Below are 115,343 nucleotides of genomic sequence, written 5' to 3'. Positions count from 1 at the left end.
CGATTCAATCGTATTAGTAGTATAGATGACCCTTCTAATTTCTTCCGGAAAGGCAAAAAAAGGCACTATTCCAGTCCAATTACGTTTCCATATATCAGAAATAACCGGATATTTGCTATCCCATTTTTTAGCAAACTCTTCTAATGCTAAATTTGCCATGCTCTCATTATTTGCTGTATAGATTTGTTTTAAGTCAGCCGTTACTTCTTTAAGATCTTTATAAGAAACATATTTTACAGAATTACGAACCATATGCACGATACAAAGTTGTACTGTAGTATTTGGAAAGATACTGTTTATGGCATCTCTAAAGCCTTTAAGCCCATCAATACATGCTACATAAATTTGTTCTATACCTCGATTTTTTAGCTCGGTTACAACTTGCATCCAAAATTTTGCACCTTCATTTTTGCTAATCCAAATACCAAGCAACTCTTTCTTACCTTCTGTATTAACTGCAATAGCAAGGTAAACAGCTTTATTTATAACCATATTATTATCTCTTGCTTTTACCATTATACAGTCTAAATAAACAATCGGATATATCCTATCTAATGCTCGAGCTTGCCATCTTATTACATCTTCCATTACTCCATCGGTAATGGTAGAGATAAGCTCCTTGGAAACTTCTGTATGGTAGATTTCTTCTAAATGTGATTTTATCTCACTCATAGTCATACCTCGAGCGTAGAGAGAAATAACCGTATCATCAAATCCGGAAAATCTTCTAACTCCTTTCGGAATTAGCTGAGGTGCAAACTCACTATCTCTATCTCGTGGTACATCAATTACTATTTTTTGACCACTCTCGTCTATTATTGTTTTTTCTGTTGTACCATTCCTACGATTGCTATCTATCTTTGCTACTTTGCTATGCCTAGAATATCCTAATTCATGATTTAGTTCACTTTCTAATATTCTTTCCTCTAAACGCTTCTTTAATTGCTGAAACAACCCATCCTTACCAAAAAGCTCAGAGGGATTAGCTTGAGATAATAACTCTTCTACTAGTTCATTATTTATATTTGTTTTTGCTGTATCTTGTTCTAATTTTTTAGCCATATTTTCCTTTATTTAAGTTGTTATTTTTTACAGTAATTCTTTATCTGTTTTTTTTCAACTTACACAAATTATATGACTGACTCCCTAAATATCGTATCAGTTAAAGTAGGTCTGAACCAATTTTAGCAAGTAAGGCATTCTGACTATGAGCGAATCTTTTAAAATCTCTACGCAAGTGAGCTAAACATATTTGACGTTTGCGGTTGTCAAATATATTATAAACCGCATATCTGTCGCTTATTACTTTGCCTTCATATTCCGGTAAAAAACTTTTTAATACCTTCTGCCCTCTTGAATTAGCTAGCTTAAATACCGTCAAAGCTTTGTTCGTAGCTACCCAACACCAATGTTTATTGCCTTTATTATTAGAACTTGTCTCGTCTAAATGTAGGTAACTGCTCTCTTCGATTTTATTCAATAATTCATTATATTTGTCTTCTAACTTAACTGATATTCTGTTCTCCGTATTAGAGATTAAGCCAAGACTAATATCAAGGTTAAATATTTGCTTTAATATTGATTGTACTTCTCTCTTACTATTATTAAAGAATCCACTTAAAGAGCTAATTATACTTTCTGCGTTTTTCCCTAATAATCGGTAATTATCAAGTTTTGTTTTATATCTTCTATTACATAAAGTGCATACTTTCCTATACAACCTATATTCCGTAACAACAGGCTGGATAATAGGAATTTCTATCTTTTGATGGGTTCTATATTTTTCTTCTAATAGCAATGAACCGCCGCATTTACAACTCTCTTCTTCAGGTATAATATCAACGTTGATATTTGATGCTTTTATTTCATAAGCATTATGTTTATGACCTATTTGACCACCAGGATTTTTATCGCTCTTTGGCTTTGTCTTCTTCTCTATCCGGTATATATCTTTAGAACTAGGAAGACCCGAGTTGCTAGAGTTCTTATTTAGCCTATCTTCCAACTCTATTAACTTAATCTTTAATTCTTTATTTTCTTGTAAAAGCCGTTGATTGGTTACTTCTAATAATTCTACTAGCTTTTCTAACTCTATAATTCGATCAAGGTTATTCATTAATATTGCTGCTTTTTTTTTCCTATCTATTTCTATACAATTCTATTTACTTTTTTAACTCCTATTTTCTTTTATTTTTTATATTATCCGTGAACGGTCACTGGCAAAGAATATTATAAAAGTAGAAAATATGATGTGGAAATTTTTAGATGACCCAATGAATATTCCATTGACTAATAACCATGCTGAAAGGCAAATCAGGCATTACGTGGTCTATCGCAAAAACTCATACTTCACTCAATCTGAGCGAGGAAATATTTTCCTAGAGCGGATAATTTCTTTGTATTTAACTTGCAAACAACAACAACTAAACCCATTCCAAAATCTGCTATCTCTTGTCTCTTGAACCACACTGCTGAATGGATACGGGGATTTACCTTATAAAGAAAAATCCTATTATAATGCCCCTTTAAATCGCTAATTTAGTATTACGAGTTTTAGAGGTAAGCTGCGTATAAAAAACTTTTTTGTTATTTCAGAATTTTTATAAATGATTTTTCAAACAGCAGAGTAAATTTTACAAGAAATATGTTTACTCTAAAGAACTAATAAAAGCTTCATCAAGACCAGTTACACTAGAAATTAAAGAAACATTACAACCTTGAGCTAACATTTTCTTTGCTACCTCTACTGCTTTATTATATTCCCCTTCAGCTTTTCCAATTTGGATACCTTTAGCTTCACCAATCTGGATACCTTGAGCTTCACCAACTTGTAAGCCTTCAAGAATACCTAGTTCTTTTCCTTCTTGTTGCCAATGCTGTGCTAAACTTCTCATAAGCCTTGTTCCTATTTCCGGATTCAACTTTGTTGATAATAAATTCTCTAGTCTTATTTTATCAGCTTGCTCTATCTTCGTCAATGTATAATATAATATCATTTCTAGATAATCATAGCCTATCGTTATTTTTGTTAATTCCGGTAATATATCTGATATTTCTTGCCATCTTTTTAACAACTCTCTCTCATGTATATGTTTGAGAAAAAATTCTAATATCCCTGACCATATCCTTTGTTTAAACTCTTCGTCAGGAATTTCATGGACATTCACTAACTGGTAATCACTAATCCATAATTCTCTTGCTAATTTGTTATTAGCGAACAAATCCCACAAATTCCTTGCAACATTGATGTTCTAATAAATATTTTTTTGCTATATTATTTGGCGTCATATAGATTATAGAATCTGATTTTTCATATAATTCTTCAGCTCTCTTTATCTTAGATATTTCAGCATATTTCGCTTGTTGATCTTGATTCTTAACTTTTTGGTCAAATTGCTCTTTTATCTTATCTTCTAATAACTTGCTATTGTTTGATATACCAACCATATCTTGTAAATATTTCTTAGCTTCTACAAAATCACAATTTTTTTCTCTTTGTACTAAGGTAAATAAATCTCCTCCCTCTCCTTTACTAAAATCATACCATCTGCCAGCTTTACTGCCGCCTATCCTCATCACTATTTTGCCATCTTTCTCCCAGCGTAACACTTGACTATTTGATAAATGCTTATTTGGACTACCTAGCAAATTTCTACCTATTTCTTCCGCTTTAAATGATAATCTTTGCTTCAATTCCAATGCTTCTTGTTTATTAATAGCATTATAATCTATTTTATTCTTTGCCATAATATCCTCTTGTAATTTAACACTTATTGTTGTATCTTGTTTATTACAATTCTTGAGGTTATAAGAAGAGCTTTTTCGCTCTTCTTGGGCTTTATGGCTTGTGGCAAGATTTGTGCTAGTGCTTCTTAGGATTTCTGCTACTTTAGCAGGTGGCTCTAACTTCACTCTTAAGTGGTAATAGTTATCATTACTGTGTAATCTATCCTTAATATCTTCTACTACCCCTTTAAACCAATTACCTACTTTATCTATAATATTAGGACTCTTGCTTTCCTGAACTGCTAGCAACTCTTCTAAAGTTTTAAAATTAATGCTAGATAGCCTATTATCTATTTTGCTAAGTTGCGATATTAAACTGGCCATATTCCTGGTAGCCTTCCTATTATAGTAAAGTTTTACCTCTTCTATATGTCTAGTCATGGCTACATAAGAATTTCTGCTATTTCCTGCTAGATTATGTAATACATAGACATCTTTAATTGATGCTCCTTGTGCTTTATACACTGTAGAAGCATAGCCATGTTTAAAGCTTACATCTTGAGGATTAAATTCTATTTCTTTTCCGCTATCTGTTTTAGCTATCAATCTATCGTTACTTACTGAAGTTATCGTTGCAAATTCACCATTTTCTATTTGTAAATCTTTATTAGTACTTTTAAACAAAATACGATCTCCTGCCATATAATCTTCGTGCTTTTCAGATGATAGATAGTGTCTATATTCTTTACCGGTAAGCAAGCCTTTAGCTTTTAATAACTCCCTGATCCCTTGATTAATACTATCTACTTCAACATTACGCATGGTAATTATTAAACGCTCATTTAGAGCAAATTTGCTGTTACTCCAATCATTAATTAATCTTGCCATTGATTCTTCTAGCGTATGATCAATCTTTAAACATTTATGCTGTTCTAGTAACCGCAGGCCACCAGCAATATCTGATTTTGCAAAGCATGAAGCCATTTCTTTTGCCCATACTTTATTTTGTCTTCTAATGCTACTTAACTCATATGAGCCAAATTTACTAGCCAATACTGCGTGACAATGAAGATGCATATAATTTAAAAGGGTGTATATTCAGTATATTAGGTAAACAGCAAGAAGCTATTAAAAATTTTGACTTAGCTATTAAATACAAACCAAATTTTGCAGCGGCATATTCTAACAAAGGTACATCTTTTAGAAAATTAGGTAAATATCAAGATGCAATTAAGAGCTATGATTTAGCTATTGATCATAAATCTGATTATGCTGAAAGTTACTTAGAAAAAGGCATTGTTTTAGTTAATTTAGGCAAACAAAAAGAAGCTAAAGAAAATTTTCACTTAGCTCTTAAATACAAACCTAATCTTATAGAAGAATATACAGCAATAATTAAAGTTTTAAGAAAATTAGGTAATGATCTTATGGCTGGTGAGTTTGAAGAAAAATTAAAGATAATGCAAGATAATTTATAATTCTATGCAACCACAAAATCAAAATAATTTTACTCGTGGTTCACAAATCTTTGCTCATCAGATGAGAATGCTTGGGCAAGGCAGTATTAATGCTTTAATAGTTGGATTGGTATTTACTGTATCTTGGCTAATATGGCGAGTATTTCAGAAATTATCTTTGATAAGTCTATATTATTTTATCATAGAGCGATACGTACAATTAAAACTTGTCATAGGACAGTATTTTTATCCTATAGATCAAATAGGTATTAAATTCTATTATTTAGAGCAAAAAGCTTGGGTTTACCGTAATGCTGAAGAATTTGTGCATAAATTTTGGCATGTTACACCGCATTCACATAATATTAATGAAATTGGGCAATTTTTATTGCATTCAGCTTGGCAAGAAGGTATTATTACTTTTACTGTTGGAATATTTACTGCTATCATCTTTTTTATGTATCGAGGTAAAAAAGCTGTTATCCAAGATAAGATTAGGGGAGCAGATTTTGTGGAAGCTAAAACTTTAGCAAAAATGCTTTATAAAAATAAACAAGCTGCTAATATTTGCTTTTCTGGATTACCATTGGTTAAAGATAGTGAGAGAAGACATATTCTTATTACCGGTACTACAGGTAGTGGTAAAACTAATATGTTAAATGAGCTATTACCTCAGATTAGAAAAGAGCGAGGTAGAGCAATTATTGTTGATTTAACAGGTAGCTTTACTGATAGATTTTTTGATCCCAAATGTGATAAGATACTTAATCCTTTGCAAGAGAATAGTTCAGCATGGCTACCATGGAATGATTGTCATGAAATTTGGGATTATAATGATATAGCCAGTAGTTTTAGTAATTATAATCCAAAATTAGATGATTTTTTTGCTAAAAGTGCTGAGCTAGTATTAGCTGAAGGATTAAGATTATATCAGGATAGTAAAGACATCAAAAAGCTAATAAATACTATTCTTTATGCAAATAATAAAGAATTTGTTAGGATCTTTAAAAACAGTGCAGTAGCCGGTATAATTAGCAGTAGTGCCCCTGAGACTTCGTCCGGTATTCAAGCAACTGTTAGTAAAAATATTGAAGCTCTGCAACATTTAAAGCCTGATGGTAGTTTTAGTATTAGAAAGTGGTTTACTGCGGACAAAGGTTGGTTATTTATAACTAGTACTCCTAATCAACGAGTAATGCTTCGACCACTTATTGCTGCATGGATTAGCATAGCGATAAAAGCATTAATGAATAGGAATATCAATAATACTCATAGTAATATGTGGTTTGTGATTGATGAGCTGCCAGCTTTACACAAGATATCTTCACTCCCTATAGCTTTAGCTGAAAGCAGGAAATATGGTGGCTGCGTTGTTGCAGGTATGCAAAACATTCATCAATTAGAGGAGATATATGGTCATGCAGGAGCAGCTTCAATGCTTGATCTATTTGGCAGTAAATTTATCTTTCGAGTAAGCGATCAACAAACAGCACATAAATCAGCTTTAATGCTTGGTGAGCAAGAAATAATCGAAACTCAAGAGAATCTCTCTTATGGTGCTAACTCTATGCGTGATGGAGTAAATATGCACAGTTTAGAGAAAAGGAAGTTATTAGTAATGCCATCTGAAATTATGAATCTAGAAGATCTTACCTGTTATGTAAAACTTGCGGGTAATTTCCCAATTACTAAATTACAAATGAACTTACAACTTGATTTCAATGCAAAAATATAAAAACCATTTTAATGGCATTTTTAAAAGATTTCAATTGTTTGATGGAGGGGAATACCTTATAAAGAAAAATCCTATTATAATGCCCCTTTAAATCGCTAATTTAGTATTACGAGTTTTAGAGGTAAGCTGTGTATAAAAAACTTTTCTGTTATTTCAGAATTTTTATAAATGATTTTTCAAACAGCAGAGTAAATTTTACAAGAAATATGTTTACTCTAAAGAACTAATAAAAGCTTCATCAAGACCGGTTACACTAGAAATTAAAGCAATATTACAACCTTGGGATAACATCTTCTTTGCTACCTCTACTGCTTTATTATATTCCCCTTCAGCTTTTCCTTCAGCTTTTCCTTCAGCTTTTCCTTCAGCTTTTCCTTCAGCTTTTCCTTCAGCTTTTCCAATTTGGATACCTTTAGCTTCACCAATTTGGATACCTTTAGCTTTACCAATTTGGATACCTTGAGCTTCACCAACTTGTAAACCTTCAAGAATACCTATTTCTTTACCTTCTTGTTGCCAATGCTCTGCTAAACTTCTCATAAGCCTTGTTCCTATTTCCGGATTCAACTTTGTTGATAATAAATTCTCTAGTTTTATTTTATCAGCTTGCTCTATCTTCGTCAATGTATAATATAATATCATTTCTAGATAATCATAACCTATCGTTATTTTTGTTAATTCCGGTAATATATCTGATATTTCTTGCCATCTTTTTAATAATTCCCTCTCATGTATATGCTTGAGAAAAAATTCTAATATCCCCGACCATATCCTTTGTTTAAACTCTTCATCTGGTATTTCATGGACATTCACTAACTGGTAATCACTAATCCATAATTCTCTTGCTAATTTGTTATTGGCAAATAAATCCCACAAATTCCTTGCAACATTATATTTCTCCTGACCATTGTAAAATATCATCGGGTATATTAATGGTAAAGTCTTAGCTTTAGGATTTTGTATTAAATATCGCTCACAAATATTAATCATATATTTAAAAAGCCTAAAAGCCATAAAATGATCTGCTTTTGATTGATGTTCTACAAGCAAAAATAAGTATCCGTCTTGTTTATCAAATTTGCATGAGAATAAAACATCAGAGATAGAATCTTTTAAAGAGCTTTCTACAAAAGTGGTATTTTCCATTGCTAAACTAGGAAAATCTATTAAACTTTTAATATTTGGGGGCAAATGTGCATTAAAGAACTCATGGGCGACTAGAGGATTCTCCAGTGCCTTACGAAATATCTTATCATGCTTAGCTTTCTTCGTGCCTTTATCTGGATCACCCAGCAGGTTTCCTTGTTCACTCATATATTTATATTTTTTAACTTGATAAAATATTATTACACTACACTCTAAACTCTTATTCCTTGATTTAGCTTGATCTCAGATACTTGCTTTACTGCACTTCTTATTTCTTTAGCTATTTCTGAGCTTGGACTTATATATTGCATTACTTGTTTATCTCTTCCTATGGCATTTAAGTAATCTTCAGGGACGAGATGGCTTTTGCCTTGAAAATCATGTACTACTATATCAGAAAATTTTTTATCACCAAGATTATAATTAGGATCAAATTTATTCTGCATAATTTGTAAATCTTTCTGTATCTTCTGCTCTATTGCTGCTATGCAAATCTTGTTACTATAAGCAGTACAAGAATCTATACCTTTTTCTCTGTAGATTTGTAAAGCAGTATCGATATTTTCTGCTGTGCCAAACTTGGCTAGAGCTGTTATTTGCTGTTGTTGCAAATTATTTAGTCCGTTATTATCGTTATTTGCAAATTTTGAAAATAGTAATTCTATAGACTTAATTTGTGATTTGCTATTATCATTTGCTTTTAAGGATGATTTAAGTTCTGTTGCCTTACTAGCTGCTGTTAATTTTATTATTTCAGGCTCTATAAGCTTGTCTATAGATTCTGCTCCTTGGGATTTTAACATATCATTAAAATCGCCTTTTTCTGGTGGTCGTATTATTGCTACCGTCGCTCCTTGCCTAATTAATTCTTCCTGAGCCTTAATTACAGTATTAACTGATACTGCATCTTTGCCATCATTATCAGCAGCAATTATTATTCTCTCACCTTTGATAGGCTCATAGTTCCTGATGTTACTTACACCTAAACTACAAAGCATTTTGCCCTTAATACCAGCTTCTGCAATGCTTAAAGTTGTCTCGAGCCCCTCTGCTATAATCGTTACATTACTTGCTGAATTGTTGCCATCTTTACTGTTTGGTATGTTCTGCTGTTCATTATTTTTACTAATCTCAACAAAAGAACCTCTGATTCTGCCAAAAGAACGTTTATTAACCTCAATATCAGCTTTATTATTTGTTTCTTTGTTTAAATAAATTGATTGTCCACCGGTAATATTACCATCTTTATTTCTAGCAAAAGCAATTAATGCAGGATAATATTGTTTGCTATTACTGTCCCACATCATATTGGTTCTAAGATCATTATTGATATCCTGTTAATATTTTTTTAATTCCACGATGTTCTAATAAATATTTTTTTGCTATATTATTTGGCGTCATATAGATTATAGAATCTGATTTTTCATATAATTCTTCAGCTCTCTTTATCTTAGATATTTCAGCATATTTCGCTTGTTGATCTTGATTCTTAACTTTTTGGTCAAATTGCTCTTTTATCTTATCTTCTAATAACTTGCTATTGTTTGATATACCAACCATATCTTGTAAATATTTCTTAGCTTCTACAAAATCACAATTTTTTTCTCTTTGTACTAAGGTAAATAAATCTCCTCCCTCTCCTTTACTAAAATCATACCATCTGCCAGCTTTACTGCCGCCTATCCTCATCACTATTTTGCCATCTTTCTCCCAGCGTAACACTTGACTATTTGATAAATGCTTATTTGGACTACCTAGCAAATTTCTACCTATTTCTTCCGCTTTAAATGATAATCTTTGCTTCAATTCCAATGCTTCTTGTTTATTAATAGCATTATAATCTATTTTATTCTTTGCCATAATATCCTCTTGTAATTTAACACTTATTGTTGTATCTTGTTTATTACAATTCTTGAGGTTATAAGAAGAGCTTTTTCGCTCTTCTTGGGCTTTATGGCTTGTGGCAAGATTTGTGCTAGTGCTTCTTAGGATTTCTGCTACTTTAGCAGGTGCTCTAACTTCACTCTTAAGTGGTAATAGTTATCATTACTGTGTAATCTATCCTTAATATCTTCTACTACCCCTTTAAACCAATTACCTACTTTATCTATAATATTAGGACTCTTGCTTTCCTGAACTGCTAGCAACTCTTCTAAAGTTTTAAAATTAATGCTAGATAGCCTATTATCTATTTTGCTAAGTTGCGATATTAAACTGGCCATATTCCTGGTAGCCTTCCTATTATAGTAAAGTTTTACCTCTTCTATATGTCTAGTCATGGCTACATAAGAATTTCTGCTATTTCCTGCTAGATTATGTAATACATAGACATCTTTAATTGATGCTCCTTGTGCTTTATACACTGTAGAAGCATAGCCATGTTTAAAGCTTACATCTTGAGGATTAAATTCTATTTCTTTTCCGCTATCTGTTTTAGCTATCAATCTATCGTTACTTACTGAAGTTATCGTTGCAAATTCACCATTTTCTATTTGTAAATCTTTATTAGTACTTTTAAACAAAATACGATCTCCTGCCATATAATCTTCGTGCTTTTCAGATGATAGATAGTGTCTATATTCTTTACCGGTAAGCAAGCCTTTAGCTTTTAATAACTCCCTGATCCCTTGATTAATACTATCTACTTCAACATTACGCATGGTAATTATTAAACGCTCATTTAGAGCAAATTTGCTGTTACTCCAATCATTAATTAATCTTGCCATTGATTCTTCTAGCGTATGATCAATCTTTAAACATTTATGCTGTTCTAGTAACCGCAGACCACCGGCAATATCTGATTTTGCAAAGCATGAAGCCATTTCTCTTGCCCATACTTTATTTTGTCTTCTAATGCTACTTAACTCATATGAGCCAAATTTACTAGCCAATACTGCAAACATTCCTCCTCGCTCAACGGAAGTGAGTTGTCTCTCATCTCCAGCCAGTATCAAATTACAATTATTACTCCTTGCTACTTTTAATAATTCTAAATAATCACTATTACCTACCATTCCTGCTTCATCTACTACTAGCGTAGTATTTCTTGGTAGATTAGCTTTACATTTTCCAGCACGAAATTGGATTAAAGCATGGCTTAAATCTGGCGTGATGGAAGAATATCAATTCACCAAAACAACAGTTGGAACTCCTCAAGGGGGAGTAATAAGTCCCTTACTTTTAAATACAGCTCTTCATGGAATGGAAGACATACTTAACATAACTTATGATAAATATGATCATCTCCATCCAAAATCTGAATATGCTTTAGTAAAATATGCTGATGATTTTATAGTTTGTGCAAAATCTGAAAGCTCTTGTATTAAAGCAAAGAAGATAATTAACGATTGGTTAAATATTAGAGGATTAGCATTATCAGAAGAAAAGACTAAGATACTTCATATTAAAGAAGGGTTTGATTTTCTGGGATTTAATATCCGGCAATATAATACCAAGAGTAGAAGAAGAGGTATAACACTACTAGTTAAACCATCCAAAGATACTATAAAATCATTCAAAAAGCGAATGATGATAGAATGGAAAAGAAGCTTCTCATGGGAAATTGATAGGATAATTGAAAACCTTAATCCTAGAATAATGGGATGGTGCAGTTATTTTAACAAAGTTATAGCCAAAAGAACTTTTATCCAACTAGATCGTTGGATGTGGATGCGACAAGCAAGATTTGCTTGTAGAAGACATCCTAATAAATACTGGTGGTGGCTTAACCCGGATATTGCATGAGATATAGGAGACAAAATCCTCGTAAAGCTGTATAATACTGGTATTTCATTAGAATAATACAAAGGATTTTGTCATGACAAATTGTATAGCATATAGTTACCAGTTTTCCAAAGTAAAAAATCGGACAATAGAGATAAATTTCACTGGAGGTGATATTAGTAGCGATGGAGGTGTGTTGTTATTAAGAGAAGCAGATAAAAGGCTTGGTATAACAGAGGAGCTTGCTAAAATATTTCCTGATAGACGAGATGGTAGTAAAATTACCCATAATATGGCAACAATGCTGAGGCAACGAATTTATGGTATTGCATTAGGTTATGAAGATTTAAATGACCACAATTATCTACGAAAATGTCCTGCTATGCAAACAGCTATGGAAACAATTGATGATATGGCAAGTAGTTCTACCTTATGTCGTATAGAAAACAATGCTGATAGACACTTTGCAATTAAAGTGCATGAACTAATGCTTGATAAATTTATTAAGTCTCATAAAATAGTACCAAAGCAGCTAATACTTGATTTTGATGCTACGGATGATGAAATTCATGGGCAACAGGAAGGTAAGTTTTATCATGGTTATTACGGTCATAATTGCTTTTTACCTTTGTATGTTTTTTGTGGAAAGCATCTGTTAGTTAGTTATCTTAGGACGTCAAAGCAGGATCAAGCAAAACATTCTTGGGCAATATTATCATTGTTAGTAAAACGTTTTCGCCAAGCTTGGCCAGAGGTAAAGATTATTTTTCGTGGTGATAGTGGATTTTGTCGTCATCAGATGTTTGATTGGTGTGATATTCATAATATAAAATATATTGTAGGAATGCCCCAAAATAACAGACTAAATGAGTTACTGAAACCTACAATGGAGAAGTCAAAAGCAGCATTTATTATAACCCAAGAAAAGCAACGTCTTTTTAGTGAGTTTCCATATAAGGCTGGTAGTTGGAGTCATGAACGTAGAATAATTGGTAAGGCAGAAATGACAATGCTTGGAGAAAATCCAAGGTATATAGTAACTAATTTATCAGATAAACCTGAAGATTTATACGACAAAGTTTACTGTGGTCGTGGTGATATGGAAAACCGTATAAAAGAGCAACAACTAGAATTATTTGCAGATCGTACTTCTTGTCATAGATGGTGGGCTAATCAGCTCAGAATGATTTTATCGGGTCTTGCATACACTTTAGTAGAATATATCAGAGGTAATTTATTACAAGGTAGTGCATTAGCAAAAGCACAAATAGGTACAATACGTTTAAAATTATTAAAAATTGGGGTAGTAATTATCCGTAATACTAGGCGTATTAAGTTTTTGTTATCTTCATCATATCCTTACCGACAGGTATGGAATCATGTGATGAAGAAATTAGCATTAGAATAACCTAGATTAGCACTGTTCCCGGTGCTTAGAAAAAATGGGGTAAGGGGCATTACATCTAAAATTTGAAAATAACGGCTTCAAAGCACTTTTTGGCAAAATTTTTACAAAAGTATCATTGCTAATATTATAAATTACTCAATTTCTTACTTTAAATCTCACTTCATGCAATATCCGGGTTAAAGAGAAGTATTGGTATGCAACGACAAAATTTATTGCCTGGGGATGACAGCTAACTTTGCCGGTAAGAGGGTGGATAAGTTTGCATAAATAAGCCTCCTTTTTGTTAATGCTTTATAATATTGGAATATTTACTTAAGTTTAAATTCTAGATATAACAACGTTAAATTTGTGTCATACTTGATTTTATAATTGTTTTTCTGTAAGTATTAAGTTTGTTTAAGAGCATGTTTTTTCCTATAACTTTCAGAATTAATTTCTAGAATCGTAGAATGATGAATTAGCCTATCGATAGCTGCTACAGTCATAGAGTTTGTAGCAAAAATACTATCCCATTCACTAAAAGGCTGATTAGATGTAACAATAAGACTCCCTGATTCATATCGCTGAGCAATCAGTTCGAACAAAACATGCGTTTCAGCTTCATCCTTACGTACATATCCTATATCATCAAGGATAATAACATCATATTTATCAAGTTTAGCAAGTTCTGCCGGAAGGCGACAATCTCGACGAGAGGCTTGCAGATTTTGAACAAGCTTAGTGGGGGAAGTAAAGAGTACTCTGATATTTTTTTCTACCAATGCATACCCTAGTGCAGCAACTAAATGACTTTTTCCTACCCCGGATGGACCAAAAACTAATAAATTTTCGGCTCGCTTAACCCAACTAATATTACAAGCTAGGTCATCTACTTTTGCTTTATTTAAAGTTTGAACCTGACTAAAATCAAAAGTAGCTAAAGATTTACCTACCGGTAGATGAGCTTTTCTTAAATAAGTTTGAATCTTTTTCCTCTGACGAGCTTCTACTTCGTATTCAAAAAGGATAGATAAAAACTTAGCCCGGATATTGCATGAAGTGAGATTTAAAGTAAGAAATTGAGTAATTTATAATATTAGCAATGATACTTTTGTAAAAATTTTGCCAAAAAGTGCTTTGAAGCCGTTATTTTCAAATTTTAGATGTAATGCCCCTTACCCCATTTTTTCTAAGCACCGGGAACAGTGCTAATCTAGGTTATTCTAATGCTAATTTCTTCATCACATGATTCCATACCTGTCGGTAAGGATATGATGAAGATAACAAAAACTTAATACGCCTAGTATTACGGATAATTACTACCCCAATTTTTAATAATTTTAAACGTATTGTACCTATTTGTGCTTTTGCTAATGCACTACCTTGTAATAAATTACCTCTGATATATTCTACTAAAGTGTATGCAAGACCCGATAAAATCATTCTGAGCTGATTAGCCCACCATCTATGACAAGAAGTACGATCTGCAAATAATTCTAGTTGTTGCTCTTTTATACGGTTTTCCATATCACCACGACCACAGTAAACTTTGTCGTATAAATCTTCAGGTTTATCTGATAAATTAGTTACTATATACCTTGGATTTTCTCCAAGCATTGTCATTTCTGCCTTACCAATTATTCTACGTTCATGACTCCAACTACCAGCCTTATATGGAAACTCACTAAAAAGACGTTGCTTTTCTTGGGTTATAATAAATGCTGCTTTTGACTTCTCCATTGTAGGTTTCAGTAACTCATTTAGTCTGTTATTTTGGGGCATTCCTACAATATATTTTATATTATGAATATCACACCAATCAAACATCTGATGACGACAAAATCCACTATCACCACGAAAAATAATCTTTACCTCTGGCCAAGCTTGGCGAAAACGTTTTACTAACAATGATAATATTGCCCAAGAATGTTTTGCTTGATCCTGCTTTGACGTCCTAAGATAACTGAGGTGGTACCCTTTGTCTAGACAAATTTTTTAAATTTTAGAGGTGTAATTCTCCTGTATTAATGTATTGGTTTTTCAAAGTAAAGTTTGCATTTTCTATGTCATATAGCCTCTTGATAATTTTCTAGTTTTTCTGCAAAATGTATCATTTCAGGTGTCTTATATTCAAGCGATTGATGAGGTCTTTGCTGATTATAAAATTCTATATAATCTCTGATAGCTATCTTTGCTTCACGTACTGTTTCAAGATCAAAACGATAAATCTTCTCTTGTTTCAAAGATCGCCAAAAACGTTCAATAAATACATTATCTAAGGCTCTGCCTTTGCCGTCCATACTAATAGCTATGCCTTGTTGCTCAAGTATTTGAGTAAAATCTTTTGATGTAAATTGTACTCCTTGATCCGTATTAAAAATGTCAGGCTTGCCATGTATAGATATTGCTTCATTTAGAGCTTCAATACAAAAATCATTTTCTAAACTAATCGACACCCGCCAACTCAAAATATAACGACTATACCAATCCATTATAGCAACCAAATATACAAAACCTTGCTTTAATCTTATGTAAGTAATATCTGCACAGTAAACTTGATTGGAGCAAACCACCTCTATATTATTTAATAGATATGGGTATACTTTATGAGCCTGATTCCTACGGCTTAAATTAATCTTTGGGTATACTGCTTCAATACCAAGTATTTTATAATATTTTCTTATCATCTTACGACTAACATTTAACCCTTCGGATTTTAGGACATGAGACATTCTTCTAGTACCATAATAGGGATGCTCTGTAAAAATCTCATCAATTCTGTTCAGTACTCTATACTCCTTATCATCTAAGGTATTCCTAGCTCGGTAGTAGTAACTTGAGCGGTTTAAATCTAAAAGTTTGCATTGTCTTGCTATGGTTAAATTTGAAGCATAACTTATCATTTTTTTCCTAACCTCTAAATCCAAAGATACTAGATTTTTTTTTAAGCCAGTCTCTTTCAACTGTTAACTGGCCTATTTGCTCAAATAATGATTTAATTAAATCTTCTTGGCCGGTATCTTGTTGTTTAGATTTCGATTTAAATCCAGAAACCATAAAATCTAAAGCTTCTTTCTTCCATTTATAAATCTGATTAGCGTGAACACCATATTTGCTGGTAATTTGAGCTATAGTCATTTCTCCAGATATTGCTTCAATTGCTATTTTTGCTTTTTCTTCTGCACTATATTTTTTAACTTGTTTTTTCATTTTTTTTCATTTTTTGCTCCTTTTCCTAGGAGATATTATACCTACTTTTCTCTATTTTCTTGTCTAGTTTTTGGGTACCATTATACTTAATAAATTTATCAAGCATTAGTTCATGCACTTTAATTGCAAAGTGTCTATCAGCATTGTTTTCTATACGACATAAGGTAGAACTACTTGCCATATCATCAATTGTTTCCATAGCTGTTTGCATAGCAGGACATTTTCGTAGATAATTGTGGTCATTTAAATCTTCATAACCTAATGCAATACCATAAATTCGTTGCCTCAGCATTGTTGCCATATTATGGGTAATTTTACTACCATCTCGTCTATCAGGAAATATTTTAGCAAGCTCCTCTGTTATACCAAGCCTTTTATCTGCTTCTCTTAATAACAACACACCTCCATCGCTACTAATATCACCTCCAGTGAAATTTATCTCTATTGTCCGATTTTTTACTTTGGAAAACTGGTAACTATATGCTATACAATTTGTCATGACAAAATCCTTTGTATTATTCTAATGAAATACCAGTATTATACAGCTTTACGAGGATTTTGTCTCCTATATCTCATGCAATATCCGGGTTAGGTTAATTTTTGTGGAAGATATTAATTGCTGGGAAGAAAAGTTTGAGATGTGCAGTTATGCCGCAAGGCTATTGAATAAAATTACCTATTTAAACAGGTTGGTAAAACGCCCGATAGATATTAGAGAAGTTAAAAAGGGCATTTACTACGCTCGAAAATATCACGGCACACAAATGCGACAATCAGGCGACCCGTATTACTCTCATCCTATAGAAGTTGCTTATATGGTGGCGGAGTTTACGGCGTATGAAACCCCTGATCTTTACCACCCTTATATGGTAAATGCTAGTTTGTTACATGATATCATTGAAGATACACCGTTTACGGAAGGGAATATTGCCACTATTTTTGATAGAAATATAGCAAGGCATGTAGAAGGCTTAACACGAGTTAAACCTTCTGGAAAGATAAGTGTTGAGGATAGTTTAAATTTATTAATTCAACAAAAAAGATATGATACGGCACTTATAAAAATCTTTGATCGAGTACATAACATACAAACTTTAGGAGCTAAATCACCTGAGAAAATTCAGAAAATTATAGAAGAAATATTACAACATTTTTTATATGTTTGTGCATATTTTGAAATATACAACATCGAACACAAATTAGTCAAACTTTGCCGTGAAATGCTTGAACAACAAACTAATTTTAAAAAAATGGCTTTAAAAGAAAAAATTCTTAATGCTGATAATTACCTTGAAGTCTTTCAAGCGATTCGAAGTGGGTAACCCCCCAGTAAAAAGCCATTCCAACCGGCATCATAATAAGAAGAATACCATAATTTCCTAGTATATTCACTAAATAAACCATACCAAAAGAAGTTATGATAGTTATAAAAATTGTTGAAAAGGCGTATAGAACACTAGTATAAGTAAACCGTTTAAACACCGGAAAGCTTTTGAAAATTATAGGAGTAGCCGTACTAGTAGTGATACTAGTCATAATTAATAATACTTGTATTTTAAATATATCAAAGTCGGTAGCAGCGTTATTTAAAAAATAAACACCAATTGGCATAGCAACTAAAAATATAATTGCTCTAACTTTTAGCATTTTAAGCGGATGAAATTTAAATGTTAATAAAACTAATAAAACCATTAAAGCTAATTGAGCAACAGAAACATAAAAATTGTTTTTCATAACTTCAGCGGCAGAATAATGATAAGTTGTTTTTAATAAATATGCACAATGAACGTAAATAAGGTAAAAACAAGCGTATCCAGAAATTGCCGCTAGAAAATATAAGCTAAGGAAGTTTTTTTACTAACTTTTTCTTCAATATATTCTTTATAAGGTAGTTTTTGAGTATTTATGCCAAAATCTTCTAAAGTATTTTTTATTCGCCGTTTTGCGTCTACAAATTCGGTTGATTCTCGGAGTCTAGTTCTAGCTACCAATCCTACCAAAGCTATTATAGCTCCCCCCCAAAAAGCATAACGCCAATTTAAAAGATAGCTAGTGCTAATAATACCGAATACTAACGCAGCCATGCCGCCGAAAAGAGTGGCTATAATTATTATACCTACATATATATATTGCGCAGGCGGCTTGGTTGTTTCCGTTACATATAATTCTGCTCCTATTATTTCTCCCATTGAAGATATACCTTGCGACATACGGCAAATTATCATAATCCAAGAAACTATAATACCTTTTTCCTCATAGGTTGATAAATTAGCCATAACTAAGCATGATATCGCCATTATAAATGTAGTGATAATTACGGTAGATTTACGCCCGATATTATCACCTATCCATCCCAGCCCAAAAGCTGCAAAAGGTCTTAGCACATAGGTAGAACAAAAAGCCGCTGCCGATAAAAGTGAAGCAACTTTCGGGTCAGTCTTTGGAAAAAATAAATCATTTAGCACCACTGCCATATGGACATAAAGCATTAGCCCGGATATTGCATGAAGTGAGATTTAAAGTAAGAAATTGAGTAATTTATAATATTAGCAATGATACTTTTGTAAAAATTTTGCCAAAAAGTGCTTTGAAGCCGTTATTTTCAAATTTTAGATGTAATGCCCCTTACCCCATTTTTTCTAAGCACCGGGAACAGTGCTAATCTAGGTTATTCTAATGCTAATTTCTTCATCACATGATTCCATACCTGTCGGTAAGGATATGATGAAGATAACAAAAACTTAATACGCCTAGTATTACGGATAATTACTACCCCAATTTTTAATAATTTTAAACGTATTGTACCTATTTGTGCTTTTGCTAATGCACTACCTTGTAATAAATTACCTCTGATATATTCTACTAAAGTGTATGCAAGACCCGATAAAATCATTCTGAGCTGATTAGCCCACCATCTATGACAAGAAGTACGATCTGCAAATAATTCTAGTTGTTGCTCTTTTATACGGTTTTCCATATCACCACGACCACAGTAAACTTTGTCGTATAAATCTTCAGGTTTATCTGATAAATTAGTTACTATATACCTTGGATTTTCTCCAAGCATTGTCATTTCTGCCTTACCAATTATTCTACGTTCATGACTCCAACTACCAGCCTTATATGGAAACTCACTAAAAAGACGTTGCTTTTCTTGGGTTATAATAAATGCTGCTTTTGACTTCTCCATTGTAGGTTTCAGTAACTCATTTAGTCTGTTATTTTGGGGCATTCCTACAATATATTTTATATTATGAATATCACACCAATCAAACATCTGATGACGACAAAATCCACTATCACCACGAAAAATAATCTTTACCTCTGGCCAAGCTTGGCGAAAACGTTTTACTAACAATGATAATATTGCCCAAGAATGTTTTGCTTGATCCTGCTTTGACGTCCTAAGATAACTAACTAACAGATGCTTTCCACAAAAAACATACAAAGGTAAAAAGCAATTATGACCGTAATAACCATGATAAAACTTACCTTCCTGTTGCCCATGAATTTCATCATCCGTAGCATCAAAATCAAGTATTAGCTGCTTTGGTACTATTTTATGAGACTTAATAAATTTATCAAGCATTAGTTCATGCACTTTAATTGCAAAGTGTCTATCAGCATTGTTTTCTATACGACATAAGGTAGAACTACTTGCCATATCATCAATTGTTTCCATAGCTGTTTGCATAGCAGGACATTTTCGTAGATAATTGTGGTCATTTAAATCTTCATAACCTAATGCAATACCATAAATTCGTTGCCTCAGCATTGTTGCCATATTATGGGTAATTTTACTACCATCTCGTCTATCAGGAAATATTTTAGCAAGCTCCTCTGTTATACCAAGCCTTTTATCTGCTTCTCTTAATAACAACACACCTCCATCGCTACTAATATCACCTCCAGTGAAATTTATCTCTATTGTCCGATTTTTTACTTTGGAAAACTGGTAACTATATGCTATACAATTTGTCATGACAAAATCCTTTGTATTATTCTAATGAAATACCAGTATTATACAGCTTTACGAGGATTTTGTCTCCTATATCTCATGCAATATCCGGGTTAGGTCAAAATATTCTAGAAAAGTGCCTATAGATAATAACCCGATAGCTTCCTTTTGTTGCCTGGTTAAACTTCTCTGCTCCTCTCGATAACCTAACATAGCCTTATATTTTAATTAAAAACTGCAAATAGCATATATTTTTTCTATTGAAAGTCAATAGAAGTTTTTATTGTTTATTTAATTTTTTTGAAGTTTTTAGGAAAGGCGTTAATAAAACACCTTAGGATAAGGAAATGTTGAAATGGAGGGGATTATAATATATCACAATGAGAATGCTTGTCGGCATTTTGCCCCATAGGTTTAACAGGCTGCTTATAAGGATCATTTTCCCTTGCATAAGGTTGGTGGTGAGCAGTATTTGGAGCATGTGTTGTTTCTGCTTGGTTCGATTTCATAAACTCAAAATAATCATTAAAAGTTTCTAATTTAATCGAATTATTTGACAAAGTATATTGTAATTGTGTGCATATGTCAGCTATGTCTTTAGATGTTATTTCTTCATCTGGATTTTTTTTATTTTGGTTAGTGTTAATAAAACTAACCCATATCGGCTGCCTCGCTGCCTAACCTTGCAAGTTCGGCAGGGTTGGCAGTAGCGTAAGCTGTGCCTTAATTGCACTTATTGCATTTTTAAGCTGAGCATCATCTTTCTCATCAGCCATTACATAATCTTCTTTATCTTTACCGTACCGGTACAATATTTTTGAATTAGCTAGAAGAAACGGGCTTAATAATTTTTTCAGTCTAATTTGTGTAAGAATATATTAATTGCGTTAATGTTTTGTGTCAAATTATTATCAATATTCAACCATTTCACTTAACTATTTTTTAATTCGGTTGCAAGAAAACAATATTTAGCTTTTCCTTTAAACCACCGATAAGTAAAACCTTCCCTTTTAAAGTTATCTCGCCCATCATAACAATATTTGGATGGCGTTGTTGCATGGCTCGAAAATTAATAAAAACCCCGGGAAGGTTGAAAGGAAGTGGTGCCGCTAGGAGGAATTGAACCTTCGACCTCATCATTACCAATGATGTGCTCTACCACTGAGCTATAGCGGCGGCGTTGCGTGGATAAGCTCTAGATTCCCGCTTTTAGCTAGAATGACATCAAAAGTTAGAGCCATGCAACAATGCCTTCGTGGCTTCGCCATGACCGATTTTTATTAATTCTCGAGCCAGGCAACAACGCTTGCAGATTTTACCCATCAACACTTTATAGGTCAAGGAAAATTTAACATTTATTTTTATAATTCCTCCATTTCTGAACGATTTTTATAGAAAGATAATGCAACTAATCCCAATATACTTAATAACATTATATAGTAAACCGCTGAAGTTACATGCCCTGTTTTTTGTACTAAATACTCCAAAACAAGCGGGGTAGTGCCACCAAAAATACTAGTTGCCGTGTTATAGGACAAGGAAAGTGCAGTATTGCGGATATTTGTCGGATAAAATTCTGCTTGTAAAGCCGGTTCCGGTCCGATATAGCTAGCTGCTAAAATCGCCAGTATCATTTGTGAAATAATTACTTCGGTAAAATTGCCGGTTTCAAATATTTTAATCAAAAACGGCGTTGCTGCAATAATAATGAATAAATTTATGACAAAAATCCGCTTGCGACCTATTAAGTCCGATAAGTAACCGCTAAGCAAAGTTATAGCTGCCATAATTATATAGCATATGCTAGCAAGGCTATTTACTTCATTTTCCGTAAAGCCACGATTAATTTTTAAAAACGATACCAAATAAATTGCGTGCAGATAAAATATTAATGACCCGGGTGCATTAATAAATATAGATACTATATATATCGAACCAATGCTTAACAACAACCTTTTTTAGAGGAGAATTTAAAATTTTATGATGTTTTTTGAGATTCTTAAAATCAGGAGTTTCAGGAGTATATTTTTGGATATAAAGCCCGGCAAATAAGATAAAAAAGCCTAGCAAAAAGGGAATTCTCCAACCGAAATTGTCAAATTGAGCGGTAGTTAAAACATTTTTAGTGAGGTAGGAAACAAAAGAGCCGAGTAGTAACCCCATACAAATACTAGACATCGAAATACTGCCGGTAAAACCTCGTTGCTTCTTATTCGTATGTTCAATAACAAAGGAAATAGAGCCTGTAAGTGCACCGCCCATTGAAAGACCTTGCAGTATACGCACAAGGAACATTAATATAGTTGCCGTAATACCTATAGTATGGTAAGTCGGTAATATGCCGATTAATACGGTCGGGACGGACATACAAAATATAGCACTAGTTAAGGCTATTTTTCTGCCGAATTTATCGCCTATAACGCCGAAAAATATCCCTCCGACCGGTCTCATCAAATAACCTATCGCAAATACTAAAAAAGCTTGTAGTAAAGAAATATTTGGGTCATCATTCGGGAAAAACTTAGCTCCGATAATAGGTGCAAAATGACCGAATAATACATAATCGTACCACTCAAAAGTATTAGCAATACCGGTAGAAAAAATTAATCTACTTCTATTCATTATTATTACATTTTTTGCATTTTGTAGGTGTTTTTGGTTTTTGATGTCATTCCCGCGAAGGCGGGAATCCAGAAAAAACACTTAAAATAAGCAAAATTATATAAAATTTTACTATATAATTCGCTTAAATATTCTCTGGATTCCCGCTTTTGCGGGAATGACATATTGCTACTTTTATCGATCCACGCAACAACACAGGTACAAATCACGGTATGACACAACCTTTTTTCAACGTTCGTACACTAGTGGGTCAAGCCACGGTATGACACCGAACGCTTTGCAAAAATTCGAGCCATACAACAACGCTCCTTCGCAGGAATAACATAGTTCTAAGTTATGTCATATCTTTATTTTTCTCACTAATAACTTTCTTTTCTGAATATATTATAAATAATGTTGCGGGGATTATTATTAAAGCACCTTGTAAAGTAGTCTTGTCAGGAAATTCGTTAAACACTATATAGGCCGCTAAAGCTGAAATTATTAATTCTAAATATCTATAAGGAGCGGTAGCCGTAGCATCTACTAAAGTGAAGGCTTTAAGTAAAAAGAATAAAATTAAACTGCCACTACATCCTAAAACAAATAATAACGTTAATTCGAACATTGTCGGAGTTTGCCAATATTGTACTGCAGGCGGTACGGACACTATGGCGGTAACTATCGCCGAATAAAATAACATACTAATCATCGATTCTTTTACTACGAATTTTTTATTAATAATGTCCAGCATGGCAAATGATATAGCCGCCAGAACAAAAAATAATATTTCAGGGTTAAAGTCGCTAGTATGCGGTTTTAAAGTTATTACAACGCCGAGAAGACCGATTAAGGTTACTGCCCATCTTTGCCAAATAATATTTTCGTTAAGAAAAAATATAGCAAGCACCAAGGTGAATAAAGGTATTGAGAAGCTAATAACGGTTGCGGTAGTTACCGGAGCAATGGTAAGACCGTAAGTCCAGGACGTCATACCGAAGAATAATAACAACCCTCTTAATATATGAACAAACGGACGGCTAGTTTTTAAAGTTTCTTTGCCGTAATACGCAACAAACGGTAATAAAATTAGTGCACTAAAAAGAAAGCGAAAAAAAGCTACTTCAAAACTATGTAAACGGATGCCGAGATACTTAGCTATGATATCGTTACCGGCACTACTTATTAAACTTAACAAAAACCAGCTGATACCGATAAGGTATGTTTTTAACGCACTATTCATTAATCTACTCTCGATTTATAATTATTTTTATTTAAATGTCTTGCTTTTATGTTAGAAGAATTTTATCTTTTATGGCAATTGCCGTGTGTTTATATAAAAATTTTAAAAAGGTTATATATAATACAGCAATCTATTTTAAGCAAGGAAAGGTTGTAATTTATGATAAGAATAATTAAAGAATTGGGGATATTTGTATTTATTACGTGTATAAGTATTAATAGTTTTGCGAAATCTACAAGTTATGATGATATAGATTCTACATCAAATTACGATACGGATTATTATGAAAATGAAGGAAGCTTAACGTTCAAAGTACGACTAGGAGGGATACAATCTAGTGCCTCACAAAAAGGTTTGCCGACTCCGACGAGTAGCACGCCGGTTTCAGTCGGCAAATTTGTTGAAAACGGTTACGGCGGAGATGCCTCGACTACTATATTCTTTAATAACTATCTTGCCGCAGAGCTGTCACTCGGGGTAAATGTCTTACGGACTAAATACTCTTCTTTAGGTAATATAGCAAATAATTACGGCGTTAATAGCGACCTTGGAAAAAGAAAAGATTTATATATGATTCCGGCAACCGTTACCGGACAATATCATATTGCACCTTACGGAGGTATAAGACCTTATGTAGGAGTCGGTTACCACGGTTCTTATTTACTTACTCAATCGAAAGTTTTTAAAATTAAAAACGGTCACGGAGCAGTCGCACAAATAGGGATAGATTTCTATGCTCAGGATGATACGTTAATCAATTTAGATGTAAGGCAATTTTTCTTAAGTCCGAAAGTTACTTATAAATCAAATTTAGTCGGTACTAATAACGTGACTTCTAAGGTTAAGCTTAATCCTCTAGTAATTTCAGCGGGTATAGGCTTTAATTTTTAAGTGTATACTCGATGAACTTCAAAAAAGGGTATACATTGTTCCTTGTGTAGCCATTAGTGCGTGGATCGAGAAATTAATAAAAATCCCGTCATGGCGAAGCCACGAAGTGGCTGTAACCATCCAGGCTATCCCGAATATATGAGGGATTTAATTAGAATACTAAACAAGTTTAGTATAAAAATATGTTTAACTGGATTGCCACGTCGGCACGATGTGCCTCCTCGCAAGGCGTTGTTGCATGGATCATAATTTACCGTATTATGGTTATTATAAGTATGATGTCATACCGTGGCTTGACCACGGTATCCAGAAAAAACCTTAATAAAAACTGGATACCGTGATCAAGGAACTAGAATGACACCGAACGCTTTGCAAAAATTCGAGCCGGGCAACAACGCCACTTTGACCACGAAGCGATAAGCACTTTTTCTTAAATTTACTTCAGAATGATAGAGCAGTTAAGGAATATCTAAATATGTCATTACAAATTATCCAGCTATTATATTTAGTTTCTGCCGTTTGCTTCATTTTATCATTAAAGTTTTTATCGTCACCGAAACAAGCTCGTCTTGGAAGTTATGTAGGTATCGGCAGTATGATAATTGCGGTCGGTATTACTTTTTTTCTTCCCGATTTTGCTCATAAACTTCTTATTATAATAACTATTCTAGCCGGCGGAGCGGTCGGCGGTAGCATAGCTAAAAAAATCTCAATGACGGCAATGCCGCAATTAGTGGCAGGGTTTCATTCTTTTGTTGGTCTCGCTGCAGTATTTATAGCTTATGCCGCAATATTATCCCCGGAAGATTTTGCGATTGGCATAGCCGGCAATTTACCGATTAGTTCGTTGATAGAAATTTCTTTAGGTGCATCTATCGGTGCTTTGACTTTTAGCGGTTCGGTAATAGCCTTCCTAAAATTACAAGGATTAATGAGAAGTACGCCGATAAAATTTAACAATCAGCAATATATATGTTTGCTAGTAATAGCAATATTGGTAATTTTGACAATATTATTTATTCGTTCGGAAAGCATATTTTTATTTAATCTAATAATAATTTTATCTTTGTTAGCAGGTATATTATTAATAATACCGGTCGGTGGGGCCGATATGCCGGTTATCGTCTCAATGTTAAATTCTTATTCCGGTTTTGCGGCAGCGGGAATCGGTTTTACACTGAGTAATAGCTTGTTAATTATTACCGGTGCATTGGTAGGCAGCAGCGGTGCAATACTTAGCTATATAATGTGTAAGGCGATGAATCGCACGCTTATTAAAGTTATTTTCGGTGCATTTTTATCACCGCCCAAAACTTCTAGCGGTAATATTGATAACGATAAAGTAGCAAAAGTAAGCTGTCCCGAAGATGCAGCGGGTTTATTACGTAATGCCTCATCTATTATAATAGTTCCGGGCTACGGCATGGCAGTTGCTCAATCACAACATGTTATAAAAGAGATGGTGGATATATTAGAGCGTTCGGATATTAATGTTAGATTTGCCGTACATCCGGTTGCCGGTAGGATGCCTGGGCATATGAATGTGCTACTTGCCGAGGCTAATATTGATTATGAAAAAGTATTAGAGCTGGAAGAAATTAACCGAGATTTTGCTAATACCGACATAGTGCTAGTGATCGGTGCAAATGACGTAACAAACCCTGCGGCTAAAAATGATCCGACTAGCCTGATTTACGGAATGCCGGTACTTGATGTAGAAAAAGCACGGACGATTTTATTTATAAAGCGTTCAATGGCTGCGGGCTATGCCGGCATAGAGAATGAATTATTTTATCATGATAATACTTTAATGTTATTCGGCGATGCTAAGAAAGTTATTGAAGACATCGTTAAGTTTTTAAATGATGATTGACTTAAAGCTAATGTTTTGTTAAATTGTTGGGTGAATCGTATTTACCTCGTCATGGCGAGGAGGTACATCGTGCCGACATGGCCATCCAGTTTTTGTCATTCTAGTTCCTTGATCACGGCATCCAGTCTTTTTATTAAGATTTTTTCTGGATACCGTGGGAGGGGTCACGGTATGACACCGTACTTGTAATAACCATAATACGGTAAATTATAAGCCACGCAACACCACCTCCTCGTAATGACAAATACGAAACACAATATTATAATTTAGTTATTAACTATCATGAATGCACAAAAAATACTCCCTCTTCTTCCGAAAGCCACAGCTATATGGTTAATTGAAAATACTTCTTTAACTTTTAAACAAATTGCTGATTTTTGCGGTATTCATGAATTTGAAATAAAAGGCATGGCAGATGGGGAAGTGGCTCAATCTATTAAAGGGCTAGATCCTGTTGCCAACGGTCAGTTAACTGTGGAAGAGATTGAGCGTTGTAGTAAAGACCCGCAGAGTAGTTTACAAATTGTGATTAGTTCGGCTTATGAGCTGATGAATAATAAGAAAAAACAACGTGCAAAATATACTCCTATTGCTAGGCGTCAAGATAAGCCGGATGCTATTTATTGGCTACTACGCAATTATCCGACGATTCAGGATAACCAAATACTTAAATTAATGGGTACTACTAAATCTACTATAGCGGCTATTAGAGATCGCAGTCACTGGAATATGAAAAATATTCATGCTCGTGACCCCGTGTTACTTGGGATATGCAGCCAAGTAGAATTAAACAAAATAATAGAACAATTAGAGCTTCCTTCAGCAAAAAATCATGGAAATGAAAATACCGATACTAAGTAATAAATATAGCAAGTATTTCAAAGATTCGGTTTTGAGATAATCCTTCATGCAACAACGCTTCTAACCTGGCTTTGTTGCCTGGATACCCCAAACGTCATTACGAGCGGCTGAAGGTCTTGTTGCATGGCTCAGATTTTTGATGTCATTCCCGCGAAGGCGGGAATCCAGAAAAAACACTTAAAATAAGCAAAATTATATAGGAATTTACTATATAATTCGCTTAAATATTTTCTGGATTCCCGCCTTTAGCTAGAATGACATACAGCACTTTTCTCTACCATGCAACAACGCTTCTAACCTTTACAATTGCTTAAAAATATTTGCCAAGATTTAAAAATTTTTCTGGACTTGGGAATATAATAATTATATAAACTTTGATAGTAAGTAGGTTAAAATAGAAGGGCTCGTAGCTCAGTTGGTTAGAGCACGCCGCTCATAACGGTGTGGTCGCAGGTTCAAGTCCTGCCGAGCCCACCAAATTCTTTTAATATTCAAAATGATTAACCTTAAAACCCTTTCTTGGTATCTTTTTAGATCATATTGCGGGTATTTTCTTACTATCTTATTTCTTTTAATCGGCATATTAATTATCTCAAATATTTTTGATCTTTTACAGAAATTTAAAAATATTTATGTTCCGTTTCACTTTTTTTGGCGATTCACGCTATATAAAATTCCTTACTTATTAAATCAAATAGCTTCCTTAATAAGCTTCACCGCTATGTTGTTTTTTCTTAAAAATTTAACGAAAAACAATGAGTTAATAGCAATTTTATCTAGCGGAATTCATATTTGGCGTATTTTGATCATACCGGTCTTTACGGCGTTGATTTTAGGTATAGGGTTTACGGCTATACTCAATCCTATAGGAGCTTTAGGACTACAAAAATATGAATTATTAGAAACAAAATTATTAAAGAAAAAAGCTACTGAAGTTACGATATCTAAATCAGGCTTATTATTTTTTGAATCTTATCAAGGCAATAATCAAATAATCCAAACGCAATCTATTAATTTGCCAGAGAAAAAGTTAAATAATATTACGATCTTATTTATTAGCGATAATAATTCGTTCCTTAAAAGAATTGATGCGAAATATGCTATAGCAAATAAGGGTAACTTGAGCTTAAAAACCGTAAAAGTTTTTACTGACGGCATTCTTAAGACCTATGATAATTTGACTATTCCGACAAATTTATCAATTGACCATTTAGCTGAAAAATTTGCCTCACCCGAAACGGTTTCTATTTGGAGATTACCGAAGTTAATTAAACAGTTATTAAATTCCGGCGTACCGGTTATTAATTATCAAATCTACTATTATAAACAATTATTTAAGCCTATAATGATGATTGCGACGGTTATTTTAGCAAGTTGTTTTATTAGTCTTCGGCAACGTGATAACTCTCAAGAAAAAATACTAATACTCGGTTTATTTATCGGTTTTATAGTATATTCATTATCGGAAATTTTGCTTAAAATACTTGCTTATAATAATCTTTCCCTTATTGCGGCTATTTTATTACCTAGTATGCTAGTATTCTTTATTAGTAATTTTATTATTTTACATTATAAGGAAATTTAAAATACAAATTTATAATATTTTACTTTATTTTTATTGAAACATTAGAGTAATATTTTATTCTGTAATTTAAAGTTAAAACTGTGGAGAAAAAATAAATATGTTCACGAAATTTTGGGGAAGGTTTTCCTCAGATATGGCTATAGACCTAGGTACGGCTAATACCATCGTATATGCAAAGGGTCGAGGCATAGTTCTTAATGAACCGTCCGTAATAGCTTTGATAAAGAAGAAAGGCTCTTTTGAGCCTTATGCCTTTGGTCATGAAGCAAAAATGATGTTAGGACGCACCCCAACCGATATTGAAGCAAAAAGACCGCTGAAAGACGGAGTTATTGCTGATTTTAAAGGTGCTGAAGAAATGATTAAGTACTTTATTAAAACAGTTCATAATCGTCGTTCTTTTTTCGGTCCGATAATCATAATATGCGTTCCTTCAGGTTCCACTCCGGTTGAACGTAGAGCCATCCAGGAAGCAGCCGAAAGTGCAGGCGGTAGAGATGTATATTTGATTGAAGAGCCTATGGCCGCTGCAATCGGAGCGGGGTTGCCGGTTACGGAAGCCACCGGTTCAATGATCGTTGATGTTGGAGGAGGTACGACGGAAGTAGCTGTTTTATCGCTTGGCGGTATAGTTTACGCAAAATCGGTAAGGGTAGGCGGTGATAAAATGGACGAAGCTATTATTTCCTATATTAGAAGACATTATAATTTATTAATCGGTGAGGCTACCGCAGAAAAAATAAAACAGGAAATCGGCACGGCTTACGTAGATGAAAACGTTGAACCTAGAATGATGGAAATTAAAGGGCGTGATTTAATTTACGGTATACCTAAAGAAATGATATTGAACGAAAGACAAATTGCTGATAGTTTAGTTGAGCCGGTGAACCAAATTATTGAAGCAGTAAAGGTAGCACTAGAATGTACCCCTCCGGAATTATCTTCCGATATTGTCGATAAAGGAATTGTTTTAACGGGTGGTGGGGCATTGCTAAAAAACCTTGACTATGTATTAAGTGAAGCCACTAAACTACCGGTGATAGTAGCTGATCAAGCTCTGTCATGTGTGGCACTTGGTACCGGAAAAGTACTTGAGGATTTTGCAAAATTAAAGCATGTATTATTTAAGCAGGATTAAAGATGGCAATAATTGCGAATAGAGTAAGGACTTCGTCAAATATCTCGGAATTCATTAAATCTATAGTAATTCTTGCTAAACGCTTTTTTATTTTATTTTTCCTTACTTTATCATTATATTTGTTTATTGCCGCTCCAAAAAAAATTTCTAATATATCACTTGAAGTAACGGGAGGTTTTTTATCGACCGGCTTGATGATTTATGAAAATATATTTGAATATATAAATTCGATATCTCAAAAATTAATTTATTTTCAGGACTTAGCCAAAAAAAACGTCGAATTGCAGCTTGAAATTGCAAGGTTACAACGTATGCAAAATAATATAGATTCTATAAGAGCCGAAAATACTGCTTTGCGGGATCTTTTAACTGTAACCAGAGAAGAAGAATTTGAATATGTAACTGCCAGATTATTAAGCGTTTCGTTAAATCCTTTTTCTAAAACCGCTTTAATATTTGCCGGAAAAAATCACGGTATAGAGGTTGATCAAATTGTTACCAATGCTGAAGGATTAGTAGGGCGAATAACGGAAGTAAGTAATAATTACTCAAAAATTATGCTAATTAACGACGTTAATTCTAGGATTCCTATCACTGCCGGCTCGTCAAGAGAAAAAGGCATTTTAGCAGGTAACGGCAATAGCAGTAAAATACTCTATTTACCCGACAATCATTTAGTTCAAAAAGACGAAAAAATAATAACCTCCGGACACGGTAATATTTATCCTTCCGGAATTTTAGTAGGTTATGCCGGTAAAGTAACGGAAAAAGAAGTTGTCGTTGATATGGCTGTTGATTTATCTAGAACCGAATTTGTCCAAATATTACTACCGAAAGAGTAGCGTTGTTGCGTGGCTCATAATTTACCGTATTATGGTTATTACAAGTATGGTGTCATACCGTGGCTTGACCACGGTATCCAGAAAAAACCTTAATAAAAAGACTGGATGCCGTGATCAAGGAACTAGAATGACACCGTACGCTTTGCAAAAATTCGAGCCAGGCAACAAGACTCGGAAGAGTAGGAAATGACATAGAGTGAGCAGTATAAATGAGGAATAATTATTTTGGTCTAATAGCCGAATATATATGTATAATTATCTATAAGTTAAAGTTTTATCAAATTCTTCATCACCGCAAACGTTATTATGTCGGAGAAATTGATATTATAGCATTACGCAATAAAGAAATTGTTTTTATTGAGGTAAAAGCTAGGAGTTCTAAAATTGACGATAAATTTCTATCTTTAACGCAACAAAAAAGGATTAAACGAGCTGCTGAACTATTTTTAAGTAATAACTCTAAATATAGTAATTATAACGTTAGGTTTGATTTAATAATTGTTAGACCACACAAATTGCCGATAATTATTAAAAACGCCTGGTAACTTATATACTCGTCTTTTGGAATTAAATTAATAAAAATAGGAATTTCATATGTCACTTGCTATTAAAATAAGAAAATTTTTGGAAGAAAAATTAAAAGGAAATGAATTAAGCCGTAAGGATTTTGCTAAGGACAGCGGTATTCCTTATAGTACCGTTAATAGAATTATGAAAGCCGAAACTGAAACCGGTCGAGAATTTAATCCTGAAATAGATACGATATTAAAAATAGCCGACTATTTTAACTGCTCTATGGATGAAGTAATAGATAGAGACGCAACGACAGAAGAGAAGAATAATTCTTCCCTATAAGTGAGTGGTCTTGTTGCATGGCTCTAGAATCGTCATGGCGAGCGACTTGATCGGCGTTGTTGCCTGGCTCGAATTTTTGATGTCATTCCCGCAAAAGCGGGAATCTAGAGAATATTTAAGCGAATTATATAGTAAATTTTTATATGATTTTACTTATTTTAAGTGTTTTTTCTGGATTCCCGCCTACAGCGGGAATGACATACGGCACTTTTCTAGAGCCACGCAACAACGCCCGCCTTTAGCTAGAATGACATTGAAGTGTTAAGCTATACTACAAAGCAATTCTTTTTAGGTAATGCCCATTTTTCCTATAAATTCAATATCTTAATTTCGTTGTTCATGTTCAATAAGCCATTTTTTGCGAGCAATGCCGCCGCCATATCCGCCGAGTTCTCCATTGCTATTGATAATGCGATGGCAAGGAATCACGATAGCAAGTTGATTAGCACCGTTGGCGTTTGCTACTGCTCTATAGGCACTTTGTTTACCGATTGCCATAGCCTGTGCTAGGTAACTCCTTGTTTCACCGTAAGGAATCCGTATTAATTCCTGCCAAACACGTTGTTGAAACGGACTACCTAACAAATGCAAGGTAGTTTTAAACTCTTTTAAACTACCTGCAAAATAAAATTTGAGTTCTGTTGCAATTGATTTAAGCGGAGCGTTGCTACCCGGGATAATAGCCGCTTTGGTTTTGATACGTAATTTTTCTATTTCACGCTCTAAACCACGCCTATCGACAAATTCTAAAAGATATAAAGCATATTCGTCAGCAATGGCAATCATTGGTCCAAGCGGTGTATCTAACCAGGCAGCTTTTAGGATATTATGATGATTATTGAATTTTGTCGGTGCTGCCCCCACAATTTTAGCAAAAGCATCTCTAAAACCGCTGCTTGATTCATAGCCCATATTAAGTTGCGTATCAATTACCGCCTCCCCTTCGCGAATTTGCTTCATGGCAATCCCCATTCTTCTTGCTCGTGCATATCCCACAAAGGTCATGCCGAAGCGTTTTTTGAATTGTCGGCTCACCGTCGAGGCATCTACGGCTAATTCTTCAAAATCTGAAGTCTTCCATCTTTTTTCAGGATTTGCCTCAACTGCTTCAACTAAAATTTGTACCAATTCCGAAACATGATTTGGGTGAGAAAGCGGTCGGCAACGCAGGCAAGGTCTGAATGAAGCGAGTAAAGCTTCTTACGCCGTTTTATAAAATTCACAATTCTCAAATTTTGGTTTTCTAGCAGGACAAGTCGGGCGGCAGAATATACCCGTTGTTTTAACACCTACGTAAAATACTCCTTCATATTCCGAATTTTTATCGATTAAAGCTTGATAAAATTCCCGTTTCGTTATCGGTGCTAACATATTCGTCTCTATTATTATAGTCACATTATATTATGATTATAGTAACTTAAAAAAAACATGCGACCGAAATTTAGGCGTTGATTTTTATTAGCTTGGATAATATTCAAAATGTTGTTTTTAGCTATAGCAAAGGGTGTTGTTGCATGGATATCCAAACCGTCATGCGAAACCACGAAGTGGCTGGCGGTGTTGCATGGCTCTAAAAAAGTGCTATATGTCATTCTAGCTAAAAGCGGGAATCCAGAAAAAACACTTAAAATAAGTAAAATTATATAAAAATTTACTACATAATTCGCTTAAATATTCTCTGGATTCCCGCCTTCGCGGGAATGACATCAAAAATTCGAACCACACAACAACACCTTCAGTCGCTCGCCATGACGATTCCAAGAACCGCACAACAACGTTTTGCTATACTAAATATATCTTCTATTATAGCTCGTTAATTGTACTATACTCGTTCTCTACCCCTACTCCTGTCAAAGATATTTCTTCTTCTTGTTTCGGTGATAATTGATCGACATTATTAAAAACTTCACCGTTTAATATTGTAGTAGCGTTCTTTTTGCCCCAGTAATAACCTATAGCTGTTCCTATGCAGGCTCCAACCACTAATGCTGCTGTGGTTGTCGCTCCTGCTATTAAATAAGGATTAATCTCTGTTCCCGATTCGTCTCCATTATTTGAAGTCAGATTATATTCAGTTAAGTTATTAGCATCAATAGTGGTATCGGGTAAATTGGTAGTAGAAGGAGCAGCAGTGGCGGTAGGGATAAGAGAAAGAAGATAATTTTGTACCACTCTTAATGCACTTTCGGCTGTACAATCCTCAAGACCTAAAAAATTGGCAATATCGTTTAAAGAAATTACATTATTCGTAACGTTATAGCTTTCATCTAAAATGTTAGCAGTACCGTTTTCTACAGTTGTAGCCTGCTTTAATATGAGAAATTTTTGACCATCATTGTTGGTAAATATATCCTCTATCTTTACCAGTTCGCCACCGCAATTCTTTTCTACGGCATTTAAATCATGTGGCACAATTTTAAGATGTTCTATAATATTTTTTAAATTGCACTTTAAGTTATTGGCAAAATAACCGCTATAAAATTTGTTATCTGCGATATTACTAAATGATGTAAATATATTATTACCGACTGCATGAATGATTTGTTGTGTATTTGCAGAAAGGTTGCTAACCCGGATATTGCATGAGATATAGGAGACAAAATCCTCGTAAAGCTGTATAATACTGGTATTTCATTAGAATAATACAAAGGATTTTGTCATGACAAATTGTATAGCATATAGTTACCAGTTTTCCAAAGTAAAAAATCGGACAATAGAGATAAATTTCACTGGAGGTGATATTAGTAGCGATGGAGGTGTGTTGTTATTAAGAGAAGCAGATAAAAGGCTTGGTATAACAGAGGAGCTTGCTAAAATATTTCCTGATAGACGAGATGGTAGTAAAATTACCCATAATATGGCAACAATGCTGAGGCAACGAATTTATGGTATTGCATTAGGTTATGAAGATTTAAATGACCACAATTATCTACGAAAATGTCCTGCTATGCAAACAGCTATGGAAACAATTGATGATATGGCAAGTAGTTCTACCTTATGTCGTATAGAAAACAATGCTGATAGACACTTTGCAATTAAAGTGCATGAACTAATGCTTGATAAATTTATTAAGTCTCATAAAATAGTACCAAAGCAGCTAATACTTGATTTTGATGCTACGGATGATGAAATTCATGGGCAACAGGAAGGTAAGTTTTATCATGGTTATTACGGTCATAATTGCTTTTTACCTTTGTATGTTTTTTGTGGAAAGCATCTGTTAGTTAGTTATCTTAGGACGTCAAAGCAGGATCAAGCAAAACATTCTTGGGCAATATTATCATTGTTAGTAAAACGTTTTCGCCAAGCTTGGCCAGAGGTAAAGATTATTTTTCGTGGTGATAGTGGATTTTGTCGTCATCAGATGTTTGATTGGTGTGATATTCATAATATAAAATATTGATCTGTCAACAGTTTTCCGGACAGTTTTTTACGCACATTTTTGTATTTTTTCGTATTGTACTGGTGATAGATAATCGTTAGCAGAATGCATTCTTATACGATTATAAAATACCTCTATATATTCAAATATAGCATGTTTTGCTTCCTCCCTAGTTTTAAATTTATGTTGATAAATTAATTCTGTTTTTATAGTATGAAAAAAGCTTTCAGCAACAGCATTATCCCAGCAATTTCCTTTACGACTCATACTCTGTATAATACCATGTTGTTTTATAAGTTTTAAATGACTATCAGAACAATATTGGCTACCTCTATCAGTATGCCAAATAAGCTTTTTAGGTGGTTTACGTTGCCATATTGCCATTAGCAAAGCATTATTAACTAAATCAGCTTTCATATTACTATTCATTGACCAGCCTATTACTTTTCTAGAAAATAGATCAATAACTGTTGCTAAATATAACCATCCTTCTCCAGTTGGGATATAGGTGATATCACCAACCCAATAACAATTAACATTAGAAACTTTAAACTGTCTATCCAATAAATTAGGAGCAACTTGCTTATTATGCTTAGAATCAGTAGTTGCTTTAAATTTATACTTAGTTTTACATACTAAGCCAGCTTCATTCATTAGTCTTGTAATTCTCCTACGACTAACAATTATGCCTTGCCTCAACAAAGCCTTTTTAATGGGTCTAGATCCATAATTTCGTCTACCTTCCTGAAAAATAGCTCTAACCTTACAGGTTAATTCTCTATTTTCTTTATCCCTATTGCATCCAGGGTTATTTAACCACTCATAATAACCGCTACGTGATACCTTCATACATTTGCACATAATTGCAATTGAGAAATCATCTTGATGCTTCTTTATCCATGCATACCTTACAGGGACTCTTTTGCAAAGTACGCTGCAGCCTTTTTTAGTATATCACGCTCCTGTGTTACTATCACCAGCTCTTTCTTTAATCTTTTTAATTCATCATACAGATGTTCATCTGTTCTTGTTATTGATTCTTCAAATTGTTTAGAATATTTATCTATCCAACTATATAAAGTATTCTTACTGATACCTAATTCTTTTGCAGTCTGAATAACAGGTCGCTTCGATTCAGTTGCCAATTTAACTGCTGATTCTTTAAATTCACTAGAATACATTTTTGTTTTTGTCATACTGTATTTCCTTTCTGTTAATATTGTCTCATACTAACTGTCCGGAATACTATAGCCACATCATATATTGTAGGAATGCCCCAAAATAACAGACTAAATGAGTTACTGAAACCTACAATGGAGAAGTCAAAAGCAGCATTTATTATAACCCAAGAAAAGCAACGTCTTTTTAGTGAGTTTCCATATAAGGCTGGTAGTTGGAGTCATGAACGTAGAATAATTGGTAAGGCAGAAATGACAATGCTTGGAGAAAATCCAAGGTATATAGTAACTAATTTATCAGATAAACCTGAAGATTTATACGACAAAGTTTACTGTGGTCGTGGTGATATGGAAAACCGTATAAAAGAGCAACAACTAGAATTATTTGCAGATCGTACTTCTTGTCATAGATGGTGGGCTAATCAGCTCAGAATGATTTTATCGGGTCTTGCATACACTTTAGTAGAATATATCAGAGGTAATTTATTACAAGGTAGTGCATTAGCAAAAGCACAAATAGGTACAATACGTTTAAAATTATTAAAAATTGGGGTAGTAATTATCCGTAATACTAGGCGTATTAAGTTTTTGTTATCTTCATCATATCCTTACCGACAGGTATGGAATCATGTGATGAAGAAATTAGCATTAGAATAACCTAGATTAGCACTGTTCCCGGTGCTTAGAAAAAATGGGGTAAGGGGCATTACATCTAAAATTTGAAAATAACGGCTTCAAAGCACTTTTTGGCAAAATTTTTACAAAAGTATCATTGCTAATATTATAAATTACTCAATTTCTTACTTTAAATCTCACTTCATGCAATATCCGGGCTAACTATTTCTTTTGTAGATATAGGTGTTAGACAGGAAAAGTTAAACATATAATTATCCTTTTATTTAATTAATTTAAACGATTAATATTAATCAAGAGGAGTTATTAAGGTAATTTAACTATTATGTCAATGATAATATGAAGATTATTTAACACATTGCTTAAAAAAATATTATATAAATTTTAAAAAATATAATTGAATTACATTCAAATTTGAGGAAATTAAAGTATAGTGCAGTTGTTAATAGCAATTTGTAGCACTAGTTGTTGAGGTTTTGATGCATTAAGAAAGAATAATTTGTGTTCACAGAGCCTAGTTATTTGCGTTGTGGCATGGATCGAATTTTTGCAAAGCGTACGGTGTCATTCTAGTTCCTTGATCACGGCATCTAGTCTTTTTATTAAATTTTTTTCTGGATACCGTGGTCAAGCCACGGTATGACACCATACTTGTAATAACCATAATACGGTAAATTATGAGCCATGCAACAACGCCAGGAAATCTTGCTTTAGAAATTTCTATTAATGATTCAAAAATCTCCTCTACCTCATCACCATATCTTTATACACAATGGACAAATTAAAGAGAGTCGTTTTTTAGTTTTTTGTAGTTTATCATTACCTCTTCTAAATACCTACTACTTTCCATGAGAATAGATCAAGGATAATAGCTAATAATCCCATTTATTATTTACAAAAATATAACTTATGACAGATTCTATCGTCCTCTTCCCTCATCTTTTCCTTGTTTGAGCATTAACTTTCGGATAGCATTAACTTTCTTTATTGCAGGAGCAATACTATTTAGCGTATTTCTCATATGACCTACTTTTTCATCTATTTTTTCTTTAATACTATTTTTAGATTTGCTTTGATCCTTCTCTTTTTCATATGACGGCATTTGTATCGGTTTTTGTGCTATAATATCTTTTATCGGTTGTTCTTTTTCAGGTGCTTTATACTGCTTGGTTACTTTTTCTGCAATTTTTTCAATATTTTCTGTAGAAATATGATAAGAAGATGATTTATTAAAGGCGTGCGTAACTTTTGATAAGGTAGTCTGTTTTTTTTCTAATTCTTGTGATATTGATCCAATTAACTCAGCTTTATGTTTTGCTAAATCTTCGACCGGCATACCTTGTAAAGACTTTGATAGTGCTTTAGTAATTTTCTCTTTATGTTCGGCATCTATAGAAAATTCTTTTCCTTCTAAATTTTTTAAAGACTGTTCGATTATTGTATTTGCTAATGGTTGTACAAAAACCTTTGTAATGTTATTAACTTTTGTTTCAAGTTCTGCGGGTGTTAATGAGTCCGATTTAACTCCGATTTCTACATGTTTAGGTTTGCTGGAAAGAGGTTCCTTATTTCTTATCTGATCTTCTAAAACATATTGTTGCTCAGGAGGTAATTTATTATAATGTTCTGTTTTTCTTGCAAGCGGTGCATCAAGCATAAAGCCCGCAGATTTTGCTGTTCGTGCCTCTATTGTATCTTCAGACAAAGTTGCACGTTTTTCATAAAATCCTCCTTTATCCGCTAAGGTAGCATAATGGTCTTCAATTGCCGGTGATATTTTAGGAGCTATATATTCACCTTTATCATTAAATGTGCCTTTCATTCCTGAGCGTTCAGCTTCTACTTGTAATAATTCCTGAAAAATCTTAGTATCGGCTGTTCGACATTGAAAATTTGGATCGTCCGGCGGTAGTAAGTTATGTGCTTCTCGCATTACCATGGAATTTAATTTATGTAGAGCATCGTCACTTAAATTATTGTTCAATGCTTCAACAAAGCTAGCTCTTTCTTTTGGTTTAGTGGCAAAACTATCTCTAAGTACCGCAACGTCACTTGGCGTTACTTCTCCCTTAACTATTCTATCCACTATTTCCGGTTTAACAAAACCGGGGATTATATCATCTTCATCTGCCATTATTTCTCTCAATTATTATTTGTATTAAAAATAGTGCCGCTTAGAATTTTATATAAATAACAAATAAATTGTATCATTCGAGAGTAATAAGTCGATATATTAAGTAAAATTGATGAATTATTTATAAATTAATTTGCTTTTTTACACAGAGCTTTTGTGAAATAGAAAAAACTGATTTTATTATTTACCGGGAAACCTTTTTTTACAAATATTCATTAACGCCTCAGAAATTTTTTCTATTTCAGGAGTAGTAATAGAAGTTAACATTTTCTTGTCAACAGCTTCAAGAAAATAATTATATAACTCTTTAGATATTTTGTTTGACTTTTCTTCATTTGTTTCCCACCGAACAATCAAATGGGGTTTAATAATGTTAAGGGTATCTAATGCAATTGTTGCTATTACTTCGTGTTTATTTTGACCAAGCTCTTTCATACGGGGTAGTAACGCATCGTAAAACGCTTGAGCATCGGGATCATCATGTATTATACTCAGTAGGCTATCGGCAGAAGGTCCGTTAGCACATTCTGTTGCTATGCTTATTGTTGTTCTCAAATGATCTTTATCAAGTAAGAGTTGTTTAAAATGATCTTTTTCACTTAACCGTTTTTTTCGATATTCTTCGATTGTTTTGTTTAAAAGTTCAGAGAATTTGTCATAAAAAGCAGGGGCTTCATTCCTCAGCTCATTTATAGTATTTTTAGTTGCTGCAGCGACACGATCGGCTTTTGACGCATCGCTTGTACCTTGTTCGGTCATAATTGCCGTGAGCTGATTTGGATCGTGAATATTGACTTTTTCAATAATAGTATAAGCCGGAAAGGCAATAATATGATCGTCAAGAAGCTCATAAATTTTCGGCTCATATTCTTTGATATTAAACATCTCTTGGTAACGATTTCGTACAGCACGTTTAAGTTCGGTAAAATTCTGCCAGTCGGTGTGAAATATATCTAGCTTTTCAGCAAAAATTTCATAGGCTTTTTCGGATGCTAAAGCAATCCGCATATAAGAGGCAAATTTTTGCAGCTTTAAATAAAAATCATCTCTAATAATATTATCGGCTAAATGTTGCTGTAATTGTTCGGTATCTGCTTTATTCGGTACGTCTGCAAAAATATCCCAAATATCTTGATGCAACTGCGGAATTTCTTCTAATTTTTTTTGAATATCATACACAGTACCCTTTAAATCTTCTTCATCAAAATTTTTAAGAGCACGATATTTACCGAGCGTTTTATGTAAATTGCCAAGTAATCCTTCATAATCGATTATATATCCGTGCTGCTTAAGGTCATTGTCCTCTTCTGCAAATAAGCGATTCACACGAGCAATTGCCTGCAAAAGAGAATGCTCCTTTAATTGCTTACATATATACAGCACAGTATTACGTGGTGCATCAAAACCGGTTAGTAATTTTGAGACGACAATTAAAATTTCCGGATCGCTAGCTCCTTTAAAATCTTCAATTATTTTGTTATTATAATTTGCTTCCGAGCTATATTTTTTTAGCATATCTTTCCAGAAAAGCTGAACAGGGTTTTTGGAAGTACGATCTACTTCCTCATTATCCTCACGATCATCCGGCGGGGAGATGATAACCTCACATGTTACGTGACCTATCTCATCTATAATTTTTTTAAAGCGAATAGCGGCAGCTTTGGAAGGTGCTACTAATTGAGCTTTGAGACCTGTTCCTTGGCAGGTTTGCCGATAATGTTCGGAAATATCTATAGCTTTTGCATAAATAGTTTGTTTAGTTTGGGATAATTTAGAAGCACAAGCAAATTTTGATTTTAAAATATGTTTTTTATCATCCGTTAATCCTTTAGAGATACGATCAAACCATTCATTAATAACTGTGCTGCCGAGCTTTTGCTCAATATATCGACTTTCATAAATTAAAGGAACTATAACGCCGTCACGTACGGCTTCCTCTATGGTATATGTATGAATAAATCCGCCGAATTTTTCTACACTAGATTTTTCTCTTTTTAAAAGAGGCGTACCGGTAAACCCTATATAGCAAGCTTTCGGTAAGATCTTCCGCATCTTTGCAGCGAAAAGACCGTCCTGAGTACGATGCCCCTCATCGACAAGCACAAAAATATTTCTATCCTCATCTTTAAAATTTCGGCTAGCTGCTGCTATATCAAACTTATCCGTACTGAACTTATTAATTACTGTCGTTATAAGGGTCTTTCTCTCTTCAATAAGTTTAATTAAGTCTTTTCCTGAAGTGGCACAAACCGGCACGAACTCACAAGATTTGAACGTATTTTTAAGTTGGTTATCAAGGTCAGTGCGATCGGTACCAAAATAATACGGCTATTGGCTATATTCTTAATTAATGCTTTGGCAAGCATTACCATAGTTAAGGATTTACCAGTACCTTGCGTATGCCATATTACCCCGCCTTCTCTCTTCCTTATTTTATCAGGCTGGTTTACTCTTTGCATGGCGGCACGTACAGCAAAAAATTGCGGATAACGTGCTAATTTTTTTATCCGCCCGTCAAAAATACAAAAATCGTGGACAATTTCAAGTAAACGCTCAGGACGACATAATGCATAAAGTCCACGATCTTGTGCAGTAACCTTGAACAAACCTTGTGTTTGTTTTTTCTCAAAATTAGTTTTTTCAGATGCAAAATCTCCGGAAAAAAGCACAAGTTTTTCTTCATTTGTCAGAGGTCGATTAATTAGTTTGTGAAGGTCCGCCTCTTTATCCTCCATGTCGTGCCAAATTTGCCAATGTTTTTTTGGGGTATTGACTGTGCCGTATTTTACTTCCTTGCTACTAGTAGCAAGTAATAATTGAGCGTAATGAAAAAGATGCGGGATATCTTTCGCTCCTTGGTTACGTATTTGCTGAGAAATAGCTTGCTCAATAGATATACCGGGTTTTTTATTTTCAATAATAACAAGGGGTATGCCGTTAACGAATAATACAATATCACAACGACGGGTTTTAGATGGGTCAACGCATTCTACCCTCATTTCAATCGTAGCATGATAAATATTATTGTGCGGATTTTCCCAATCAATATATTTGAAAGAGGGGCTTTTTCGAACACCGTCAATAGTTTTTTCGATAGCAACGCCTAAAGTTAAGTGATCATAAATTGTTCGATTAGCATCCATTAAACAGTTTTGCGTGGTAGATGGAAGTTTAAGTTTGCGGATCGCCTCTTTAGCGTCTTCTATATCAAAATAGTAAGTTTTTTCACGATAGGTAAATTTATTAAATTCTAAGGTTTTTTCAATTAATATATCTTCAAGTAAGACATTACTTAATTTACCCCGTCTTTTTTGCACCTCTTCTTGCGAAAGCGGTATATAGCCAAATGCAATCAGCGATATCATCGCCGGCAGCTGAGAAGTAGTTTTTTCATTAAGCTTAAAGGTCATAGTTTTTAACCGTTTTAAAGTCATTTATAAAAATAATATATTTAAAGTCTTCCTATATTAAAAAATTTCGTGTATTAATAAAAATAAGGATTGGGCTTTTCCTGGTCGACAGTAGGGTATTGGTCTATCCGATGCCCTTCGGTTTTTTAAGATTACACAAAACATCTCTATCTTACTCCCTCGTCCGCTTTCACCCGCCATTGACCGGTTAATAGCTTTTGCATCAAACCTTGTTTTTGGTTTTGAAGTGCTTTTTTATAAAGATATAAACCATTAATTAAATTTTGTTGTTCACTAAGAATTTTACTAATTTTTTTTTGCTCTATTAAATCAGGAAGGCAAAGCTCAATGTTTGAAAAATCAGCCCAGCGTAACTTTCCTCTACGATCAACAGAAGAGGTAGTTAAAGCTCGAAAAATATGGACATAGGTCTTTGTTTTTAATAAACGGAAAAGAAAATCGTGATAAATGTATTTATTGTCAGGAGTAAAAATAGTATAAATTGGACTAACAACAGCCTTATCTTCTAAGTTTTGTAATCCAATAGAACCTTCTTCAACATGGTTGCTTGGAAAACCAAAATCATTACGACAAATTATTTTATAATTAGTAAGTTTTTTGCTAAAAATTTGTTTTTTAAAAAAATCTAATGACTTTACAAAGCCATAATACTTTGAGCATGAAAGTACAGTATAATTATTATTGCTAACATTAAATTCTGAACGTTCAACAGCAATGTCTTTAATACGTAAAAAGCTCCAATCACTAGGAGCACTGCACCATTTATATTTTATTCGGTTAGTAGTTTTTTTATTATCAACCCTCAAATATCCGTAAATCAGTAATACTGTAAGCAAAGAAAGATATTTTTTGCTTATCTCAATCAAATATTCAATTTTTTCTAGTGCCTTATCCCATGTACGTAAAATAGAGGCGATTTTTTGTTGCTCCGGTAGAGGAGGAAGAAAAATTTTATAATTTCTTATAAAGGATGAGGGAACCATTTTTCGACCGGTCGTACCGACCATTTCTAATTTTCCTTTTTTCCTAAAAGTTTTATTTAAAGTTATGTTTAGTAAAATATAGGGGTCAATTTTTTCAGTTGCTCGAAGAACATAAAACTGACCGCTACCAAGACCTATGCCATTAATAAGCTCCTTAGCTAATGCACCTTTACCATTTTCAAAACAAGGGCTAATTATCGCAACTAATATATCTCCTTCAAGAAACTTAGAATAACCTTTTGAAACCTCTGAATATTTACATCGATGATTATTTATAATCGTCCCTTCGGTTGAAATATCAACCATACCTAAAAATGATACTTCTGTATCAGGAGACATTTTAGGAACTTTTGGTGCTATTTCTACAACATCACCTAGCTTAACAAAAAGGTTAGAGCTTTCTTGCATCACACATCAATCCCTAGCTCCTTCAAATAAGCATCCATTTTGGTACGTATTTCTATTAACTCACTTTCGATTTGGCGGATTTCTTTTTGCAATTCTGCTATATCAATTTCCTCTTCAAATGTATCGACATAGCGAGGGATATTAAGGTTAAATTTGTTCTTGCGGATTTCTTCAATATCAGCTAGATAGGCATATTTGTCGACCGATTTACGCTCACGATAAGTGTCAACAATTTTTGCTATATGCGTCTCTTCTAAGTAATTTTGCCCCTTGCCTGCACGAAAAAATTTGCTAGCATCGATAAATAACACATCTTGACGTTTTTCATTTTTTCCTCCTGATTCTCGTGAGCGATCAAATACTAAAATAGCTACAGGTATACCGGTTGAGCTAAAGAGATTAGTCGGTAACCCAATTACTGCATCTAGCAAATTTTCTTCAATTAGATGCTGACGTATTCGCCCTTCGGATGAACCACGAAATAGCACGCCGTGCGGCACGACTACTGCCGTACGTCCTTTAAGCGGTTTTGTTGTTTCAATCATATGGCTAATAAAAGCATAATCGCCTTTAGTTTTAGGCGGGACACCACGCTTGAAACGTTTATGCTCGTCATTAGCAGCATTTTCATATCCCCATTTATCTAAGCTAAATGGTGGATTAGCAACAACAACGTCAAATTTCATTAGCTCACCATTTTCAAGCAAGGTAGGATTATTCAATGTGTCCCCCCAATCAATCTTTCAATTACCCATAAGTCATTTTCATTGCAATATTAAATCCTAACCTAAGGTCAACCAACCTAGACAACCCTCTCCACATTACTATATTCCCAGGAGGTGGGTCTAATGCTCTGTTCATATACCCGCCAAGCCTGGCTATCTTGGTTAAGTAATAAGAAAGAGTTTTGTTTTGTATGTTATCACTAGCTTTATTATTGGGCAAGGCATTAATTAGGGTAATTTCTTCATCTGTTAGAGCTAATTCTGGTGGTGCATTAGGTGTACACCTATTCATCATAGTCATCCAAAAAATTCTCCAACTTACTATACAGAATATAGCAATAATATTATTCAGGCGTGCCTCTGTCCTGAGTTTTAATGATTCAACTCTGCAACCGGACTTGAGTATTTTATGAAAAGTTTCTATTTTCCATCTTAAGGCATACCAATCGAGTTTTTCAATGGCTTCATCTATTGTTGTAACAGGTAAATCTGTAACAAGCTTCCATATTATTTTTTCTCTACTAGTTGGCGTTTCTTTTTCTATTGCATGGATGATTGTGAGTAGTAATGCTGGATATTTCTTCTGCTTAATACCAACAGGAGGAAGTATTTTTATATTCTGATATCTGATTTCTAAGGCCACTTCTATCATACTACCATCCGAGCTCTTGATCGCAATATTGTGCAATCCATTGATTTTTACCGTATTCATTTTATTAGTAATAGTACGAGAGCCATCTTCAATTAACCGATCCTGACAAATTCTGACAAGAAAATGCGTATCAAATTCTTTCGCTATTACAAATAATTCATAAATGTCACTTTCCCTATCCCCAATATGAACACATCTCTGTGGTGCCTTCAGTAGAACAGTCGATTGTGTCAAATTTTCTAGCCAGCGATAACTTTCTTTTTCTTCAATAGGTAATCTGGTATAGTTAATACGTTTTTTTAATTCATTAGTTCCTTTAAATTGCTTGCGTGTCCAAAACTTGATGGCACAAAGACCTAGTGGTAAACCATTGTCAGTTATTGCTAAACTTGAATGCATTAAAATACCACATTTTTTATGCAAGATAGGTCTACCCATTATATCCTTACCTGTATGGATGTTTTGAGTCCAGCCTATATCTTCAGCTTTTATTCTATTATATGAAAACTCTGTAGTGTCCTGAAGTACAAGTATCTTTCCTTCTTTATGAGCTGATACACGTTCTTTTGTAATCCGGAAATGTCCTTCTAATATCTCTTGTGTGCTTACCTTATCATTTGACAGAAATCTATATGCAGCTTTAGTATTTGCCCAGTCTTGACAGGCAAGAGGTATAGTTTGACCTAAACTGTTCCATATCTGTTCAAGTAGTTTTCTAAAACGTTGCTGTAAACGCTTATCCTTAAAACCATTACCTGCACTATCGCTATCTAACCACTTCTTCTGACCATGGTTTCTTACTACCTTACTTAATTCTGCTTGTGTTGAAAATTTATTTCTTGGCATTATTTACTCATAAATTTTTTCCTATTGTATATTATTTTATAACTTATGGGTAATTGAAAGCCAATCAATGCGTGTACTGTCTTTTGCATGCAAAAACATATTCATTCGTGCTAATGCCCAAGTAGAGCCATTCATTTCTTGTCCAAAAAGTGCATAGTTATCCTTTTTTACTTTTTTAGTTTCAGAGTGATTTTCTTCTTGGTCAGAAAGTTTAGTATTATAGTTGTTTACTTCTTCGGCTGCATATATTAAAAGTGAACCGGAACCGCAAGCCGGATCGCAAATTATATCCCCGGGCTTTGGTGCTGCAAGTTTAGCGAGCAACCTTGATACTTGTGCAGGAGTATAGAATTCGCCGGCTTTCTTGCCGGCACTGGATGCAAAGTTTGAGATAAGGTAAATATAACATTCCCCTATAATATCTTCCTTTACCCGATCTGGGTTTAAATCCAATGCCGGTTTATTAAAATCTTCTAACAAGCTTTTTAAACGGCTGTTACGTTCTTTAGTTTTGCCGAGGCTAGATTCGGAATTAAAATCAATATTACGGAATACGTCGGCTAATTTAGAACGATTTGCCTCTTCTATTTTCTCTAGTGCCTCATTAATAAGTTCTCCGATATTTGCCTCGTTACGTTTAGCGAGTAAATCGTAAAAACTAGTGCCTTCCGGCAGAAAAAAGCGCTCTTTCTTTAAGTAACAATCAATAAGCGAGTCATCGTTGTTAAATCGCTTTTGATATTCAGCTACGTCATGTTTCCATATATCGGAGATATATTTGAGGAACAACATCACCAGAATATAGTCTTTTAATTTGCTGGATCCATTACACCACGAAACGTATCGCAAGCAGCCCATGCAGCTCTATTTATTTGCTCTTGTGTTATTTGTTTGTTCATTAGTAAAATTACCTTTTTATAATATTCTCTATTGCGATAATAATTTTAGAGCTTCAAAAGCTTATATAGACTTTAAAAACTATTTATTCAACCAATTAATGAAAATTATAGATGTAAAATATTTAATCGGTAATAAAAATACCATGAAGTTTTTTTTACTAATCGATAAATAAAGAAAAGGATAAAGGAAGTAGTTGGCTTATTCTATTTTTGATATTTTTCTACCATTCTAGCAATCGATCGCTCTAAAGGAAAATCTTTAGGATAATGAGAGGAAAGCCCCACCCATTTTAATTCATTTGCTTCATCGTTTTTTATAAAATCATCATTATCAATTGTTTTTAATAAAAACCTTACGTCATAATGATAATGTGCTAATTCCCCATATCTTTCAGGTATATAATGAATATCTATATCGTAAATTTCCGTGCTTATCGGTTCAATTTCCTCAATACCTGATTCCTCTTTAGCCTCTTTAATCGCTACCGCTAACACGTCGCTATCACCGTCACAATGACCACCTAGTTGAATCCATTTGTTTAACTTGTTATGATGCATTAATAGAAATTTAGTTTTATCAGAATTAAGCAAAAAAGCTGATGCGGTAAAATGTCCGATTGCTAATTCTCGGCTAAATGGATTCTTATAATTATTCAAAAACTCCAGCATTTTTATTTTGCTCTCTGCTTCCTCCGAGTAGCTGCTATTATAGTTTAATAATTTGTTGCGTAGTTCCATATAGTATTTACAATTTTATGCCATTTCTGTGTTGTATTGTTGTGTGGCTCGGTAAAAGCAGCAGTATGTCATTCTAGTTCAAACGGGACGTTGTTGCATGGCTCGAATTTTTGTTGTCATTCCCGCGAAGGCGGGAATCCAGAGAATATTTAAGCGAATTATATAGTAAATTTTTATATAATTTTGCTTATTTTAAGTGTTTTTTCTGGATTCCCGCCTTCGCGGGAATGACATATAACACTTTTTTCGATCCATGCAACAACGCCTAAAAACGGGAGTGTAACGCATCCAACAACTAAATTTATAGCTTCTCAAGCGGTAAGATTTAAGAGAATTTCCTGATTAAGTGCTCTAGTAGAAGATAATTCTATACCGAGAGCAAAGAATATTTTAACCAAAGCAACAGATAAATCATTAATCATTTTATCCGTATGTGCAGGCGTCGGGATAATCCTTAAACGCTCCGTACCTCTTGGCACGGTTGGAAAATTAATATGCTGAACGTAAATACCGTATTCGGCAAGCAACATATCGGAAGCTTGGCTAGTTTTGATCGGGTCACCGATGATTATCGGGATAATATGGCTTTTATTTTTTAAATACGGGATATTAAAACGGTCAAAAGAATTTTTAAGCTTGAAAACCACTTCTTGATGTTTTCGGCGTTCTTCACTCGATTCTTTAAGATGTCTGATACTAGTCGTAGCGGCAGCAGAAATTACCGGCGGCAATGAAGTCGTAAAAATAAAACCCGGAGCCGTAAGCCTTATAGCATCCACTAAATGGTAATTTGCCGTAATATACCCGCCGATAGTGCCGTAAGCTTTACCGAGCGTGCCTTGAATAATATCAATCTCATTACTGCAATTTAGTAACTCGGCAATACCGCCGCCTCGTTTACCGTATAGCCCGACAGTGTGAACTTCATCGATAAAAGTTAAAGCGTTATATTTTTTAGCTAAGCGGATTATATCTTTAATAGGGGAAAAAAGACCGTCCATAGAATAAGCAGATTCAAAAACAATGATTTTCGGTCTATTAATATCTACGGCTTGTATTAACTCTTCAAGGTGATTTATATCTAAATGCCGATATATATGCTTCTCGGCTTTAGAGTTTGAGATACCGGCAATGATAGATGCATGGTTTAATTCGTCCGAAAAAAATATCAAATTAGGCATGATTTTAGCAAGGCTAGCAAGCGTTGTATCATTTGCTACGTAACCGGAGGTAAAAACTAATGCTGATTCTTTGACGTGTAAATCGGCAAGTTCCATTTCTAATTCAATGATAGAGCTGTTATTGCCGCCGATATTTCGCGTGCCGCCGGAACCGACACCGTATTTTGCTAAAGCATCTATAGAAGCTTCAATAACGCTTTTGTGCCTACTCATACCTAAATAATCGTTAATGCACCACATTACTATATCATTATCGCCGCACCGAGCGAACGGGAAATTATCGGCTTGTCTTCTTACCGCCTTAAATTCTCGATATCTCCCTTCACTTTTAATTTTATCTATGTGGCTGCTAAATATAGTATCGTAAAACATTAAGTCTATTATTTTTTATTTAAAATCCCATAACGGGGATTTTACCCTAAAATTAAATAAGTTTAAAGTTATAATTAATTTTATGTTAGATAGTGGCTTATAACTACTTTATACCAGTTAGCATTTTCTACTTCTTAAAGGCATTGTTGCATGGCTCGGTTTTACACTTTGTGTATTCCCTCGAAAGATAACAATATAACAAAATTAAGTAAGTTAGATACCAGCTTTCGCTGGTATGACACCAAAAATTCGAGCCATGCAACAACGCCTTCAGTCGCTCGCAATGACGTTTAGGGTATCCATACAACAACGCCCTTCTTAAAATAAAATTACAATTTTTGATCCTTTACAGTCCTAAGGGCTAATTTAATTATTTTATTGATACCGGTTTTAGTATAAGTAGAAATAGGAAAAATTTCTTTGTCGGTAATTTTTTGTAAGCTACTTACCTTTTCGGTAATTTCCTCCTCGGTTAAAATATCGCACTTATTAAGGCAAATAATCTCGGTTTTATCCTTTAATAAATCGGAATATGATTCTAATTCCTGCCGAATGGTTTTATAATCCGTTTCAACATTCTCACTACTTCCGTCTATCAAATGAATTAATACGTTACAACGCTCAATATGCTTTAAAAACTTATCTCCCAAGCCGTGTCCTTCATGTGCACCTTCAATTAATCCCGGAATGTCGGCTAGCACAAACTCCTCCTCATCAACATATACTACTCCAAGATAAGGTGCTAAAGTAGTAAACGGATAATCGGCTATTTTAGGTTTTGCTGCGGTAGCAACTGACAAGAAGGTGGATTTACCGGCATTCGGCAAGCCGACAAGCCCAACGTCGGAGAGTAATTTAAGACTTAAATTAACCCACATTTCTTCGGCTATTTCGCCTTCCGTTCGACGCCTTGGAGCCTGATTGACCGATGTTTTGAAATGGCTATTACCAAGCCCGCCGTTACCGCCTTTAATTATTTCAAAACTTTGCCCGTCTTCCGTAAAATCATATAATAATATATCGCCGTTTTCTGAAAATATTTGCGTACCTATCGGCACGTCAAGAATTAAGGATTTACCGGATTTACCGCTTTTATTCGAACCTTTGCCGTTCTCACCGCTTGTGGCTAAAAAATGTTGCTTATATCTAAAATTCACTAAAGTATTAAGGTGGTAATTACTTCGGAAAATAATACTACCGCCACGTCCTCCGTCTCCTCCGTCCGGTCCTCCTCTATCAATAAATTTTTCTCTATGGAAACTAACGCAGCCATTGCCACCGTTACCGCCCTTTATATATATTTTAGCTTCATCAATAAAGTTCATATAAATTTTTTTAACTAATTACTTTGCAGACTCTATTATAACTATTATGCCGTTTTTATCCAACCAATAAAAATCATTAACTTTAAGCAAGACCTCTAACCCGGATATTGCATGAAGTGAGATTTAAAGTAAGAAATTGAGTAATTTATAATATTAGCAATGATACTTTTGTAAAAATTTTGCCAAAAAGTGCTTTGAAGCCGTTATTTTCAAATTTTAGATGTAATGCCCCTTACCCCATTTTTTCTAAGCACCGGGAACAGTGCTAATCTAGGTTATTCTAATGCTAATTTCTTCATCACATGATTCCATACCTGTCGGTAAGGATATGATGAAGATAACAAAAACTTAATACGCCTAGTATTACGGATAATTACTACCCCAATTTTTAATAATTTTAAACGTATTGTACCTATTTGTGCTTTTGCTAATGCACTACCTTGTAATAAATTACCTCTGATATATTCTACTAAAGTGTATGCAAGACCCGATAAAATCATTCTGAGCTGATTAGCCCACCATCTATGACAAGAAGTACGATCTGCAAATAATTCTAGTTGTTGCTCTTTTATACGGTTTTCCATATCACCACGACCACAGTAAACTTTGTCGTATAAATCTTCAGGTTTATCTGATAAATTAGTTACTATATACCTTGGATTTTCTCCAAGCATTGTCATTTCTGCCTTACCAATTATTCTACGTTCATGACTCCAACTACCAGCCTTATATGGAAACTCACTAAAAAGACGTTGCTTTTCTTGGGTTATAATAAATGCTGCTTTTGACTTCTCCATTGTAGGTTTCAGTAACTCATTTAGTCTGTTATTTTGGGGCATTCCTACAATATATTTTATATTATGAATATCACACCAATCAAACATCTGATGACGACAAAATCCACTATCACCACGAAAAATAATCTTTACCTCTGGCCAAGCTTGGCGAAAACGTTTTACTAACAATGATAATATTGCCCAAGAATGTTTTGCTTGATCCTGCTTTGACGTCCTAAGATAACTAACTAACAGATGCTTTCCACAAAAAACATACAAAGGTAAAAAGCAATTATGACCGTAATAACCATGATAAAACTTACCTTCCTGTTGCCCATGAATTTCATCATCCGTAGCATCAAAATCAAGTATTAGCTGCTTTGGTACTATTTTATGAGACTTAATAAATTTATCAAGCATTAGTTCATGCACTTTAATTGCAAAGTGTCTATCAGCATTGTTTTCTATACGACATAAGGTAGAACTACTTGCCATATCATCAATTGTTTCCATAGCTGTTTGCATAGCAGGACATTTTCGTAGATAATTGTGGTCATTTAAATCTTCATAACCTAATGCAATACCATAAATTCGTTGCCTCAGCATTGTTGCCATATTATGGGTAATTTTACTACCATCTCGTCTATCAGGAAATATTTTAGCAAGCTCCTCTGTTATACCAAGCCTTTTATCTGCTTCTCTTAATAACAACACACCTCCATCGCTACTAATATCACCTCCAGTGAAATTTATCTCTATTGTCCGATTTTTTACTTTGGAAAACTGGTAACTATATGCTATACAATTTGTCATGACAAAATCCTTTGTATTATTCTAATGAAATACCAGTATTATACAGCTTTACGAGGATTTTGTCTCCTATATCTCATGCAATATCCGGGCTAAATTCCGTTAATGCACAAAGCTAGAGGCGTTGTTGCATGTATCAAAAAAAGTGCTATATGTCATTCCTGCGAAAGCAGGAATCCAGAAAAAACACTTAAAATAAGTAAAATTATATAAAAATTTACTATATAATTCGCTTAAATATTCTCTGGATTCCTGCCTTTGCGGGAACGACATCAAAAATTTGATCCACGCAACGATGCCAACGCCTCCTCACCATGACGACCTATATTTTATTCCTTAAACTATGTAAGGTTCGCCCATCTCGGCTTGTATGTTTCGGCGGTTTTGTATGCCACGATTACGTTCCTGGTTAGAATTTTCTCTTACTTCTAATAAGGCGGTCTTTAAATATTTTAATTCTGAACTTGTTACATACAAAATTATATTTTTATAAAAATTAGTCTTTTTCCCGACTAACTTACCGCCGCCATTCCAATATAAATCTTCAATCATCACTTGTTCATTCACTTTAAGCCGATTCCACGCTCCTTGGTAAATAGTTTTTAACTCTAAGCGGTTATTGGTTTTGACAGATAAAAATAATAACCGTGACTGTTCTTTTGTAATTGGTTGTTTTCCCTCTTTAACTCGGTAAAAAGAAATAGTATAGCCGAATATTTCTTGCCAAATTCTTTCGGCATAAGGGCTATCCATATTAAAACCGATTCCTATCGTATGATTTTTTTTAATATCTAAATATACGTATAACCGCTCCCCTTCATTGGCTTTTATAAAGCTTAATAAAATTAATTCATATGTCTCTTTATCCGCGGGCAAGTTTAAATTTAATTTATGTAATCTGGTTTTCAATTCTCTAACAAATCTAATATCGGCAACCATCTCTTTAAGCTCAAATAGGTTATTAATACATTATTAATAACCTATTTATTAGCCGACACTAAGACGGTACGAGAATTATTTATTGTGCAGTCCAGCCTCCGTCTATAAACAAACCGCTACCTGTTATCGATGAAGCTTTTTCATCGCATAAAAATACTACTAAATTGGCTATTTCATCGGCTTCAACAAATTTTTTGGTAGCTTGCGTTTTAAGTATTACATCTCTTAACGCCGATTCTTCAGTTATATGTCGTGCCTTGGCGGTATCCGCTATTTGATTCATCACTAACGGGGTTTTTACATAGCCCGGGCAAATAGCATTTACGGTAATATTATTCTCTGCTACTTCTAGTGCCACAGTTTTGGTAAGACCGAGAATCCCGTGCTTTGCTGCAACATATGCCGATTTAAAGGGTGAAGCGACGTAAGCATGTGCCGAGGCAATATTCACGATACGCCCGAAGCCGTTTTTTTTCATACTAGGCAACGCATATTTTATAGTGTAAAAAGACGCTATTAAATCTATACGCAAGATTTGCTCCCATTTATCTGCCGGAAAATCTTCAATCGGAGCGACGTGCTGAATGCCTGCGTTATTGATTAATATATCTATTTTACCGAACTCTTTTATTATCTCTTCAAACATTTTAGCTATCTCAGTCGGATTTGCCAGATTTGCCCCTTGATAGTTAATTGTACTAGCACCTAAAGCTTTTAGCTCTGCCGATATTTTTTCGACTTCTTCTACGGCAGCAAAACCGTTAATGATAATTTTTGCTTGCAGTTTTGCGAAGTGCTTGGCTATTTCAAGCCCGATTCCGCTAGTTGAACCGGTAATAACTACTATTTTATCTTTCATGTTTTGCCTATTAATAAATTCATATTTGTATTTTCTATAAAAGTAACTTATGCTAAACATTACTTAAAGAAATATTTGATAAATTCATGGAAATTGTTGATAGTTTTTTTACGTCTGTATCTTGTATGGGGAAAGAATCACCGTATGATCATCCAAAAATTTATTTGGAAATTGATCCAAAGGAGCAATTCGTTATTTGTCCTTATTGCAGTAAAAAATTTCAATTAGTTGCGTAGATCGATTCCACCCCGTCATTGCGAGCCGCTGCCAAGCGGCGTGGCAATCTAGCTCTTGTCATGCTGAACTTGTTTGCCGCATCTTTGTAATAGATCCTGAAATAAATTCAGGATGACTATTACTTTCTGGATTGCCGCACTCCTTTCAGTCGCTCGCAATGACGGTTGGGGTATCCACGCAATAAATACTCTATAGATAAAAAAGAGCTAAAAAATGAGTATAAAACTACTTTCTGAAAATACCATAAATCGAATAGCTGCCGGTGAGGTTATTGAGCGTCCTGCTTCCGTTGTTAAAGAACTTGTTGAAAACGCCGTTGATGCCGGTAGCACAAAAATAGATGTGGTTTTAGAGCGAGCAGGGAAAAATTTAATTATCGTCTCGGATGACGGCGTCGGGATGTCGGATAAGGACTTAGAGCTTGCCGTTGAACGTCATACTACTTCTAAACTTGATGAAAGCGATCTTTTAAACATTCATACTTTCGGCTTTCGCGGTGAAGCCCTGCCTTCTATCGGCTCTATTAGCAAGATGCTTATAAGTTCAAGGCTGAAAGGCAGCGATAAAGCATATCAAATTAAACTAATCGGCGGTAGAGAGAAGCAAATTACTCCTTCTATTCATAACGAAGGTACTAAAATTGAGATACGTGATTTGTTTTTTGCCACGCCCGCTAGGCTTAAATTTTTAAGAACCGATAAAACCGAGCTGGCAGCTTCGATTGATGTCATCAAAAAAATTGCCTTAGCTCATCCGGAGATTTCTATTAGCTTATCGCATGAAGGCAAAACCCTTATAAAGGTAAAAGGGCAAAATAAAGATTTTGACAGTAATTTAAAGCAAAGAATAATCGAAATAATCGGACAAGATTTTATCCAAAATGCCGCTTATATTGACTTTAAAACTCCCGAATTATCTATTTACGGCTATACAAGTATCCCGACATTTAACAGAGCTTCGGCTGAAGATCAATTTTTGTTTATTAATAACAGACCGGTAAAAGATAAATTATTACAAGTAGCTTTAAGGTTAGCCTATCAAGATTATTTAGCCCGAGATAGACACCCGTTATGTGCAGTATTTTTGCAAATTGATCCGCAATTAGTCGACGTAAATGTTCATCCGGCGAAAGCTGAAGTAAGATTTCACGATCCGAATACGGTACGAAATTTATTAATTAATGCGATTAAAGATGCATTGCACAGCAAAAGCCATATAGCTTCTACCACCGTTTCTGATAGCACTTTGCAGTTGTTTAAAAACCCCTTTACTAACAATAAAGTTACCGCAAGAACTCCAAGCAACAACGCTACAAATCATGTTGCCGATAAGCCGAGTAATAATTACCGACCTTCGCCTCCACCTACGCCCCCACAAAGTCACTTTTGTCAGAAACTGATCGATACATTACCGCATGCCAAAATCGAAATAGCAGTAGAGCAGCGTTTGCAAGAAGAGTCGGAAATATCTCAAAAAGCTAGTTTTAAGCTCGGAGCGGCGAAGGCTCAGCTACATACTACTTATATTATTTCCCAAACAGAGGATAGTATTGTTATAACCGATCAACATGCAGCACATGAACGTTTAGGTTATGAAAAAATCAAACAATTTCTAGCAAAAGAAGAATTAATTAAACAACGGCTACTTATACCGGAAATAGTTGAATTACCCGATGAAAAAAGAGCCGATTGTTTACATGAGAATAAAGAAAGGTTAACTAAGCTCGGTTTAACTATAGAAAAATTCAGCGAAAAATCAATTATAGTTACGGAAATTCCAAACTTGCTCGGAGATATCAACGTTCGGCAGCTAATACACGACCTTGCCGATCATTTACTAGATACAAACGAAAATATTTCATTAATTGAACTAATCGAACACGTAACGGAAACATATGCTTGCCATTATTCCATCCGAGCGGGGCGAAAATTATCGGGGGAAGAAATGAACGCCTTACTGCGACAAATGGAAGCTACACCGTTTTCCGGTCAATGTAACCACGGAAGACCGACTTATATAGAGCTTAAGCTAAAAGATATTGAACGTTTATTCGGTCGTAAGTAATTTCTTATGATGTTAAAGTTACTAAATCCTTATTATTTCAGTAAAATATCAAGCATTTTAATACCTATTTTGGCAGTATCTACGCTTTTATCAATGAGTATTGGGCTTTACTTAAGCCTAATAGTCTCACCGCCCGATTACCAACAAGGTGAAATGGTTAGAATTATGTATGTCCACGTGCCGGCTTCGTGGATGGCACTTGGAATTTATACTTTCATAGCAATATGTAGTTTTACTAGCCTGGTGTGGAAAACTAAAATGTCTTATTTACTCGCCGTTGCTAGTAGCTATGCGGGAGCCGGCTTTACTTTGATTAGTTTAGTAACAGGCTCCTTATGGGGAAAACCGATTTGGGGAACGTGGTGGGTTTGGGACGCAAGGCTAACCTCTATGTTGGTATTATTTTTACTATATTTAAGTTACATTATCATAGTTAATAGTGCTGACGATATAAGACGTGCCGAAAAACCGGCTGCCGTTATTGCCCTTATCGGTGCCGTAAATATCCCGATTGTAAAATTCTCGGTAAATATTTGGTATAGCCTGCACCAGCCCGCAAGCGTTTTAAGGTTCAAGGCACCTGCTATTCATAACTCTATGTTACAGCCTCTAATCATTATGTTTGTAAGCTTTATATTATATTTCTTGCTTATATTGACATTACAAACTTCTACATTAATTACTAAACTTAAAAACCGGCGATAAAATGACTTATGTCGTAACCGATGAATGCGTAAAATGCAAATATACCACTTGTGTAGAGGTGTGTCCCGTAGATTGCTTTTATGAGGGGGAGTTTATGTTAGTTATCAACCCCGAGGAATGCATAGATTGCGGCGTGTGCGAACCGGAATGTCCCATTGACGCTATAAAATCGGAATCAGAGGAATTAATCGAATGGGTGGAAAGAGCTAAGTTATTTGCTAGTAAGTGGCCAAACATTACCAAAAGCAAACCGCCACTACCCGAAGCAGATAAATATAAAAATGAAAAAGATAAATTTGCTAGGTTCTGTGAACATTTCTAATTTGCCGCAAAAAAGAGCGTTGTTGCGTGGATCGAGAAAAGTGCTGTATGTCATTCCCGTGCAGGCGGGAATCCAGAAAAAACACTTAAAATAGGCAAAATTATATAAAAATTTACTATATAATTCGCTTAAATATTCTCTGGATTCCCGCTTTCGCGGGAATGACACAAAGTGTAAAACCGATCCACACAACAATGCCTCCTCGCAATGACGTGGAATTTCCAAGTTACCTAACCTTTATTTAGCAGTGCTTAATTATAGATTAATTGAGATTTCAATAATTGTGTTTTTATTGTCACAAGTATTTTTATAATCGTCATATATATAAGTTTATTCCTCAATTAACCTAGCAATAGAAAATATGTTATGTTATATCTGCAGGGGATAAGATTAAAATGAAAAAATTTTACTTAAACATACTTAATAAGTTAAAATATAATTAATTAATAAATCAGAGGTACTAAATATGAAAAAATTACTTTTAATCGCTGCCGCAAGTGCAACAATTTTATCTTCTACTCTTTCATTTGCAGACAGTATGGATGATAACCAATGGTATCTTAAAGCCAATGCCGGTGCATCAATGTTTAATAAAGCAAAAATTGAGGGACAAAAACTAAAGTCTAACACTGCTTTTGTCGGTGAAATCGGTGCAGGTTATTATATTATGGACAATGTAAGAGCTGATATAACATTAGGCATGGTATCTAATGCGGAGTTTAAGCTAAAAACCCCTTATGTAGATGAGTATGGTAATACTGTAAATTCAATTAAAGTGAAGCCAAATATTACCAGTTTATTACTTAACGGTTCTGTAGATTTTGTTGATGTAGATATGTTTAAAATATTTGCTACGGGCGGCATTGGTGCTGCTTTAGTAAAAGAAAAAATAACTACAAGTGCTGTAGATAGTGATGGAGACGCATTGAATATCTCTAATTCTACTAAAAAAAATAACTATAACTTTGCTTGGCAAGCAGGTATCGGTGCTTCAGCTGAAGTAGCCGATGGCGTAAAAGCTGAGCTAGTTTATTCTTGGAAAGATTATGGTAAAGCAAAAGCAAAAAAAGATTTAGGAAAGAGCAATATACGCTATAAAGGTCATAACATAATGGCCGGTATAAGATTCGATATATAATAACAATATAAAACTAATAATTATTTAAGGAGAAAACTAATAATATGAAAAAATTACTTTTAATCGCTGCCGCAAGTGCAACAATTCTATCATCTACTTTATCATTTGCAGACTGTGCAATGGATACAAATCAAACTCAAAATGAAAATCAATGGTACCTTAAAGCCAATGCCGGTGCATCAATGTTTGATAAAGTAAAAGTTGATGGACAAAAACTAAAATCTAATACTACATTTACTGGCGAAATCGGTGCAGGTTACTATATCATGAAAAATATAAGAGCCGATTTAACTCTTGGTACAGTTAATCCTGTATTTAAAACAAAAACTCCTTACACGAGTCTTGGTGTTACTGTAAATTCAGTTAAAATAAAGCCAACCATTGTAAATTTATTGGTTAACGGTTATGTCGATTTTGTTGACCTAGGAGTGTTTAAATTATTTGCTGGAGGAGGTATCGGTACCGCTATGGTGAAAGAAAAAGCAACCACCATCCTAGTAAATAGGTTTGGAGGTACATTTAGCAGCACTAGCTCCACTAAAACAAAATCTAATTTTGCTTATCAATTATCTTTAGGAGCTTCGGCTGAAGTTGTTGACGGCGTAAAAGCTGAATTAGTTTATAGCTGGAGAGATTACGGTAAAGGTAATGAAAGCTCTACTACCAAACTACACTATAAAGGTCATAACGTAATGGCCGGTATAAGATTCGATATATAATTTATATATTACTCTCTAACCAAAACTAATAAAAGGAGCCTTAAACAAGGCTCCTTTTTTGTTATGTATTGAAAAAACTATCCAAAATACCATTCTAATTCCCACCTTTAGAGCGTTGTTGCGTGGCTCAAAAAAAGTGCTATATGTCATTCCCGCGAAGGCGGGAATCCAGGCTAAAAAGCCTTAGCTTGTAAGGCTTTTTTCTGTATAATTGTAAGTTATCTTTACATTTCTAGTTTAATTTTTCTGGATTCCCGCCTTCGCGGGAAGGCATTGTTGCGTGGATCATAATTTACCGTATTATGGTTATTACAAGTATGTTGTCATACCGTGGCTTGACCACGGTATCCAGAAAAAAATTTAATAAAAAGACTGGATGCCGTGATCAAGTCACGGCATGACACCGTACGCTTTGCAAAAATTCGATCCATGCAACAAGGTCTTTAGCCCGGATATTGCATGAAGTGAGATTTAAAGTAAGAAATTGAGTAATTTATAATATTAGCAATGATACTTTTGTAAAAATTTTGCCAAAAAGTGCTTTGAAGCCGTTATTTTCAAATTTTAGATGTAATGCCCCTTACCCCATTTTTTCTAAGCACCGGGAACAGTGCTAATCTAGGTTATTCTAATGCTAATTTCTTCATCACATGATTCCATACCTGTCGGTAAGGATATGATGAAGATAACAAAAACTTAATACGCCTAGTATTACGGATAATTACTACCCCAATTTTTAATAATTTTAAACGTATTGTACCTATTTGTGCTTTTGCTAATGCACTACCTTGTAATAAATTACCTCTGATATATTCTACTAAAGTGTATGCAAGACCCGATAAAATCATTCTGAGCTGATTAGCCCACCATCTATGACAAGAAGTACGATCTGCAAATAATTCTAGTTGTTGCTCTTTTATACGGTTTTCCATATCACCACGACCACAGTAAACTTTGTCGTATAAATCTTCAGGTTTATCTGATAAATTAGTTACTATATACCTTGGATTTTCTCCAAGCATTGTCATTTCTGCCTTACCAATTATTCTACGTTCATGACTCCAACTACCAGCCTTATATGGAAACTCACTAAAAAGACGTTGCTTTTCTTGGGTTATAATAAATGCTGCTTTTGACTTCTCCATTGTAGGTTTCAGTAACTCATTTAGTCTGTTATTTTGGGGCATTCCTACAATATATTTTATATTATGAATATCACACCAATCAAACATCTGATGACGACAAAATCCACTATCACCACGAAAAATAATCTTTACCTCTGGCCAAGCTTGGCGAAAACGTTTTACTAACAATGATAATATTGCCCAAGAATGTTTTGCTTGATCCTGCTTTGACGTCCTAAGATAACTAACTAACAGATGCTTTCCACAAAAAACATACAAAGGTAAAAAGCAATTATGACCGTAATAACCATGATAAAACTTACCTTCCTGTTGCCCATGAATTTCATCATCCGTAGCATCAAAATCAAGTATTAGCTGCTTTGGTACTATTTTATGAGACTTAATAAATTTATCAAGCATTAGTTCATGCACTTTAATTGCAAAGTGTCTATCAGCATTGTTTTCTATACGACATAAGGTAGAACTACTTGCCATATCATCAATTGTTTCCATAGCTGTTTGCATAGCAGGACATTTTCGTAGATAATTGTGGTCATTTAAATCTTCATAACCTAATGCAATACCATAAATTCGTTGCCTCAGCATTGTTGCCATATTATGGGTAATTTTACTACCATCTCGTCTATCAGGAAATATTTTAGCAAGCTCCTCTGTTATACCAAGCCTTTTATCTGCTTCTCTTAATAACAACACACCTCCATCGCTACTAATATCACCTCCAGTGAAATTTATCTCTATTGTCCGATTTTTTACTTTGGAAAACTGGTAACTATATGCTATACAATTTGTCATGACAAAATCCTTTGTATTATTCTAATGAAATACCAGTATTATACAGCTTTACGAGGATTTTGTCTCCTATATCTCATGCAATATCCGGGTTAGCAACAGTTATTGATCTATTTTCTAGAAAAGTAATAGGCTGGTCAATGAATAGTAATATGAAAGCTGATTTAGTTAATAATGCTTTGCTAATGGCAATATGGCAACGTAAACCACCTAAAAAGCTTATTTGGCATACTGATAGAGGTAGCCAATATTGTTCTGATAGTCATTTAAAACTTATAAAACAACATGGTATTATACAGAGTATGAGTCGTAAAGGAAATTGCTGGGATAATGCTGTTGCTGAAAGCTTTTTTCATACTATAAAAACAGAATTAATTTATCAACATAAATTTAAAACTAGGGAGGAAGCAAAACATGCTATATTTGAATATATAGAGGTATTTTATAATCGTATAAGAATGCATTCTGCTAACGATTATCTATCACCAGTACAATACGAAAAAATACAAAAATGTGCGTAAAAAACTGTCCGGAAAACTGTTGACAGATCAGCTGTTAGCCTGATTATAACAGGAATTTATGTCATTCCCGCGGAGGCGGGAATCCAGGAAACCTAAAAAAACTTGTGTTTTGTAGGTTTATTTTATTAAATATATAATTTTTATATCAATATTAACGTTATTTTTTCTGGATTCCCGCCTCCGCGGGAATGACATACTGAACGTTCGTACACTTCTGGGCTTGACCACGGTATGACATTGGAATCATTTCTGGAGCTATGCAACAATACCCCGTTTCCACGGAATGACTACCTCCCCCGCAAATAATCCTTTAAATACTTACCGGTATGGCTCGCAGGGCAAGCAGCAACATCCTGCGGGGAGCCGCAGACAACTATTTTACCGCCTTTATCGCCGCCTTCAGGTCCCACGTCTATAATATAATCCGCTGTTTTTATAACGTCTAAATTATGTTCGATGACCAGCACGGTATTACCCATATCAACAAGTTTATGTAATACCTTTAACAATTTATTAATATCGTCGACATGGAGACCCGTAGTCGGTTCATCGAGTATATAAAGAGTTTTGCCGGTTGAACGCCTTGATAATTCTTTAGCAAGCTTAACTCGTTGTGCCTCTCCACCCGAAAGAGTAGTAGCGGATTGACCGATTTTTATATAACCGAGACCCACCTCATTCAAAGTTATAAGTTTTTCATAAATCAGCGGTATTTTATCAAAAAATTTCATTGCATCTTCTACCGTCATCATTAATATTTCGGCAATAGATTTTCCTTTATATTTTATTTCTAACGTTTCTCTATTATATCTATAACCATTACAAACGTCACATCTTACATAAACATCCGGTAAAAAATGCATTTCAATTTTAATTAATCCGTCACCTTGGCATGATTCACATCTTCCCCCCTTGACGTTAAAGGAAAATCTTCCGACTTTATAGCCTCTAGCCTTTGATTCGGGTAATTCTACAAACCAATCTCTAATATGAGTAAATGCTCCGGTATAAGTGGCAGGGTTAGACCGTGGCGTTCGACCGATCGGGGACTGATTAATGTCGATAATTTTATCAATATATTCAAGCCCCTTAAGTTCTCGATATTTTCCTGAAAAGACTTTTGCAGCCGGCTCTAAATGCTTTAATGCGGCTTTATATAATGTATGAATCATCAAGCTTGATTTACCGCTTCCCGATACACCCGTTATAGCGGTAAACGTACCGAGCGGGATTTTTATATCGACGTCATCTAAATTATTAGAACTAGCTCCTATTAATTCTATTATTCTATTATTATAACCCGGTCGCCTTTCAGTCGGTACCGCAATAAATTGTCGACCGCTTAAATAATGCCCCGTAATACTTTCTTCAAAATGTTTTACCTCTTCGGCAGTACCTTCAGCAATAACCCGTCCGCCGTGGATACCGGCTCCGGGTCCTATATCAATAATATGATCGGCTTCATACATTGTTTCTTCGTCATGCTCAACGACTAAAACGGTGTTGCCGAGATCTCTAAGCTTTTTTAAGGTCTCAATTAGTCTAGTATTATCCCGTTGATGTAAGCCGATAGACGGCTCATCTAATACATATAAAACCCCGCTAAGACCTGAACCTATTTGCGAAGCAAGACGGATACGTTGGCTTTCTCCGCCTGATAAAGTCCCTGATTCTCGGGCTAACGTTAAATAATCAAGACCGACATTCATTAAGAATTTTAATCTCTCGTTAATTTCTTTTAATATTCGCTCGGCAATAAATAGTTGTTTTTTATTTAGTTTTTCTTCTAGATGACTAAACCAGTCTTGCAATCGTGCGATACTAAGTGCTGCTACTTTACCGATATGAAGATCGGCTATTTTAACACATAACGATTCTTCTCTTAGTCTATAACCTTGGCAAGCCGTACATTTATGTTCCGATTTAAATTTCGTTAATTCTTCTTTAATCAAAAGAGATTCTACCGTACGATCTTTTTCTTCCAAACTCGGTATTACTCCGGCAAATGGCTGCTCTATTATTTGAGTTTTAGAACCGTCATGATATTCAAATTTTATTGCTTCTTCTTCTGAACCGTAAAATAAAATTTCTTTTATCTTATCCGGTAAACTTGAAAAAGGTACATTAATAGAAAATTCATAATGATCAGCCAATGCTTTTAACGTCTCAAAAATAAATTTGGATGTGGTGCTTCCCCAAGGGATAATAGCACCGTCTTTAATGGAAACTCGTTGGTCGGGAACAATTAAATCACGGTCAAAGAAAAACTCTTTGCCTATCCCTTCACATTTCGGGCAGGCACCAAAAGGACTATTAAACGAAAAGATTCTCGGCTCAATTTCCGTAAGCTGGAAACCTGATACCGGACAAGAATATTTTTCCGAAAAGGTAATACGTTGGTTTTTCTCAAATTTTGTCTTCACCCCTGCCGGTAATTCAACGATTTCTAAGTAAGTTATGCCTTCCGCCAACTTAAGAGAACTCTCTAAACTATCGGCTAACCTATTACCTAAATTATCCTCTAAAACTATTCTATCGACTATTACTTCTATATTATGTTTTTTATTTTTATCCAATTTCGGTAAATCATCGATCTCGCAAACTTCACCGTTAACAATTAACTTTTGAAAGCCTTGTTTTCTTAAATTGAGAATTTCACGTTTAAATTCTCCTTTATGCCCTCTAATAATCGGTGCTAATAAGTATAATTTTGTACCTTTAGGCAGCTCATTAATTATGTCTACCATTTCGGAAACAGTTTGACTATAGATAGGTAAGCCCGTGGTAGGGGAATAAGGAATTCCTACCCTTGCATATAACAATCTCAAATAATCATAAATTTCAGTTATAGTTCCGACGGTAGAACGAGGATTTTTAGATGTCGTTTTTTGATCGATTGCTATAGCAGGCGACAAACCTGAAATCGATTCGACGTTGGGTTTATTCTGCAAATGCAAAAATTGCCTTACATAAGAAGATAAACTTTCAACATAGCGCCTTTGACCTTCGGCATAAATCGTATCAAATGCCAATGAAGATTTACCTGAACCGCTAAGACCCGTAATAACGACAAATCGGTTTCTGGGGATATCGACACTTATATTTTTTAAGTTATGTTCTTTAGCCCCGCGGACTTTAATATATTCTTGAACCATACTTGAACCATATATTTACTGAAATTTTTTAAAATATTTTTTAAAAAACAGTAGTATTATAGGCTCTTTTATTTTATTATTGCAATAATAATATTTTTAATAGGTAGTGATCTTATGGCCGGTAGCTTAAATAAAGTAATATTAATAGGTAATTTAGGACGTGATCCGGAAATTAGAACCACCGGTGAAGGGAAAGAAATAGCAAATTTTTCTATAGCAACAACCGAAAGTTGGAAAGACCGCAATACCGGTGAAAAAAAAGAAAGAACGGAGTGGCATAGAGTCGTAATATTTAGCGAAGGGTTAGTATCAATTGTAAAAAGTTATGTAAAAAAAGGCACTAAAATTTATCTGGAAGGTAGTTTGCAAACTAGGAAATGGAACGATAATTCAGGGCAAGAAAAATATACTACCGAAGTGGTGCTACAAAACTTTAATTCTCAATTGATATTGTTAGATAGTAGAAATTCTAGCAATAATAGTTCAGACAATTATACGGAAGCGAAACAATCGGAACATAAAAATAATTCCTTTGATCATAGCGATCTAGATGATGAGATACCTTTTTAACACTTATCACTTATGGTTATTATAAGTATGGTGTCATAAAAATCCGTCATTGTGAGCGACTAAAGACTGACGTTGTTGCATGGCTCGAGAAAAGTGCTATATGTCATTCTAGCTAAAAGCGGGAATCCAGAAAAAACTCTTGAAATAAGCAAAATTATATAAAAATTTACTATATAATTCGCTTAAATATTCTCTGGGTTCCCGCTTTCGCGGGAATGACATCAAAAATTCGATCCACGCAACAATGCCTACAGTCGCTCGCCATAACGATCACAAGCCACAACACAATACCATTATTCAAAACCATAAGTTATATAAATTATGATAATCAACGCCGTTAAGCTACTCTTAATGTCTATTTTATTATTTGCCTGTACTCCGGACGTAGCTACCAGAACTAAAAATGCAGCAGTGCTGGCTACTCAAAATAATTTTCAACCTAAATACGTCAAAGGCGGTGACTTCGTTCTTACCACTTATCAGCGTATTACCGATAAAAATTTACCTTATGTATTTTATATTGAAAGCGATGGTCATGTTTCTGAAAAATATGATGTCACCTCGGATAATCCGACTCCTCTTACTACGCTGTTATTACAGCTTGCAATAATGGATAACAGACCTAACGTTGTTTATATTGCCAGACCTTGTCAATATACACCTTTAGAGTTAAATCCTAAATGTAGCTCGGACAATTATTGGGTCGAAAAAAGAATGGGGCGAGAAGTTGTAGATTCTATTAACAATGTAATAAACAATATAACTAACGGTCAGAAATTTAGTTTAGTAGGCTTTTCGGGCGGTGGCGGAATCGCTGTTATGGTTGCGGTAGAAAATAAAAATGTCAAAGATATAATAACTATCGCCGGTAATTTAGATACCGCTACATTTGATAATACTCATAACGGCAGAGGTTTTTTATCACGTTCATTAAATCCTATAGGTTACGCCAAACAAGTTAATAACATCCCGCAATTACACTTTTCGGGAGCGGCTGACAAAAGAGTACCGCCGATTATTGCACAACGCTATGTAGAGGCTAGTAATTCATCTTGCGTTAAGCAAAGAATCATACCAAATGCTACGCATGTAAAGGGCTGGGAAAAAATATGGTCTAGTCTGTTAAAAATAGATATTAACTGTAATTAGAATAGCAAGATTTTGAATTTTAATACGACTGACGGCAATAGCCGTGTGGATACATACGCACGTTATGGTTAGGAGGTTTTGGTTGCGTGGCTACCAGAATTGTCAGCGGAGGAAGCACAGCATTGTTGCCTGGCTATAAAAAAGTGCCGTATGTCATTCCCGCGAAGGCGGGAATCCAGAAAAAACACTTAAAATAGGCAAAATTATATAAAAATTTACTATATAATTCGTTTAAATATTCTCTGGATTCCCGCCTTCGCGGGAATGACATCAAAAATTCGAGCTATACAACAACGCAACAATGCCGGCTCGCCATGACGCTTCCAGGAGCCACGCAACAAAGCCCCTTCACGGGAACGGCATACTAATCATCCCATAATTGCTGCTTCTTCAAAAAACACTCCACAATCCCCTGCTATATCCGTATCAGGACTGTTGAGGTATAATTCTGAGTATTTATAATCAATTTTACTTAATAAGTCACTTAAAGCACAAGATTCATGCAACGGTTCTAAGCTAGGACGCAAAATATAGATAGGAGCGTTAGGGTCTTCTTGTGTTTTATTAATTAAATTGTAATCATACCTGCCGCCACCGAGAAGTTTATTTTCCTCACAATCTATATCCCTATTAAACTGTACACTAGTAATATTACTCTTATTATCGGGAGTGCTAGCAATAATTGCCGTATGGCTTTTATAAAGGTAAATATCACCGGTTTGAATTAATTTTAATTGTTCATCGCTTATATTTTTACCCTCTAAAAGAGCAACCGGCTGATAGTTATATTCGTTTTCTGTATTCAAATAAGCTTTTCTAATTTCTGTAGTATTTATGCCTGTTATTTGCTTAGTGGTAAGACCGGTTGCTTTACCTACGCTACTAGAACAATCTTCAGGACCAAATAATAATTGCTCGTTAAAATAACGATGACCGCCAAATTGATAATCCCCGAAAAGTGTTATGCCTTTCTCAGTAGTAAACGGATAAGATAATATTATATCTTTTATATCCTTCGGTAGTTGATAACTAGAATTATAAAAAGGATAAAATGTAGCGGCTCCTACTATAGTATTTGCTTCTATCCCATAACTAGCGACAATACTAGCAAGCAAGATTGAACTGACTGAAGGATTTTCGTTACCCCAATATGCGTCGCTGCTCGGTGACTGTAGAACAGGTAAGTCATCAAACGATGAGTCATTAGTTAATTTATGATAAAACTCGTTTTTCTTTATTTGCCCTATTAAATCCTCCTTCTGGCTTTCAACCCATTTCTTAGCCATATCCAGCTGTAAAGAAGTTTTATTAAATTTTATAGGATAGCCGATATTATTTACATCCTGAGCTTTTAGGGAAGTATTTATTAAGTTACTAGTATCTAAAAAATCTTTTAATTTTTCGGCAATTTCTTGTACTAATTTCTCACCGGAAATATCTTTCTTATCTTCCCAACGCTCAACTATATTTTTTTGTAATCTATCCTGTGCATCCTTTGTAGCTAATTGTTTTGCTCTAATTTGAGTCACCATATGAGCTACTGATTTTGAATTAATATCAGGCATAATCTATCCTCCAATTATAAAATTTAAGACTTAAATTATTACCAGAAATAAATATTTAAGCAATATTTATTTCTATAAAGTTAAATTTTATTAATAGATTAAGAGGGGTATGTAAGTATAACTTGAATGGGGCTTATGTCGTACTTATGCACATGCAACAAGACCACTTTTTTTAGACAATGCTATTTATTTTAACTATAACACACTCTTTTTACGGCATTTATTATATCGCCTTCGGTAGGTAGTGCCAGTTTCTCCAAATTAACGGCATAAGGAAGCGGAACATCTTTACTGCTAACGATTTCTATAGGTGCGTCTAAATAATTAAATGCTTCTTTCATGACAATTGCAGCTATACTAGCACCGACTCCGCTGAAAAACCAACCTTCTTCTACGACAACTAAACGATTAGTTTTTTTAACCGATTCTATTATTGCGTTCGTATCTAGCGGTTTGATAGTACGAAGATCAATAACCTCGCAATCAATCCCGTCAGCTTGTAGAGCATTTGCTGCTTCTAATGCTAACTTAACCTGCAACGAAAAAGTTACGATAGTTACATCATTTCCTGCTCGTAAAATTTTTGCTTTACCGAACGGGATCGGCTCAACTATTTCAGACATTTCAAAATGATGTCCGTATAAAATTTCATTTTCTAAAAAAATAACGGGACTATCATCTCTAATTGCTGTCATTAAAAGACCTTTATGATCTTCGGCACTATAAGGAGCTACGACTTTTAAACCCGGGATATGTGCATAACAAGCCGTATAATTTTGACTATGTTGAGCAGCTACTCTGCTTGCCGCTCCGTTCGGTCCTCTAAATACTATCGGACATTTTACTTGCCCGCCGGACATATAATGCGTTTTTGCCGCCGAGTTAACTATATGATCCATCGCTTGCATAGCAAAATTAAAGGTCATAAATTCTACAATCGGACGAAGACCGGCAAATGCAGCACCTACCGCAATACCTGTAAACCCATGTTCCGTTATCGGCGTATCGATAACCCTTTTAGCCCCAAACTGCTCAAGCAATCCTTGGGTTACCTTATATGCTCCTTGATATTCCGCTACTTCCTCACCCATAATAAAAACTTTCTCATCACGCAACATTTCTTCCTTCATTGCATCACGCAGTGCTTCACGTACTGTTATTTGCATTTTATTCCTATTTATTTATCAGTTGTTGCTATGCCAACGTTGTTGTGCGGCTCGAATTTTCGATGTCATCCCCGTGCCTCCTATGTCATTCCCGCGAAGGCGGGAATCCAGAAAAAACACTTAAAATAGGCAAAATTATATAAAAATTTACTATATAATTCGTTTAAATATTCTCTGGATTCCCGCCTTCGCGGGAATGACATCAAAAATTTGAGACACGCAATAATACCTTACGAGAATGACAATTACGAGCAGTATATATTTGTATAAAGCTCCCCTTCATCCGGCAGCGGTGAGTTTTCGGCAAATTCTACCGCTTCCTTGATGGTATCCTTAACTTCTTGCTCTATCTTCTTTAAAGCCTCTTCATCGGCATAACTATTATTTAATATTATCTTCTTTATTAATAATAAAGGATCACGTTCTTTATATTGTTCTACTTCCTCTTTACTACGATATTTTGCCGGATCGGACATTGAATGCCCTCGATAACGATAGGTTTTTACCTCTAATATTAACGGGCAACTATTTTTTCGTACAAATTCGGCAGCCTGCTTAGCACCGTTATATATATCTGAAAAACTCATCCCGTCAAGCTGGAAACCTTTTATCCCAAACGATTCACCTTTTTTGTACAATTCTCGCATAAAAGTAGAACGCTCAACGGAAGTCCCCATAGAATATTCATTATTTTCAATAATATAGACTACCGGCACCTCCCACAAGGCTGCCATATTAAAAGCTTCGTACACTTGTCCTTGATTAACGGCACCGTCTCCCAAGAATGTAAAACAAATATTATCAGTATCAAGATATTTTTCGGCAAAGGCTAGTCCTGTACCGATCGGCACTTGTGCGCCGACGATTCCGTGACCGCCGTAAAATTTATTCGGTACGTCAAATAAATGCATTGAGCCGCCCTTACCTTTTGAGCAGCCCGTAGCTCGCCCCATAAGCTCGGCAAGTACGTATTTCGGTTCAGTGCCGGCTAAAATAATATGAGCATGATCACGATAGCTAGTAATAGTATTATCGCCTTTTTGCTTAATCATGTCTATAGCAGTAATTACGGCTTCCTGCCCGATATATAAATGACAAAAGCCGCCTATCTCTCCCATACCGTATAGCTGACCGCATTTTTCTTCAAAACGCCGTACTAATAGCATTTTTTTGTAAGCCTCTAGATATTGCTCACTGCTCGGCTTGTATTTTTCTAAGTCAATTTCCACTAATCACTCCTTGAGTTTTTTTTAAATTCTTGTCGTGCTGTACCTTGATCGGCTTTGTTGCATGGCTGTCGATGTCATTCCCGCGTGGCTCGATAAAAGTAGCCGTATGTCATTCTAGCTAAAAGCGGGAATCCAGAAAAAACACTTAAAATAAGCAAAATTATATAGAAATTTACTATATAATTCGTTTAAATATTCTCTGGATTCCCGCTTTCGCTAGAATGACATAAAACCGCTGTACCGAACCGTACAACAATGCCCCTTTGCGGGAATGATATCAAACTAAAAATCATTAAAATTCACACAATACGGTACATGATCGGAAGGCTGCAACCAATCACGAGCATTAGCTAGTAAATCAATAGAAGATAAATTATTTTCTAGGTTTCTGCTAACCCAAATATGGTCTAGTCTTCGCCCTCTATTGGACTTTTTCCAGTCCACATTTCTATAACTCCACCAAGTATAAAATTTTTCACTGAAATCAGTAAAATACCTAGCACTGTCAATAAAATCCAGAGAATTTTGTAATTTTATTAATAATGAGCGTTCAATATCGGTGTGACTAACAACGTTACGTAATTGAACGCTTGACCAAACATCATGTTCATGCGGTGCTATATTTAAATCTCCGGTAATGATAATTTTATCGCTGCGACTCCGATTACTAGTTAGCCAATCTTGCATTAATTTTATATATTCTAACTTATGCTTAAATTTTAAATTTATATCTATGTCGGCTATATCGCCGCCGGCGGGAACATAAAAATTATGTAGCTCTATATCCTTGACTTTAACCGCAATATGTCTTTTATCATTATTATATAATTCTAGCGATAATATATCGGTAAAAGGTAATTTTGATAAAATAGCTACGCCGTTATAAGATTTTTGTCCTGAATAAATTATATATTCATATCCCATATCTTTAATAATTTGCATAGGAAATAAAGTATCTTCAACTTTTGTTTCTTGCAACGATATAATATCGGGATGATGCTCATCAATCAGTTTTTTTAATAAATTAATCCTAAATCTAATAGAATTAATATTCCATGTAACTATTTTCATTGTATACCGACTATAGAAATTGTTGCGTGAATAGATAGGTCAAAGCATGTTCTATGTCATTCCCGTAAAAACGGGGCATTGTTGCATGGCTCAAATTTTTGATGTCATTCCCGCGAAAGCGGGAATCCAGAGAATATTTAAGCGAATTATATAGTAAATTTCTATATAATTTTGCTTATTTTAAGTGTTTTTTCTGGATTCCCGCCTTTAGCTAGAATGACATAATAAGTATCCTACTTATCTTCACCTTCAGCAATAGCGGCATTTATTATTGCATCTCTAAAATAACCTATATCAAGTTGATTTGCTAGATTGTTCATATTAATTTTATCTTTTTTTCCTTCAGGAATTTTTACCATTACGTTACTTAATATAGCAAAGTAAAGATTATCAGGTACAACATACCCTGCTTCACCTCTTATTCCTAAGGCAGTTCCGGAATGATGAATCATTACATGTTTTTTATCGAGTTCAGTAATAAAGATTCCATAACCGGTATATGTCGTATTGATCTGTCAACAGTTTTCCGGACAGTTTTTTACGCACATTTTTGTATTTTTTCGTATTGTACTGGTGATAGATAATCGTTAGCAGAATGCATTCTTATACGATTATAAAATACCTCTATATAGCTAGAAGCTAATAAAACGGCTATAAAAAAAGACTTATGACATATAGTATAGATTTTCGTAGAAAGGTATTTAAGATAAAGAACAAAGAAGGTTTAAGTTATGTACAAACAGCCAAGCGTTTTGATGTAGGGAAGACAACATTAGTGCGTTGGGCAAAACGTTTGGAGCCTTCACGTACTCGTAATAAACCTGCAACAAAAATCAACATGGAAGCATTAAAACAAGATGTCAAGGACTATCCTGATGCTTATAATTATGAGAGAGCTGAACGTTTAGTTGTAAGTACACATGGCATTTGGAGAGCTCTTAAACGCTTAAATATTACATATAAAAAAAACACTGAATCACCCAAAAGCCAAAGCAAAAGAGAGGTTATGCTTTCAAAATAAAATTACTCAATATACACATGATGGAAAACCTATAGTATACTTGGATGAAAGTGGTTTTATGCATGACATGCCTCGTACTCATGGATATTCTATGAAGGGAGAAAGATGTTTTGGTACACATGATTGGGGAGCTAAAGGACGTACTAATGCTATAGGAGCCTTGCTAGACAAAGCACTTTTGACAGTTAGTCTTTTCGAACATAATATTGATACACAAACTTTTACTCATTGGGTAAAAGAGGATTTAATGCCTAAATTACCAGATGGTTGTGTAATTGTTTTAGATAATGCTGCTTTTCATAAGAATAAAGATATGCAATATTATATCAAAAATGCTGGGCATATCCTTGAATATTTACCGGCATATAGCCCAGATTTAAATCCAATTGAACATAAATGGGCTCAAGCTAAATCTATTAGGAGAAAATATCAATGTGATATTGATCAACTCTTTAGAGATTATTGTCCATAGCCGTTTTATTAGCTTCTAGCTATATATTCAAATATAGCATGTTTTGCTTCCTCCCTAGTTTTAAATTTATGTTGATAAATTAATTCTGTTTTTATAGTATGAAAAAAGCTTTCAGCAACAGCATTATCCCAGCAATTTCCTTTACGACTCATACTCTGTATAATACCATGTTGTTTTATAAGTTTTAAATGACTATCAGAACAATATTGGCTACCTCTATCAGTATGCCAAATAAGCTTTTTAGGTGGTTTACGTTGCCATATTGCCATTAGCAAAGCATTATTAACTAAATCAGCTTTCATATTACTATTCATTGACCAGCCTATTACTTTTCTAGAAAATAGATCAATAACTGTTGCTAAATATAACCATCCTTCTCCAGTTGGGATATAGGTGATATCACCAACCCAATAACAATTAACATTAGAAACTTTAAACTGTCTATCCAATAAATTAGGAGCAACTTGCTTATTATGCTTAGAATCAGTAGTTGCTTTAAATTTATACTTAGTTTTACATACTAAGCCAGCTTCATTCATTAGTCTTGTAATTCTCCTACGACTAACAATTATGCCTTGCCTCAACAAAGCCTTTTTAATGGGTCTAGATCCATAATTTCGTCTACCTTCCTGAAAAATAGCTCTAACCTTACAGGTTAATTCTCTATTTTCTTTATCCCTATTGCATCCAGGGTTATTTAACCACTCATAATAACCGCTACGTGATACCTTCATACATTTGCACATAATTGCAATTGAGAAATCATCTTGATGCTTCTTTATCCATGCATACCTTACAGGGACTCTTTTGCAAAGTACGCTGCAGCCTTTTTTAGTATATCACGCTCCTGTGTTACTATCACCAGCTCTTTCTTTAATCTTTTTAATTCATCATACAGATGTTCATCTGTTCTTGTTATTGATTCTTCAAATTGTTTAGAATATTTATCTATCCAACTATATAAAGTATTCTTACTGATACCTAATTCTTTTGCAGTCTGAATAACAGGTCGCTTCGATTCAGTTGCCAATTTAACTGCTGATTCTTTAAATTCACTAGAATACATTTTTGTTTTTGTCATACTGTATTTCCTTTCTGTTAATATTGTCTCATACTAACTGTCCGGAATACTATAGCCACATCATGTTAGCAATTGCATTAAAACTGAACAATACAATAATCATTGATAAAAACGTGAACCTCATGAATTTTCTTTGTTCATAATTTCTAAAGCATCATGTAATGATATGTGACCAGTTAGTCTTTTTACTCCCTTGTCTTCACTATTCACTATTATTGCTGGTACAGCAGTAATTTGATATTTCTCAAATAGATTTGGATCAATATCAAAACTAATACCAATCTCATCAGCTTTTGCTTTAGTATCTAAAAAAGAATTATTTTTTAGACCTCGCATTACAAGTTTTGCTCCCGCTCGTTCTGCTGCAACATAATAACTCTTTAATGCTGAATCAGGCATTGAAAATGAGAGAAAAATGTAGATTTGATTATATGTTTTAGGCTGTATTATCTTCTGTAATAATTTTTCTTGTTCTGCCAAAGCATTTGTACTACCTAAAATTAGTAAACTAGTTAAAATTATTGTTTTTAGGTTAAATTGCATACTTCTCAATTTTATAAAAATTTTACAAATCAAAATAAACAGCAACTGCGTTTACGCCAGATCAAATAACCAAAATCCTCACCTTTAACTGGGAATTCGCGTGCACCCTGCCAGCTTATTTCAGTCTCACCAATCTTTTTACAAGAATGCACCTCTGGTATAGGGTAAGTCATCTGCAGTCTATATTGGCTCTTTGATGTGGCTATAGTATTCCGGACAGTTAGTATGAGACAATATTAACAGAAAGGAAATACAGTATGACAAAAACAAAAATGTATTCTAGTGAATTTAAAGAATCAGCAGTTAAATTGGCAACTGAATCGAAGCGACCTGTTATTCAGACTGCAAAAGAATTAGGTATCAGTAAGAATACTTTATATAGTTGGATAGATAAATATTCTAAACAATTTGAAGAATCAATAACAAGAACAGATGAACATCTGTATGATGAATTAAAAAGATTAAAGAAAGAGCTGGTGATAGTAACACAGGAGCGTGATATACTAAAAAAGGCTGCAGCGTACTTTGCAAAAGAGTCCCTGTAAGGTATGCATGGATAAAGAAGCATCAAGATGATTTCTCAATTGCAATTATGTGCAAATGTATGAAGGTATCACGTAGCGGTTATTATGAGTGGTTAAATAACCCTGGATGCAATAGGGATAAAGAAAATAGAGAATTAACCTGTAAGGTTAGAGCTATTTTTCAGGAAGGTAGACGAAATTATGGATCTAGACCCATTAAAAAGGCTTTGTTGAGGCAAGGCATAATTGTTAGTCGTAGGAGAATTACAAGACTAATGAATGAAGCTGGCTTAGTATGTAAAACTAAGTATAAATTTAAAGCAACTACTGATTCTAAGCATAATAAGCAAGTTGCTCCTAATTTATTGGATAGACAGTTTAAAGTTTCTAATGTTAATTGTTATTGGGTTGGTGATATCACCTATATCCCAACTGGAGAAGGATGGTTATATTTAGCAACAGTTATTGATCTATTTTCTAGAAAAGTAATAGGCTGGTCAATGAATAGTAATATGAAAGCTGATTTAGTTAATAATGCTTTGCTAATGGCAATATGGCAACGTAAACCACCTAAAAAGCTTATTTGGCATACTGATAGAGGTAGCCAATATTGTTCTGATAGTCATTTAAAACTTATAAAACAACATGGTATTATACAGAGTATGAGTCGTAAAGGAAATTGCTGGGATAATGCTGTTGCTGAAAGCTTTTTTCATACTATAAAAACAGAATTAATTTATCAACATAAATTTAAAACTAGGGAGGAAGCAAAACATGCTATATTTGAATATATAGAGGTATTTTATAATCGTATAAGAATGCATTCTGCTAACGATTATCTATCACCAGTACAATACGAAAAAATACAAAAATGTGCGTAAAAAACTGTCCGGAAAACTGTTGACAGATCACTTCTTGATTATTGGCATTGGATATTTACCGCATAATCCTTCTCTTCCCATATACCCCCAGAGTAACAATTCCCTATGTAACTTAGCCATAAATTTAGCTACTATTAATGCAGAAGATCCAACTCCACCATTATGAGAGCTAGTTGTACCGGTAAAGGGATAAAGAGAACCTTGACATCCCCCGCACCAAAACATCGTATCATTTGAGAGGTTACCAGAACTACAGCTCACACAATCAGCTATGCAGGCACTTTGAGCTGCAATACTTCCAAATAATAAACTTTCAGGATTTAATATAGCAGCCTTGTTATCATCACCCCATAATGGATCAAATTCAGTTAAATATGCTATATCTACTTGTGACATCTCTAAACAGGCAAAATCAAGTAATATCTCAAGCCAGTAAATAACCGGATATATATACCAATGTACATGATAAAAGCTGCTTCCCTCTATATCATCCTTAACACCTTTTTGCATGCTAGTCCCAAGATTAATGCCTCCAAGACTTATCATGCACATAGGGGATTTAGTTACATCTACCAGTCTTACCGGCTCCCAGAATCCAATTGGAATTCCGGGAACCGGCATCGGCATCGAAGGCTTAGGGCAAAAACAAATAATTTGCCTTGGGTTATTAGTATCAGCCATAGAACTTGACACAATTTTTACTCCTCCGATAGTAATTGGAAATAAACATTTCCAGCAAACATCAGTGATTGGATTTACAAACCTGCCTACGCAGCCAATTGATGCATAACTATAATTACCAAGCACAATAATTATAATAAACATTATTAACTTCATGAAGTTATTAAATCTGTATTTGCTTGACAACCTACCTTTGCTTGCTCTGCTATCATATGATTTTTCTCACCTGCTATTAAATATACTACTTCTCCACTAGATTTTACTATTGCTTGCACCCTACCTTGTAATGCCTGATCTATTATCTTTTCTAAATTTTTCTTTGCTTCTGGTAATTGCCACTTCTTCATACATTACCTCCGGATTTTATCAGTTGTTATTCACACCTTAATTTTTACTCAAATACTATAACATTTCAATTAATCTTTATTTCGCTAATTTTAAGTAATTTGCCTTCCTGCCGGGCAATAGCTGGCACTGCTTTTATTTTAAAACGAGTAGTAAGCACGCCACCTTGATCAAAAAATACCGGCTTATTTAACTTTTTTGCCATCTTAATAGGGTTTCCTTTAGTAAGTACTAATTTTCCTATTTGTGATATCTGCTCAGATAATATTTCATAAGGGTTAAGTTCAGGATGTTCTTCTTCCCTCCAGCCAAATATTAAACGCACAAATTTTAATAGCAATGTTGCCTCAACATTATAAGTAGTAAGACCAATTGATTTAAATGTATCTTGCAGTACTTCTCTTCTTCGTATCATCTCATTAATATCAATCGTCAGCGTCGGAATAGTTACTGAAATTAATAACACGACATCTTTGATATTTCCTTCTTCCTTTGCTTTTTGCTCTAAAAATTTTGTTCTTCTATTGCTAAGCTCAGCAAAGATGCTGCCCTTTCTATGTAATTGCCAGTTATCTAGATATTCTCTTATATGATCAGAGCCAATCATCAATATTTGAAAACTACTGCCTGCCGGTAAATTCTCATCACTTTTAAGAAATTCTGCTATTTCCCCTTGAGCTTGCAAGCTTGTTCCAACCAGCGGCCAGCCAAGCAGGACAAATCCTACTGAAGCCCTATTAAAAAACAAGCTACTCTCCTCATCATATGATTCATAAACAAAATGTTTAGCTAGTCTTTCCCGAGCAAAATCTTTATCAATTCCTGATATCATTATTATACCTTCCAAAGCATCTAGTAGAGCATCTCGATTTAAAATTAGGCTTATCATTATTATTATTTGGATTAAACATATCAAAATCAGCCATTTTATTTACTTCATATAATGATTTACATTTTAGTCCTTGGGGCAGCAGGCAATCAAAATCGCTTCTATATGGCATCAACTTACAATTAGCAACGCTAAAGCTTAACATTAATAACAACAGCAGATTAATTATTTTATTATTCATTAAAAATTACCCGGATATTGTTGTTCTGACTGCAAATCAATATCTATCATTTCATCAGTCCCATTATCCTTGATAAAACGTTCTTGCAATTTAGTTTTTGCCTTAGTAAAACTTGTCACTTTATTACCGGCATAATTTTGATAATTACTATAATTTGTGCTATTTTGCAAATAATCAGTAGTAGTTGGCGGCAGTAATCTATCTACTTTAGCAGCCTCTTTATTCTCTCTTAAATCAAAACCTTTTTTAAATACTACATCTATTACTCTACCTGAAGCTACAACAATTACTGGACTCATGCTTTCTGCTCGTTTAATTGCAAAATCAGCAAGCTTTTCTAAAGCATTACCAGTGCCGGCATAAACACCGGCTTTAAGAGAGTCATGAGCTTTTAAAGCATTTTGCTGACCGGTAATCGGTGACACCGGAAATATGCTATTTGTTGCCTGGTTCTGGAAAAATTGTGCTATCCCGCCAAGTACGCCGTTAAGTACCGCCATTCTTGCTACATCTGATGATCTATCAACTACTATCCCTTTAATTCCAGGTCTACCATCTTCTCCTATTAACCAACCTTCTACTGGTTTTTCAATTATCTCTCCATTACTATTTAGTAAAGATACTGTCTCTAACCGGCATTTAGCCCGCTCTGATGAAATATCCCCAGTGCAAGAACCAATTAAAATTGCTTCTTTGATTTGCTCCGTTTTATATCCTTTAGAAAAAATAGCTGTATCAACAAGCCTTACCATTATAGGCTCAGGTGAAGCTGCATTATTAGTGCCGGTTCCAACCACTACTCCAGTAAGCAGCAACCCCCGTGCAAAACTGCCAGTAGTAAATTGATAACAAGTTATCATAACTATTAGTTGTTGAATTGTATATAGTCAAGACAAATCATCATTTTTTAAAGTATAATCCTATTTAACATAAGATTTGTTTTTCTGAGTAAAGCATACTACAGTTTAATTATATATGAAGCTGTGGGAGGATTTATGTCAGTTAAATCACTATTGTTTACTAAAGAAGCATTACATGAAATTAAAGCTCCACAGGCAAAACGAGATGTATATAAAGATACCAAAGAAAAAGGATTATTGCTAATCGTATCATATGGTGGTAGTAAAATATTTTATTTGGGCACAGTACTTGATAAGAAATATCATAGAATTAAAATAGGTGTGTTCCCTGATCTATCAATTATTGATGCTAGAGCCAAAGCATCTGAATTAAAAGGTGAGATTGCAAAAGGATATAATCCCGTCGCAGAAAAGATTAGATTAGCTAAAGAACTGACATTTAAAGAGCTTTATGACAAATACCTTAATGAATATAGTAAAATTAATAATAAAAGATGGAGGGATTATGCTGCCTCGGTAGATAGATATGCAAAACATTTATATCCTAGGAAAATATCGACTATTCAAAAAACAGATATTCAAGAGTTATTTAATAATTTAACTAAAACTGGTAAATATGGAGCTAATAGATTTCTTGAAATATTGAGCCCTATATTTAGCAAAGCAATAGAATGGGAATTGCTGACAATAAATCCAGTGATTGGCATAAAGAAGCACAAGGAACAATCTAGAGACAGGTATTTAACTAGAGAAGAAATACCACAGTTTTTTACAGCAATAACAGGCGAGCAAAACCAGGTAATGAAGGACTTTTTCTTAATAGCTTTGTATACATCAGTTCGTAAGGATAATTTACTTACTATGCGTTGGGAACAGATTAGTTTTGCTGATAAACAATTATATCTTCCAGATACTAAGAATGGTGATCCTCACCGTTTACCTTTACTAGATCAAGCAATAGAAATATTAAAAGCCAGGCAAGAGCAATCTACTAGTATGTGGGTATTTCCAAGTGAGACCAGCAGTAGTGGTCACCTGCAAGAACCAAAGAAAGCATGGAAGAGGATTTGTAAAAAGGCAGGAATAGAAAATTTAAGAATCCATGATTTAAGAAGAACAATACCAAGTTGGATGGCAATGACCGGAGCAAATCAATATGTAATAGGACAGCTTCTAAATCATAGATATCCAAGATCAACGGCAGTTTATGCCAGACTTGCCAATGATACTGCTCGAGAATATATGCAAAAAGCTGTAAATGCTATTATAAATACAAAATCTTAAATATATATTAATTGATATATTTATGTTATAATAACTCCTGTAAGTGAGTTCTATGAGAACAGAAAGACCAGAAGAGGAAAGTGGTAAAGCAATTATTACAATGGCTTAGAAGTTCCTCTTTTGTTTCTTCTATACTCTTAACCCGAATATTTCATGAAGGAAGCAAAAATACTCTACTAAACCCTTTTAGTATAAGGGTTTGATAGGATTATTATAAAAATACAAATTGTATTTTTAAATTTTATTAAATAATCCTCTATAATCCTGATAAATATCAAGAATAAATAGATATGATAATTCCTATCATGCAATATCCGGGTTAAGAGTTATTAAGTCTTTAAACGCGAGCATCTGTAATGCAAGTCAATAGTCAATTACGCAAGGTCACTAAAAATAAAAGAGTTTTTCCAAATGATAATGCTGTTTTTAAAACACTATATTTGGCAATTGATTATATGGCCAAAAAATGGTCCATGCCTATCCAAAATTGGAACAAGGCTATGGCTCATTTTTTAATCAAATTTGAAGGAAGAATTTAAACCTTAGAATTTATTTACACACTTATTTGGACCATACGCATCAAGTTAGGCTCTGTTGAATCATACGCATCAAGTTAAGAAAAGCAAGTAGGTTATACTGGTATTACGGTAGTAAATTATGAATTAAAAAGAAGCTAATATATGGTATAAATTTTTGCAAGATTAACAACTAAATTGTGAGAATTTGTACTATGGGGAAAATAGTAAACTTAGCAAAACTATGCCAAGAGTTTTTTGGAGAGACAGCCAATAATTTATCCATTACAACAGGATTTATTAAGAGACAACGAAAAATAACTGGTTCAGCTTTTCTAAAAGCTATAGTGTTTGGTAATATGAGCGATAGTAATTGTAGTCTTGATGGAATGCGTAACTTTTTAAGTGAAGAAACTATAGATATTTCTGCCCAAGGCTTAGACTTTAGGTTTACTGAGGTAGCAGTAAAATTTATGCAGTCAATGTATGAACAATGCTTGAAATTATTTAGAAATACTATGCCGCTTGATTGCAACATTTTGCAGCAATTTAATAGCGTTAAATTATTGGATAGTAGCCATATTATTCTACCTGCCAATATGGCGGATATGTATAAGGGTTGCGGTGCTTGCTATAAGGGGCGTAGTAGTACAGTGCAATCTTCTCTTAAATTACAGGTAGTATTTGATTATTTAAATCAATCGTTAGATAAAGTCGATATAACAGAAGGTATAAGGGCTGATCAAGGATATAGAGAACATTTATCAAACATATCTACTAAGGACTTATTAATATCTGATTTAGGTTATTTTATCCCAGCTTCATTTATTCAAATTATCGAACTTGGTGCATATTTTATTAGTCGTTATAAAGCAGATACTAATATATATGACCCTATCACTGAGGAAAAAATTGATTTATTAAACTTATTAGATAATAAATTCTTTTTATCAAAAGATGTACTTTTAGGTAAACAAGCAAAAGTTAAGCTACGGATTATATGTCATAAATTGACTGATGAACAGGCTATTGGTAGAAGAAGGAAGGCTAATTTATTAGCTAAGTCTCATAAATATAAATCTTCTTCAAGAAACCAGAGATTACTAGATTGGTCAATATTTATCACTAATATATCAGAGGATATGGTTAATGCTGAGCATATAATGATAATTTATCGAGCAAGATGGCAAATTGAATTATTATTTAAATTATATAAAAGTCATGCAAAAATTGAGAATCTTAAAGGGAGAAGTAAACCTGCAAGAGTTTTGTGTGAATTATATGGTAAATTATGTAGTGTGCTTATTTTTCATGGATTATCGAATTGTGTAGAATTAGCAAATGATAGAGAAATTAGTTTAACCAAAGCATTTATTGAACTACAGAAAAGGTCAAGAGAATTATTCCTGTCTATTACTGGACGTCTTAATGATTTAGAGCAGTTCCTTAAGAAATTAATTATAGATTGGGGGAAATTTTCTTTGAAAGATAAATATCGTAAAACCAGATTATCTTCCTTAAATACACTAAAATTATTAACAATTATGGCTTAACTTGATGCGTATGCTTATTTGGACAGAGCCCTATTAACTCAAAAATTTATAAATCGAATCTTACCGTAATTGTTCCTGAGTGTGTGCTATATGTCTTGTGCATGTAGTAGTTGTAATCAAACTGTAATTTAATATTATTATTTTGAGCTATTACTCCGGCACCTATGTTATACCCTAGTCTTGAATTTCTTGTCATATCTACTTTTTTGATCTCTTTAGGAATATCCTGGTTACTTGTAAATGTAGCTGTTATTGCCTTATGACTTGCAAAAAAATTTCTTTCTATACTGCCTTGTAATGATGGAATTAGTTTAAGATGCGAATTAATATCTGTAGAATTTAATATTATCTTACTGCCTATAGTACAGTTGAACACCTTTCTAGATTTCCTTGAAATCTTTAACAAATAATCATATGCTCCTTGTTCCTTGTATAAATTATTCAGCATATTATAATATTTTAGACTAATGTTCGGAACTAATTGCATACCACTTGTAAAATTGTGATAATAGCTTAAATTACCTTCAATGCCCATACCACGAATATAGGATTTACCATGTCTCTGGGCATTGATTACATTTTTGATATTGCTACCTGATAGTGAACCAATTAATTGTAGAGAAACATTTCTATCTAAATCTTTTTGGTAATAAGCACTGACCATGTGTGAATTAATACGGCTTTTGCCTAGTGTTTCACTAAATCGTAAGTATGAATGAATATTGCCGTAGGCAATGCCTAATATATAGCTATCATTAAATGATATTTCTCCTCCTAGTATTATGGCTAGCATTCTTCCTGTGTAAGATGATATGCTGCTACCACTGTCTTGTTTACTAATAGCGTAACCACTATTATCCCAAATACTAAAACCTCTATTCTGCTCATCGCCCCCTGATATTGGTTGTGATTTACCATTTAATCCTATTAATCTGTTTTGGATTATTTGATAAAACATCTTTAACGCTAACATTACCTCATTATTACTTGCTCTGAACTGACTGATGCGATCTAATATCCTGCTGCTTGGTTCTTTTAATTCATCTTTTAGATTAAGATCCTCAATGTTATTATTCCTATCAGATGATTCTAAGTTTTGATTACTGTTGTAACTACTATTTGGAGTATTATGATTAGTCTGATTACCACCACTACCATCTACTGCATCTAGTTCATCTTTTAGGTTAAGACCCTCAATATCATTATTTCTATCAGATGGTTCTAAGTTTTGGTTACTGTTGTAACTACTATTTGGAGTATTATGATTAGTCTGATTACCACCATTACCATCTACTGCATCTAGTTCATCTTTTAGGTTAGGACCCTCAATATCATTATTTCTATCAGATGGTTCTAAGTTTTGGTTACTGTTGTAACTACTATTTGGAGTATTATGATTAGTCTGATTACCACCACTACCATCTACTGCATCTAGTTCATCTTTTAGGTTAAGACCCTCAATATCATTATTTCTATCAGATGGTTCTAAGTTTTGGTTACTGTTGTAACTACTATTTGGAGTATTATGATTAGTCTGATTACCACCATTACCATCTACTGCATCTAGTTCATCTTTTAGGTTAGGACCCTCAATATCATTATTTCTATCAGATGGTTCTAAGTTTTGGTTACTGTTGTAACTACTATTTGGAGTATTATGATTAGTCTGATTACCACCATTACCATCTACTGCATCTAGTTCATCTTTTAGGTTAGGACCCTCAATATCATTATTTCTATCAGATGGTTCTAAGTTTTGATTACTGTTGTAACTACTATTTGGAGTATTATGATTAGTCTGATTACCACCACTACCATCTACTGCATCTAGTTCATCTTTTAGGTTAAGACCCTCAATATCATTATTTCTATCAGATGGTTCTAAGTTTTGGTTACTGTTGTAACTACTATTTGGAGTATTATGATTAGTCTGATTACCGCCACTACTTACTGCATCCAATTCTAGGTTACAATCATTAAAAATATTAATTCCATTGTCTGATGATAAGTCTAAGGATGAGGTTAAAGCATCTAAATTATCTGATCTACTAGATTGAGATTTTTTAGGAGTTGAAGTAACAATATGACCTTCATCAAAATTACTATGTTTTGATATCATATCATCGATTTTTTTTAATTCTTTCTCTAACGATTCGGTTGAAGATTCATCAGAGTTTATAAGGTTTTGTTGGTATTGTTCATATAGTTTTTTTTTATCATTTAATTTGCTTAGTTCTGAATCTTCATATTCAATATCTTCTAACTCTTCTTTCCTTTTTTCTATAGAATGATTTATTGATTGTATTTTATTATTAATGTTCTCCAGATGTGACATCCTATCATTGCTACGATCGTTTGACGTCTTTATTAAATCTTGCTTTTTTTCCAAAAGTGCTTCTATTATTCCAGTATGATCACTAAGGATATTTGTTGGGAGTGTATTGGAAGCAGCTATAACATTATTGCCAATGAATATTATAGTAATACTATAATTTGTGTATCTAAAAAATAGATATATTATTTTTTTGAGCATAAGTGTATTTAGAGCTTTTAAGGATTATTGTGGCTCAAGGGTTAATGTTTGTGTTTTATTTTGAGTATTAGGTTTAACAGTTTAGTAAGTTTTAAATTCACAGTAGCACCATCATATATACGCGAGCATCTGTAATGCGTAAACTACTTGCTTTTATGCATGCCATTATTTAAAATAATTCTTGTTGGATACCTAATTTTTGTTAATTCTTATTGACTTGCATTATAGATGCTCGCGTTTTAAAGATTTTACAACATGTAAACTTTTATCTGGACTATTATCATAGCAACAAAATTATAGCTTATTGAAAATATAATGCACTATTAAAAAGCATCATAAAAAATTTTATAATTATGAATATTAAAGAAAAAGCTAAAGTACTTAGCTGTTTTGATGTAGCTAATTATTTTTTAGTGTTAGTTGATAGAGAAGCAGGGGATAGTATAACCCAGTTAAAGCTGCAGAAATTAATATATTTTGCTCAAGGTATTCATCTTGCTTTATTTGATAAAGTGTTGTTTGAAGAAGAGATTAAAGCTTGGAAACATGGGCCGGTAGTACCGGCTTTACGCTCAATGTTAGCAACGGAAGTAAAATGATACAGAGCAACGGATAAAAATTGATACAGTATTAAAGTAGAATCCTCTGGATAAGGAGGTAATGAATAATGATAATACTGGAGCAAATAATGGAAATAAAAATATTGAATAAACATGGTAAAAGTCTAAGAACAATAGCCGGAGAAGTAGGTGTATCAGTAAATACAGTACGTAAATATTTAAAATATGATGGTAGCCATAAATATAAGGATAGGCCGAAGTTAGTAACAAAGCTTGCCCCATATAAAGACTACTTGAGTGACAGAATAAAATCAGCCCACCCTGTACCTCTACCTGGTACTGTACTGTTTCAAGAGATAAAGGAGTTGGGTTACACAGGCGGGATGACCCAACTCAGAGATTATCTAAGAAGTATAAAGCCGGTAGCTAAACAGGAGGATATGATAAGATTTGAGACTGCTTCTGGCAAACAGATGCAAGTTGACTGGATTGAATTTCGTAAGGGGAAAAATCCTCTATCAGCTTTTGTGGCTACATTAGGATTTAGTAGAGCAAGCTATGTAGAATTTGTTAGCAATGAGAAGCTGGTAACATTAATAGAATGCCATAAGCGGGCATTTGATTATTTTGGTGGAGTACCGGAAGAAGTACTTTATGACAATATGAAGACAGTAATACTGGATAGAGATACATATGGTCTTGGCATACACCGTTTTAATAAAGGTATGCTGGATTTTGCAAAACATTATAGTTTTCGATTAAAAGTAATGGAATGGACCTCCCTATATACAGAATCAATAACAGTAGTTATAGTTCTAGAATAGGAAATTAATCCTAGACAACAATAAGGAGGTCCAAATGGAAGTTACCACAATTGGCATAGACATTGCAAAAAGAATTTTTCAAATTCATGGGGTAGATAAAAACGGGAAGACGGTACTGAAGAAAAAATTGATGAGAGATCAAGTATTGAGTTTTATGGCTAACTTACCAAAATGTTTAGTAGGAATGGAAGCTTGCGGAGGAGCTAATTATTGGGGAAGAGAAATAACAAAATTAGGACATGAGGTTAAATTGATAGCTCCACAATTTGTAAAACCGTATGTAAAAACTAATAAAAACGATCAAGCAGATAGCGAAGCAATATGCGAAGCGGTAGCAAGACCAAATATGAGATTTGTTCCGATCAAGAGTATAGAGCAACAAGATATTTTGTCAATTCATAGAATAAGAGCAAGACTAGTAAGAAATCGTACGGCACTTGCTAATGAAATTAGGGGATTATTGCATGAATTCGGTTTAATTATTCCGCAAGGGATAAATAAAATTACTGCCGAATTAACGGAAATTTTAGATAGCGGAACTTTAAGCCGACTTAGTTATCAAACGTTTAGTGAGTTGAAAGAAGAATTTGTAGAGAATGATAAAAAAATAACAGAGTTAGAAAAACGATTAAAAATACTAGTCGGTGGATTAGAACATTATAAACAATTAACAGCTATACCCGGTATAGGTTTAATTACCGCTACGGCATTAATAGCAGCAATAGGTAATGCAAAATATTTTGAGAACGGCAGGCAATTATCGGCATGGCTCGGTTTAGTACCGAAACAATATTCTAGTGGCGGTAAAGATAAGCTACTTGGGATTAGTAAAAGAGGTGATATTTATTTGCGTACTTTATTAATTCAAGGAGCAAGAGCGGTACTAAATGCTAAACTAAGATTTACAACCGAAGCACAAAAAAATAAAAAAGACTTTAGTAAATTTACTGAATGGATGTTTAATTTATCGGAACGATGCGGGCATAATAAAACTACCGTCGCAATAGCGAATAAATTGGCACGAGTAGTATTTGCAGTATTACGTAACGGCAACGATTATAATGAAAGTAAAGTTTGTAGCTAACAAAAGATGAATAACTTAATAGTATTAAATATTTAATTAAGTGTTAATAATAAATAGATAATAAAATAAAACGAATGATATAGAGATACCAACCTAGAATATGCGTGAGAAATAATATTGACGGTAAATAAGACAAACCTTAGCCTATGAAAAAACTGATTGACACACAGGCTCTAATGAAGCCGCAAAAGTGATAAGTAAAAGTTTGTAGGTAGCGAATTCCATCAGGGCTATATGATAAATTTGAAATAATTTATCAATTATAAGCCGGATACATGTCTGCATTTGCTTCTTTGCTATTAAATATTATTTTTTTCTTGCATTATTAGGGAGGTCCATACATGTCATGGCGAGCGACTAAAGGCGTTGTTGCGTAGATCGAATTTTTGCAAAGCGTACGGTGTCATACCGTGGTCAAGCCCACTGCTGTACGAACGTTTAAAATTCTGTCATTCCGTGGCTTGTCAGCGTTGTTGCATGGATCAAGAAAAGTGCTATATGTCATTCCTGCGAAAGCAGGAATCCAGAAAAAACACTTAAAATAAGTAAAATTATATAAAAATTTACTATATAATTTGCTTAAATATTCTCTGGATTCCCGCTTTCGCGGGAATGACATCAAAAGTTCTAGCCATGCAACAACGCCCTTCGTGGCTTCGCAATGACGATTTTTGCAACGTTCGTACAGCAGTGGGCTTGACCACGGTATGACACCGTACTTGTAATAACCATAATACGGTAAATTATGAGCCATGCAATAACGCCGTATCCACGCAGGAATGAGATCGAGAATGTTGAGCTCAAATATATTACTTAAATAACATACAAGGCGAATATATCAATTCTTAAAAAATTAACTTAATGACAAAATCGTATAATATAATTCATCATAAATTTGACGTAGTAGTGGTCGGTGCCGGCGGAGCGGGTCTTAGGGCAGCTTTCGGCATGGCAAAGGAGGGCTTAAACACCGCATGCGTTACTAAAGTATTTCCAACTCGTAGCCATACGGTAGCAGCACAAGGCGGGATTAGTGCCGCCCTTGGCAATATGGGTGCGGATGATTGGCGTTGGCATATGTATGATACGATTAAAGGCTCTGATTGGCTCGGCGATCAGGACGCTATCGAATATATGTGCAAAAATGCTGCCGATGCGATTTTAGAGTTAGAGCATTACGGCGTACCATTTTCAAGAACTAGCGAGGGTAAAATTTATCAACGTCCTTTCGGCGGGATGACCACGGAATACGGTAAAGGTAAGGCAGCACAAAGGACTTGTGCCGCTGCGGATCGCACGGGTCATGCTATACTTCATACTTTATATCAGCAATCTCTAAAACATAAAGTACAGTTTTTTATTGAGTATTTTGCTATTGATTTGTTGATGGAAAACGGCGAATGCAAGGGATTAGTCGCATGGAATCTTGACGACGGCAGTTTACATTGTTTTCATGCTCATACTGTAGTACTCGCTACCGGCGGCTATGGGCGTGCCTATTTTTCAGCAACCTCCGCTCATACCTGCACCGGTGACGGCGGCGGTATGGCAATCAGAAGCGGCTTGCCGTTGCAGGATATGGAGTTTGTACAATTTCATCCGACAGGTATTTATTCAGCGGGTTGTTTAATTACCGAAGGTGCTAGAGGCGAAGGCGGATATTTAGTAAATGCTAACGGCGAAAGGTTTATGGAACGATATGCCCCATCGGCAAAAGACCTTGCTTCAAGAGACGTAGTATCAAGAGCGATGACTATAGAGATTCGTGAAGGTCGAGGAGTCGGCGAGCATAAAGATCATGTATTTTTACATTTAAATCATTTATCACCTGAAATTTTACATAGCCGTCTTCCCGGTATTTCAGAAACCGCTAAAATCTTTGCCGGCATCGACGTAAATCGTGATCCGATACCGGTCTTACCGACAGTGCATTATAATATGGGCGGCGTGCCTACTAACTATCACGGTCAAGTAATAATTAAAGACAACGAAAACCACAATAAAATTGTTAACGGGCTTATGGCTATCGGTGAAGCCGCTTGCGTATCGGTACATGGAGCAAATCGCTTGGGGTCAAATTCTTTGCTTGATTTAGTGGTATTTGGAAGAGCTGCCGCTTTAAAAGCGGCTGAACTTATTAAAGCCGGTACGCCGCATAAACCGCTTACAGATGGAATATTAGAAAAAATAATAAGTAGATTTGATAAAATTCGGCATAGTAGCGGCACTACTGCCGTTGCCGCATTAAGGCTTCAAATGCAAAGAGCTATGCAAAGCCATGCGTCGGTATTCAGAACTCAAAAGGTTCTGGATGAAGGAATGCAAATGATTGATCAAGCAAGGGCACAATATGATGATATTATAGTTAATGATAAATCTTTAATTTGGAATAGTGATTTAGTCGAAGCACTTGAATTAGCTAATCTGCTTGATCAAGCAGCGGTTACTGTACACTCCGCCGCTAATAGAAAAGAAAGCCGTGGTGCTCATGCCAGGGAAGATTACCCCGATCGTAACGACGCCGATTGGATGAAGCATACACTTGCGTGGATTGATGAACACGGCAAAATAATACTTGATTATAAGCCGGTAACCCTTACTAGTTTAACAGACGAAGTTAAAGCAGTACCTCCCGCAAAAAGAGTGTATTAAAACAGCGAGCGGGCGTTGTTGCGTGGCTCTAAAAAAGTAGCAGTATGTCATTCCTGCGAAGGGGCATTGGTGGATACCTGCAACGTCATTGCGAGCCGCTGCAAGCGGCGTGGCAATCTAGAAAATAATAATTTTCATAGCATTTTTTGCTGTTTTTTTTCCTAGGTTGCCACGTCGGCACTACGTCCCTCCCCGCAAAGCGTTGTTGCGTGGCTCTAAAAAAGTACCGTATGTCATTCCCGCGAAAGCGGGAATCCAGAAAAAACACTTAAAATAAGAAAAATTATATAAAAATTCACTATATAATTCGCTTAAATATTCTCTGGATTCCCGCCTTCGCGGGAATGACATCAAAAATTCGAGCCACGCAACAATGCCCTCCCCGCAATGACGGGGTTTTTTGTAATGATTCCGAGCCACGCAACAACGCTATAATTTTGTTCACAGAGCTTAGAAGTTGATCCTTAGCTTCACACTAGCTTGATGTGCTAAATACTTATTGGCGATATTACTATTATAATTGATACCGTATTCATAACTCTTATATTTTGCAGTTATGCCGCCGCCAAAATTAATGCTAGTTTTAGCTCTCGTTAATGCCATACTTGGCAGCGGGTTATCCATACCAAACAACCTCGCATCAATAGCCGAGGCTTTATCTCTAAAATTACGACGTACGAAACCGTATATTTCCGGCGTTATGACCATATGACCGGTATTAATGTCTTTTGCTCCTCTAACTCCTACTATCCCCTCTATTAAACTTGCTGAAATACCCTTAACTGTCAAATTTTGATAATCTGTACCGCTTTCTTGATAACTAGCATCACGCATTTTGTCATATCTTATACCGATCATCGGCTTGAAACTTGCGGAAGAAGATAAGGTATAATTATAGCCGACCATTAATTGACCTATATAGACATATGACTTATGCTTACTATAAGCTATTTGATAACCGGATATTTTATTTCCGATAATTACCGCTCTCTGCACATAGTTTTTAACTATACTATCCCCATATAACCCTATGCCGCTGATAAACCAATTCTTATTAGGCACATTATATAAGCCGTATATTGAGTAGATATTGCTTCTTACTTTGCTCTCATCTCCTAGCTTCTCATTCTTATACTTAATCTTAGTTGTAGCTCCGGTATATGAGTACCCTAACCCGGATATTGCATGAGATATAGGAGACAAAATCCTCGTAAAGCTGTATAATACTGGTATTTCATTAGAATAATACAAAGGATTTTGTCATGACAAATTGTATAGCATATAGTTACCAGTTTTCCAAAGTAAAAAATCGGACAATAGAGATAAATTTCACTGGAGGTGATATTAGTAGCGATGGAGGTGTGTTGTTATTAAGAGAAGCAGATAAAAGGCTTGGTATAACAGAGGAGCTTGCTAAAATATTTCCTGATAGACGAGATGGTAGTAAAATTACCCATAATATGGCAACAATGCTGAGGCAACGAATTTATGGTATTGCATTAGGTTATGAAGATTTAAATGACCACAATTATCTACGAAAATGTCCTGCTATGCAAACAGCTATGGAAACAATTGATGATATGGCAAGTAGTTCTACCTTATGTCGTATAGAAAACAATGCTGATAGACACTTTGCAATTAAAGTGCATGAACTAATGCTTGATAAATTTATTAAGTCTCATAAAATAGTACCAAAGCAGCTAATACTTGATTTTGATGCTACGGATGATGAAATTCATGGGCAACAGGAAGGTAAGTTTTATCATGGTTATTACGGTCATAATTGCTTTTTACCTTTGTATGTTTTTTGTGGAAAGCATCTGTTAGTTAGTTATCTTAGGACGTCAAAGCAGGATCAAGCAAAACATTCTTGGGCAATATTATCATTGTTAGTAAAACGTTTTCGCCAAGCTTGGCCAGAGGTAAAGATTATTTTTCGTGGTGATAGTGGATTTTGTCGTCATCAGATGTTTGATTGGTGTGATATTCATAATATAAAATATATTGTAGGAATGCCCCAAAATAACAGACTAAATGAGTTACTGAAACCTACAATGGAGAAGTCAAAAGCAGCATTTATTATAACCCAAGAAAAGCAACGTCTTTTTAGTGAGTTTCCATATAAGGCTGGTAGTTGGAGTCATGAACGTAGAATAATTGGTAAGGCAGAAATGACAATGCTTGGAGAAAATCCAAGGTATATAGTAACTAATTTATCAGATAAACCTGAAGATTTATACGACAAAGTTTACTGTGGTCGTGGTGATATGGAAAACCGTATAAAAGAGCAACAACTAGAATTATTTGCAGATCGTACTTCTTGTCATAGATGGTGGGCTAATCAGCTCAGAATGATTTTATCGGGTCTTGCATACACTTTAGTAGAATATATCAGAGGTAATTTATTACAAGGTAGTGCATTAGCAAAAGCACAAATAGGTACAATACGTTTAAAATTATTAAAAATTGGGGTAGTAATTATCCGTAATACTAGGCGTATTAAGTTTTTGTTATCTTCATCATATCCTTACCGACAGGTATGGAATCATGTGATGAAGAAATTAGCATTAGAATAACCTAGATTAGCACTGTTCCCGGTGCTTAGAAAAAATGGGGTAAGGGGCATTACATCTAAAATTTGAAAATAACGGCTTCAAAGCACTTTTTGGCAAAATTTTTACAAAAGTATCATTGCTAATATTATAAATTACTCAATTTCTTACTTTAAATCTCACTTCATGCAATATCCGGGCTAAATATAACCATCCTTCTCCAGTTGGGATATAGGTGATATCACCAACCCAATAACAATTAACATTAGAAACTTTAAACTGTCTATCCAATAAATTAGGAGCAACTTGCTTATTATGCTTAGAATCAGTAGTTGCTTTAAATTTATACTTAGTTTTACATACTAAGCCAGCTTCATTCATTAGTCTTGTAATTCTCCTACGACTAACAATTATGCCTTGCCTCAACAAAGCCTTTTTAATGGGTCTAGATCCATAATTTCGTCTACCTTCCTGAAAAATAGCTCTAACCTTACAGGTTAATTCTCTATTTTCTTTATCCCTATTGCATCCAGGGTTATTTAACCACTCATAATAACCGCTACGTGATACCTTCATACATTTGCACATAATTGCAATTGAGAAATCATCTTGATGCTTCTTTATCCATGCATACCTTACAGGGACTCTTTTGCAAAGTACGCTGCAGCCTTTTTTAGTATATCACGCTCCTGTGTTACTATCACCAGCTCTTTCTTTAATCTTTTTAATTCATCATACAGATGTTCATCTGTTCTTGTTATTGATTCTTCAAATTGTTTAGAATATTTATCTATCCAACTATATAAAGTATTCTTACTGATACCTAATTCTTTTGCAGTCTGAATAACAGGTCGCTTCGATTCAGTTGCCAATTTAACTGCTGATTCTTTAAATTCACTAGAATACATTTTTGTTTTTGTCATACTGTATTTCCTTTCTGTTAATATTGTCTCATACTAACTGTCCGGAATACTATAGCCACATCAAGCAACGTTCGTACACTAGTGGGTCAAGCCGACATTGTTGCTTGGCTCGAATTTTTGATGTCATTCCCGCAAAAGCGGGAATCCAGAGAATATTTAAGCGAATTATATAGTAAATTTTTATATAATTTTACTTATTTTAAGTGTTTTTTCTGGATTCCTGCTTTTAGCTAGAATGACATATAGCACTTTTTTAGAGCCCTGCAACAACGCTTGAAAACGAGAATCCATTTATCCGTTATTTTTACCATAATAATATTAGTTATTGTATAATCGACTTAAAGGCTAACAAAAGAGGTGCCGGGAGCTAACCTCAGTCATTAACATAACGACTTTCCGCTACATTTCATATCTAGAAGATACTTATAGCAGCGGACTCCCGGCATAATAAATATTAGCCTTAGGTCGATATATGTTAATGATAGAGGTTAAACATCATTAAGTGGTTTTTAATGTAAGGTATTAACGTGAACAAGTCAAGAATTTTATAATTATAGGTTGTAAAAATAATTTGTTCAAAGGTTTTGGTGCTATAGGAAAAGGGAATTTTTAGTAAATTTGGTGTTTGCTAACCTGGAATTAAACAGCGAGAAACTTGATTATAATCTACGTCCGCCGTTTAATACCTTCGTAAATTTGTCCGAAAATGTCGAATGGTGGACGATAGTGGGCTCGAACCCCCGACCTTTACGAAGTCAACCTAAAAGCCACTTCTACCCTGCTTCTTTGCTTTTTTCTCATACACTAATTTGTAGCTCATAACCCTTGTATTTAAGGCTTTTCCTTATTACCAAATAGTTATAGCTTAACTGTAGTAGAGTTGCAATTATTTGTCAATCTCTAAAAAATATTATAAATTTAAAAATAACATGTGGATATGATGAGCATATAGTTAGTTCAAATTCATGAGCAATTTTTATCTGGTAATTATATTTAGACCTTTTGAATTTGATAAGAAATTATAGCAACTATTAATTGTTAAATTGTATATAGTCGAGATAAATCATTATTTTTTAAAGTATAATCCTATTTAACATAAGATTTGTTTTTCTGAGTAAAGCATATTACAGTTTAATTATATATGAATTAAGCTGTGGGAGGATTTATGTCAGTTAAATCACTATTGTTTACTAAAGAAGCATTACATGAAATTAAAGCTCCACAGGCAAAACGAGATGTATATAAAGATACCAAAGAAAAAGGATTATTGCTAATTGTATCATATGGTGGTAGTAAAATATTTTATTTGGGCACAGTACTTGATAAGAAATATCATAGAATTAAAATAGGTGTGTTCCCTGATCTATCAATTATTGATGCTAGAGCCAAAGCATCTGAATTAAAAGGTGAGATCGCCAAAGGATATAATCCTGTAGAAGAAAAAGCTAGATTATCAAAAGAACTGACCTTTAAGGAGCTTTATGATAAATACCTTAATGAATATAGTAAAATTAATAATAAAAGATGGAGGGATTATGCTGCTTCTGTAGATAGATATGCCAAACATTTATATCCTAGAAAAATATCTACTATTCACAAAACAGATATTCAAGACTTATTCAATAACTTAACTAAAACTGGTAAATATGGAGCTAATAGATTTCTTGAGATATTAAGTCCTGTATTTAGCAAAGCAATCGAATGGGAATTATTAACAGTAAATCCAGTTATTGGAATAAAGAAGCATAAGGAACAATCTAGAGATAGGTATTTAACTAGGGAAGAAATACCACGATTTTTTACAGCAATAGCAGACGAGCAAAACCAGGTAATGCAAGACTTTTTCTTAATAGCTTTGTATACATCAGTTCGTAAGGATAATTTACTTACTATGCGTTGGGAACAGGTAAGTTTTGCTGATAAACAATTATATCTTCCAGAAACTAAAAATGGTGATCCTCACCGTTTACCTTTAATAGATCAGGCAGTAGAAATATTAAAAGCCAGGAAAGAGCAATCTACTAGTATGTGGGTATTTCCAAGTGAGACCAGCAGTAGTGGTCACCTGCAAGAACCAAAGAAAGCATGGAAGAGGATTTGTAAAAAGGCAGGAATAGAAAATTTAAGGATCCATGATTTAAGGAGAACAATACCAAGCTGGATGGCAATGACCGGAGCAAATCAATATGTAATAGGACAGCTTCTAAATCATAGAGATCCAAGATCAACAGCAGTGTATACTAGACTTGCCAATGATACTGCTCGAGAATATATGCAAAGAGCCGTAAATACTATTATAAATATAAAATCTTAAATATATGCTAATTAATATATTCATGTTATAATAACTCCTGTATTAAGTGAGTTCTATAAGAACAGAAAGGCTAGAAAAGGAAAGTAGTAAAGCAATTGTTGCAACAAGCTTGGAAATTCCTTTTTTGCTTCTTCTATATTCTTAAGAATTATTGAGTTTTTGAAGATTTTACAACAATGAAGAATTTTATAATTATGAATACTAAAGAAAAAGCTAAAGTACTTAGCTGTTTTGATGTAGCTAATTATTTTTTAGTATTAGTTGATAGAGAAGCAGGGGATAGTATAACCCAGTTAAAGCTGCAGAAATTAATATATTTTGCTCAAGGCATTCATCTTGCTTTATTTGATAAAGTGTTGTTTGAAGAAGAGATCAAGGCTTGGAAACATGGGCCGGTAGTACCGGCTTTACGCTCAATATTTGGCAGCTTTAGAGATAATGTAATTCCTTTGCCCGGAGAAATAGACTTTGCTATTTATGACTTAGCAACAAAAAAATTACTTCACAAAGTATATTCTTTTTATGGTGAACATTCAGTTGCTTATTTACGTCATTTAACACATAAACATTCTATTTGGTATGAAGCTATAGAGAATGCAGATAATACTATTACTAAAGAACAGATACAGGAATTTTTTAAAGCTAATATAATAAATGATATTAAAGATTATATTTTATCAACTACTAAAGCAGATATTGTACAAATAGAAAATGCTGAAGATGGGTGGTGGATGAATTATGATAGTGGCGTACCTGCTGAAGATATTACAGAATACCTTTTGAAGGTAAAGAAGAAAAAAGAAGGTAATAAAAGTTGAAAGTCATTTGGTCTGATGAAGCCCTAGAGCAGTTACAATTCTGGAAACGTACTAACTCTAAAATAAGTAATTAGAATTAATGGTTAATTTAAATTAGCTTTATTATTAAAAAGGAATTGAACCGGCACATTTTCACTATTTTCTATAAGGAAACGATAATATTGTTTTGCAAGATCCACGGCGTCATAACTACAGCAGGACTGAATAGCAAGTTTTAAACATTCTAATTTTAACTCTACATCACTTCTAAACATACACAACTCACCAATAATTTATTTCATTAATATTAGCAAATTTACTACTAATTATCAACAAATGCATTTATATAGCTATAGAATTCATCTCCAGATAGGCACAGTTTTAGATGAATTACAGCTTTTTTTGTTATGGCTTAAAACTCCACTGGCAATGTAAAAATTAGGATGTTAATGTCATGACTAGCAAAACTTATCTATTAATGGAAATATCACTTAATTAATATGAATAATAATTGTGCTAATCAAAGATTATATTGGTCACTCTCTACTCCACTAAAATATATGGCCTTAAGCTTAGATGAGTGGTTAGTTATCTTACTTGGTATAGTACCTGGGATAGTGTTACTAAATAGCGGACATGCTAAGCTTGGGATGATATGCATTATAGCTGGTATTGTACTTTGTTATGCATTTAAGAAGTTTAAGAAATTATCGGAATATTTTGTACTTAAGAGTTATTTAGTCGCTAAGAAATGGCTATATGCTCCTACTTCTTATCCTAATTTGCTTGGGAAAAAGGTAGGTAAGTAATGGATCATTTATTTAAGCAAAGCTCTATTCAGCAGCTAGTTAAGTATAATCAGAGATTATTGTTTATCACATTGCTGCTTGCAGTTACGAGTCTTCTTGGGATGATTAAAACAGTTAGCACTGAAGAAAAATGGTTATTAATTCCGGCAATAGAGCCAGATCGTCGAATGATAGTATCGTCCAAGAGCTATCATGAGACCTATCTTAAAGAATGGGCAGTTTTTGTAATGAAAGAATTATTTACTACTTCGCCAGAAGGAGTAGAGAGGCAAATAGCGGATATGAAGGTGGTATCTAGTAATACAGAGCAATTAGATAAGTTTTTTAAAGAACATTTAGATTTTGTTAAAGGTTCTAATATTTCATCGGTATTTTTTCCTAAAAAAGTAAAAGTCATTGCGGATGGAGTATTAATTAATGGAACATTTCGTTATTGGTTTGGAGAGAATAAGCATGTTGCAACTGATAAAACTTATTTGTTAACCTACAAGCGAGGAGCAAATCATTTATTATTACTTACAGGTATTAAGGAAGAAGAGGCAAATAAGCAATGAAAAGTTTGCAGTCAGAGTTACAGATATTAGTAGTTTTTGTTGGAATGATGCTTGCAAGCTTTAGTAGTAATACTTACGCTATAGGTTATATGTTACATGCTGATTCTTTGTTAGAGCTGCAAATAGCTAAAGACGGTCCTACTAGAATTAATATCGAAGGAGAAAAGATTAACGATATTTTTATTCATCCGCAGGAAGCTGCAGAAATAGTTGTGCATGATTCGGGCTGTTTATTTATTTTACCGCAGCAAGATAAAGTCAAGCTTTACTTAACCCTAATTGGGGAAAATGGCACGATCCAAGATTTAATGCTGAATTTTACTAAAAGCAAACCAGCACCAATTAGACTCATTAAGTTTGATTTAGAACAAGAAGTAACAAAGTTAACTAATAACAAGGAAGAGAAGCATCATGAATGTAAAAAACAAAGATGTAATAGAAAAAGAAAATAATAAACAATATTTAAGGATAATATATAATTTATTGCCACTATTATTAATTTTTTGTCTAAATGTAATACTGCCTGAAATCGCTTTAGGAGAAACATTAGAGGGGCAATTAGATAGGATTGGTGGGCTCTCGACTGGTAACTTAAAACTATCGGGATATCAGGGGCAACAATTTTGTCATCAATCTGGGCAGTGGTTAGAGGTAATTTAAGGCTTGCCGGAGCAATTGTAGCTATTGGTATTATTTTAGGATTTTATTTAGAGTGGGTCTCTAGTGGGATGAAAATCAGTTAGACAATTAGGATATTGATTAAAAGCAATGGATCAAGAGTTCAATAAGCAGGAAGAATTACAAAGTACAGTAGAGGATCATAAATTACCATCTACATTTAGTAAAAGATTATCAGGACTCATAGAGATAATTAAAAACAGACCATTAGTAACTCTAGCTTGCCTAGGCGTAATAATGGTTTTGGTATTTTATGGATTTGCCGAAAATGAGGTCAAAACTTCCCGAGGTTTACAAGAAGATAGACAATCAAGGGAAATATCCGGAATAGAAAAGGCCATAGATCCAAGGGCAAAATGGACTGCAGAAATATTAAATGAAGTTAAAAACATGCAGAATCATTTAGAGAAGCTAATAGAGAATAAATATTTAGAAACTAAAACTAAAATTGATGATTTTAGTCAAAAGTTAGAATCATTAGAGAAGCCTCATGAAGAAACTATATTATATGATGGCAATGATTTTAATAATAATCAAAAAATAGAAGATTTACTAGATAATAACCTTGAGCAAAGCATTGCTGCTGCTCCTACTGCTCCAGTAAAAAGATTACTTGGCTATGTAAAAAGAGCTGACTTAAGGATAAAAAAAGACGTTAAAGATTATATTACTACCGGCAGCTTTGCAAGAGGGGTGCTGCTTACCGGAGTAGTGGTTGGAACCGGCACTAATAATGCAGCTTCACCTGAGCCTATAATGGTAAGGCTTGTTGATACAGCTATTTTTTCTAAAGGATATAAAACGGAGCAAATCAAAGAAGCAATTTTAATTGGTTCTTGCACTGGGGATATTTCATCAGAGCGGGCTAAATGCCGGTTAGAGACGGTATCTTTATTAAATCGTAACGGCAAGATAATTGAAAAACCGGTAGAAGGCTGGTTAATAGGAGAAGATGGTAGGCCCGGCATTAAAGGGATAGTTGTTGATAGATCATCAGATGTAGCAAGGATGGCGGTACTTAACGGCATACTTGGCGGGATAGCACAATTTTTTCAGAACCAGGCAACAAATAGCATATTTCCGGTGTCACCGATTACCGGGCAACAAAATGCCTTAAAAGCTCAGGATTCTCTTAAAGCCGGTGTTTATGCCGGCACCGGTAATGCTTTAGAAAAACTTGCTGATTTTGCAATTAAACGAGCAGAAAGTATGAGTCCAGTAATTGTTGTAGCTTCAGGTAGAGTAATAGATGTAGTATTTAGAAAAGGTTTTGATTTAAGAGATAATAAAGAATCCAACAAAGTAGATAGATTACTGCCACCAACTACTACTGATTATTCGCACAATAGAACAAATTATAGTAATTATCAAAATTATTCTGGGAATAAAGTGACAAGTTTTACTAATACAAAAACTAAATTGCAAGAACGTTTTATTAAGAATAATGATGATTATGAAATGACAGATATTGATTTGCAGTCAGAACAACAATATCCGGGTAATTTTCAATGAATAATAAAATAATTAATCTGCTGTTGTTATTAATGTTAAGCTTTAGCGTTGCTAATTGTAAGTTGATGCCATATAGAAGCGATTTTGATTGCCCGCTGCCCCAAGGACTAAAATGTAAATCTTTATATGAAGTAAATAAAATGGCAGATATTGATATGTTTAATCCAAATAATAATAATGATAAGCCTAATTTTAAATCGAGATGCTCTACTAGATGCTTTGGAAGGTATAATAATGACATTAGGAATTAATAAAGATTTTGCTCGGGAAAGACTAGCTAAACATTTTGTTTATGAATCATATGATGAGGAGAGTAGCTTGTTTTTTAATAGGGCTTCAGTAGGATTTGTCCTGCTTGGCTGGCCGCTGGTTGGAACAAGCTTGCAAGCTCAAGGGGAAATAGCAGAATTTCTTAAAAGTGATGAGAATTTACCGGCAGGAAGTAGTTTTCAAATATTGATGATTGGCTCTGATCATATAAGAGAATATCTAGCCCGGATATTGCATGAAGTGAGATTTAAAGTAAGAAATTGAGTAATTTATAATATTAGCAATGATACTTTTGTAAAAATTTTGCCAAAAAGTGCTTTGAAGCCGTTATTTTCAAATTTTAGATGTAATGCCCCTTACCCCATTTTTTCTAAGCACCGGGAACAGTGCTAATCTAGGTTATTCTAATGCTAATTTCTTCATCACATGATTCCATACCTGTCGGTAAGGATATGATGAAGATAACAAAAACTTAATACGCCTAGTATTACGGATAATTACTACCCCAATTTTTAATAATTTTAAACGTATTGTACCTATTTGTGCTTTTGCTAATGCACTACCTTGTAATAAATTACCTCTGATATATTCTACTAAAGTGTATGCAAGACCCGATAAAATCATTCTGAGCTGATTAGCCCACCATCTATGACAAGAAGTACGATCTGCAAATAATTCTAGTTGTTGCTCTTTTATACGGTTTTCCATATCACCACGACCACAGTAAACTTTGTCGTATAAATCTTCAGGTTTATCTGATAAATTAGTTACTATATACCTTGGATTTTCTCCAAGCATTGTCATTTCTGCCTTACCAATTATTCTACGTTCATGACTCCAACTACCAGCCTTATATGGAAACTCACTAAAAAGACGTTGCTTTTCTTGGGTTATAATAAATGCTGCTTTTGACTTCTCCATTGTAGGTTTCAGTAACTCATTTAGTCTGTTATTTTGGGGCATTCCTACAATATATTTTATATTATGAATATCACACCAATCAAACATCTGATGACGACAAAATCCACTATCACCACGAAAAATAATCTTTACCTCTGGCCAAGCTTGGCGAAAACGTTTTACTAACAATGATAATATTGCCCAAGAATGTTTTGCTTGATCCTGCTTTGACGTCCTAAGATAACTAACTAACAGATGCTTTCCACAAAAAACATACAAAGGTAAAAAGCAATTATGACCGTAATAACCATGATAAAACTTACCTTCCTGTTGCCCATGAATTTCATCATCCGTAGCATCAAAATCAAGTATTAGCTGCTTTGGTACTATTTTATGAGACTTAATAAATTTATCAAGCATTAGTTCATGCACTTTAATTGCAAAGTGTCTATCAGCATTGTTTTCTATACGACATAAGGTAGAACTACTTGCCATATCATCAATTGTTTCCATAGCTGTTTGCATAGCAGGACATTTTCGTAGATAATTGTGGTCATTTAAATCTTCATAACCTAATGCAATACCATAAATTCGTTGCCTCAGCATTGTTGCCATATTATGGGTAATTTTACTACCATCTCGTCTATCAGGAAATATTTTAGCAAGCTCCTCTGTTATACCAAGCCTTTTATCTGCTTCTCTTAATAACAACACACCTCCATCGCTACTAATATCACCTCCAGTGAAATTTATCTCTATTGTCCGATTTTTTACTTTGGAAAACTGGTAACTATATGCTATACAATTTGTCATGACAAAATCCTTTGTATTATTCTAATGAAATACCAGTATTATACAGCTTTACGAGGATTTTGTCTCCTATATCTCATGCAATATCCGGGCTAGATAACTGGCAATTACATAGAAAGGGCAGCATCTTTGCTGAGCTTAGCAGTAGAAGAACAAAATTTTTAGAGCAAAAAGCAAAGAAAGAGGGAAATATCAAAGATGTAGTTTTATTAATTTCCGTAACTATTCCGACGCTGACGATTGATATTAATGAGATGATACGAAGAAGAGAAGTACTGCAAGATACATTTAAATCAATTGGTCTTACTACTTATAATGTTGAGGCAACATTGCTATTAAAATTTGTCCGTTTAATATTTGGTTGGAGGGAAGAAGAACATCCTGAACTTAATCCTTATGAAATATTATCTGAGCAGATTTTACCCGGTAATTTTTCTTTATATGAAAAGGAAGATTATGTAAGTCTTAATGATAATCAAATATTTATAAGCTTAGAGGCAGGAAAAAGACCTTCTGAGTGGCGTTTATCAGCCATGGATTTATTTTTAGGTAATGAGCTAAGACGAGATGAATATATTAGAGCAAATTTTTTAATTCATTTTGGTTTGCAGATTATACCAAATCAGTTAGTGGCTAAAACATCTGCTATTACCAAAAGAGAAGCTTTAGAGAGAAATATTAATGCCGGGATGGGTAAATTCTTTCCTAATCTGCAACTAGAAGCACAAGATTTAGCAGGAGCAGTAGCGTGCTTGCAAAGCGGTGATAGAGTAGTAAATATCCACTTAAATGTCATTATGTGGGATCAGAAGAATAAAGCCAAAGGGGCAGCATCACAGTTTTGCGCGCAACTTCGTCGAAGTGGCTGGTATTTTGTCCCTTGTAAATATGATCATTTAGCGGTGGTGCTTGCTAGTTTACCGATGCAGTTAGTTGAAGCCATACCAAATTCTATAGCAGGTAAGTTTAATAGATTCAATAACATATTTAATAAAAAGACTCGGGGAGTTGGCGTAGCATTATCAAATCTTGGTAGAGGCATAAAGACTATTGCCTCAGAAAGTAAGGTGTTACTGCCTATCATTGGTGAATGGAAAGGGGATTTAAGTTCTCCTGGCATGCTGCTTACTGGTAGAAGAGGACAGATAATGTATTGGTCGCCCTTTGGTTCAGCATTAATTGGCTCAAATTTATATACTGCATCTGCAGCTCCCAATGAAAATTTTAATCTTTGTATAGCAGGAGTGCCAGGATCCGGTAAATCAGTGTTTATGCAAGAATTAATGCTATCGGTCTTAGGCACTGGCGGCAGAGTATTTGTTCTTGATTATGGTAGATCATTTAAAAGAACCTGTTTGTTATTGGGTGGTAATTATATAGAGTTTGACTTAAAAAATCCGATATCAATTAATCCATTCTCAGAAATTCCAGCAGGCGGCAGCGAAGACTCAATTGAAGCACAAGCAGATTTTCTAGCAAGTTTTCCATCGATTCTAGCAACCATGGCAGCTCCTCAGTATGGAACTAATGATTTGCAGCAACCAATGCTGCAAAAAGCCTTAATAGCTGTTTGGCAAGCAAAAGGAGCACGAGCTGAGATAACTGACATAGCAGATTGGCTGCTAAAAAGAGAAGAGTCTTACTCGCAAGAACTTGGTAATATGTTATTTCCATTTACCCGTGATGGGCAATATGGCAAATTTTTCAGTAACAAGGCACAATTATCACTAAACTCAGATATAGTAGTAATTGAAACTGATCATCTTCGCAGTAACCAGGCACTACTTGCAGTAATTGTACAAATCATGATTGTTCATATTAACCAGAGCATGGTTAAAGGTGATAGGAAGCGTCCCTTTCTAATCATGATTGATGAAGCATGGAAATTACTATCTGGCAAGAGATCTGGAGAATTTATTGAAGAAGCCGGAAGAATAGCAAGAAAATATAATGGCTCAATAACCCTTGCTACTCAGCAATTAACTGATTACTTTAGGGAAGCAGGATCAGCTGCTGAAAAAGCTTTTGAGAATTCATCACATAAAGTTATTCTCAAGCAAAATCCTGAGAGCTTTAAAGCAATGAGAGCAAACCCCAAACTTGCAGGTTTTGTTGATGAAGATTGGAAGTTAAATTTACTGCAATCAATTCATTCAAATCCACTGCATTATAGTGAAGCAGCAATTTATGGACCAAGTGTTCATGGAGTAGTAGCAAGGTTAATGTTAGATCCATTTACTCTAATGCTGACCTCTACTAATGCTAGGGATTATAGGGCTTTAGAGGATAGAATGATTGCGGGAATGAGCGTTACAGATGCCATCAATAATATACTGGAAGAGCAAGGCTTAGTTTAAAGTTTTATGGGAAAATATGAGAAGATATTTAGCTCTAAAAATTATTATTATAAGCTCCTTTGTTTTATTTGTGATTGTATTAAAGGTAAGTTATGTAAATGCACACAATAATAATTTAGACATAAGCATAGACAATAATTCTAAAATAGCAATTAGCCCGGATATTGCATGAAGTGAGATTTAAAGTAAGAAATTGAGTAATTTATAATATTAGCAATGATACTTTTGTAAAAATTTTGCCAAAAAGTGCTTTGAAGCCGTTATTTTCAAATTTTAGATGTAATGCCCCTTACCCCATTTTTTCTAAGCACCGGGAACAGTGCTAATCTAGGTTATTCTAATGCTAATTTCTTCATCACATGATTCCATACCTGTCGGTAAGGATATGATGAAGATAACAAAAACTTAATACGCCTAGTATTACGGATAATTACTACCCCAATTTTTAATAATTTTAAACGTATTGTACCTATTTGTGCTTTTGCTAATGCACTACCTTGTAATAAATTACCTCTGATATATTCTACTAAAGTGTATGCAAGACCCGATAAAATCATTCTGAGCTGATTAGCCCACCATCTATGACAAGAAGTACGATCTGCAAATAATTCTAGTTGTTGCTCTTTTATACGGTTTTCCATATCACCACGACCACAGTAAACTTTGTCGTATAAATCTTCAGGTTTATCTGATAAATTAGTTACTATATACCTTGGATTTTCTCCAAGCATTGTCATTTCTGCCTTACCAATTATTCTACGTTCATGACTCCAACTACCAGCCTTATATGGAAACTCACTAAAAAGACGTTGCTTTTCTTGGGTTATAATAAATGCTGCTTTTGACTTCTCCATTGTAGGTTTCAGTAACTCATTTAGTCTGTTATTTTGGGGCATTCCTACAATATATTTTATATTATGAATATCACACCAATCAAACATCTGATGACGACAAAATCCACTATCACCACGAAAAATAATCTTTACCTCTGGCCAAGCTTGGCGAAAACGTTTTACTAACAATGATAATATTGCCCAAGAATGTTTTGCTTGATCCTGCTTTGACGTCCTAAGATAACTAACTAACAGATGCTTTCCACAAAAAACATACAAAGGTAAAAAGCAATTATGACCGTAATAACCATGATAAAACTTACCTTCCTGTTGCCCATGAATTTCATCATCCGTAGCATCAAAATCAAGTATTAGCTGCTTTGGTACTATTTTATGAGACTTAATAAATTTATCAAGCATTAGTTCATGCACTTTAATTGCAAAGTGTCTATCAGCATTGTTTTCTATACGACATAAGGTAGAACTACTTGCCATATCATCAATTGTTTCCATAGCTGTTTGCATAGCAGGACATTTTCGTAGATAATTGTGGTCATTTAAATCTTCATAACCTAATGCAATACCATAAATTCGTTGCCTCAGCATTGTTGCCATATTATGGGTAATTTTACTACCATCTCGTCTATCAGGAAATATTTTAGCAAGCTCCTCTGTTATACCAAGCCTTTTATCTGCTTCTCTTAATAACAACACACCTCCATCGCTACTAATATCACCTCCAGTGAAATTTATCTCTATTGTCCGATTTTTTACTTTGGAAAACTGGTAACTATATGCTATACAATTTGTCATGACAAAATCCTTTGTATTATTCTAATGAAATACCAGTATTATACAGCTTTACGAGGATTTTGTCTCCTATATCTCATGCAATATCCGGGCTAGGAAACTTTAAACGTATTGAATCATTAAATATGCAAGATAATACTACTTTAACGGTTTGGCTTAAAGAAGTTGATTTTCCGGTCAAACTACTCAAAAAAGTTTTCACAAACGAGAACGGCAAACAAGGTATATTATACTTGATTACCAATGATTTAAGCCTAGAAGTTCCATATTTCTACGAACTCTATCAAAAACGGTGGCGTATCGAAGAATATCACAAATCAATAAAGCAAAATGCTAGTTTGGCAAAGTCTCCGACTAAAGTTATTCGTTCACAATGTAACCATATTTTTTCTGTACTAATAGCTTACTGTAAATTGGAAAAACTTAAAATAAAAACTCACCTTAACCATTTTGCTATAAAATATAAGCTACTTGTAAAAGCTAATCAAATCGCATTTCAGCAATTAAAAAATATGGCGGCAAATATGCCTATTTGATAAATACTGCGTAACATCAGTAACTAACGACTTTAGAAATCCCCCGGAAGAACTAACCGCCACTATCTACCAGCTTTCTTCTCAAATAGGTAGAGGCTACGGAACTACTATATCATTTTAAAATAAACGACTATGTGCTAGCTTATAAACAGTATTTTGATCACGACGCCCTATAGCTATAACTTGTACTACTAACCTTGAATCTATAACTCTATAAACTAAACGATAACCTACAGTGCGAAGTTTAATTTTATAACAATCTGGCATTGTACTAAGTTTATCTTTAGGAACACAGGGATTTATAAGACGTTCTTGTAATTTTGCTTTAAACTGTTTTTGAATATCTGGTGCTAACTTTCTCCATTCCTTTTTAGCAGTTTCTAAAAAGGTCAATTCATAGGTCATTAATATTTACCGGTATTTCTTTATCGTTTTTACGTTCATCTATAATTCTACCTAACTCAATATCATCAATCATTTCAGTCATTGCTTCATATAAATCAGCAGGAACACAATAAAAAACCGGTTGATTGCGGTTTAATATAGCAAGTGGTTTCCCTCCGGCACTTTGTATAGTACCCATAGGGTTTGACTTAAGCTCAGAAACACTTGCTACTACATCTGCACAAATTACGTGACTCATACTAATATCTCTAAATTACTTTAATTAGTACTAATAATAAAGCTTTTAATAAAACTATTCAAGAATAAAATATGACATATACAAATCGGTTAAAACTGCCGCTTATCCATAGCGGGCAGGCACAGAAGGAAATTACCCATAATGAAGCATTAAATATGCTTGATGTACTAGTAAATTCGGTAATTCACGAGGTTTATATAACTTCGCCGCCTGACTCCCCAAGATCGGGGCAGTTATATATAATCGGTCAAAATGCTACCGAAGAATTTGCAAATCATCCAAATAAAATAGCTCAAAGGCTCGATAATAGTTGGCGGTTTATTACACCGCATAAATGGTTAGCCCGGATATTGCATGAAGTGAGATTTAAAGTAAGAAATTGAGTAATTTATAATATTAGCAATGATACTTTTGTAAAAATTTTGCCAAAAAGTGCTTTGAAGCCGTTATTTTCAAATTTTAGATGTAATGCCCCTTACCCCATTTTTTCTAAGCACCGGGAACAGTGCTAATCTAGGTTATTCTAATGCTAATTTCTTCATCACATGATTCCATACCTGTCGGTAAGGATATGATGAAGATAACAAAAACTTAATACGCCTAGTATTACGGATAATTACTACCCCAATTTTTAATAATTTTAAACGTATTGTACCTATTTGTGCTTTTGCTAATGCACTACCTTGTAATAAATTACCTCTGATATATTCTACTAAAGTGTATGCAAGACCCGATAAAATCATTCTGAGCTGATTAGCCCACCATCTATGACAAGAAGTACGATCTGCAAATAATTCTAGTTGTTGCTCTTTTATACGGTTTTCCATATCACCACGACCACAGTAAACTTTGTCGTATAAATCTTCAGGTTTATCTGATAAATTAGTTACTATATACCTTGGATTTTCTCCAAGCATTGTCATTTCTGCCTTACCAATTATTCTACGTTCATGACTCCAACTACCAGCCTTATATGGAAACTCACTAAAAAGACGTTGCTTTTCTTGGGTTATAATAAATGCTGCTTTTGACTTCTCCATTGTAGGTTTCAGTAACTCATTTAGTCTGTTATTTTGGGGCATTCCTACAATATATTTTATATTATGAATATCACACCAATCAAACATCTGATGACGACAAAATCCACTATCACCACGAAAAATAATCTTTACCTCTGGCCAAGCTTGGCGAAAACGTTTTACTAACAATGATAATATTGCCCAAGAATGTTTTGCTTGATCCTGCTTTGACGTCCTAAGATAACTAACTAACAGATGCTTTCCACAAAAAACATACAAAGGTAAAAAGCAATTATGACCGTAATAACCATGATAAAACTTACCTTCCTGTTGCCCATGAATTTCATCATCCGTAGCATCAAAATCAAGTATTAGCTGCTTTGGTACTATTTTATGAGACTTAATAAATTTATCAAGCATTAGTTCATGCACTTTAATTGCAAAGTGTCTATCAGCATTGTTTTCTATACGACATAAGGTAGAACTACTTGCCATATCATCAATTGTTTCCATAGCTGTTTGCATAGCAGGACATTTTCGTAGATAATTGTGGTCATTTAAATCTTCATAACCTAATGCAATACCATAAATTCGTTGCCTCAGCATTGTTGCCATATTATGGGTAATTTTACTACCATCTCGTCTATCAGGAAATATTTTAGCAAGCTCCTCTGTTATACCAAGCCTTTTATCTGCTTCTCTTAATAACAACACACCTCCATCGCTACTAATATCACCTCCAGTGAAATTTATCTCTATTGTCCGATTTTTTACTTTGGAAAACTGGTAACTATATGCTATACAATTTGTCATGACAAAATCCTTTGTATTATTCTAATGAAATACCAGTATTATACAGCTTTACGAGGATTTTGTCTCCTATATCTCATGCAATATCCGGGTTAGAGATTATGGAGTCAGGGGTCATGTATTTCCAATTATTGAAGAGTCTTTATTAGAGGTCATTATGGCGAGGCTCAAAATAGCAAAACAAAATGGCGTTTTAGAGAAAATGCAGGAAGAATTTAAAAATAAAGTAAAACAGAAAATCTCTAGACCAACTCCAGTAAGAGGTTTAACAAAAGCTAGTAAAAACCGAAGCTGGTTTATAGAACCAAGTTTTATTCAAAAAACTGATATTAAAGATTCTAGTGACGCTGTAATAATAAAAGCTGGCACTAAGGTTAATCCTTTAGAGAAAATAAGCTGGGGAGAACCATTAATGTTTATTGATGGAGATGACGAGAAGCAGATTAAGTGGTCTAAATCACAAATAGGAAAATTAGTACTTACTAAAGGAAACCCTATTAAGATGGCAAAAAAGTTAAATAAGCCGGTGTTTTTTGATCAAGGTGGCGTGCTTACTACTCGTTTTAAAATAAAAGCAGTGCCAGCTATTGCCCGGCAGGAAGGCAAATTACTTAAAATTAGCGAAATCAAGATTAATTGAAATGTTATAGTATTTGAGTAAAGATTGAGGCGTAATCCGGAGGTAATCTATGAAGAAGTGGCAATTATCGGACGCAAAGAAAAATTTAGAAAAGATAATAGATCAGGTATTACAAGGTAGGGTGCAAGCAATAGTAAAATCTAGTGGAGAAGTAGTATATCTAATCGCAGGTGAGAAAAATAATATGATAGCAGAGCAACCAAAGGTAGTTTATCAAGCAAATACAGCTTTAGTTACTTCTGAAATATACAAGTAATAATGAAGTTAATAATATTTATTATAATTATTTTGCTTGGTAATTATAGTTATGCATCAATTGGCTGCGTAGGAAGATTTGTAAATCCAATCACTGATGTTTGCTGGAAATGTTTATTTCCAATTACTATCGGAGGAGTAAAAATTGTCTCAAGTTCTATGGCTGATACTAATAACCCAAGGCAAATTATTTGTTTTTGCCCTAAGCCTTCGATTCCGATGCCGGTTCCTGGAATTCCAATTGGATTTTGGGAGCCAGTGAGATTGGTTGATGTGACTAAATCTCCGATGTGTATGGTAAGCCTTGGAGGCATTAATCTTGGGACTAGCATGCAAAAAGGTGTTAAGGATGATATAGAGGGAAGTAGCTTTTATCATGTTCATTGGTATATTTATCCGGTTATTTACTGGCTTGAGATATTACTTGATTTTGCCTGTTTAGAGATGTCACAAGTAGATATAGCATATTTAACTGAATTTGATCCATTATGGGGAGATGATAACAAGGCTGCTATATTAAATCCTGAAAGTTTATTATTTGGAAGTATTGCAGCTCTATCGGCTTGCATAGCTGATTGCATTAGCTCTAGTTCTGGTAATCTTTCTAACGATGCAATGTTTTGGTGCTGTGGCTGTCAAGGTTCTCTTTATCCCTTTACCGGTACAACTAGCTCTTATAATGGCGGAGTAGGTACTTCCACGCTGTTGGTAGCAAAATTTATGGCTAAGTTACATAGGCAGTTGTTATTATGGGGTTATATGGGAAGAGAAGGATTATGCGGTAAATATCCAATGCCAATAATCAAGAAGAGCCAATATAGACTGCAGATGACTTACCCTATACCGGAGGTGCATTCTTGTAAAAAGATTGGTGAGACTGAAACTACCTGGCAGGGTGCACGCGAATTCCCGGTTAAAGGTGAGGATTTTGGTTATTTAATCTGGAGAAAGAGATCATGCTGCCTCTTTTGATGTTATAAGTTTAGGAATATGTGTTTCAGGTTAAAAACAGTAAGTTTAATAATTTTATTACTGCTAAGTAGCAAGAGTATTGTGGCACAACAAGAAGGTTTAAAGCTGATACAGCCTAAAACTCAAATTTACATTTTTATCTCATTTTCAATGCCTGATTCAGCATTAAAGAGTTATTATGTTGAAGCAGAACGAGCAGGAGCAAAACTTGTAATGCGGGGTCTAAAAAATAATTCTTTTTTAGATACTAAAGCAAAAGCCGATGAAATTGGTATTAGTTTTGATATTGATCCCAATCTATTTGAGGAATATCAAATTACTTCTGTACCAGCAATAATAGTGAATAGTGAAGGCAAGGGAGTAAAAAGACTAACTGGTCACATATCATTATATGATGCTTTAGAAATTATGAACAAAGAAAATTCATGAGGTTCACGTTTTTATCAATGATTATTGTATTGTTCAGTTTTAATGCAATTGCTAACATTCAAGATAGTTATAATAGAGCTAAACAATATGAAAATAGTATCAGGCTTGGCAATCCTGATCAAATGGGCAATAAAGTAATATTTGATAAAGATGCAGATATTTCAAATTTAAGTAATATGAGCGATCAAGATTTAACAAAGCAAGGCGGTCAAATGTTAAATAATAGTTCAGCAGGCCAATTACTACAACAAAGTGAGCTTAAAAAAATAGATGCTTCTCAAGAATATGACATTAATCCTAAAAACCCCTTGATTATTAATTCAGCTAAAATTGAGGCAGATCCTTTAAGACATACAGAAGGAGATAATTTTTCTAATAGTGAAACAATTACCAAAACAAAAATTGCTAAGAGTTGTATTAAAGGGGTAGATTTTACGGTTGACATAATTAGGAAGCTATATTTAGAAACAGAATTAATAGATAAATGGGGAGCATGGCAAGATAGAACTATTGATATATCTGGAGAGGAGATATGTAGATTACATTACCACTTGCTATATCCGGTTCATTGGAAAAAGAAACGCAATGGTATGCATATGCGTAGTGATATTAACACTCAAAGTGAAGTAAGAAGTATTATTGCCCAAAAGCTAGGAGTAAATTTAGAACAAATTAGTGAAGAAATTGGCATTAATCCTAGGGGCAGCGGAAATTTAACTGAATGTAGAAGACATGAAGTAAAATGGGATAAATATAATTTTAAATATAGATTTAGAGAAAAGGAAAAAGAATTTAAGGAAAAAGGAGAATATTGGCTTCTTTATCCAGAAGAATTAGAATCATTAATAGAGCATAATGAATGTCATGAGCTAGGTACGGTATGTTTAGAAAGAGGAGAGAAGATATTTTATGATCAATATCGGGTTAATCGTCCATGTTGGAGCGAGCAAATTAAATATCAATGTAGTAGTGAGCCAAAAGATGGCTGTCATCATTTAAAGAAGCAAGATTGTGAACTTGCAAGCAGTAATTGCGTTAAACAATCTGCGAGTATCTGTTTACAGTGGAGGCGAGATTACATATGTATAGCCCAGAAAAAAGAGCTTAGCTCTTCTATAGCAGGATCACAAATGTTTTGTTTAGGAGGGGATTGTCATACTGCAACTATTGTGCCAAATACTGATATGGGAAATGTTGGGTATCTTGCCATGCTAAATGAAATGAAAAAGGATATGCAGACAAATCCGATTATGGTTTTTAAAGGTACAAGCAATAGTTGTCGTAAAACAAATATTGGTAATTTTCTTAATTGTTGTTCCGGGTTCAAAGGTTGGGGTAAGGATCTAGGGCTTAGCAGGTGCAATGCAGAAGAAAAAGCCTTAGCCTTAAAAAGGGCAAAAGGTCAGTGCTACTATGTTGGTACATATTGTGCTAAGAAAGATAAAATATTTAAGACATGTATTACCAAGAAATCTACTTATTGCTGTTTTAATTCAAAGCTTGCAAGAGTATTTCAGGAACAAGGCAAAAAACAATTATCTATTAGTTTTGGCACGGCACAACATGCTAATTGCAGGGGGTTTACAGTAGAAGAGCTGCAAAGAATAGATTTTTCTAAAGTGGATTTAGAGGAGTTATTTAGTGATTTACTTGATCATGCTAAAAGTAAAATGCATAAGAATTTTCCGCAGCAACTAAAAAACCAGATGCCTATAATGCAACAACAAATATCTAATAATTGTACTGATTCAAATTTATCCTATTAAAATAATGAAGTGGCTAGTAAACACAATAACTAAATCATCACTAGCTATTACATTACTAGTAATTAATTTATGGTTATTAATCAATGATTGGTCAAATCATGCATTTGCTGGTACTATAGACTTAAATGCTAATAGTGTAAATAAAATGACAGGATTAGATTTAGCCAGCAACAATGAACTAAAAGATAGCACTCAACCAACAGGTTTCCTTTGGTATAATGAAGATTTGTTTCAAACAAGAGAAGTAATAAAGCTAGATTCAGTAGTTACAAAACAGGATTTTACTGAAACACCTTATGATCAAAGAATAAATAAATTAAAGCAGGAATTTTCTAAGGCTCAACGCAGAGCCCTTGATAATCCAACACTTATCAATGTCATTATTGCTCAAAGGTTACATAAACAAATCTTAGAAAAATCACATAAATTTGCTACCATGTGGCAACTAGCAACGATATTAGATTACAAGCTAGTAAACATGGATGAACCAGTAAATTCCTTACATAAAAAATTATATGAAGTAAGGCAAGAAGAAGAAAACAGCCAAAAACTAAGATTGTTAGCTAAAGATTGGGGATTAATTCTGCAAGCAAAGCAAGGATGTGAGTATTGTCATGCATTTGCCCCCATTGTACTAGAATTTGCCAATAAATATGGTTTTCAGTTAATTTTTGTTGGTGGAAATGAAGAGAAGTTTCAGGATGTTACAACGGTTAAAGATACAGGATTACTAAAAAAATTAAATCCTGAAAATATTGTACCAGTGTTGTATTTAATAGCAAGTGATGGCATGCAAATATATCCAGTTGCAAGAGGAATTATTAGTGAAGATAAAATTGCTGAAAATATTTTATTGGTAGTTCAGCACCATAATGGACTAACCCGGATATTGCATGAGATATAGGAGACAAAATCCTCGTAAAGCTGTATAATACTGGTATTTCATTAGAATAATACAAAGGATTTTGTCATGACAAATTGTATAGCATATAGTTACCAGTTTTCCAAAGTAAAAAATCGGACAATAGAGATAAATTTCACTGGAGGTGATATTAGTAGCGATGGAGGTGTGTTGTTATTAAGAGAAGCAGATAAAAGGCTTGGTATAACAGAGGAGCTTGCTAAAATATTTCCTGATAGACGAGATGGTAGTAAAATTACCCATAATATGGCAACAATGCTGAGGCAACGAATTTATGGTATTGCATTAGGTTATGAAGATTTAAATGACCACAATTATCTACGAAAATGTCCTGCTATGCAAACAGCTATGGAAACAATTGATGATATGGCAAGTAGTTCTACCTTATGTCGTATAGAAAACAATGCTGATAGACACTTTGCAATTAAAGTGCATGAACTAATGCTTGATAAATTTATTAAGTCTCATAAAATAGTACCAAAGCAGCTAATACTTGATTTTGATGCTACGGATGATGAAATTCATGGGCAACAGGAAGGTAAGTTTTATCATGGTTATTACGGTCATAATTGCTTTTTACCTTTGTATGTTTTTTGTGGAAAGCATCTGTTAGTTAGTTATCTTAGGACGTCAAAGCAGGATCAAGCAAAACATTCTTGGGCAATATTATCATTGTTAGTAAAACGTTTTCGCCAAGCTTGG

Annotated in this window: 107 protein-coding genes, 2 tRNA genes and 15 pseudogenes (2 of these 124 running past the window's edge); 57 read left to right on the top strand and 67 right to left on the bottom strand. The window is 34.2% G+C overall.

Annotated features, from left to right (window positions below):
* On the bottom strand, positions 1–1,062 hold the 5' portion of the coding sequence (locus tag AAGD48_RS09490) for an IS256 family transposase (RefSeq protein WP_341789817.1). 123 nt of this gene lie to the left of the window's left edge; only the first 1,062 of its 1,185 coding nucleotides appear in the window; it begins with the start codon at positions 1,060–1,062; its stop codon lies off the left edge, out of view.
* Between the two features lie 100 nt (positions 1,063–1,162).
* On the bottom strand, positions 1,163–2,116 hold the full coding sequence (locus AAGD48_RS09485) for an IS66 family transposase (RefSeq protein ID WP_341789816.1): 954 nt from the start codon (positions 2,114–2,116) through the stop codon (positions 1,163–1,165).
* A 124-nt stretch (positions 2,117–2,240) separates the two neighbouring features.
* On the opposite strand from AAGD48_RS09485, the pseudogene AAGD48_RS09480 reads away from it, so the two are divergent.
* Positions 2,241–2,462: pseudogene (locus AAGD48_RS09480) on the top strand (IS66 family transposase); the annotation flags it as partial.
* A 186-nt stretch (positions 2,463–2,648) separates the two neighbouring features.
* On the opposite strand, the pseudogene AAGD48_RS09475 reads toward AAGD48_RS09480, so the two are convergent.
* Both AAGD48_RS09475 and AAGD48_RS09470 read right to left on the bottom strand, forming a co-directional pair.
* A pseudogene (locus AAGD48_RS09475) lies at positions 2,649–3,245 on the bottom strand (Rpn family recombination-promoting nuclease/putative transposase); the annotation flags it as partial.
* Positions 3,211–4,779 (bottom strand): hypothetical protein, encoded by a 1,569-nt coding sequence (locus tag AAGD48_RS09470; RefSeq protein ID WP_341789815.1) that lies wholly within the window; start codon positions 4,777–4,779, stop codon positions 3,211–3,213. The pseudogene AAGD48_RS09475 and the gene AAGD48_RS09470, both read right to left, overlap by 35 nt.
* On the opposite strand from AAGD48_RS09470, the gene AAGD48_RS09465 reads away from it, so the two are divergent.
* Positions 4,779–5,204, top strand: a complete 426-nt coding sequence (locus AAGD48_RS09465) for a tetratricopeptide repeat protein (RefSeq protein ID WP_341790787.1) — start codon at positions 4,779–4,781, stop codon at positions 5,202–5,204. The genes AAGD48_RS09470 and AAGD48_RS09465 overlap by 1 nt on opposite strands.
* Before the next feature lie 4 nt (positions 5,205–5,208).
* On the top strand, positions 5,209–6,918 hold the full coding sequence (locus AAGD48_RS09460; protein ID WP_341789814.1) for a type IV secretion system DNA-binding domain-containing protein: 1,710 nt from the start codon (positions 5,209–5,211) through the stop codon (positions 6,916–6,918).
* Positions 6,919–7,128: 210 nt separating this feature from the next.
* On the opposite strand, the gene AAGD48_RS09455 is transcribed toward AAGD48_RS09460, so the two are convergent.
* Both AAGD48_RS09455 and AAGD48_RS09450 read right to left on the bottom strand, forming a co-directional pair.
* Positions 7,129–8,232: an Rpn family recombination-promoting nuclease/putative transposase gene (locus tag AAGD48_RS09455; RefSeq protein WP_341789813.1), complete on the bottom strand. Its 1,104-nt coding sequence runs from the start codon at positions 8,230–8,232 to the stop codon at positions 7,129–7,131.
* A 44-nt stretch (positions 8,233–8,276) separates the two neighbouring features.
* Positions 8,277–11,126 (bottom strand): annotated as a pseudogene (locus tag AAGD48_RS09450) (AAA family ATPase); the annotation flags it as partial.
* Between the two features lie 49 nt (positions 11,127–11,175).
* Here AAGD48_RS09450 and AAGD48_RS09445 point away from each other — a divergent pair.
* Both AAGD48_RS09445 and AAGD48_RS09440 read left to right on the top strand, forming a co-directional pair.
* Positions 11,176–11,808: a reverse transcriptase domain-containing protein gene (locus tag AAGD48_RS09445; RefSeq protein ID WP_341789812.1), complete on the top strand. Its 633-nt coding sequence runs from the start codon at positions 11,176–11,178 to the stop codon at positions 11,806–11,808.
* 73 nt (positions 11,809–11,881) lie between these two features.
* Complete coding sequence (locus tag AAGD48_RS09440; RefSeq protein ID WP_341789277.1) at positions 11,882–13,195, top strand: IS1380 family transposase; 1,314 nt, start codon at positions 11,882–11,884, stop codon at positions 13,193–13,195.
* A 386-nt stretch (positions 13,196–13,581) separates the two neighbouring features.
* Here the strand turns inward: AAGD48_RS09440 and istB are convergent, their stop codons facing one another.
* From istB to AAGD48_RS09415, 5 genes are all read right to left on the bottom strand, one after another.
* Entirely contained in the window at positions 13,582–14,223 is a 642-nt protein-coding gene (gene istB, locus AAGD48_RS09435) for an IS21-like element helper ATPase IstB (RefSeq protein WP_341790786.1), read from the bottom strand.
* A gap of 169 nt (positions 14,224–14,392) precedes the next feature.
* Complete coding sequence (locus AAGD48_RS09430) at positions 14,393–15,082, bottom strand: IS1380 family transposase (RefSeq protein ID WP_341789735.1); 690 nt, start codon at positions 15,080–15,082, stop codon at positions 14,393–14,395.
* A 158-nt stretch (positions 15,083–15,240) separates the two neighbouring features.
* Positions 15,241–16,077 carry an IS3 family transposase gene (locus AAGD48_RS09425; protein WP_341789327.1) on the bottom strand — a complete coding sequence of 279 codons (837 nt, stop codon included), beginning with the start codon at positions 16,075–16,077 and terminating at the stop codon, positions 15,241–15,243.
* A 7-nt stretch (positions 16,078–16,084) separates the two neighbouring features.
* The gene (locus AAGD48_RS09420; RefSeq protein WP_045812944.1) at positions 16,085–16,384 is read right to left on the bottom strand and encodes a transposase; all 300 of its coding nucleotides are present in this window, start codon (positions 16,382–16,384) and stop codon (positions 16,085–16,087) included.
* 25 nt (positions 16,385–16,409) lie between these two features.
* Positions 16,410–16,883, bottom strand: coding sequence for a transposase (locus AAGD48_RS09415; protein WP_341789811.1), 474 nt, complete (start codon positions 16,881–16,883; stop codon positions 16,410–16,412).
* A 103-nt stretch (positions 16,884–16,986) separates the two neighbouring features.
* Between AAGD48_RS09415 and AAGD48_RS09410 the strand changes: the two genes are divergently transcribed.
* On the top strand, positions 16,987–17,706 hold the full coding sequence (locus tag AAGD48_RS09410) for an HD domain-containing protein (protein WP_341789810.1): 720 nt from the start codon (positions 16,987–16,989) through the stop codon (positions 17,704–17,706).
* On the opposite strand, the gene AAGD48_RS09405 is transcribed toward AAGD48_RS09410, so the two are convergent.
* From AAGD48_RS09405 to AAGD48_RS09375, 8 genes and pseudogenes are all read right to left on the bottom strand, one after another.
* The gene (locus tag AAGD48_RS09405) at positions 17,657–18,118 is read right to left on the bottom strand and encodes a hypothetical protein (RefSeq protein ID WP_341789809.1); all 462 of its coding nucleotides are present in this window, start codon (positions 18,116–18,118) and stop codon (positions 17,657–17,659) included. The two genes, AAGD48_RS09410 and AAGD48_RS09405, sit on opposite strands and share 50 nt — an antisense overlap.
* A 92-nt stretch (positions 18,119–18,210) precedes the next feature.
* Positions 18,211–18,873 (bottom strand): MFS transporter, encoded by a 663-nt coding sequence (locus tag AAGD48_RS09400; protein WP_341789808.1) that lies wholly within the window; start codon positions 18,871–18,873, stop codon positions 18,211–18,213.
* A gap of 179 nt (positions 18,874–19,052) precedes the next feature.
* Positions 19,053–20,366 (bottom strand): IS1380 family transposase, encoded by a 1,314-nt coding sequence (locus AAGD48_RS09395; protein WP_341789277.1) that lies wholly within the window; start codon positions 20,364–20,366, stop codon positions 19,053–19,055.
* A gap of 75 nt (positions 20,367–20,441) precedes the next feature.
* Positions 20,442–20,555, bottom strand: a pseudogene (locus AAGD48_RS09390) (MFS transporter); the annotation flags it as partial.
* Between the two features lie 152 nt (positions 20,556–20,707).
* Positions 20,708–20,851: a hypothetical protein gene (locus AAGD48_RS09385; protein WP_341789806.1), complete on the bottom strand. Its 144-nt coding sequence runs from the start codon at positions 20,849–20,851 to the stop codon at positions 20,708–20,710.
* A gap of 433 nt (positions 20,852–21,284) precedes the next feature.
* Positions 21,285–21,371, bottom strand: coding sequence for a S16 family serine protease (locus AAGD48_RS10700; RefSeq protein ID WP_410526043.1), 87 nt, complete (start codon positions 21,369–21,371; stop codon positions 21,285–21,287).
* A 72-nt stretch (positions 21,372–21,443) separates the two neighbouring features.
* A tRNA-Thr gene (locus tag AAGD48_RS09380) sits at positions 21,444–21,518 on the bottom strand.
* Positions 21,519–21,703: 185 nt separating this feature from the next.
* Positions 21,704–22,964, bottom strand: a pseudogene (locus tag AAGD48_RS09375) (MFS transporter).
* A 157-nt stretch (positions 22,965–23,121) separates the two neighbouring features.
* On the opposite strand from AAGD48_RS09375, the gene AAGD48_RS09370 reads away from it, so the two are divergent.
* A complete protein-coding gene (locus AAGD48_RS09370) occupies positions 23,122–23,286 on the top strand; it encodes a hypothetical protein (protein ID WP_341789805.1) in 165 nt (54 codons plus the stop codon).
* Between the two features lie 12 nt (positions 23,287–23,298).
* Here AAGD48_RS09370 and AAGD48_RS09365 read toward each other — a convergent pair whose 3' ends face one another.
* Positions 23,299–24,186, bottom strand: coding sequence for a DMT family transporter (locus AAGD48_RS09365; RefSeq protein WP_341789804.1), 888 nt, complete (start codon positions 24,184–24,186; stop codon positions 23,299–23,301).
* A 159-nt stretch (positions 24,187–24,345) separates the two neighbouring features.
* On the opposite strand from AAGD48_RS09365, the gene AAGD48_RS09360 reads away from it, so the two are divergent.
* The 9 genes from AAGD48_RS09360 to AAGD48_RS09320 all read left to right on the top strand — a co-directional run bounded on the left by AAGD48_RS09360 (position 24,346) and on the right by AAGD48_RS09320 (position 32,231).
* The gene (locus AAGD48_RS09360) at positions 24,346–25,077 is read left to right on the top strand and encodes an OmpW family outer membrane protein (protein WP_341789803.1); all 732 of its coding nucleotides are present in this window, start codon (positions 24,346–24,348) and stop codon (positions 25,075–25,077) included.
* Positions 25,078–25,552: 475 nt separating this feature from the next.
* On the top strand, positions 25,553–26,950 hold the full coding sequence (locus tag AAGD48_RS09355) for an NAD(P)(+) transhydrogenase (Re/Si-specific) subunit beta (protein WP_341789802.1): 1,398 nt from the start codon (positions 25,553–25,555) through the stop codon (positions 26,948–26,950).
* A gap of 282 nt (positions 26,951–27,232) precedes the next feature.
* On the top strand, positions 27,233–27,811 hold the full coding sequence (locus AAGD48_RS09350; protein ID WP_341789801.1) for a cell cycle transcriptional regulator TrcR: 579 nt from the start codon (positions 27,233–27,235) through the stop codon (positions 27,809–27,811).
* Between the two features lie 400 nt (positions 27,812–28,211).
* Positions 28,212–28,288: transfer RNA gene (locus tag AAGD48_RS09345), tRNA-Ile, on the top strand.
* Between the two features lie 19 nt (positions 28,289–28,307).
* On the top strand, positions 28,308–29,396 hold the full coding sequence (locus AAGD48_RS09340) for an LptF/LptG family permease (protein ID WP_341789800.1): 1,089 nt from the start codon (positions 28,308–28,310) through the stop codon (positions 29,394–29,396).
* A 97-nt stretch (positions 29,397–29,493) separates the two neighbouring features.
* Positions 29,494–30,534, top strand: coding sequence for a rod shape-determining protein (locus AAGD48_RS09335; RefSeq protein WP_341789799.1), 1,041 nt, complete (start codon positions 29,494–29,496; stop codon positions 30,532–30,534).
* 2 nt (positions 30,535–30,536) lie between these two features.
* A complete protein-coding gene (gene mreC / locus AAGD48_RS09330; RefSeq protein ID WP_341789798.1) occupies positions 30,537–31,376 on the top strand; it encodes a rod shape-determining protein MreC in 840 nt (279 codons plus the stop codon).
* 209 nt (positions 31,377–31,585) lie between these two features.
* Positions 31,586–31,921 carry a YraN family protein gene (locus AAGD48_RS09325; RefSeq protein ID WP_341789797.1) on the top strand — a complete coding sequence of 112 codons (336 nt, stop codon included), beginning with the start codon at positions 31,586–31,588 and terminating at the stop codon, positions 31,919–31,921.
* 49 nt (positions 31,922–31,970) lie between these two features.
* Complete coding sequence (locus tag AAGD48_RS09320; protein ID WP_341789796.1) at positions 31,971–32,231, top strand: helix-turn-helix transcriptional regulator; 261 nt, start codon at positions 31,971–31,973, stop codon at positions 32,229–32,231.
* 324 nt (positions 32,232–32,555) lie between these two features.
* Here the strand turns inward: AAGD48_RS09320 and AAGD48_RS09315 are convergent, their stop codons facing one another.
* The 6 genes and pseudogenes from AAGD48_RS09315 to AAGD48_RS09290 all read right to left on the bottom strand — a co-directional run bounded on the left by AAGD48_RS09315 (position 32,556) and on the right by AAGD48_RS09290 (position 34,831).
* Complete coding sequence (locus tag AAGD48_RS09315; protein WP_341790785.1) at positions 32,556–33,017, bottom strand: methylated-DNA--[protein]-cysteine S-methyltransferase; 462 nt, start codon at positions 33,015–33,017, stop codon at positions 32,556–32,558.
* 111 nt (positions 33,018–33,128) lie between these two features.
* Positions 33,129–33,236, bottom strand: a pseudogene (locus tag AAGD48_RS09310) (bifunctional transcriptional activator/DNA repair enzyme protein Ada); the annotation flags it as partial.
* A gap of 195 nt (positions 33,237–33,431) precedes the next feature.
* Positions 33,432–33,602, bottom strand: a complete 171-nt coding sequence (locus AAGD48_RS09305) for an Ada metal-binding domain-containing protein (RefSeq protein WP_341789795.1) — start codon at positions 33,600–33,602, stop codon at positions 33,432–33,434.
* A gap of 20 nt (positions 33,603–33,622) precedes the next feature.
* A complete protein-coding gene (locus AAGD48_RS09300) occupies positions 33,623–33,823 on the bottom strand; it encodes a hypothetical protein (protein ID WP_341789794.1) in 201 nt (66 codons plus the stop codon).
* A gap of 211 nt (positions 33,824–34,034) precedes the next feature.
* Entirely contained in the window at positions 34,035–34,643 is a 609-nt protein-coding gene (locus tag AAGD48_RS09295) for a DUF5460 family protein (RefSeq protein WP_341789793.1), read from the bottom strand.
* Between the two features lie 38 nt (positions 34,644–34,681).
* On the bottom strand, positions 34,682–34,831 hold the full coding sequence (locus AAGD48_RS09290) for a hypothetical protein (RefSeq protein ID WP_341789792.1): 150 nt from the start codon (positions 34,829–34,831) through the stop codon (positions 34,682–34,684).
* Positions 34,832–34,890: 59 nt separating this feature from the next.
* Here AAGD48_RS09290 and AAGD48_RS09285 point away from each other — a divergent pair, with 59 nt between their 5' ends.
* Positions 34,891–35,634 (top strand): IS1380 family transposase, encoded by a 744-nt coding sequence (locus AAGD48_RS09285; protein ID WP_341789791.1) that lies wholly within the window; start codon positions 34,891–34,893, stop codon positions 35,632–35,634.
* A 27-nt stretch (positions 35,635–35,661) separates the two neighbouring features.
* Here the strand turns inward: AAGD48_RS09285 and AAGD48_RS09280 are convergent.
* A protein-coding gene (locus AAGD48_RS09280) for an IS3 family transposase (protein WP_410526007.1) occupies positions 35,662–36,809 on the bottom strand; the annotation gives its coding sequence in 2 pieces (ribosomal slippage) (positions 35,662–36,563 and positions 36,563–36,809; 1,149 coding nt in all).
* Between the two features lie 75 nt (positions 36,810–36,884).
* Here AAGD48_RS09280 and AAGD48_RS09275 point away from each other — a divergent pair.
* Positions 36,885–37,448: a transposase gene (locus AAGD48_RS09275; protein WP_341789790.1), complete on the top strand. Its 564-nt coding sequence runs from the start codon at positions 36,885–36,887 to the stop codon at positions 37,446–37,448.
* Positions 37,449–38,343: 895 nt separating this feature from the next.
* Here AAGD48_RS09275 and AAGD48_RS09270 read toward each other — a convergent pair.
* The 13 genes and pseudogenes from AAGD48_RS09270 to AAGD48_RS09215 form a co-directional block, all read right to left on the bottom strand.
* The gene (locus AAGD48_RS09270) at positions 38,344–39,558 is read right to left on the bottom strand and encodes a DUF5410 family protein (RefSeq protein ID WP_341789789.1); all 1,215 of its coding nucleotides are present in this window, start codon (positions 39,556–39,558) and stop codon (positions 38,344–38,346) included.
* A gap of 180 nt (positions 39,559–39,738) precedes the next feature.
* Entirely contained in the window at positions 39,739–41,286 is a 1,548-nt protein-coding gene (locus AAGD48_RS10695; RefSeq protein ID WP_410526042.1) for a UvrB domain 3-containing protein, read from the bottom strand.
* A 138-nt stretch (positions 41,287–41,424) separates the two neighbouring features.
* A pseudogene (locus AAGD48_RS10690) lies at positions 41,425–42,923 on the bottom strand (type I restriction endonuclease subunit R); the annotation flags it as partial.
* Between the two features lie 212 nt (positions 42,924–43,135).
* On the bottom strand, positions 43,136–44,380 hold the full coding sequence (locus tag AAGD48_RS09260; protein ID WP_341790784.1) for a restriction endonuclease subunit S: 1,245 nt from the start codon (positions 44,378–44,380) through the stop codon (positions 43,136–43,138).
* The gene (locus AAGD48_RS09255; RefSeq protein ID WP_341790783.1) at positions 44,380–45,120 is read right to left on the bottom strand and encodes an N-6 DNA methylase; all 741 of its coding nucleotides are present in this window, start codon (positions 45,118–45,120) and stop codon (positions 44,380–44,382) included. Before AAGD48_RS09255 ends, AAGD48_RS09260 begins: the two co-directional genes overlap by 1 nt.
* A 7-nt stretch (positions 45,121–45,127) precedes the next feature.
* Positions 45,128–46,603 carry an IS4 family transposase gene (locus AAGD48_RS09250; RefSeq protein WP_341789378.1) on the bottom strand — a complete coding sequence of 492 codons (1,476 nt, stop codon included), beginning with the start codon at positions 46,601–46,603 and terminating at the stop codon, positions 45,128–45,130.
* A 36-nt stretch (positions 46,604–46,639) separates the two neighbouring features.
* Positions 46,640–47,395: a class I SAM-dependent DNA methyltransferase gene (locus AAGD48_RS09245; RefSeq protein WP_341789788.1), complete on the bottom strand. Its 756-nt coding sequence runs from the start codon at positions 47,393–47,395 to the stop codon at positions 46,640–46,642.
* Positions 47,396–47,706: 311 nt separating this feature from the next.
* On the bottom strand, positions 47,707–48,240 hold the full coding sequence (locus tag AAGD48_RS09240; RefSeq protein WP_341789787.1) for an NUDIX hydrolase: 534 nt from the start codon (positions 48,238–48,240) through the stop codon (positions 47,707–47,709).
* A 311-nt stretch (positions 48,241–48,551) separates the two neighbouring features.
* The gene (gene hemA / locus AAGD48_RS09235) at positions 48,552–49,793 is read right to left on the bottom strand and encodes a 5-aminolevulinate synthase (RefSeq protein WP_341789786.1); all 1,242 of its coding nucleotides are present in this window, start codon (positions 49,791–49,793) and stop codon (positions 48,552–48,554) included.
* Between the two features lie 329 nt (positions 49,794–50,122).
* A complete protein-coding gene (gene obgE, locus AAGD48_RS09230; RefSeq protein ID WP_341789785.1) occupies positions 50,123–51,118 on the bottom strand; it encodes a GTPase ObgE in 996 nt (331 codons plus the stop codon).
* 275 nt (positions 51,119–51,393) lie between these two features.
* Entirely contained in the window at positions 51,394–52,707 is a 1,314-nt protein-coding gene (locus AAGD48_RS09225; protein ID WP_341789277.1) for an IS1380 family transposase, read from the bottom strand.
* Between the two features lie 333 nt (positions 52,708–53,040).
* Positions 53,041–53,613 carry a hypothetical protein gene (locus AAGD48_RS09220; RefSeq protein WP_341789784.1) on the bottom strand — a complete coding sequence of 191 codons (573 nt, stop codon included), beginning with the start codon at positions 53,611–53,613 and terminating at the stop codon, positions 53,041–53,043.
* 109 nt (positions 53,614–53,722) lie between these two features.
* The gene (locus AAGD48_RS09215; RefSeq protein WP_341789783.1) at positions 53,723–54,502 is read right to left on the bottom strand and encodes a 3-hydroxybutyrate dehydrogenase; all 780 of its coding nucleotides are present in this window, start codon (positions 54,500–54,502) and stop codon (positions 53,723–53,725) included.
* A gap of 86 nt (positions 54,503–54,588) precedes the next feature.
* Between AAGD48_RS09215 and AAGD48_RS09210 the strand changes: the two genes are divergently transcribed.
* From AAGD48_RS09210 to AAGD48_RS09185, 6 genes are all read left to right on the top strand, one after another.
* Complete coding sequence (locus AAGD48_RS09210; protein WP_341789782.1) at positions 54,589–54,738, top strand: zinc-finger domain-containing protein; 150 nt, start codon at positions 54,589–54,591, stop codon at positions 54,736–54,738.
* Positions 54,739–54,952: 214 nt separating this feature from the next.
* On the top strand, positions 54,953–56,803 hold the full coding sequence (mutL, locus tag AAGD48_RS09205; protein WP_341789781.1) for a DNA mismatch repair endonuclease MutL: 1,851 nt from the start codon (positions 54,953–54,955) through the stop codon (positions 56,801–56,803).
* A 9-nt stretch (positions 56,804–56,812) separates the two neighbouring features.
* Positions 56,813–57,508: a heme ABC transporter permease gene (locus tag AAGD48_RS09200; protein WP_341790782.1), complete on the top strand. Its 696-nt coding sequence runs from the start codon at positions 56,813–56,815 to the stop codon at positions 57,506–57,508.
* 1 nt (position 57,509) lies between these two features.
* Positions 57,510–57,830 carry a ferredoxin FdxA gene (gene fdxA, locus AAGD48_RS09195; RefSeq protein WP_341789780.1) on the top strand — a complete coding sequence of 107 codons (321 nt, stop codon included), beginning with the start codon at positions 57,510–57,512 and terminating at the stop codon, positions 57,828–57,830.
* Between the two features lie 466 nt (positions 57,831–58,296).
* Positions 58,297–58,968 carry an outer membrane protein gene (locus AAGD48_RS09190; RefSeq protein WP_341789779.1) on the top strand — a complete coding sequence of 224 codons (672 nt, stop codon included), beginning with the start codon at positions 58,297–58,299 and terminating at the stop codon, positions 58,966–58,968.
* A gap of 44 nt (positions 58,969–59,012) precedes the next feature.
* Positions 59,013–59,687 (top strand): outer membrane protein, encoded by a 675-nt coding sequence (locus tag AAGD48_RS09185; RefSeq protein WP_341789778.1) that lies wholly within the window; start codon positions 59,013–59,015, stop codon positions 59,685–59,687.
* A gap of 15 nt (positions 59,688–59,702) precedes the next feature.
* Here the strand turns inward: AAGD48_RS09185 and AAGD48_RS09180 are convergent, their stop codons facing one another.
* Both AAGD48_RS09180 and AAGD48_RS09175 read right to left on the bottom strand, forming a co-directional pair.
* Positions 59,703–59,837, bottom strand: coding sequence for a hypothetical protein (locus AAGD48_RS09180; RefSeq protein WP_341789777.1), 135 nt, complete (start codon positions 59,835–59,837; stop codon positions 59,703–59,705).
* Between the two features lie 473 nt (positions 59,838–60,310).
* A complete protein-coding gene (locus tag AAGD48_RS09175) occupies positions 60,311–61,624 on the bottom strand; it encodes an IS1380 family transposase (protein WP_341789277.1) in 1,314 nt (437 codons plus the stop codon).
* Between the two features lie 89 nt (positions 61,625–61,713).
* Between AAGD48_RS09175 and AAGD48_RS09170 the strand changes: the two are divergent.
* A pseudogene (locus AAGD48_RS09170) lies at positions 61,714–62,142 on the top strand (IS3 family transposase); the annotation flags it as partial.
* Between the two features lie 287 nt (positions 62,143–62,429).
* On the opposite strand, the gene uvrA reads toward AAGD48_RS09170, so the two are convergent.
* Complete coding sequence (gene uvrA / locus AAGD48_RS09165; RefSeq protein ID WP_341789776.1) at positions 62,430–65,297, bottom strand: excinuclease ABC subunit UvrA; 2,868 nt, start codon at positions 65,295–65,297, stop codon at positions 62,430–62,432.
* Positions 65,298–65,411: 114 nt separating this feature from the next.
* Between uvrA and ssb the strand changes: the two genes are divergently transcribed.
* The 3 genes from ssb (at position 65,412) to AAGD48_RS09150 (ending at position 67,016) form a co-directional block, all read left to right on the top strand.
* A complete protein-coding gene (ssb, locus tag AAGD48_RS09160; protein WP_341789775.1) occupies positions 65,412–65,867 on the top strand; it encodes a single-stranded DNA-binding protein in 456 nt (151 codons plus the stop codon).
* A gap of 215 nt (positions 65,868–66,082) precedes the next feature.
* Entirely contained in the window at positions 66,083–66,208 is a 126-nt protein-coding gene (locus AAGD48_RS09155; RefSeq protein WP_341789774.1) for a hypothetical protein, read from the top strand.
* Positions 66,189–67,016, top strand: a complete 828-nt coding sequence (locus AAGD48_RS09150; RefSeq protein WP_341789773.1) for an alpha/beta hydrolase — start codon at positions 66,189–66,191, stop codon at positions 67,014–67,016. The genes AAGD48_RS09155 and AAGD48_RS09150 overlap by 20 nt, the downstream gene beginning before the upstream one ends.
* Positions 67,017–67,384: 368 nt before the next feature.
* On the opposite strand, the gene AAGD48_RS09145 is transcribed toward AAGD48_RS09150, so the two are convergent.
* The 6 genes and pseudogenes from AAGD48_RS09145 to AAGD48_RS09120 all read right to left on the bottom strand — a co-directional run bounded on the left by AAGD48_RS09145 (position 67,385) and on the right by AAGD48_RS09120 (position 72,702).
* On the bottom strand, positions 67,385–68,581 hold the full coding sequence (locus AAGD48_RS09145) for a hypothetical protein (protein WP_341789772.1): 1,197 nt from the start codon (positions 68,579–68,581) through the stop codon (positions 67,385–67,387).
* Positions 68,582–68,772: 191 nt separating this feature from the next.
* Positions 68,773–69,747: a pyruvate dehydrogenase complex E1 component subunit beta gene (locus tag AAGD48_RS09140; protein ID WP_341789771.1), complete on the bottom strand. Its 975-nt coding sequence runs from the start codon at positions 69,745–69,747 to the stop codon at positions 68,773–68,775.
* Positions 69,748–69,992: 245 nt separating this feature from the next.
* On the bottom strand, positions 69,993–70,976 hold the full coding sequence (gene pdhA, locus AAGD48_RS09135; RefSeq protein ID WP_341789770.1) for a pyruvate dehydrogenase (acetyl-transferring) E1 component subunit alpha: 984 nt from the start codon (positions 70,974–70,976) through the stop codon (positions 69,993–69,995).
* Positions 70,977–71,258: 282 nt separating this feature from the next.
* The gene (gene xth / locus AAGD48_RS09130; protein WP_341789769.1) at positions 71,259–72,047 is read right to left on the bottom strand and encodes an exodeoxyribonuclease III; all 789 of its coding nucleotides are present in this window, start codon (positions 72,045–72,047) and stop codon (positions 71,259–71,261) included.
* Between the two features lie 233 nt (positions 72,048–72,280).
* Positions 72,281–72,550 (bottom strand): annotated as a pseudogene (locus tag AAGD48_RS09125) (penicillin-binding protein); the annotation flags it as partial.
* A 35-nt stretch (positions 72,551–72,585) separates the two neighbouring features.
* Positions 72,586–72,702, bottom strand: a complete 117-nt coding sequence (locus AAGD48_RS09120; RefSeq protein ID WP_410526041.1) for an IS3 family transposase — start codon at positions 72,700–72,702, stop codon at positions 72,586–72,588.
* Positions 72,703–72,714: 12 nt separating this feature from the next.
* Between AAGD48_RS09120 and AAGD48_RS09115 the strand changes: the two genes are divergently transcribed.
* Positions 72,715–73,068, top strand: coding sequence for an IS630 transposase-related protein (locus AAGD48_RS09115; RefSeq protein WP_341789396.1), 354 nt, complete (start codon positions 72,715–72,717; stop codon positions 73,066–73,068).
* A complete protein-coding gene (locus AAGD48_RS09110; RefSeq protein ID WP_341790702.1) occupies positions 72,998–73,540 on the top strand; it encodes an IS630 family transposase in 543 nt (180 codons plus the stop codon). The genes AAGD48_RS09115 and AAGD48_RS09110 overlap by 71 nt, the downstream gene beginning before the upstream one ends.
* A gap of 20 nt (positions 73,541–73,560) precedes the next feature.
* On the opposite strand, the pseudogene AAGD48_RS09105 reads toward AAGD48_RS09110, so the two are convergent.
* The 4 genes and pseudogenes from AAGD48_RS09105 to AAGD48_RS09090 form a co-directional block, all read right to left on the bottom strand.
* Positions 73,561–74,322 (bottom strand): annotated as a pseudogene (locus AAGD48_RS09105) (IS3 family transposase); the annotation flags it as partial.
* Between the two features lie 11 nt (positions 74,323–74,333).
* On the bottom strand, positions 74,334–74,621 hold the full coding sequence (locus AAGD48_RS09100) for a transposase (protein WP_341789757.1): 288 nt from the start codon (positions 74,619–74,621) through the stop codon (positions 74,334–74,336).
* Between the two features lie 120 nt (positions 74,622–74,741).
* On the bottom strand, positions 74,742–75,164 hold the full coding sequence (gene trbC / locus AAGD48_RS09095) for a type-F conjugative transfer system pilin assembly protein TrbC (RefSeq protein WP_341789768.1): 423 nt from the start codon (positions 75,162–75,164) through the stop codon (positions 74,742–74,744).
* Between the two features lie 29 nt (positions 75,165–75,193).
* A pseudogene (locus AAGD48_RS09090) lies at positions 75,194–75,358 on the bottom strand (TraU family protein); the annotation flags it as partial.
* A gap of 63 nt (positions 75,359–75,421) precedes the next feature.
* Here AAGD48_RS09090 and AAGD48_RS09085 point away from each other — a divergent pair.
* Positions 75,422–76,569 (top strand): IS3 family transposase gene (locus tag AAGD48_RS09085; protein ID WP_410526007.1). Its coding sequence is split into 2 segments (ribosomal slippage): positions 75,422–75,668 and positions 75,668–76,569, totalling 1,149 coding nucleotides; the frame shifts between segments, so codons are not numbered across the junction.
* Positions 76,570–76,599: 30 nt separating this feature from the next.
* Here AAGD48_RS09085 and AAGD48_RS09080 read toward each other — a convergent pair.
* The 5 genes and pseudogenes from AAGD48_RS09080 to AAGD48_RS09060 form a co-directional block, all read right to left on the bottom strand.
* Positions 76,600–77,406 (bottom strand): annotated as a pseudogene (locus AAGD48_RS09080) (TraU family protein); the annotation flags it as partial.
* On the bottom strand, positions 77,403–77,597 hold the full coding sequence (locus AAGD48_RS09075) for a type II toxin-antitoxin system prevent-host-death family antitoxin (RefSeq protein WP_341789767.1): 195 nt from the start codon (positions 77,595–77,597) through the stop codon (positions 77,403–77,405). The gene AAGD48_RS09075 and the pseudogene AAGD48_RS09080, both read right to left, overlap by 4 nt.
* A gap of 65 nt (positions 77,598–77,662) precedes the next feature.
* The gene (locus AAGD48_RS09070) at positions 77,663–78,427 is read right to left on the bottom strand and encodes a TraC family protein (protein ID WP_341789766.1); all 765 of its coding nucleotides are present in this window, start codon (positions 78,425–78,427) and stop codon (positions 77,663–77,665) included.
* The gene (locus tag AAGD48_RS09065; RefSeq protein WP_341789765.1) at positions 78,411–78,665 is read right to left on the bottom strand and encodes a conjugal transfer protein TraV; all 255 of its coding nucleotides are present in this window, start codon (positions 78,663–78,665) and stop codon (positions 78,411–78,413) included. The genes AAGD48_RS09070 and AAGD48_RS09065 overlap by 17 nt, the downstream gene beginning before the upstream one ends.
* A pseudogene (locus AAGD48_RS09060) lies at positions 78,665–79,504 on the bottom strand (TraB/VirB10 family protein); the annotation flags it as partial. The gene AAGD48_RS09065 and the pseudogene AAGD48_RS09060, both read right to left, overlap by 1 nt.
* Before the next feature lie 156 nt (positions 79,505–79,660).
* Here AAGD48_RS09060 and AAGD48_RS09055 point away from each other — a divergent pair.
* Together AAGD48_RS09055 and AAGD48_RS09050 are read left to right on the top strand one after the other, a co-directional pair.
* Positions 79,661–80,809 (top strand): tyrosine-type recombinase/integrase, encoded by a 1,149-nt coding sequence (locus AAGD48_RS09055; RefSeq protein ID WP_341789764.1) that lies wholly within the window; start codon positions 79,661–79,663, stop codon positions 80,807–80,809.
* 730 nt (positions 80,810–81,539) lie between these two features.
* The gene (locus AAGD48_RS09050; RefSeq protein WP_341790779.1) at positions 81,540–82,877 is read left to right on the top strand and encodes an IS4 family transposase; all 1,338 of its coding nucleotides are present in this window, start codon (positions 81,540–81,542) and stop codon (positions 82,875–82,877) included.
* Between the two features lie 46 nt (positions 82,878–82,923).
* Here AAGD48_RS09050 and AAGD48_RS09045 read toward each other — a convergent pair whose 3' ends face one another.
* On the bottom strand, positions 82,924–85,410 hold the full coding sequence (locus AAGD48_RS09045; protein ID WP_341789763.1) for an autotransporter domain-containing protein: 2,487 nt from the start codon (positions 85,408–85,410) through the stop codon (positions 82,924–82,926).
* A gap of 353 nt (positions 85,411–85,763) precedes the next feature.
* Here AAGD48_RS09045 and AAGD48_RS09040 point away from each other — a divergent pair, with 353 nt between their 5' ends.
* The 4 genes from AAGD48_RS09040 (at position 85,764) to sdhA (ending at position 90,530) form a co-directional block, all read left to right on the top strand.
* Positions 85,764–86,009 carry a Panacea domain-containing protein gene (locus AAGD48_RS09040; protein WP_341789762.1) on the top strand — a complete coding sequence of 82 codons (246 nt, stop codon included), beginning with the start codon at positions 85,764–85,766 and terminating at the stop codon, positions 86,007–86,009.
* Positions 86,010–86,098: 89 nt separating this feature from the next.
* Positions 86,099–86,794: an IS21 family transposase gene (gene istA / locus AAGD48_RS09035; protein ID WP_341789761.1), complete on the top strand. Its 696-nt coding sequence runs from the start codon at positions 86,099–86,101 to the stop codon at positions 86,792–86,794.
* Positions 86,795–86,828: 34 nt separating this feature from the next.
* Positions 86,829–87,878: an IS110 family transposase gene (locus tag AAGD48_RS09030; RefSeq protein WP_341789760.1), complete on the top strand. Its 1,050-nt coding sequence runs from the start codon at positions 86,829–86,831 to the stop codon at positions 87,876–87,878.
* Positions 87,879–88,739: 861 nt separating this feature from the next.
* Positions 88,740–90,530, top strand: coding sequence for a succinate dehydrogenase flavoprotein subunit (gene sdhA, locus AAGD48_RS09025; RefSeq protein ID WP_341789759.1), 1,791 nt, complete (start codon positions 88,740–88,742; stop codon positions 90,528–90,530).
* Positions 90,531–90,980: 450 nt separating this feature from the next.
* On the opposite strand, the gene AAGD48_RS09020 is transcribed toward sdhA, so the two are convergent.
* The gene (locus AAGD48_RS09020; protein WP_341789758.1) at positions 90,981–91,733 is read right to left on the bottom strand and encodes an autotransporter outer membrane beta-barrel domain-containing protein; all 753 of its coding nucleotides are present in this window, start codon (positions 91,731–91,733) and stop codon (positions 90,981–90,983) included.
* 59 nt (positions 91,734–91,792) lie between these two features.
* On the opposite strand from AAGD48_RS09020, the gene AAGD48_RS09015 reads away from it, so the two are divergent.
* A complete protein-coding gene (locus AAGD48_RS09015) occupies positions 91,793–93,106 on the top strand; it encodes an IS1380 family transposase (RefSeq protein ID WP_341789277.1) in 1,314 nt (437 codons plus the stop codon).
* Between the two features lie 135 nt (positions 93,107–93,241).
* Here the strand turns inward: AAGD48_RS09015 and AAGD48_RS09010 are convergent, their stop codons facing one another.
* Together AAGD48_RS09010 and AAGD48_RS09005 are read right to left on the bottom strand one after the other, a co-directional pair.
* Entirely contained in the window at positions 93,242–93,706 is a 465-nt protein-coding gene (locus AAGD48_RS09010; protein ID WP_341790778.1) for an IS3 family transposase, read from the bottom strand.
* Between the two features lie 11 nt (positions 93,707–93,717).
* Positions 93,718–94,005 (bottom strand): transposase, encoded by a 288-nt coding sequence (locus AAGD48_RS09005; protein WP_341789757.1) that lies wholly within the window; start codon positions 94,003–94,005, stop codon positions 93,718–93,720.
* A gap of 1,165 nt (positions 94,006–95,170) precedes the next feature.
* Here AAGD48_RS09005 and AAGD48_RS09000 point away from each other — a divergent pair.
* The 9 genes and pseudogenes from AAGD48_RS09000 to AAGD48_RS08960 form a co-directional block, all read left to right on the top strand.
* Complete coding sequence (locus AAGD48_RS09000; protein ID WP_341789756.1) at positions 95,171–96,319, top strand: tyrosine-type recombinase/integrase; 1,149 nt, start codon at positions 95,171–95,173, stop codon at positions 96,317–96,319.
* Positions 96,320–96,495: 176 nt separating this feature from the next.
* Positions 96,496–97,137 (top strand): Panacea domain-containing protein, encoded by a 642-nt coding sequence (locus AAGD48_RS08995; RefSeq protein ID WP_341789755.1) that lies wholly within the window; start codon positions 96,496–96,498, stop codon positions 97,135–97,137.
* Positions 97,138–97,616: 479 nt separating this feature from the next.
* A complete protein-coding gene (locus AAGD48_RS08990) occupies positions 97,617–97,925 on the top strand; it encodes a hypothetical protein (RefSeq protein WP_341789754.1) in 309 nt (102 codons plus the stop codon).
* Entirely contained in the window at positions 97,925–98,479 is a 555-nt protein-coding gene (locus tag AAGD48_RS08985; RefSeq protein WP_341789753.1) for a TraE/TraK family type IV conjugative transfer system protein, read from the top strand. The genes AAGD48_RS08990 and AAGD48_RS08985 overlap by 1 nt, the downstream gene beginning before the upstream one ends.
* Complete coding sequence (locus AAGD48_RS08980; RefSeq protein WP_341789752.1) at positions 98,476–98,931, top strand: hypothetical protein; 456 nt, start codon at positions 98,476–98,478, stop codon at positions 98,929–98,931. Before AAGD48_RS08985 ends, AAGD48_RS08980 begins: the two co-directional genes overlap by 4 nt.
* Positions 98,891–99,222: pseudogene (locus tag AAGD48_RS08975) on the top strand (hypothetical protein). The gene AAGD48_RS08980 and the pseudogene AAGD48_RS08975 overlap by 41 nt, the downstream one beginning before the upstream one ends.
* A gap of 25 nt (positions 99,223–99,247) precedes the next feature.
* Complete coding sequence (locus tag AAGD48_RS08970) at positions 99,248–100,669, top strand: TraB/VirB10 family protein (protein WP_341789751.1); 1,422 nt, start codon at positions 99,248–99,250, stop codon at positions 100,667–100,669.
* Positions 100,666–100,920, top strand: a complete 255-nt coding sequence (locus AAGD48_RS08965; protein WP_341789750.1) for a conjugal transfer protein TraV — start codon at positions 100,666–100,668, stop codon at positions 100,918–100,920. The genes AAGD48_RS08970 and AAGD48_RS08965 overlap by 4 nt, the downstream gene beginning before the upstream one ends.
* Positions 100,904–101,161, top strand: a pseudogene (locus AAGD48_RS08960) (TraC family protein); the annotation flags it as partial. The gene AAGD48_RS08965 and the pseudogene AAGD48_RS08960, both read left to right, overlap by 17 nt.
* Before the next feature lie 177 nt (positions 101,162–101,338).
* Here AAGD48_RS08960 and AAGD48_RS08955 read toward each other — a convergent pair.
* Positions 101,339–102,652 carry an IS1380 family transposase gene (locus AAGD48_RS08955; RefSeq protein ID WP_341789277.1) on the bottom strand — a complete coding sequence of 438 codons (1,314 nt, stop codon included), beginning with the start codon at positions 102,650–102,652 and terminating at the stop codon, positions 101,339–101,341.
* A 59-nt stretch (positions 102,653–102,711) separates the two neighbouring features.
* Between AAGD48_RS08955 and AAGD48_RS08950 the strand changes: the two genes are divergently transcribed.
* On the top strand, positions 102,712–105,006 hold the full coding sequence (locus AAGD48_RS08950; RefSeq protein WP_341789749.1) for an ATP-binding protein: 2,295 nt from the start codon (positions 102,712–102,714) through the stop codon (positions 105,004–105,006).
* 332 nt (positions 105,007–105,338) lie between these two features.
* Here the strand turns inward: AAGD48_RS08950 and AAGD48_RS08945 are convergent, their stop codons facing one another.
* On the bottom strand, positions 105,339–106,652 hold the full coding sequence (locus AAGD48_RS08945; protein WP_341789277.1) for an IS1380 family transposase: 1,314 nt from the start codon (positions 106,650–106,652) through the stop codon (positions 105,339–105,341).
* A gap of 59 nt (positions 106,653–106,711) precedes the next feature.
* Here AAGD48_RS08945 and AAGD48_RS08940 point away from each other — a divergent pair, with 59 nt between their 5' ends.
* Positions 106,712–107,185 (top strand): transposase, encoded by a 474-nt coding sequence (locus AAGD48_RS08940; protein ID WP_341789748.1) that lies wholly within the window; start codon positions 106,712–106,714, stop codon positions 107,183–107,185.
* 117 nt (positions 107,186–107,302) lie between these two features.
* Here the strand turns inward: AAGD48_RS08940 and AAGD48_RS08935 are convergent, their stop codons facing one another.
* On the bottom strand, positions 107,303–107,590 hold the full coding sequence (locus tag AAGD48_RS08935; protein WP_341789747.1) for a type II toxin-antitoxin system RelE/ParE family toxin: 288 nt from the start codon (positions 107,588–107,590) through the stop codon (positions 107,303–107,305).
* Positions 107,580–107,828 carry an antitoxin gene (locus tag AAGD48_RS08930; protein WP_341789746.1) on the bottom strand — a complete coding sequence of 83 codons (249 nt, stop codon included), beginning with the start codon at positions 107,826–107,828 and terminating at the stop codon, positions 107,580–107,582. The genes AAGD48_RS08935 and AAGD48_RS08930 overlap by 11 nt, the downstream gene beginning before the upstream one ends.
* Positions 107,829–107,899: 71 nt before the next feature.
* On the opposite strand from AAGD48_RS08930, the gene AAGD48_RS08925 reads away from it, so the two are divergent.
* On the top strand, positions 107,900–108,211 hold the full coding sequence (locus AAGD48_RS08925; protein ID WP_341789745.1) for a DUF2793 domain-containing protein: 312 nt from the start codon (positions 107,900–107,902) through the stop codon (positions 108,209–108,211).
* A gap of 135 nt (positions 108,212–108,346) precedes the next feature.
* Here AAGD48_RS08925 and AAGD48_RS08920 read toward each other — a convergent pair whose 3' ends face one another.
* Positions 108,347–109,660: an IS1380 family transposase gene (locus AAGD48_RS08920; protein ID WP_341789277.1), complete on the bottom strand. Its 1,314-nt coding sequence runs from the start codon at positions 109,658–109,660 to the stop codon at positions 108,347–108,349.
* 37 nt (positions 109,661–109,697) lie between these two features.
* On the opposite strand from AAGD48_RS08920, the gene traW reads away from it, so the two are divergent.
* From traW to AAGD48_RS08885, 7 genes are all read left to right on the top strand, one after another.
* Positions 109,698–110,297: a type-F conjugative transfer system protein TraW gene (gene traW / locus AAGD48_RS08915; RefSeq protein WP_410526040.1), complete on the top strand. Its 600-nt coding sequence runs from the start codon at positions 109,698–109,700 to the stop codon at positions 110,295–110,297.
* Positions 110,298–110,346: 49 nt separating this feature from the next.
* Entirely contained in the window at positions 110,347–110,553 is a 207-nt protein-coding gene (locus tag AAGD48_RS08910) for a type II toxin-antitoxin system prevent-host-death family antitoxin (protein ID WP_341789744.1), read from the top strand.
* A 2-nt stretch (positions 110,554–110,555) separates the two neighbouring features.
* Positions 110,556–111,524 carry a conjugal transfer pilus assembly protein TraU gene (gene traU, locus AAGD48_RS08905; RefSeq protein ID WP_341789743.1) on the top strand — a complete coding sequence of 323 codons (969 nt, stop codon included), beginning with the start codon at positions 110,556–110,558 and terminating at the stop codon, positions 111,522–111,524.
* Between the two features lie 18 nt (positions 111,525–111,542).
* Positions 111,543–111,953, top strand: a complete 411-nt coding sequence (gene trbC / locus AAGD48_RS08900; RefSeq protein ID WP_341789742.1) for a type-F conjugative transfer system pilin assembly protein TrbC — start codon at positions 111,543–111,545, stop codon at positions 111,951–111,953.
* Positions 111,950–113,719, top strand: a complete 1,770-nt coding sequence (locus AAGD48_RS08895; protein ID WP_410526014.1) for a conjugal transfer protein TraN — start codon at positions 111,950–111,952, stop codon at positions 113,717–113,719. Before trbC (AAGD48_RS08900) ends, AAGD48_RS08895 begins: the two co-directional genes overlap by 4 nt.
* 1 nt (position 113,720) lies before the next feature.
* Positions 113,721–114,623, top strand: coding sequence for a conjugal transfer protein TraF (locus AAGD48_RS08890; RefSeq protein WP_341790777.1), 903 nt, complete (start codon positions 113,721–113,723; stop codon positions 114,621–114,623).
* A 66-nt stretch (positions 114,624–114,689) separates the two neighbouring features.
* A protein-coding gene (locus tag AAGD48_RS08885) for an IS1380 family transposase (RefSeq protein WP_341789740.1) crosses the window boundary here: on the top strand, positions 114,690–115,343 show its 5' portion. The gene runs 660 nt beyond the window's last position; 654 of the gene's 1,314 nt are visible here — the first part of the coding sequence; it begins with the start codon at positions 114,690–114,692; its stop codon lies off the right edge, out of view.

Source organism: Rickettsia endosymbiont of Polydrusus tereticollis, assembly GCF_964026385.1.
Taxonomy (GTDB): domain Bacteria; phylum Pseudomonadota; class Alphaproteobacteria; order Rickettsiales; family Rickettsiaceae; genus Rickettsia.
Note: the sequence above shows the minus strand (reverse complement) of the source record. Positions and strands in the feature narration are given on the sequence as shown.

Bases quoted from the DNA above. Each gene is read 5' to 3' on its own strand.
- AAGD48_RS09485 (WP_341789816.1), bottom strand. From the start codon at position 2,116: ATGAATAACCTTGATCGAATTATAGAGTTAGAAAAGCTAGTAGAATTA.
- AAGD48_RS09460 (WP_341789814.1), top strand. From the start codon at position 5,209: ATGCAACCACAAAATCAAAATAATTTTACTCGTGGTTCACAAATCTTT.
- AAGD48_RS09455 (WP_341789813.1), bottom strand. From the start codon at position 8,232: ATGAGTGAACAAGGAAACCTGCTGGGTGATCCAGATAAAGGCACGAAG.
- AAGD48_RS09445 (WP_341789812.1), top strand. From the start codon at position 11,176: ATGGAAGAATATCAATTCACCAAAACAACAGTTGGAACTCCTCAAGGG.
- AAGD48_RS09440 (WP_341789277.1), top strand. From the start codon at position 11,882: ATGACAAATTGTATAGCATATAGTTACCAGTTTTCCAAAGTAAAAAAT.
- AAGD48_RS09425 (WP_341789327.1), bottom strand. From the start codon at position 16,077: ATGATAAGTTATGCTTCAAATTTAACCATAGCAAGACAATGCAAACTT.
- AAGD48_RS09420 (WP_045812944.1), bottom strand. From the start codon at position 16,384: ATGAAAAAACAAGTTAAAAAATATAGTGCAGAAGAAAAAGCAAAAATA.
- AAGD48_RS09415 (WP_341789811.1), bottom strand. From the start codon at position 16,883: ATGACAAATTGTATAGCATATAGTTACCAGTTTTCCAAAGTAAAAAAT.
- AAGD48_RS09405 (WP_341789809.1), bottom strand. From the start codon at position 18,118: ATGAAAAACAATTTTTATGTTTCTGTTGCTCAATTAGCTTTAATGGTT.
- AAGD48_RS09400 (WP_341789808.1), bottom strand. From the start codon at position 18,873: ATGCTTTATGTCCATATGGCAGTGGTGCTAAATGATTTATTTTTTCCA.
- AAGD48_RS09395 (WP_341789277.1), bottom strand. From the start codon at position 20,366: ATGACAAATTGTATAGCATATAGTTACCAGTTTTCCAAAGTAAAAAAT.
- AAGD48_RS09385 (WP_341789806.1), bottom strand. From the start codon at position 20,851: ATGAAATCGAACCAAGCAGAAACAACACATGCTCCAAATACTGCTCAC.
- AAGD48_RS10700 (WP_410526043.1), bottom strand. From the start codon at position 21,371: ATGGGCGAGATAACTTTAAAAGGGAAGGTTTTACTTATCGGTGGTTTA.
- AAGD48_RS09370 (WP_341789805.1), top strand. From the start codon at position 23,122: ATGACATATTGCTACTTTTATCGATCCACGCAACAACACAGGTACAAA.
- AAGD48_RS09365 (WP_341789804.1), bottom strand. From the start codon at position 24,186: ATGAATAGTGCGTTAAAAACATACCTTATCGGTATCAGCTGGTTTTTG.
- AAGD48_RS09360 (WP_341789803.1), top strand. From the start codon at position 24,346: ATGATAAGAATAATTAAAGAATTGGGGATATTTGTATTTATTACGTGT.
- AAGD48_RS09355 (WP_341789802.1), top strand. From the start codon at position 25,553: ATGTCATTACAAATTATCCAGCTATTATATTTAGTTTCTGCCGTTTGC.
- AAGD48_RS09350 (WP_341789801.1), top strand. From the start codon at position 27,233: ATGAATGCACAAAAAATACTCCCTCTTCTTCCGAAAGCCACAGCTATA.
- AAGD48_RS09340 (WP_341789800.1), top strand. From the start codon at position 28,308: ATGATTAACCTTAAAACCCTTTCTTGGTATCTTTTTAGATCATATTGC.
- AAGD48_RS09335 (WP_341789799.1), top strand. From the start codon at position 29,494: ATGTTCACGAAATTTTGGGGAAGGTTTTCCTCAGATATGGCTATAGAC.
- mreC (WP_341789798.1), top strand. From the start codon at position 30,537: ATGGCAATAATTGCGAATAGAGTAAGGACTTCGTCAAATATCTCGGAA.
- AAGD48_RS09325 (WP_341789797.1), top strand. From the start codon at position 31,586: ATGAGGAATAATTATTTTGGTCTAATAGCCGAATATATATGTATAATT.
- AAGD48_RS09320 (WP_341789796.1), top strand. From the start codon at position 31,971: ATGTCACTTGCTATTAAAATAAGAAAATTTTTGGAAGAAAAATTAAAA.
- AAGD48_RS09315 (WP_341790785.1), bottom strand. From the start codon at position 33,017: ATGATTGCCATTGCTGACGAATATGCTTTATATCTTTTAGAATTTGTC.
- AAGD48_RS09305 (WP_341789795.1), bottom strand. From the start codon at position 33,602: ATGTTAGCACCGATAACGAAACGGGAATTTTATCAAGCTTTAATCGAT.
- AAGD48_RS09300 (WP_341789794.1), bottom strand. From the start codon at position 33,823: ATGACATATAGCACTTTTTTAGAGCCATGCAACACCGCCAGCCACTTC.
- AAGD48_RS09285 (WP_341789791.1), top strand. From the start codon at position 34,891: ATGACAAATTGTATAGCATATAGTTACCAGTTTTCCAAAGTAAAAAAT.
- AAGD48_RS09275 (WP_341789790.1), top strand. From the start codon at position 36,885: ATGCCCCAAAATAACAGACTAAATGAGTTACTGAAACCTACAATGGAG.
- AAGD48_RS09270 (WP_341789789.1), bottom strand. From the start codon at position 39,558: ATGGCAGATGAAGATGATATAATCCCCGGTTTTGTTAAACCGGAAATA.
- AAGD48_RS09260 (WP_341790784.1), bottom strand. From the start codon at position 44,380: ATGCAAGAAAGCTCTAACCTTTTTGTTAAGCTAGGTGATGTTGTAGAA.
- AAGD48_RS09250 (WP_341789378.1), bottom strand. From the start codon at position 46,603: ATGCCAAGAAATAAATTTTCAACACAAGCAGAATTAAGTAAGGTAGTA.
- AAGD48_RS09245 (WP_341789788.1), bottom strand. From the start codon at position 47,395: ATGTTGTTCCTCAAATATATCTCCGATATATGGAAACATGACGTAGCT.
- AAGD48_RS09240 (WP_341789787.1), bottom strand. From the start codon at position 48,240: ATGGAACTACGCAACAAATTATTAAACTATAATAGCAGCTACTCGGAG.
- hemA (WP_341789786.1), bottom strand. From the start codon at position 49,793: ATGTTTTACGATACTATATTTAGCAGCCACATAGATAAAATTAAAAGT.
- obgE (WP_341789785.1), bottom strand. From the start codon at position 51,118: ATGAACTTTATTGATGAAGCTAAAATATATATAAAGGGCGGTAACGGT.
- AAGD48_RS09225 (WP_341789277.1), bottom strand. From the start codon at position 52,707: ATGACAAATTGTATAGCATATAGTTACCAGTTTTCCAAAGTAAAAAAT.
- AAGD48_RS09215 (WP_341789783.1), bottom strand. From the start codon at position 54,502: ATGAAAGATAAAATAGTAGTTATTACCGGTTCAACTAGCGGAATCGGG.
- AAGD48_RS09210 (WP_341789782.1), top strand. From the start codon at position 54,589: ATGGAAATTGTTGATAGTTTTTTTACGTCTGTATCTTGTATGGGGAAA.
- mutL (WP_341789781.1), top strand. From the start codon at position 54,953: ATGAGTATAAAACTACTTTCTGAAAATACCATAAATCGAATAGCTGCC.
- AAGD48_RS09200 (WP_341790782.1), top strand. From the start codon at position 56,813: ATGTTAAAGTTACTAAATCCTTATTATTTCAGTAAAATATCAAGCATT.
- fdxA (WP_341789780.1), top strand. From the start codon at position 57,510: ATGACTTATGTCGTAACCGATGAATGCGTAAAATGCAAATATACCACT.
- AAGD48_RS09190 (WP_341789779.1), top strand. From the start codon at position 58,297: ATGAAAAAATTACTTTTAATCGCTGCCGCAAGTGCAACAATTTTATCT.
- AAGD48_RS09185 (WP_341789778.1), top strand. From the start codon at position 59,013: ATGAAAAAATTACTTTTAATCGCTGCCGCAAGTGCAACAATTCTATCA.
- AAGD48_RS09180 (WP_341789777.1), bottom strand. From the start codon at position 59,837: ATGACATATAGCACTTTTTTTGAGCCACGCAACAACGCTCTAAAGGTG.
- AAGD48_RS09175 (WP_341789277.1), bottom strand. From the start codon at position 61,624: ATGACAAATTGTATAGCATATAGTTACCAGTTTTCCAAAGTAAAAAAT.
- uvrA (WP_341789776.1), bottom strand. From the start codon at position 65,297: ATGGTTCAAGAATATATTAAAGTCCGCGGGGCTAAAGAACATAACTTA.
- ssb (WP_341789775.1), top strand. From the start codon at position 65,412: ATGGCCGGTAGCTTAAATAAAGTAATATTAATAGGTAATTTAGGACGT.
- AAGD48_RS09155 (WP_341789774.1), top strand. From the start codon at position 66,083: ATGACATCAAAAATTCGATCCACGCAACAATGCCTACAGTCGCTCGCC.
- AAGD48_RS09150 (WP_341789773.1), top strand. From the start codon at position 66,189: ATGATAATCAACGCCGTTAAGCTACTCTTAATGTCTATTTTATTATTT.
- AAGD48_RS09145 (WP_341789772.1), bottom strand. From the start codon at position 68,581: ATGCCTGATATTAATTCAAAATCAGTAGCTCATATGGTGACTCAAATT.
- AAGD48_RS09140 (WP_341789771.1), bottom strand. From the start codon at position 69,747: ATGCAAATAACAGTACGTGAAGCACTGCGTGATGCAATGAAGGAAGAA.
- xth (WP_341789769.1), bottom strand. From the start codon at position 72,047: ATGAAAATAGTTACATGGAATATTAATTCTATTAGATTTAGGATTAAT.
- AAGD48_RS09115 (WP_341789396.1), top strand. From the start codon at position 72,715: ATGACATATAGTATAGATTTTCGTAGAAAGGTATTTAAGATAAAGAAC.
- AAGD48_RS09100 (WP_341789757.1), bottom strand. From the start codon at position 74,621: ATGACAAAAACAAAAATGTATTCTAGTGAATTTAAAGAATCAGCAGTT.
- trbC (WP_341789768.1), bottom strand. From the start codon at position 75,164: ATGCAATTTAACCTAAAAACAATAATTTTAACTAGTTTACTAATTTTA.
- AAGD48_RS09075 (WP_341789767.1), bottom strand. From the start codon at position 77,597: ATGAAGAAGTGGCAATTACCAGAAGCAAAGAAAAATTTAGAAAAGATA.
- AAGD48_RS09070 (WP_341789766.1), bottom strand. From the start codon at position 78,427: ATGATATCAGGAATTGATAAAGATTTTGCTCGGGAAAGACTAGCTAAA.
- AAGD48_RS09065 (WP_341789765.1), bottom strand. From the start codon at position 78,665: ATGAATAATAAAATAATTAATCTGCTGTTGTTATTAATGTTAAGCTTT.
- AAGD48_RS09055 (WP_341789764.1), top strand. From the start codon at position 79,661: ATGTCAGTTAAATCACTATTGTTTACTAAAGAAGCATTACATGAAATT.
- AAGD48_RS09050 (WP_341790779.1), top strand. From the start codon at position 81,540: ATGGGGAAAATAGTAAACTTAGCAAAACTATGCCAAGAGTTTTTTGGA.
- AAGD48_RS09045 (WP_341789763.1), bottom strand. From the start codon at position 85,410: ATGCTCAAAAAAATAATATATCTATTTTTTAGATACACAAATTATAGT.
- AAGD48_RS09040 (WP_341789762.1), top strand. From the start codon at position 85,764: ATGAATATTAAAGAAAAAGCTAAAGTACTTAGCTGTTTTGATGTAGCT.
- istA (WP_341789761.1), top strand. From the start codon at position 86,099: ATGGAAATAAAAATATTGAATAAACATGGTAAAAGTCTAAGAACAATA.
- AAGD48_RS09030 (WP_341789760.1), top strand. From the start codon at position 86,829: ATGGAAGTTACCACAATTGGCATAGACATTGCAAAAAGAATTTTTCAA.
- sdhA (WP_341789759.1), top strand. From the start codon at position 88,740: ATGACAAAATCGTATAATATAATTCATCATAAATTTGACGTAGTAGTG.
- AAGD48_RS09015 (WP_341789277.1), top strand. From the start codon at position 91,793: ATGACAAATTGTATAGCATATAGTTACCAGTTTTCCAAAGTAAAAAAT.
- AAGD48_RS09005 (WP_341789757.1), bottom strand. From the start codon at position 94,005: ATGACAAAAACAAAAATGTATTCTAGTGAATTTAAAGAATCAGCAGTT.
- AAGD48_RS09000 (WP_341789756.1), top strand. From the start codon at position 95,171: ATGTCAGTTAAATCACTATTGTTTACTAAAGAAGCATTACATGAAATT.
- AAGD48_RS08995 (WP_341789755.1), top strand. From the start codon at position 96,496: ATGAAGAATTTTATAATTATGAATACTAAAGAAAAAGCTAAAGTACTT.
- AAGD48_RS08990 (WP_341789754.1), top strand. From the start codon at position 97,617: ATGAATAATAATTGTGCTAATCAAAGATTATATTGGTCACTCTCTACT.
- AAGD48_RS08985 (WP_341789753.1), top strand. From the start codon at position 97,925: ATGGATCATTTATTTAAGCAAAGCTCTATTCAGCAGCTAGTTAAGTAT.
- AAGD48_RS08980 (WP_341789752.1), top strand. From the start codon at position 98,476: ATGAAAAGTTTGCAGTCAGAGTTACAGATATTAGTAGTTTTTGTTGGA.
- AAGD48_RS08970 (WP_341789751.1), top strand. From the start codon at position 99,248: ATGGATCAAGAGTTCAATAAGCAGGAAGAATTACAAAGTACAGTAGAG.
- AAGD48_RS08965 (WP_341789750.1), top strand. From the start codon at position 100,666: ATGAATAATAAAATAATTAATCTGCTGTTGTTATTAATGTTAAGCTTT.
- AAGD48_RS08955 (WP_341789277.1), bottom strand. From the start codon at position 102,652: ATGACAAATTGTATAGCATATAGTTACCAGTTTTCCAAAGTAAAAAAT.
- AAGD48_RS08945 (WP_341789277.1), bottom strand. From the start codon at position 106,652: ATGACAAATTGTATAGCATATAGTTACCAGTTTTCCAAAGTAAAAAAT.
- AAGD48_RS08935 (WP_341789747.1), bottom strand. From the start codon at position 107,590: ATGACCTATGAATTGACCTTTTTAGAAACTGCTAAAAAGGAATGGAGA.
- AAGD48_RS08930 (WP_341789746.1), bottom strand. From the start codon at position 107,828: ATGAGTCACGTAATTTGTGCAGATGTAGTAGCAAGTGTTTCTGAGCTT.
- AAGD48_RS08925 (WP_341789745.1), top strand. From the start codon at position 107,900: ATGACATATACAAATCGGTTAAAACTGCCGCTTATCCATAGCGGGCAG.
- AAGD48_RS08920 (WP_341789277.1), bottom strand. From the start codon at position 109,660: ATGACAAATTGTATAGCATATAGTTACCAGTTTTCCAAAGTAAAAAAT.
- AAGD48_RS08910 (WP_341789744.1), top strand. From the start codon at position 110,347: ATGAAGAAGTGGCAATTATCGGACGCAAAGAAAAATTTAGAAAAGATA.
- traU (WP_341789743.1), top strand. From the start codon at position 110,556: ATGAAGTTAATAATATTTATTATAATTATTTTGCTTGGTAATTATAGT.
- trbC (WP_341789742.1), top strand. From the start codon at position 111,543: ATGTGTTTCAGGTTAAAAACAGTAAGTTTAATAATTTTATTACTGCTA.
- AAGD48_RS08895 (WP_410526014.1), top strand. From the start codon at position 111,950: ATGAGGTTCACGTTTTTATCAATGATTATTGTATTGTTCAGTTTTAAT.